Below are 115,343 nucleotides of genomic sequence, written 5' to 3'. Positions count from 1 at the left end.
GATGATGTGGAACTTCCAGGTCGCCGGACTGCTGGTGGGCGCGACCATCGTCTGCTACGACGGCAGTCCCGCCTATCCGGCGCCGGACGCGCTGTGGGACATCGCCGCTCGCACGCACACCACCGTGCTGGGCACGAGCCCCGGCTACGTGCTCGCCTGCATCAAGGCAGGGGTGCGGCCGAGTAGGGACCATGACTTGACGGCGCTGCGCACGGTCGGGATCACCGGCGCCTCGCTGCCGGAATCCTCCTCGCTGTGGCTCGGGGAGAACGTCGGCGAACATGTGCAGGTGTCCTCGATCAGCGGCGGAACCGATGTGGTCTCGGCGTTCATCGGCGGTGCGCCGAACGTTCCGGTGTGGCCCGGCGAGCTGTCGGTGCCGTTCCTGGGGGTGGCGCTGGACGCCTGGGACGAGTCCGGCAAGCCGGTGCGCGGCGAGGTCGGTGAGCTGGTGATCACCGCGCCGATGCCATCGATGCCGATTCGGTTCTGGCACGATATGGACGGATCACGTTATCGCGCAGCCTATTTCGAGATGTTTCCCGGCGTGTGGCGGCACGGCGACTGGATCACCGTCACCGACCGGCGCAGTGTCGTGGTGCACGGCCGGTCCGATTCGACCTTGAATCGGCACGGTATCCGGATGGGCTCGGCCGATATCTATCAGGCCGTGGAATCGCTGCCCGAGATCGCCGAGGCGCTGGTGATCGGCGCCGAACAACCCGACGGCGGCTATTGGATGCCGCTGTTCGTGGTCCTGGCTCCGGGCGCCGAACTCACCGACGAACTTCGCGACCGGATCAGATCAGTGATCCGCGCCGATGTCTCACCGCGCCACGTGCCGGACGAGATCATCCTCGCCCCCGGCGTCCCGCACACCCGCACCGGCAAGAAACTCGAGGTGCCGATCAAGAAGTTGTTCCAGGGTGCGCAGGCCGATCGGGTCGTGGAACGCACCGCGGTCGACGACCCCGCGCTGCTGGACTGGTACTCGGCGGTTCGGATGCCGGGCGCCGCCGGCTAGCGCTCCTCGCCGCGGGGCGCAGACCACCGGCGTGCCGTCCGCCGCGATCCGGCCCTGGTTGGCGAGCATTCGCGATCGCGGTGGTAACAACTCGGCTGCTGGGGCAGACGGCGCTGCGCGGCCCGCGATCGTGGGTCTCCCGTCAGGCGGCGAGTTCGGTGTCGGCGGCGGTGAGTCGCCCGTCGACCATGCGGTATACGGCATCCATCCGGTGCAGGTGGGCACGGTCGTGGGTGACCAGGAGGGTGGGAGCGGCGCGGTCGCGGACGATGCCCAGGATGAGGTCCATGACGGCGGCGCCGCGTTCGGAGTCCAGGGCGCTGGTGGGTTCGTCGATGACGAGCAGCTCCGGGTCGTTCATCAGCGCGCGGGCGATATCGATGCGCTGACGTTGCCCGCCGGACAGCTGGGACGGGCGCTTGTGTCCGTGGCCCGACAGGCCGACGGCATCGAGCAGATTCGCTGCCCTGCCACGTATTTCGCTGCTCGTGCGGTACCTGCCGGTGCCTCGGTCGCCGAGATGGGCCATCACCTCGAGCTGTTCGGCCGCGGTGAGCGAGGGGATGAGATTGGGTTGCTGGAAGACGATGCCGATCCGCCGGCGTCGCAGCGCGGCGGCCTCGCGCCGGTTCAGTTCCGTCAGATCGACTGTGCTGCCGTGGGTTTCGATCAGCACCCGGCCGGAGTCCGGGCGCAGCAGCGTGGCCGTCACGGCCAGCAGGCTGGACTTTCCCGAACCGGACGGCCCGGTGATGGCGGCGATCCGGCCGCCGTGCACTCGCAGATTCACCGAATCGAGGGCAGTGACGCGTTCGCTGCCGTCCGGATAGGTGAGCGTGACGTTGTCGAGGGTCAAAGTGGTCATCGAGAACTCCTGTGCTTCAACGTGTCCGGTCGAGAGCGGTGAGCGGGTCGGCGGTGGCCACGAACCGCAGGGCGACCGCCGCACCCAGCAGGCCCAAGGCGATCAGCACCGCGCCCGGCGCGAGAGTCGTTGCGGCACTGAGCACGAACGGCATCGCAGTGCCGAGCATGGTCCCGGCGAGCGAGGTGCAGGCCAGACCGATGCCGACGCCGGTCAGCAATACGATCAGCGCCTGACCGAGGGCATCGGCGACGAGGGAGCCGGTGGTCGCGCCCAGGGCCTTCAATATCGCGATATCGGCGGTTCGCTGAATCGTCCACACCGTGAAGAAGGCCCCTATGACCAGCGCGGATATCGCGTACAGCAGGATCGTCATCAGAGTGAGCGAGCTGTTCTCCGCGCGGTAGGAGCCGATTGCCCGCAGCGAGTCCGCCGCGCTGGTCGTGACGGTGTGCGCCGCGGCGTTCACCGCACTCGCCTCGGGCACGTCCGAGGCGAGCAGAATCGTCGCGGCGCCGCCGTGCGGAGTGAGGGCTTGCCAGTCGGTGAGCGTCATCCAGACGACCGGCGTGTGCGCGTACCAGTCGTCGCCGCCGATCGCGGTCACGGTGAAGATCGCATTTGCGAGCGTGATGTGGTCACCGGTCGTCGCGGACAGCTCCCGGGCCGCGGGCGCGCTCAGCACAACCGAGCCGGTATCGATTGCCGATCGATTGCCGAATGCGGCTCCCGCACTGCCGAACAGCGCAACTTGCACGGGCGGCCCGCCTTCCCGGCCGGCCCGGGCGCGGCTGATGCCGACCGGATCGGCGTGTGCGGCCTGCCGCCAGGTCCGTACCTGATCCGCGGTCAGCGCGGAGGAGTCGAAGGACGGCGCGGTCCCGGTGTCGGCGAAGACGACCGTATCGCCGGGCAGCTCGCGCAGGGCGGAGACGTTCTGCTGGGCCAGGCCGGAGGTGAGGCCGCTCAGGAAGCTGACAAGGACGGCGACCAGGACCACGACCAGCGTGATGAGCGCGAAACGGCCGCGCGCGGCCCGCAGGTCTCTCAGTGCGACGAACATGTTCTCACCGTGCCCGGCTGCCCGGCTCGGCACATCGGCGGTGCGATCGAATCCGTGACCGGCCGAGGATGGGTGTCCGATTCCATCTTTCGATGGATGCCGTCGATGTAACCCCGCATAAGCTGGCAGAGTGCACCGCTCCCCGCTCACTCCCGTCTTCGCCGCGCTGCAGGTTGCCCTGCATGCGCTGATGGTGGCGTTGACGATCTACGTGATGGTCCGCGCGCTGGTTCCGGGCGGGCAGCACCGGATCGCGGTGGTGGTGTTTGCGGTGCTGTTCCTGCTCATCTATTTCGGCGGTGCGATGCTGCGCTCGCGGCCCGTCGCGGCGCGGGTGTGGCTCGGGGCGCTGACGGTGCTGTGGCTGGGGCTGGTGGCGTTGGCGCCGGAGGCGATCTATCTCGTCTTCGGTTTGTTCTTCCTGTATCTGCATCTGCTGCCGCGGTTCTGGGGCCTGATCGCGGTACTGGCCGCGACCGTCGTCTCGGTCGTCGGGTTCGCGTTGCACGAGGGGTGGACCGCGGGCGGAGTTATCGGACCGGTACTGGGCGCGGCCGTCGCGCTCGCGATCGGATTCGGGTACCGGGCGTTGTACCGGGAGGCCGCGGATCGCCAGCGGCTCATCGACGAATTGCTGGCCACCCGCGCCACCCTCGCCGAACGCGAGCGCACCGCCGGGAAACTGGCCGAGCGCCAGCGGCTGGCCCAGGAGATCCACGACACGGTGGCGCAGGGATTGTCCAGCATCCAGATGCTCCTGCACGCGGCCGAGGGGGTCGCGCCGGATCACCCCGCGTTGCAGAAGATTCGGCTCGCCCGCGAAACCGCCGCGGACAATCTCGCCGAAACCCGGCAATTGATCGGTGATCTCACTCCGGCGGCTCTGGAGGGACAGTCCCTGGCGGGTGCGCTCGAGCGAATCGCTCAACGGGCCAGTGCGCCGGGGCTGGACGCACACGTCCTGGTGGAGGGCGAGCCGGAGCGGTTGCCCATGCCGATCGAGGCGGCGCTGGTGCGGGTAGCGCAGGGGGCGGTATCCAATGTGGTGCGTCACGCCCACGCGCAACGGATGCGGATCACGCTCACCTACGGCGAGGACGGTGTGCACCTGGACGTGGTCGACGACGGAATCGGTATCGCCCCCGAGGTTTTCGCGCAGGGAACGTTCGGCCTGAACGCGATGCGCAGCCGCGTCGAACAGCAGGGCGGCAGTATGGATGTGGAATCCGAGTCCGGGCACACCGCGGTCACCGTCTCCTTCCCCTCCTCGGCGGCATGATGAATGCCATTGCCGGAGAGCGGATTCGGTTGCTGCTGGCCGACGATCACGCGATCGTGCGGGCCGGCCTGCGCGCCCTGCTCGATGCGGCGCGGGACGTCGAGGTGGCCGGTGAGGCGGCGACCGCCGAGGAGGCCGTATCTGCTTGTGCCGCAACACCTGTCGATCTGGTGCTGATGGATCTGCGGTTCGGTCCCGGGAAATCCGGTGTGGACGCCACGCTGGCGCTGCGCGCGCTGCCCGATCCGCCGAATGTTCTGGTGGTCACCAACTACGACACCGATGCCGACATCCTCGGGGCCATCGAGGCCGGGGCCTGCGGTTATATCCTCAAGGACACCCCGCCCGGGGATCTGCTGGCCGCGGTGCGCGCGGCGGCGGCGGGGGAGAGCGTGCTGTCGCCGTCGGTGGCCTCGCGGCTGATGACCCGCGTGCGCAAACCCGATACGACGTTGAGCCCCAGGGAGATCGAGGTGTTGCGGCTGGTCGCCGAGGGGCATTCCAATCGGGAGATCGGCCGCAGCCTGTTCCTGAGCGAGACCACCGTGAAATCCCATCTGGTGCACATCTATGCCAAGCTCGGGGTGAAATCCCGCACCTCCGCGGTGGCCCGCGCCCGTGAGCGCGGCGCGATCTGAGCGCTTCTCGCGCGGTTGCCGCACATGGCCGCCGCCCGCCCCTACGCTAGGACACATGGCCCTGACACTCGCTGATCCGAAGGTTCGTGAATTCCTCTCGCACGGCAGCCGCACCGGAAAGCTCGCCTTCACCGCCACCGACGGCCGTCCCGTGATCAACCCCGTCTGGTTCATCCTCGAGGGCGAGGAACTGGTCTTCAATACCGGTAAGGACACCGCCAAGGGGCGCGCGATCCTGCGCGACCCGCGCCTGGCCCTCTGCGTCGACCTCGAGGAGCCGCCGTTCGGGTACGTCCAGGTGCAGGGCGTGGCCGAGGTGTCCGAGGATCCGGCCGAGTTGTTGCGCACCGCGACCGCCATCGCCGGTCGCTATATGGGCGCGGAACGGGCCGAGGAGTTCGGCGCGCGCAACGGCGTACCCGGTGAACTGGTGGTCCGGCTGCGCCCGGCCAGGGTGCTGGGCGGCTTCGATATGACCGGGTAGCCGCGCTCGGCGATGCTCGATACGGTCACCGAAGTGTCCGCGACCGGAGATCAGGCGGTGATGGTGAACTCGACGGACCGATGTCGCTCGGCGACGAGTGTGGTGTGGGGTGCGTTCTCGGGTCGTGCACGGCCCGGGGCGCCGTATGGAGGTGCCCGGTGACACCGCGCGGTCCCGGTGACCAGCTCGACTACCGATTCACCCTGGCCAACGAGCGCACCTTTCTGGCCTGGATCCGGACCTCGCTGGGCCTGCTGGCCGGCGGCGTGGCGGTGCACACCCTCGTGCAGCCGTTCCATAATTCCGGATTTCGTCGGGTCATCGCGGTCAGCTGCATCGTGCTGGCCGTGATCGTGGCCGTCGGCGCATACCGGCATTGGCGCAATGTCGAGGACGCGATGCGTCGCGGCGAACCGCTCACCGGCACCGTCATGGTTCCGTTGCTGGCGGTGGGTATCGCGGTGGTGTCGGTGCTGGCGGCTGTCGCGGTACTGTTCGTATGACGCGGTGGACGGTCCGGTGAATGCCGACACCGGTATGGCCCGGGAGCGAACAGCGTTGTCCTGGCGTCGAACCGCCGTCGCGTCGATGGCCATCGCAGTGCTGTTCGTGAACCATGCGGTGGTCAGCGGTTGGCGCCACGCGGCCGCGGCCCCACTGGCCGCCGCTCTCATGCTGATCGTTCTCGCGGCCACGAGCCTTCAGCGCAGTCGTGCCCTGCGTCACGGCGAACGCGGCCCTTCTCGCACCGAAGTCCCCCTGACCGCGACGGTGGTCGTCCTGGTCTGCGCCGTCGCCCTCCTGATCAGCCTGGGCGCTCCGCCGCAGTAGCCGCTTCACCGAGTAGCCGACTACGACGGACATCGTCTGCGCCACGCCTGAAACCCTTGTCACGCAAGCAAAGTCGGCGACACTCTGTCAGCTTCCTCGCCCCCGAAGTCCCGTCAGCCGAAGATGGCGTCGATGGTGTCGGCGGTGATGATGCGTCGGCTCCAGGTTTCGAGGTCGGGGAGGGTGGCTTCGCGGACGGTGCGGCGAACCGTTTCGGAGAGGTCGCCGAATTTGATGGTGAGTTGATCGAGGAGGGTGTCTGCGCGCCCCTCCGCGCGGAGCATGTCGCCGGTTGTCATGGTGGCCTCCTGGGCTTCTGGTCCGAGTAGGTCGATTATCTGCGTTATTTGGTCGATGGGCGTGTCGGCAACCGTGATTATGTACGTCAGTATGGCGTTGAGGTCGTTGACGCCGTGTGGGCCCTCGAACATTGTGCCGAGCGGGGTGAGCATGAGTGCGAGGGTTTTGTCGAGGCAGGTGTGGCCGGGTGCCTCCTTTTGGAGGACGAGCATTGTCCCGATTATCGGGGTGAGTGGCCGCTGTAGGAGGGTCGGTAGGTCGATGGTTGTGAGGTCGTCGACCTGGTAGTGGAAATGCGGGAGGAAGTCGGCGACAGTGTCGGGGGTGGGGCCGGTGTCCAGGAGGTCCGCGATATTCAGTGCCGCATTCCAGTGGGTACTGGTGCGGGATGCGTAAATGACCAGCGGGATCACCACCGGTAGGTGAGTGGCCTCGGGATGCGTCCGGAGGTGGTGGTTCCAGATGTTGATCGTGTATTCGAGCATGCGCAGGGCCATGAAGTCGTCGACTGTGCTCTGGTGCTCGACCAGGACGTGGAGGTAGCCGTCGTGGCCGTCGATGCGGGCCTGGAAGAGGACGTCGCTGCGGCGGTCGCGCAACTCGGGGGAGACGAAGGTGTCCTTGCATACGCGGAGGGTGTCCCAATCCACTGCTGCGACAGTCTTTTCCGGTAGTACCGCGCGGAGTTCGGACGCGGCGTCGGCGGCGCGGGTGAAGGCGTGCCGGAAGAAGGCGTCGTGCGGATTCGACGGAATGGTCCCCATGAGCGCGAAGGTAGCGGTGAATTCGACAGATGTCGAACTTTGGTATTCATCGAAATAGGCTGTGCGAAAACATCTTTCGGTTATCTGGTCTTTGTCGAAACGGCTGGTTTCAGGGTGGTCTGTTTCAGAGTGATCGACTCTGGGAGAGGGTGCGTCGGCAGGGGTGTTGGCGCAGGTGTGACGTCGCACCTCCGGCAGGGCTGTGCGGGGTGGTAGCCGGTCGACCCCGGTGTTGTGGTCCGCCTACACTCGCCCGCATGACCGTGCATTTCATCGGGGCGGGCCCCGGGGCCGCCGACCTGCTGACGCTGCGTGCGCTGCGGTTGATCCGGGAGTCGCCGGTCTGTCTGTATGCCGGGACGTATCTCGATCCGGAGGTGTTGGCGCAGTGTTCGGCGGGGGCGGAACTCATCGATACCCAGGGGCTGGACCTGGATCAGATCATCGGGCACTGTGTGCGGGCCGATGCCGCGGGACGCGATGTGGCCCGGTTGTGCTCGGGGGACCCGTCCTTGTATTCCGCGCTCACCGAGCAGACTCGCCGTTTGGACGCGCACGGTATCGCCTGGGATGTCACACCGGGGGTGCCCGCGTACGCGGCGGCGGCCGCGGCGCTCGGGGCCGAGCTGACAGTTCCGGAGCTGGTGCAATCGGTGGTGCTCACCCGGACGCAGGCGCGCTCGACCGCTATGCCCGACTCCGAGGCGCTGGCCGGTTTCGCCCGCACCCGCGCCACCTTGGTGCTGCACCTGGCGATCACCCGGATCGGCCCGATCGCCGCGGAGTTGACCGCCGAATACGGGGCGGATTGCCCAGTGGCGGTGATCTATCGCGCGAGTCAGCCCGAACAGCTCGTGTTGCGCGGCACCCTCGCCGATATCGCCGATCGCGTGGCCGAGGCCGGGCTGCGGCAGGCCGCGGTGATTCTGGTCGGTGGCGCGGTGGGGGTCCCGGCGCAGTGCGCACAATCGCATCTGTACGACCCCGCCCGCGAACGGAGCGCGGCGATGTCACCGGGTGCGTCGGCCACGACGGAGGCGAGAGGTGGTGCGGTTCGGTTGTGAGAGTGCGGACGGCTATCGCCCGTATCACATGTGACCGGGGTCGAACCGCCGCGAGGTGGAATCGTGAGCGCTACCATCTCCCGACGAGATTTGATACGGGGACGAACACCGTGAGCTGAGCTGATGTTTCGCGGCTATGAACCTTTTTGGCCGTACACGGGATACGGACGGTAGATTGGTTCGGTGTTCATCAGTGAGGTTCGACGGAGGGCCGTGCCGTGGCCGGCGAGCGTGGTCGGGTCGATGTAACAAGATCGGCCCGAGCGACGGATAACTCCTTTGAACACGTATGTCTGATTGAGATTCGAAGTGAGCCCCGACCGCTGGACGCCATGCTGGGACAGATGTGCGTTCGCGTCGGTGTGCCATTGGGGAGCACTGCAGGGTGTTCCGGAAGTGAGGTTGCGGGTTGGACCGGCGGGAATTCGGCGGGAACGGCGAAACTGGCAGCGAGATTGCGGCCGCGCCGGACTCCGGGGAGGCGCTCTTCCCGTTGTCGCCGGCGCAGCTGGGTATCTGGTATGCCCAGCATCTGGACCCGCAGGTGCCGATTACGATCGCCCAGTACGTCGACCTGCACGGCGACCTGGATGTCGACGTGCTCGAGCGGGCCAGTATCGATGCCTCGCGTGAGCTCGGGTCGGGCTTCCTGCGCATCGTCGAGCGCAACGGCGAGCCCCTGCAGTGGATCGATCACTCCATCGCCGACTACGACAAGGTCACCTATGTGGACCTGCGCGACGAGGCAGATCCCGAGGCCGCCGCGCACGCCTGGATGCGCGCGGAGTACAGCCGCCCGCTGAATCCGACCACAGACCGGCTGATCGCGGTCGCGGCCCTGCAACTCGCCGACGACCACTGGTTCTGGTACTCCCGTGCCCACCACATCGCACTCGACGGCTTCGGCGCGATGACCAATCAGAAGCGCATCGCCGAGCTGTACACCGCGTATCTCGCCGGCGTCGAGCCGAAGCCGGCCAAGGCCGCGGATCTGCGCTCGCTGGTCGAATCCGAATTCGCGTACCGGGACAGCACCCGTTTCCAGTCCGACAAGGAGCACTGGGCGCAGCGGGTGGCCGGACTCGAGGAGGGCTCGAGCCTGACCGGCCGCTCGGCCCCGCCCGCACCGTTGAACGGCGTGGTGTCCGAGGCGCTGTCCGATGAGCGCGACGAACTGCTGGATACGGCCGTGCGCGGCCACGACTCCTCGCCCGCGGCCCTGCTCATCGCGGGTTTCGCGGCCTATCTGGCGCAGTGGACCGGCGCCGAGGACGTCATTCTGAGCCTGCCGGTGACCGCCCGCACCACCGCGCTGATGCGCCGCTCGGGCGGTGTGACTTCGAACATCGTGCCGCTGCGCCTGCACGTCGGCCACGAGACCACGGTCGCGGATCTGCTGCGTTCGGTGACCGTGGAGGTCTCCGGCGCGCTGCGGCACCAGCGCTACCGGCACGAGGACATCCGGCGGGACAGCGCGGGCGAGGGGGCCGCGGTCACCAAGGAGTTCTTCGGTCCCTGGGTCAACATCATGCTGTTCCAGGACGAGCTCGCCCTGGGCCCGCTGGTCGGGCAGCTGCATGTGCTCTCGACCGGATCCATCGAGGATCTGGGCGTCAACTTCTATCAGACCGAGGGCGGTGCGCGCTCGCGCATCGACTTCGAGACCAACCCGAACCTGTATTCGGAAGATCAAGCGCGACAGCATCATTCGCGTTTCATGGAGTTCTTCGACCGGTTCCTGGCGGCCGAGGCCGGGCAGCGGGTGTGGGCGCTGCCGATCACCACGGCCGTCGAACTGGACCGGACCCTCGTCGAATGGAACGAGTCCACACACGAGGTTCCCGAGACGACGCTCGCGGCGCTGCTGGACGAGCAGATGCGGCGCACCCCTTCGAACGTCGCGCTCGACTTCGAGGGCGATACGCTCACCTACGCCGAGTTCTCCGCTCGGGTCAACCGGCTCGCCCGGCACCTGATCGACGACGGTGTCGGCCCGGAATCGCTTGTGGCCCTTGGCATGCGGCGTTCGCTGGAACTGGTGATCGGCATGCACGCGGTGCTGCAGGCCGGTGGCGCCTACGTGCCGATCGATCCCGATCACCCGGCCGAGCGCACCGCCTACATCCTGGACTCCGCGGCACCGGTCTGCGTACTGACGGTTTCGGCCGACGAGGTGCGGTTGCCCGAATCGGTGCGGCAGATGCCGATCGACACCCTCGACGTGTCGGGGTACTCCGCCGACCCGATCACCGATGCGGATCGCCTTGCGCCACTGCGTGATTCGAACACCGCGTACGTCATCTACACCTCCGGCTCCACCGGCCGCCCGAAGGGCGTCGCGGTCACCCACCGGGCGATCGTCAACCAGCAGTTGTGGATGCTGGACCAGTACGGTTTCACCGCGTCGGACGTCTACCTGCAGAAGACCGCGACCACGTTCGACGTCTCGCTGTGGGGTTACTTCCTGCCGCTGCTGTCCGGTGCGAAACTGGTCGTCGCGACACCGGACGGACATCGCGACCCGGTCTACGTCGCGGAGATGATCCGCCGCCACGGCGTCACGGTCACCGACTTCGTGCCCTCGATGCTGACCGTGTTCGTCACCTCGGCCTCGCGGGCGGATTGTGCCACGCTGCGCGCGGTTTTCGTGATCGGCGAGGCGCTGCCGCCGGAGACCGCGGCGGGTTTCCGGGCGATCAGCGACGCCGGCCTGCACAACCTCTACGGTCCCACCGAGGCCGCGGTCTCGGTGACCCACCGGACCGCTGCCGACACCGACACCACGGTCGTGCCGATCGGCGTGCCCGAGTGGAACGTCGAAGTGTACGTATTGGATTCGCGGCTGCGCCCGGTCGCCATCGACGCGCCGGGCGAGTTGTACCTGGGTGGCCGGCAGCTGGCGCGCGAGTACCGCGGCCGGGCCGACCTGACCTCGGACCGGTTCGTCGCGAATCCGCACGGCGGGCCCGGCGAGCGCATGTACCGCACCGGCGACCTGGTGCGCTGGAACGCGGCCGGTGAGCTGGAATACATCGGCCGCACCGACTTCCAGGTGAAGTTCCGCGGTCAGCGCATCGAACTCGGTGAGATCGAGACCGATCTGCTCGCGCATCCGGCGGTGAGCCAGGCCGTCGTGCTGGTGGCCGACACCGCGACCGGCCAGCAGCTGGTCGGCTATGTCGTTGCCGCGCCGGGACTTTCGATCGATCCGGTCGAGCTGAGCAGATTCGCCGCCGAGCAGTTGCCCGCCTACATGGTGCCCGCGGCGATCATGGTGCTGGACGCATTCCCGCTCAACACCTCCGGCAAGCTGGATCGAAAAGCGTTGCCGGAGCCGGTGTTCAGCGTCGACGCGGCCGGATACCGCGCCCCGCGCACCCAGGCCGAGGAGATCGTCGCGGGGATCTTCGCCGACGTGCTGAGCCAGGACCGGGTCGGTGTCGACGACGACTTCTTCGAGCTCGGCGGCAACTCGCTGGTCGCGACCCAGGTGGTCTCGCGCATTTCCGCCGCCTTCGGCATCACCCTCGGAGTTCGGGCGCTGTTCGAGACGCCCACCGTCGCGGCGATCGCGGCTCGTGCCGAATCCGCCACGCCCGCACAGGTTTCCAGGCCGCCGCTGGTCGCCCAGCGGACCGGGGAGAACGGCGAGCCGGTGCCGTTGTCGCTGGCCCAGCAGCGGATGTGGTTCATCAACCAGTTCGATCCGACCGTCCCGACCTACAACCTGCCGTTCGTGGTGCGGTTGCGCGGCGCGGTCGACATCGACGCGCTGACCGCGGCGCTGCTGGATGTCATGACGCGGCAGCAGTCGCTGCGCACGTTGTTCCCCGAATCCCCCGACGGCGGCGGCTACCAGCAGGTGCTGCCGGTCGAGGAGATCGACCTCGGCATCGCGGTGCTGCCGATCGCCGAGGCCCGGCTGGCCGCCGCCCTGGCCGAGTTCGCGTCCACCGGTTTCGATGTGACCCGCGAGCTGCCGATCCGGGTGCGGGTCTACAAGGTCTCGGGCGGGTCCAGCGCGTCCGGCGCCGATTACGCGATGGCCTTCGTGGTGCATCACATCGCCGCGGACGGATTCTCGTTCGGTCCGCTGGCGCGCGATGTGACGGCCGCCTACCTGGCACGCGCGGCGGGCGAGCCGCCGGCGTGGGCCCCGCTTCCGGTGCAGTACACCGACTTCAGCGTGTGGCAGCGCGAGGTACTCGGTTCCGAGGACGATCCGGACTCGATGGCGGCCCGCGAAATCGCTTACTGGCAGGGCGCTTTGGCGGGCCTGCCCGATCAGCTCGACCTGCCGACCGATCGCCCGCGCCCGCCGGTGCAGAGTTTCCACGGCAGCCGGGTGACCTTCGAGATCGATCCGGACCTGCATATTCTGCTGTCGAGACTGGCTCGGGCGCAGGGTGTTTCGCTGTTCATGGTGCTGCACAGCGCGTTGGCGGTGTTGCTGGCGCGGCTGTCGGGCACCGAGGACATCGCGATCGGCACCCCGATCGCGGGTCGTGGCGAGCAGGCGCTGGACGATCTGATCGGCATGTTCGTCAACACCCTCGTCCTGCGCTCGCAGATCGACGGCGGCGAGACGTTCACCGAGCTGCTCGCACGCACGAGGGAAACCGATCTCGCCGGATTCGCGCACGCCGACGTCCCGTTCGAGCGGCTGGTCGAGGTGCTCAACCCGGCCCGCTCGCAGGCGCGGCATCCGCTGTTCCAGGTGATGCTCTCGTTCCAGGAGCTCTCGCACGCCACCATGGAGATGGACGGGCTCACGGTGACCGCCGATGAACTCGACGTCGACATCGCCAAATTCGATCTGCAGTGGACCCTGACCGAACAGCGCGGCGCGGACGGCTCCCCGGCCGGGGTTTCGGCGGTGATCTCCTACGCCACGGATCTGTTCGACGCCACCACCGTCGCCACGTTCGGTGATCGCTTCCTGCGGATGCTGCACGCGGTCGTCTCCGATCCCGCCCACCCGGTCGGGGATATCGAGCTGCTCGACAACGCCGAGCGCGCCCTGGTCCTGCGCGATCGCAACGCCACCGCCAGGCCGGTGCCGGCCGACGAGACGCTGGCCTCGCTGTTCGCCCGGCAGGCCGAACGCACCCCCGACGCCCCGGCGCTGACCTTCGAGCGGACGACGCTGACCTACGCCGAGTTCGCCGCGCGGGTGCACCGCCTGGCCCGGCATCTGACCGATCTGGGGGTCGGCCCGGATTCCCTCGTGGCGCTGGGTATGCGGCGTTCGATCGACCTGGTCGTCGGCATGTACGCGGTGACCGTGGCCGGCGGCGCGTACGTCCCGCTGGACCCGGACCATCCGGCCGAGCGCACCCGCTACGTCCTGGACACCGCACGTCCGGTGTGCGTGCTGAGCACCGTCGATGACGAATTCGAGGCCGGCACCGATATCGCGGTGCTGGAGATCGACCGGCTCGACCTGTCGGACTACTCCGACGCGCCGCTGACCGACGCGGATCGGCTCGCCCCGCTGCGTCCGTCGAATACCGCCTATGTGATCTTCACCTCCGGTTCGACCGGTCGACCGAAGGGTGTGGCGGTACCGCACGGGGCGATCGTGAACCGGCTGCTGTGGATGCAGCAGGAATGCCGCTTGGACGGCACCGATGCCGTCATGCAGAAGACCCCCGCCACCTTCGACGTGTCGGTGGGTGAGTTCTTCGGGTCATTGCTGTTCGGTGCCCGGCTGGTGGTCGCCAAGCCCGACGGACACCGCGATCCGGCGTATCTGATGCGGCTGATCATCCGCGAGCAGATCACCACGGTGCACTTCGTGCCGTCGATGCTCGCCATCTTCGTAGCCGAGATCGGCGCGGCCTCCGCCGACGAACTCGCCGGACTCGCCCTGCGACGGGTGTGGGCCTCCGGCGAGGCATTGCCCGCGGTGACCGCGCAGCGGCTGATCGAGCTGACCGGCGTGCGCATGTACAACCTGTACGGCCCGACCGAAGCCGCCGTGGAAGTCACCTATCACATGGTGAACGAGCTCGACACCGTCTCGGTGCCGATGGGCCGCCCGGTATTCAATACTGCTGTCTACGTTCTGGATTCGCGACTGCGGCCGGTTCCGGTAGGCGTCGCGGGTGAGTTGTATCTCGCGGGCGTGCAGCTCGCACGCGGCTACGTGACCCGGCCGGATCTGACCGTGGACCGTTTCGTGGCCGACCCGTTCGCGCTCGGCGCCGGCGGCGAGCGGATGTATCGCACGGGCGACCTGGTCAAGTGGACCGTCGCCGGTGAGCTGGAATATCTGGGTCGCACCGATTTCCAGGTGAAGCTGCGCGGTCTGCGCATCGAGCTGGGTGAGATCGAGTCCGCGCTGACAGCCATCGAGTCGGTCGGCCAGGCCGTGGTGATGGTACGCACCGACAGCCATCTGGGTGATCAGCTCGTCGGCTACCTCGTCGCCGCGTCCGGGCACGAGATCGATGTGGACGCCATGCGTGCCGAGCTGACCGAGGCACTGCCTGGATACATGGTGCCGCCGACGCTGGTGGTGCTCGATGCGCTGCCGCTCAACGCATCGGGCAAGCTGGACCGGCGCGCACTGCCCGCGCCGGTGTTCGAGGTACGCGATTTCCGCGCTCCCACAACGCCGATCGAGGAGATCGTCGCGCAGACCTTCGGCGAGGTGCTCGGCCTCGCCCGCGTCGGCGTCGACGACGATTTCTTCGATCTGGGCGGCAACTCGCTGGTCGCCACGCAGGTCGTCTCCCGCCTCGGCATCGCGCTGGACACCCGGGTGCCGGTGCGCATGCTGTTCGACGCGAGCACCGTGTCCGCCCTCGCGGCGCGGATCGAATCGCACGCCGGTGACGGCGGCCGCGAGGCACTGGTCGCCCGCGAGCGTCCCGAGCAGGTGCCGCTGTCGCTGGCACAACAGCGGATGTGGTTCCTGAACCGCTACGACACCGCCTCCTCGGTGAACAACATCCCGGTCGCCATCCGGCTGTCCGGCGAACTGGACGTCGCGGCACTGCAGGTCGCGGTCATCGACGTGATCGACCGGCACGAGTCGCTGCGCACGGTGTTCCCGGAAACCGGCAACGCGCCGGTGCAGGTGGTGCTGGACGCGGCCCAGATCGTGCCCGACCTGACTCCGATCCCGGTGACCGAGACCAACATCGTCGACCACCTGATCGAGCTGGCCTCGATGGCGTTCGACGTGACCAACGAAGTGCCTTTGCACGCAAGGCTTTTCGAGATCAGCGAGACCGAGTACGTGCTCGGTATGGTGGTGCACCACATCTCCGCCGACGGCTGGTCGATGGGGCCGCTGGCCCGCGACGTGATGGTCGCCTACGCCGCGCGGACCACCTGGGAGCCCCCGGCCTGGGCGCACCTGCCCGTGCAGTACGCCGACTACGCGCTGTGGCAGCGCGAGGTGCTCGGCTCGGAGGATGATCAGAACTCGTTGATCTCCAACCAGATTCGCTACTGGACCCGCGAGCTGGCCGATCTGCCCGACGAGTTGATGCTGCCCTCGGACCGGCCGCGGCCGGCCGTGGCCACCTATCGCGGCGGTACGCACACCTTCGTCATCTCGCCCGAAATCCAGTCCAGTCTTGTGGAATTGGGACGTCGGCACAACGCGTCGCTGTTCATGGTGATGCACGGTGCCTTGGCCGTGCTGCTGGCGCGGCTGTCCGGGACCACGGACATCGCCATCGGCACGCCGGTGGCCGGTCGTGGCGAGGCAGCGCTGGACGATCTGATCGGTATGTTCGTCAATACGCTGGTATTGCGGACCGAGGTGCCTGATACCGCGAGCTTCGCCGATCTGCTCGGCCGCGCACGCAATACCGACCTGCAGGCCTTCGCGCACGCCGATGTACCGTTCGAGCGGCTGGTCGAGGTGCTCAACCCAGCCCGCTCGCAGGCGCGTCACCCGCTGTTCCAGGTCGCGCTGTCGTTCGAGAATCTGCCCGAGCGCAACTTCGAACTGCCCGGATTGCGGGTCACCACGGTCGATTTCGATGTGGAGACCGCGAAGTTCGACCTGTCGCTGACGTTGCGCGAGACCGGCGCCGACAACGCCGGAATGCTGGGTGAGTTCTCCTTCGCCCGGGATCTGTTCGACGAGCCGACCATCGCGGTGTTCGCCGAGCGCTTCATGCGCCTGCTGGAGCAGATCACCGAGCGGCCGGAACTGGCGGTGGGGGATCTGGAGATCCTGGCCGACGCCGAACGCGCCGAATTGCTCTCCCGTCGTGGCGATGCCGCGATAGAGCCGGCCACCCTGCCGGAGATCATGGCCGCCGCGGTGGCGGTCAACCCGGACGGGCAGGCAGTCGTCTTCCGCGACAGGTCGCTGACCTATGCCGAACTGGATGCGGCCGCCAACCGGTTGGCGCGAGTGCTGATCGCGCGCGGCGCGGGCCCCGAAGTCCTTGTGGCCGTTGCGGTTCCGCGCTCGATCGAATCTGTGCTCGCGATCTGGGCGGTGACCCGCACGGGTGCGGCGTACCTGCCGGTCGACCCGGCCTACCCGGCCGACCGCATCGCGCACATGATCTCCGATTCCGGTGCGCGTCTGGGTATCACGCTGCTCGACGAGATCGAAGCACTGCCGCCGATAGCGGGTGCGGGCTGGCTCGCACTCGATGATCCGGAGTCGAGCGCCGCGGCCGAGGCCGCCTCGCCCGCGCCGGTCACCGATGCCGACCGCCCCGGTCCGCTGCGGCCGGGGAACATCGCCTACGTCATCTACACCTCCGGCTCCACCGGTCTGCCCAAGGGCGTCGTGGTCACCCATGCGGGCCTGGCGAACTTCAGCGCGTTGCAGGTGGAACGCTATGGCCTGGACCGTGATTCGCGGGCGCTGGCCTTCGCCTCGCCCTCCTTCGACGCGTCCGTGCTCGAGATGCTGCTGGCCGTGGGATCGGCGGGCGCCCTGGTGGTCGTGCCGCCGGGCACCTACGGCGGTGAGGAACTCGGCGAACTGATCGCCCGCGAGCGCGTCACGGTCGGGCTGATCACCCCCTCGGTGCTGGCGTCGCTGGATCCGGCCGCACTGGCCGGAATGTCGGTCATCATCGCCGGCGGAGAGGCCGTTTCGGCCGACCTGGTCGCCAAATGGTCTGCCGCGCCGAGTGGTTCGGGTACCGACCGGCGGTTCCACAATGCCTACGGTCCGACCGAGGCGACCGTGGCCACCAATATCAGCGCGCGGCTGCGGCCGGGCGATCCGGTCACCATCGGCGGTCCGGTCCGGGGCATGCGTGCCCTGGTGCTGGACAGTCGCCTGCATCCGGTGCCCGAGGGCGTCGCGGGTGAGCTGTACGTCGGCGGAATCCAGTTGGCCCGAGGCTATTTCGCGCGCAGCGCACTCACCGCGGCGCGTTTCGTGGCGGATCCGTACGGCGGCGAGGGCGAGCGGTTGTACCGCACCGGTGACGTGGTGCGCTGGCGGCGCACCGGTCGCGACGCGACTCCGGTCGTGGAATACGTGGGCCGCAACGACTTCCAGGTGAAGATCCGCGGTTTCCGCATCGAACTCGGCGAGATCGATGCCACCCTGACCAGCCATCCGGACGTCGATTTCGCCGTCACCCTGGGGCACACGGTGGAGAACGGTTCGACCGTGCTGGTGTCCTATGTGCGCGCGGTGCCGGGGCACGCGGTCGACGTGGCCGCGGTCTCGAACCATGTCGCGGACCGGCTGCCGGGGTATATGGTCCCCACCTCGATCATGGTGCTGGACGAGATCCCGCTGACCCCGGTCGGCAAGCTCGATCGCCGCGCCCTGCCCGCCCCCGAGCTGAGCACGCGCGAATTCCGGGCCCCCTCGACACCGCTCGAGGAACTGGTCGCGGGCATCTTCGTCGAGTTGCTGGGCACCGAGCGGATCGGTGCGGACGACGACTTCTTCGCCCTGGGCGGCAACTCGCTGATCGCCACCCAGGTCACCGCGCGGCTGAGCGCCGCGCTGGACGCACAGGTCGGAGTGCGGACGCTGTTCGAGGCGCCGACCGTGGCCGGGCTGGCCGCGCGGGTCAGCACGCAGACCGGGTCCGGTGAGCGCCGGGCCCTCACCGCGCGGCCGCGGCCCGAACGTCCGCCGCTGTCCCCGGCCCAGCAGCGGATGTGGTTCCTGAACCGGTTCGACACCGAGTCCGCGGCCAACAACATCGCGGTGGCGGTGCAACTGCGCGGCGAGCTCGATCTGGCCGCGCTGCGTGGCGCGGTGGGCGATATCGTCGCCCGGCACGAGTCGTTGCGCACCGTGTATCCCTCGCACGAGGGCATCGGCTATCAGCAGGTGCTGCCCGCGGCCCAGGCGCTGCCGGGCATCGACCTGATCGATGTGATCGACGCCGGTGAACTGCACGCCGCGCTGACCGAATTCGCCGGCCGCGGCTTCGATGTCACCGCGGAGCCGCCGGTGCGGCTGCGCCTGTTCCGCAACGGTCCGACCGATCACGTGCTCGCCGTCGTCGCGCACCACATCGCCGCGGACGGTTTCTCGATGCGTCCGCTGGTCCGCGATCTGATGATCGCCTACGTCGCGCGCGGCGAGGGCCACGCGCCGGAGTGGGCGCCGTTGCCGATCCAGTACGTGGATTACGCACTGTGGCAACGCGATCAGCTCGGTTCAGAGGACGATCCGCGCTCGGTGGTCTCCACGCAGCTCGACTACTGGCGCACCACGCTGGCCGGACTGCCCGAGGAACTGCGGCTGTCCACCCGCCCGCGTCCGCCGATCGCGTCGTACGCGGCCGGGACGCACCGGTTCCAGGTGCCCGGTTATCTGGTCGACGCGCTCAACGAGGTGGCGCGCGTGCACGGCAGCACGCTGTTCATGGTGGTGCACAGCGCGTTCGCGGCGCTGCTGGCCCGCCTGAGCGGCACCGACGACATCGCGATCGGCATCCCGGTCGCCGGACGTGGCGAGCAGGCCCTGGACGACCTGGTCGGCATGGTGGTCAACACGCTGGTGCTGCGCACGCCGGTGCATTCCGGTACGGCGTTCACCGAGTTGCTTGCCGATGTGCGCGAACGGGACCTGGGTGCGTTCGCGCACGCGGGCGTGCCGTTCGAGCGGCTGGTCGAGGTCGTCGATCCGGCGCGTTCGCAGGGACGGCACCCGCTGTTCCAGGTCATGCTGACCTTCCAGAACATGGGTCCGACCGCCCTCGAACTGCCCGGACTGACCGTCTCCGAGCTGCGCACCGATGCGCCGATGGCCAAGTTCGACCTGCAGCTGACTTTGTCGGAGGCCGTCGCCGGCGAGGGCGCGGACACCGCGATGGACGCCGAAATCGTCTATGCCGCAGACCTTTTCGACTCCGCGTTCGCCCGGACGTTCGGCGCCCGGTTCGTGCGCGTGCTCGAGGCGGTCGTGGCCGATCCGTCCGCCGCGGTGGGCGATCTGGAACTGCTCGACCCCACCGAGCGGATCCGGGTGCTGCGTCGCTGGAACGAGACCGATTTCGAGATCGCCGCGGCGCTGCCGAGCACCTCGGACGATGCCGCGGACACCCTGATCTCCCTGTTCGAGGCACAGGCCGCGCGCACCCCGGACGCGCCCGCGCTCACCTTCGAGGGGACGACTCTGTCCTACGGCGAGTTCGCCGACCGCGTCCGGCGGCTCGCGCGGTGGCTCGTCACCCAGGGCGTCGGTCCCGAATCCGTTGTCGCGCTTGGCATGCGGCGCTCGATCGAGCTGGTGGTCGGCATCTACGCGGTGAGCGCGGCGGGTGGCGCCTACCTGCCGCTGGATCCGGACCATCCGATCGAGCGCAACGAGTACATCCTGGACACCGCTCGCCCGGCGTGCGTGCTGACCAGTGATACCGACTTCGTCGATCTGCCCGGCGCGCGTCCGGGCGCGAGCGCGCCGACGGTGGTCGAGGATCTGGACCTGTCGGTGTTCTCCGGCGATCCGCTCACCGACGCCGATCGTGTGGCGCCGCTGGACGCCTCGAATATCGCGTACGTGATCTTCACCTCCGGTTCGACCGGTCGCCCCAAGGGTGTGGCGGTGCCGCACGGTGCCATCGTGAACCGCCTGGTGTGGATGCACGCGCAGTACGGCCTCGCCCCCGACGATGTGGTGCTGCAGAAGACGCCGTCCACGTTCGACGTGTCGGTGTGGGAGTTCTTCTGGCCGTTGCAGATCGGTGCGCGGCTGGTCGTCGCCAAGCCGGACGGGCACCGCGATCCGGCCTATCTGGCCGAGTTGATCGCCGCCGAGGGCGTGACGGTGGCGCACTTCGTGCCGTCGATGCTGGCGGTATTCGTCGCCGCGCTGGCGAACGAGCGTGGGGCCGTTGCGGTTCCGGGCGGTGTCCCGGCGGTGCGGCTGCGCAACGTCTTCGCCTCCGGTGAGGCGCTGCCCGGCCCGATCGCTCAGCAGTTGCGCGCGTTGACCGGCGCGCGCCTGCACAACCTCTACGGCCCGACCGAGGCCGCGGTCGACGTCACCTACCACGAGGTGACCGATGCCGACGCCGTGGCCGTGCCGATCGGCGCGCCGGTGTTCAACACCCGGGTGTACGTGCTGGATTCGCGGTTGCGGCCGGTGCCGGTGGGCGTCGCGGGTGAGCTGTACCTGGCGGGCTCTCAGCTCGCGCGCGGATATGTGGCACGGGCGGATCTGTCCGCGGATCGGTTCGTGGCCAACCCGTTCGGTGACGGTGAGCGCATGTACCGCACCGGCGACCTGGTCGTCTGGACACCGAGCGGCGAGCTGGAGTACCTGGGCCGCACCGACTTCCAGGTGAAGTTGCGCGGTCTGCGCATCGAACTGGGTGAGATCGAGTCCGCGCTGACCGCCATCGACACGGTCGCGCAGTCGGTCGTGCTGGTGCGCGCCGACGAGCGCCTGGGAGATCAGCTGGTGGCCTACCTGGTCGCCGCACCGGGTGCGCGGATCTCGGTTGAACTCGTGAAATCCGAACTGGCACAGCATGTTCCGGCATACATGGTGCCGACGGCATTCGTGGTGCTGGACGAGTTCCCGCTCAACGCCTCGGGCAAGCTGGACCGCCGGGCGCTGCCCGAGCCGACCTTCGAGGCCCGGGTGTTCCGGGCTCCGGGCACCTCCGTCGAACAGGCCGTGGCCGATACCCTCGCCGAGGTGCTCGGTGTGGAGCGGGTCGGTCTGGACGACGATTTCTTCGCCCTCGGCGGCAACTCGCTGCTGGCCACGCAGGTCGCGGCGCGGCTGGGCGCGGCGCTGGACACCGAGGTGCCGGTGCGCGTGCTCTTCGAGGCCTCCAGCGTCGCGGCGCTGGCCGCGCGGGTGGAATCGCATGCGGGACAGGGCGGTCGCACACCGCTGACCCCCCGGCCGCGGCCGGAGCTGGTGCCGCTCTCGCCCGCGCAGCAGCGGATGTGGTTCCTGAACCGCTTCGATCACCGCACCGCTGTCAACAACATCCCGGTCGCCATCCGGCTGACCGGCGAGCTGGACCGGGACGCCTTCGCCGCCGCCGTGCGCGATGTGCAGATCCGGCACGAGGCGCTGCGAACCATCTATCCCGAGATCGAGGGCGTCGGCTACCAGCAGGTACTGCCCGCGCCGTCGGTGGAGTTCGAACTCACCGCCGAACCGGTCACCGAGGCCGAGCTGCCCGCGCGCATCCTGGAACTGGCCGGCGTGCACTTCGACGTCACCGCCGAGATCCCCTTCCGGGCGAACCTGCTGCAGGTGATTCGCCCGGCCGCGCCGAACCGCAACGGCGACCGCCGGCCGCTGCCCGACGAGCACGTCGTGGTGCTGGTGATGCACCACATCAGCGGTGACGGCTTCTCGCTGCGGCCGCTGCTGCGCGATGTGGTGGCCGCCTACTCCGAGCGCTCCCGCGGCGAGGCGCCCGCCTGGACGCCGCTGCCGGTGCAGTACGCGGATTACGCGCTGTGGCAGCACGAGGTGCTCGGCGCGCCGGACGATTCCGCCTCGGCGGCCGCGCGTCAGATCGCCTACTGGACCGAACAACTGCGCGACCTGCCCGAGCAGATCGATCTGCCCGCGGACCGCCCGCGTCCGGAGGTGGCCACCAATGCCGGTGGGACGCAAAACTTCTCGATCGACGCCGAACTGCACGGCGCGCTGACCGAACTGGCCCGCGCGCACGGGGTCACGCTGTTCATGCTGATGCACGCGGTACTGGCCACCTGGGCGGCGCGGCTGTCCGGCAGCCGGGACATCGCCATCGGCACGCCGATCGCGGGCCGCGGCGAGCGCGCGCTCGACGATATGGTCGGCATGTTCGTCAACACGCTCGTGTTGCGGACCGAGGTTCGCCCGGACACCCGGTTCGCCGAACTGCTCGACGAGGTGCGCCGCACCGATCTGGCCGCGTTCGGCCATGCCGACGTGCCGTTCGAGCATCTGGTGGACGTGCTGAGCCCGGTCCGCTCGCAGGCGCACCATCCGCTGTTCCAGGTGGTGCTGACCTTCGAGGCGACCGGTCAGCGTGACGCGGCCGCGGTGAGCCTGCCCGGCCTGGACCTCGAGGTGGTCGAATTCGACGCGGCCACAGCGAAGTTCGACATCCAGCTGACCGTCGGCGAGGCCGTCCCGGAGGATCCGGCCACCGCCGCCGGTGGGCTGTCGCTGTCCTGGAACTACGCCACCGATCTGTTCGATCCCGCGACGGTCGCGGCCTTCTCGGATCGGTTGCTGCGCATCCTCTACGCCGTGGTCGAGGATCCGGCGACGGTGCTCGGCGATATCGATCTGCTCGGCGAGGCCGAACGGCTCGACGTCACCAACCGCTGGGTGAGTTCCGGAAACGCCACCACCACAGGACGTTTCGCCGATCGCGACCGCACCCTGTCGGATCTGTTCGACGAGATGGTCCGCGCGCATCCGGACCGGATCGCGGTGAAGTCGGGCGAGGACCGGCTCACCTACACCTCCCTGGACCAGCGCGCGAATCAGTTGGCGCGCAGGCTGATCGACCAGGGCGCCGGACCGGGCGCGCTGGTCGCGGTGATCCTGCCGCGCTCGGCCGATCTGGTGGTCGCCCTGCTCGCAGTGGTCAAGTCCGGCGCGGGTTACGTGCCGGTCGACCCGAGCTACCCGGCCGAGCGGATCGCCTACGTGCTGGGCGACTCGGATCCGGCGGTGGCGATCATCGACAGCACCGTCGAGATCGATCTGGGCGTGCGCGCGGACGGCACCGCGCTGCCGGTCGTGCTGATGGACCACTACGGCATCGACGTGCCCGACCTGCTGGACTCCGGGGAACATCCGGTCACCGACGCCGATCGGCTCGCACCGCTGCGCGCCGAGGACGTCGCCTACGTCATCTACACCTCCGGTTCGACCGGCCGTCCCAAGGGCGTCGCGGTCGAGCACCGCAACGTGGTGCGGCTGTTCGCCAATACCGATCGGGACTTCGGTTTCGGCGCCGACGACGTGTGGACGCTGTTCCACTCCTTCGCCTTCGACTTCTCGGTGTGGGAGCTGTGGGGTCCGCTGCTGTTCGGCGGCACCCTGATCGTGGTCGACTACTACACCTCGCGCTCGCCCGAGCAGTTCCTGGAACTGCTTCGGCGCGAACGGGTCACGGTGCTCAACCAGACGCCGTCGGCGTTCTACCAGCTCGCCGAGGCCGACCGTAACGCCGTCTCCGATCCGCGGACCGCGGCGCGGCCGCTGTCGTTGCGGTACATCGTCTTCGGTGGTGAGGCACTGGAACTGCGCCGCCTCGCGGACTGGGTCGCGCGCTACGGCGCGGGTGCGGACGGCAGTACGCCGGGTAATCCGCAGCTGGTCAACATGTACGGCATCACCGAGACCACGGTGCATGTCTCGTACCGGCCGATCGACGCCGAAACCGTCTCCGCCGCAACGGGTTCGGTGGTCGGCCGGGCAATCGCCGGACTGCGCGTGCACGTGCTGGACGATCGCCTGCACCCGGTGCCGGTCGGCGTGGCCGGTGAGATGTACGTCTCGGGCGGTCAGCTGTCCCGCGGATATCTGGGCCGCCCGGATCTGAGCGCGGCGCGTTTCGTCGCCGATCCCCTGGGCGACAGCGGTTCCCGGATGTACCGCACCGGTGACGTGGCGCGCTGGAACCGGCACGGTGAGCTGGAATACCTGGGCCGCGCCGACGACCAGGTGAAGGTGCGCGGTTTCCGCATCGAACTCGGCGAGATCGAGTCGGCGGTGCTGGCCCAGCCGGGTATCGCGCAGACCGCTGTCATCGTGCGCGAGGACCAGCCCGGCGATCAGCGCATCGTCGCCTACGTGGTGCCCGAACCGGGCGCCGCGCCGGCGCTGGATGCCGTGCGCGACGGTGCGGCCGAGCGGCTGCCGTCCTACATGGTGCCCACGGCGTTCGTGGTGCTGGACCGAATCCCGTTGACCGTCAACGGAAAGCTGGATCGCCGGGCGCTGCCCGCGCCCGCGGTGCAGGCCCGCGCCTACCGCGCGCCGGAGACGCCGGTGCAAGAGGCGGTGGCCGCGGTCTTCGCCGAGGTGCTCGGCATCGAGCGCTCCGCCGGACGCGGCGTCGGCCTGGACGACGACTTCTTCGACCTGGGCGGCAACTCGCTGATCGCCACCCGGGTGGTGGCGCGGATCGGCGCGGCGCTGGGCACCACGGTGGCCGTGCGCGCGCTGTTCGAGGCACCGACGGTGGAGGCCCTGGCCGCCCGGGTGGAGTCGCACACCGGCGACGAGACCGGCCCGCGTCTGGCCCCGCGCCCGCGCGACAGCACCGACCTGGTGCCGCTGTCGTTCGCGCAGCAGCGGATGTGGTTCCTGAACCAGTACGACAAGTCCTCGGCGGCCTACAACCTGCCGCTGGCGATCCGGCTGTCCGGTGAACTCGACACCGCCGCACTGCAATTGGCGATCTTCGATGTGGTGCGGCGGCACGAGTCGCTGCGCACCCGCTACCCCGAGCACGGCGGCGCGCCGACCCAGCTGGTGGTGGCGGCCGAGCAGATCGCCCTGGATCTGCGGGCCTATCCGATCGGCGCGGAGGAACTGGCCGCCGCGCTCGCGGAGTTCGCGTCCATCGGATTCGATGTGGCCGAACAGGTTCCGCTGCGCGCCCGGTTGTTCCGGGTGCAGCCCGACGAACATGTGCTGGTCGTGGTGGTGCACCACATCGCCGGTGACGCCATCTCGATGACGCCGCTGGCCCGCGACCTGATGACCGCCTACACCGCGCGCACCCAGGGCAGCGCCCCCGGCTGGGCGCCGCTGCCGGTGCAGTACGCCGATTTCGCGATCTGGCAGCGCGAGGCGCTGGGCACCGAGGACGATCCGGACTCGCTGCTCTCGCGTCAGCTCGCCTACTGGCAGGGCGCACTGGCCGGGATTCCGGACGAGCTGACCCTGCCCGCGGATCGCCCGCGGCCCGCGGTCGCCTCGCATCGCGGCGCGACGCTGTGGCGCACGCTGTCCCCGGAACTGGTCTCGAAGCTGGAAGAGGTTGCGCGCCAGCGCGGTTCGTCACTGTTCATGGTGATGCACGGTGCGCTGTCGGTGCTGCTGGCCCGGCTGTCCGGCGGCGACGACATCGCCGTGGGTACCCCGGTCGCCGGACGCGGTGAGGCCGCGCTCGACGATCTGGTCGGCATGTTCGTCAACACGCTGGTCCTGCGCACCGAGATCGACCGGGCCGAATCGTTCGGCACGCTGCTCGAGCGGGTGCGGCACACCGATTTGGAGGCGTTCGGCAACGCCGACGTGCCGTTCGAGCGCCTGGTGGAACTGCTGGCACCCGAGCGCTCGCAGGCGCGCAACCCGCTGTTCCAGGTGGCGCTGTCGTTCCAGAACATGGAGCGGGCCGGGCTCGAATTGCCGGGCCTGACGGTCTCGGCGCTGGATCTGGACGAGAACGTCGCCCGCTTCGACCTGCAGTTCACGCTGTCCGAGCGGGACTCGGCCGGGATGTCCCTGGCGCTGACCTACGCGACCGAACTGTTCGACGAGGCCACCGCAGCCTCCTTCGTCACCCGCTGGCAGTGGGTGCTGGAGGCGATCGCCGCCGATCCGGAGGTGGTCGTCGGGTCCATCGAGATCCTGGAGCCGGCCGAGCGCGCCGAAATCGTCTCGCGCACCGGCGGTCCCGGACTCGCCCCGAGTACGCTGCCGGAGCTGCTGGCGGCGGCGGTCTCGCGTGATCCGGCCGCGCCCGCGGTGGTGTTCCGTGACATCCGCCTGACCTACGGCGAACTCGACGAACGCTCGAACCGCCTGGCGCGCTTGCTGATCGATCGGGGCCTGGGCGCCGAGGACCTGATCGCGATCGCGATTCCGCGTTCGGCGGACTCGTATTTCGCCGAGTGGGGTGTGACCAAGTCGGGTGCGGCCTTCGTGCCGATCGACCCGTCCTACCCGGCCGACCGCATCGAGCACATGCTCACCGATTCGGGCACCCCGATCGGCCTGACCGTGGCCTCGGTGCGCGCCGACCTGCCCGATTCGGTGCAGTGGCTGGTCCTGGACGAGCTGGACCTCGACGCGTTCGACGGCGCGGCGGTCACCGATGCGGACCGGGTGCGGCCGCTGCGGCCGTACAACCTCGCCTACGTCATCTACACCTCCGGTTCCACCGGTGTGCCCAAGGGCGTCGTGGTGCCGCACGCGGGCCTGGCCAACTTCAGCGCCGAGCAGGTCGCGCGCTACCGGCTCGACTCCGATTCGCGCACCCTGCATTTCTCCTCGCCGAGCTTCGACGCCTCGCTGATGGAACTGCTGTTCGCGGTCGGCCCCGGCGGCACGCTCGTGATCGTGCCCACCGGCGTCTTCGGCGGCGAGGAGCTGTACGAGCTGATCCGGCGCGAGCAGGTGAGCCATCTGTTCATCACCCCGGCCGCGCTGGCGACGCTGGACCCGGCCGGACTGGACAGCCTGCGGGTGCTGGCGGTCGGCGGCGAGGCGTATTCGCCCGAGCTGCTGGCGAAGTGGGCGATTCCGCTGGGCGGCCCGGATGGGCCGATCCGGTCGTTCCACAACATCTACGGCCCGACCGAGACCCAGATCGTGGTCAACATCGGCGAGCCGCTGCTGCCCGGGGACGCGCTGACCATGGGCGGTCCGAACCGCGGCGTCGGGTCGCTGGTCCTGGACAACCGGCTGCAGCCGGTGCCCGACGGTGTGGCCGGTGAGCTGTACGTCTCGGGCATCCAGGTCACCCGTGGATATCACGAGCGGGCGAGCCTGACCGCGGACAAGTTCGTGGCGAACCCGTTCGCGCCGGGGGAGCGGATGTACCGCACCGGTGACGTGGTGCGCTGGACCACGCGGCAACTCCCCGACGGCACGCCGGAGCACCGTCTGGAGTACGTCGGCCGCTCTGACTTCCAGGTGAAGGTCCGCGGTTTCCGCATCGAGCTGGGCGAGATCGACGCCGCGCTGACCTCGCACGAGAGTGTCGACTTCGCCGCGACGATCGGACATCGCAGCGCCGCGGGCGCGACCTCGCTGGTGTCGTATGTCGTTGCCGCACAGGGACATACGATCGACGTCGCGGCCCTGACCGAGCACATCGGCAAGCGGCTGCCCGCCTACATGGTGCCCGCGTCGGTGATGGTGCTCGACCACATCCCGCTGACCCCGGTCGGCAAGCTGGACCGCCGGGCGCTGCCCGAACCGGTCTTCGCCTCCGAGGCCGCCTTCACCGCGCCGCGCACGCCGCTCGAGCACACCCTCGCCGAGGTCTTCGCCGAGGTCCTGGGCATCGAGCGGGTCGGTATCGAGGATTCGTTCTTCGCGCTGGGCGGCGACAGCATCGTCTCCATTCAGCTGGTGGCGCGGGCCAAGGCGCGCGGCGTGGTGTTCTCCCCGCGCGACGTCTTCGAACAGCGCACCGTGGCCGCCCTCGCCGAGGTCGCAACGACCACCGACGCGCAGGGCGACGCGGTGGCGCGCCTGCCCGAGCTGCCCGGCGGCGGCGTCGGCACCATGCCGCTGACCCCGGTGGTGCGTTTCATGGTGGAGCGGCCCGGCGGTATCGGGCGCTTCAATCAGACTCTGGCACTGGAACTTCCGATCGGTATCGATCGCGCGGGCATCGCCGCGACGGTCGCCGCGGTCATCGACCGGCACGACATGCTGCGCGCCCGGCTGCGGCGGCACGCGGGCGCGGAATGGATCATCGAAACCGCCGAACCGGGCACGATCGATGTGGACGCGCTGATCGACCGGGTGGAATTCGACGCCGCGGCCGAGGATGCCGAGGTCTTCGAGATCGCCCGCGCCGCACTGGATGTCACGCTGGACCGGCTGGACCCGGAAGCGGGCGTGGTGATCCGGTTCGTCTGGCTGGAGCCGGTCTCCGGCTCGGGTTCCGAGCGCGCCGGCCGACTCGTGGTCGCCGCGCACCACATGATCATCGACGGCGTGTCCTGGCGAATCCTGGTGCCGGACTTCGTCACCGCGTGGGGACAGCTGTCCTCCGGGCAGACGCCCGAACTGGCCGAACCGGGCACCAGCATGCGCACGTGGTCGCACGCGCTCGAGCAGGTCGCCGCCGAGCGCACCGGTGAGCTGGAGCGCTGGCGTTCGGTGGTCGAGGGTCCGGACCCGCTGCTGACCGCGCGTCCGATGGATCCGGCCATCGATGTGTCGGGCGTCATCGCCCGTCATCACGTCGAGGTGTCGGCCGAGGCCACCCGCGCGCTGCTGACCACGGTTCCGGCGCTGTTCCACGGTGGCGTCAACGATGCCCTGGTGACCGCGCTGGCCCTGGCGACGGCGGCCTGGCGTGCCGAGCGTCTCGGCGAGGCCGCGGAGGGCGCGGATTCACTGCTCATCCGGCTGGAAGGCCATGGCCGCGAAGAGGATCTGGTTCCGGGCGCTGATCTGTCCCGGACCGTCGGCTGGTTCACCGCGATCTATCCGGTCCGGCTGGACCTGTCCGGGATCGATGTCGCGGACGCGCTGACCGGCGGCCCCGCCATGGGCCGCGCCATCAAGGCGTTCAAGGAACAGTTGCGTGCCGTCCCGGACAAGGGTGTGGGCTACGGCCTGCTGCGGTACCTCAACCAGGAGACCGCCGCACAGCTTCCGGCGCAGTTGCCGGGCCAGGTCAGCTTCAACTACCTGGGCCGGGTCTCCGAGGGCGGCGTGCCCGAGGCGCTGCGCGGCTTCGGCTGGGTGCCAGCGCCCGAACTGGGCGAGCTGGGCGGCGACTACGACGCCGATATGCCCGCGATGGCGCCGCTGGACATCAACGCCATCGTCGTCGGTGATCAGCTCACCGCCAATATCGGCTACCCGACCACGCTGCTCGGCGACGAGGCCGTCGCGGGCTTCGGCCGGATGTGGGTCGAGGCGGTGGAAGCCGTTGCGCGCCACGCGGATTCCGCGCAGGCGGGTGGGCACACCCCGTCCGACTTCCCGCTCGTGCGCAGCACCCAGCAGGATGTGGACGACTGGGAGCGCCGGTTCCCGGCGTTGATCGATGTGTGGCCGCTGTCGGCGCTGCAGGCCGGTCTGCTGTTCCACGCTCAGCTCGCGGCCACCTCGGTGGACGTGTACACCGCGCAGGCCGTGCTCACGCTGACCGGCCGGGTGGATGCGGACCGGCTGCACGCCGCCGCGCAGGCGCTGGTCGATCGCTACGAGAACCTGCGCACCGCCTTCGTGACCGACGCCCAGGGCAATCCGGTGCAGTTGGTTCTGGACGGCGTGCGGGTGGCCTGGGCCGAACACGACTGCCGTCCGGCCCACGCGCGTCCGGGCGCGACCGCGAGCGAGATCATCGACGCCGACCGCACCCAGCGGTTCGATCTCGCCGAGCCGCCGCTGATCCGGTTCACCCTGATCCGGGTGGGCGAGAGCGAATGGCAGCTCGCGGTGTCCAACCACCACATCCTGCTGGACGGCTGGTCGATGCCGCTGCTCATGCGGGATCTGCTGGTGCTGTACGCCACCCGCGCCGACACCGCCGCGATGCCCGCGGTGCGCTCGTACCGGCACTTCCTGGAATGGGTTGCGCAGCAGGATCATTCGGCTTCGGTCGCGGCCTGGGCCGCGGCGCTGTCGGGTGTGTCCGAGCCGACTCTGCTGACCCGGCCCGATTCCGGCCGCGAGATCACCTCGCTGTCCGGTGAATACCTGTTCGGCCTCGACGTGGACGCGACCGCGCGGCTCACCGAGCTGGCGACCCGCCTCGGCGTCACCCCGAACACGGTGTTGCAGGTCGCGTGGGGAATCCTGCTGGGCCGCACCACCGGTCGCGACGACGTGCTGTTCGGCACCACCGTCTCGGGACGTCCGGCGCAGTTGCCCGGCGTGGAATCGATGGTCGGCCTGTTCATCAACACCGTTCCGGTGCGGGTGGACATCGACCCGGCCGAGTCGGTGCGCGCACTGCTCACCCGTACCCAGGGCGAGCAGGCGGACCTGCTCGACCACCACTACGTCGGCCTGGCCGACATCCAGCAGGCCGCCGGAATGGGCGGGCTGTTCGACACCCTGGTCGTCTTCGAGTCCTATCCGGTCGATTCCGAGGGGATCCGGGAGCAGGCCGCCGATATCGACGGTATGGCGGTCACCGGACTCGAGGCCGCCGACGCCACGCACTATCCGCTGACCCTGATCGCGCAGCTGGACACCCGGCCGGGCGATACCGGCCAGAGCCTGCGCATCCGCGCCGGATATCTGCGGGATCTGTTCCAGGAGAGCGCGATCGAGCGCATCGCGGGCCGATTGGTGCGGGTGCTGGCCGCGATCACCGCCGATCCGGAGGTCCCGGTGGGCGATATCGCCCTGCTGGACGACGCCGAACGCGACCTGGTGGTCACGCGGTGGAACGACACCGCGCACCCGCTGCCCGATCCGGCCGCGACCCTGGTGTCGATGTTCGAGGCGCAGGCGGAACGCACGCCGGACGAACCCGCGCTGACGTTCGAGGGGACAACTCTGGCCTACGCGGAGTTCTCCGCCCGCGTGCACCGCCTGGCGCGCTGGCTGGTGGATCGCGGGGTGGGCCCGGAGTCCTTCGTCGCCCTCGGCATGCGCCGCTCGATCGATCTGGTGGTCGGCATGTACGCCGTCGCCGCGGCCGGCGGCGCGTATGTGCCGCTGGATCCGGATCATCCCGCCGAGCGCACCGAGTACATCCTGCGCACCGCGGACCCGGTCTGCGTGCTCACCTCCGGCGACGATCTGGAGATCGACACCGCACAGGTGCGGATCGACCTGCTGGACCTGTCCGGCTACGCGATCGAGCCGCTCACCGATGCCGACCGGCGTTACCCGCTGCGGCCGACGGATACCGCGTATGTGATCTTCACCTCCGGTTCGACCGGTCGTCCGAAGGGTGTGGCGGTGCCGCATGCGGCGATCGTGAACCGCTTGGTGTGGATGCAGTCCGAGTACGGCCTCACCCCCGGCGATGTGGTGTTGCAGAAGACGCCGTCGACGTTCGACGTGTCGGTGTGGGAGTTCTTCTGGCCGTTGCAGATCGGCGCGCGGCTGGTGGTGGCCAAGCCGGATGGTCATCGTGATCCGGCGTACATGGCGGAGTTGATCGCGGCCGAGGGTGTGACGGTGGCACACTTCGTGCCGTCGATGCTGTCGGTGTTCGTGGCCGAATCTGCTGTGGCGCAGTGCCGTTCGCTGCGCATGGTGTTCTCCTCCGGCGAGGCGCTGGCGCCTCGCTCCGCGCATCGGCTGCGCGAGCTGACCGGTGCGGCGGTGCACAACCTGTACGGCCCGACCGAGGCCGCGGTCGACGTCACCTACCACCAGGTCACCGCGTCCGACCGGGAAACGGTGCCGATCGGCCGCCCGGTCTTCAATACCCGGGTGTACGTACTGGATTCGCGCTTGCAGCCGACTCCGGTGGGTGTCGCGGGTGAGCTGTATCTGGCGGGCGCGCAGCTGGCGCACGGTTACGTCCGCAGGCCCGATCTGTCCGCGGACCGGTTCGTGGCCAACCCGTTCGGCGACGGCGAGCGCATGTACCGCACCGGTGACCTGGTCTACTGGACCGGCGACGGTGAACTGGAGTACCTGGGCCGCACCGACTTCCAGGTGAAGTTGCGCGGCCTGCGCATCGAACTCGGCGAGATCGAATCCGCGCTGACCGCCCTGCCCGAGATCGGCCAGGCGGTGGCCGTGGTCCGCCACGACGTGCACACCGGCGATCAGCTGGTGGCGTATGTCGTTGCGGCCGAGTCGATCCTGGACACCGACGAGGTTCGCGAAGAGCTCGGCCGTCGACTGCCCGCCTATATGGTGCCCGCGCTGGTGATGGTGCTGGACGAGCTGCCGCTGAACGCCTCGGGCAAGCTGGACCGCAAGGCGCTGCCCGCGCCGGTGTTCGAGGCCGCGGTGTTCCGCGCGCCGACCACGCCGGTGGAGGAGATCGTCGCGGAGATCTTCGCCGAGACACTGGGGGTCGCGCGCGTCGGCCTGGACGACGATTTCTTCGCCCTGGGCGGCAACTCGCTGATCGCCACCCAGGTGGCGGCCCGCCTGTCGGCCGCGCTCGACACCGATCTGAGCGTCCGCGAGATCTTCGAGGCGTCCACGGTGTCCGCGCTGGCCGCCCGCGCCGAGTCCGGAACCAGCGGCTCCACCCGCAAACCGCTCGTGCCGCAACCGCGTCCGGAGCGGATCCCGCTGTCGCTGGCGCAGCAGCGGATGTGGTTCCTGAACCGCTTCGATCCCGAGTCCGCGGTCGACAACATCCCGGTCGTGGTCCGGATGTCCGGCCTGCTGGACCGGCAGGCGCTGCATATCGCGGTCGCCGACGTGCTGGCGCGGCACGAGTCGCTGCGCACCCGGTATCCCGAGGCCGCGCTGGACACCCGCGAGCCCGCGCTGGCGGCATATCAGGAGATCGTGCCGACCAGCCGGGTCATCCCGGATCTGACACCGATCGAGATCACCGAGGACGACCTGCCCAGGCAGCTGTCCGAACTGGTCCTCACCGGTTTCGACGTCACCGCGGAGGTACCGCTGCGGGCCCGGCTGTTCGAGATCAGCCCGACCGAGCATGTGCTGGCCGTGGTGGTGCACCACATTTCCGGTGACGGTTTCTCCATGGGCCCGTTCGCCCGGGACGTGATGACCGCTTACGGCGCCCGCATCGACGGGGGCGAACCGGCCTGGCAGCCGCTGACGGTGCAGTACGCGGACTACGCGCTGTGGCAGCGTGAGGTGCTGGGTTCGGAGAGCGATCCGGAATCGCTGATTTCCCAGCAGATCTCGTACTGGACCGAGACGTTGCGCGGCCTGCCCGAGCAGGTCGACCTCCCGTCCGACCGTCCCCGCCCCGCGGTCGCCTCCGGCCGCGGCGCGGTCTACACCTTCGAGATCGGCGCCGACCTCCAGGCCCGTCTCGCCGAACTCGCCCGCCCGTACGGCACGACCATGTTCATGGTCATCCACGCCGCTCTGGCGGTGCTGCTGTCGCGCTCGAGCGGCGAATCCGACATCGTCATCGGAACCCCGGTCGCCGGGCGTGGCGAGCGTGAACTCGACGACATGATCGGCATGTTCGTCAACACGCTGGTGCTGCGGACGCAGGTCGACGCGCAGGCGAGTTTCGCGGATCTGCTGCGGTCGGTGCGGTCCGGCGACATCGCGGCGTTCGGACATCCGGATCTGCCGTTCGAGCGACTGGTGGAGATCCTGAATCCGCAGCGTTCGCAGGCGCGGCATCCGCTGTTCCAGGTGATGCTGTCGCTGCAGAACACCGGCGGCACCACGTTGGAGCTGCCCGGGCTGACCATCAGCAATGTCGAATTGCCGATCGAGACGGCGAAATTCGATCTTCAACTCGAGCTGTCCGAACGGATCCCGCCGCTCGACGCCGCTGAAGGCACTGCGGTACCCGAGGGTATTGTCGCCAAGTTCATCTACGCCACAGATCTTTTCGATCAGGATTCGATCGCCGGATTCGCGCGGCGCTTCCTGCGGATCGTGAAAGCCGTTGTCGCTACGCCGGATCGCCCGATCGGCGATATTCCGCTGCTGGATGTGCACGAGGCCGAACACCTGCTGCGCGTCTGGAACAACGTCACGGCGGGCGCGGGTGCGCAGACCGCACCGGCGGCCCTGGTCGCGCCCGGTGCCACGCTGTCCCGAGTATTCGATGTCGCGGTGGCCGAGCACGGCGATCGCGTCGCGGCGCGCTTCGAGGATTCCCAGCTCAGCTATCGGGAGCTGGATCGGCGCGCGAACCGATTGGCGCGCAAGCTCATTGCGGCGGGCGCCGGTCCCGAGCGAATGGTCGCGGTGATTCTGCCACGTTCGCTGGAACTGGTCGTCGGGCTGCTCGCGGTAGTCAAATCCGGTGCGGCGTATGTCCCGATCGACCCGGCCTATCCGGCCGAGCGCATCGCATACGTGCTGTCGGACGCCGACCCGGTCTGCGTCGTCGTCGACGACAGCGTCGATGTCGATCTGCCCGCCGGACTGCCGACCGTGCTCGTCGACGATGCGGCCGCGTACAGCGACGAGCCGATCACCGATGCCGAGCGGCTCGCCCCGGTCTCGGCCGACAATGTCGCCTACGTGATCTACACCTCCGGTTCGACCGGCCGCCCCAAGGGCGTGGCCGTAGCGCATCGGAATGTGTTGCGGCTGTTCGCGAATACCGATCGCGATTTCGGTTTCGGTCCCACGGACGTGTGGACACTCTTCCACTCGTTCGCCTTCGACTTCTCGGTCTGGGAGCTGTGGGGCCCGCTGCTGTACGGCGGCACCGTGGTGGTCGTCGATTACTTCACCTCGCGCTCGCCCGAGCAGTTCCTGGAACTGCTGTACCGCGAACGCGTCACGGTGCTCAACCAGACTCCGTCCGCCTTCTACCAGCTTGCGGAGGCCGACCGGCTCGCGCCGGCCGATCCTGATGCGAGGACGGAGCCGCTCGCGCTGCGGTACGTGGTGTTCGGCGGCGAGGCGCTGGAATTGCGTCGGCTGTCCGATTGGGTTGCCCGGTACGGTGATTCGGCGCCGCGGTTGGTGAATATGTACGGCATCACCGAGACCACCGTGCACGTATCGCACCGGGTGCTGGACGCGGAAACCATCGCGGCGGCGAACGGTTCGATCATCGGCCGGGCGATCACCGGTCTGCGGGTCTACGTCCTGGACAACCGGTTGCATCCGGCGCCGGTCGGCGTCGCTGGTGAAATGTATGTCGCCGGCCCGCAGGTGGCCCGCGGCTACCTGGGCCGCCCGGATCTGTCCGCGGCGCGGTTCGTCGCGAATCCGTTCGACGAACCCGGTTCGGTGCTGTACCGCTCCGGCGATGTGGCGCGCTGGAACCGCTTCGGCGAGCTGGAGTATCTCGGCCGCGCCGACGACCAGGTCAAGGTGCGTGGTTTCCGGATCGAGCTGGGTGAGATCGAGGCCGCGCTGCTCGCGCAGCCCGAGGTCGCGCAGACCGCGGTCATCGCTCGTTCCGACGGCCGCACGGGCGATCGCCTCATCGCGTATCTGGTGCCGGTCACGCCGGACGAGTCCGGCGCGGACAGCCTCATCGAGGTGCTGCGCGAACGCCTGGCGGCGGTGCTGCCCGCCTACATGGTGCCCTCGGCCTTCGTGATGCTCGATCGAATTCCGTTGACCGTCAACGGGAAACTGGATCGGCGCGCCTTGCCCGAGCCCACCTTCGAGACGCGCCGGTTCCGGGCGCCCTCGACCCCGGTCGAGGAGATCGTGGCCAACACCTTCGCCGCGGTACTCGGCGTCGATACCGCGGTCGGCTTGGACGACGACTTCTTCGAACTCGGTGGAAACTCGCTGATCGCCACCCAGTTGGTGGCCCGCCTGGGCGCGGCGCTGAACACCCGGGTCCCGGTGCGGTTGCTGTTCGAGGCCTCGTCCGTGGGGACGCTCGCCGCGCGGGTCGAGCGGCAGGCGGGTTCCGGCCACCGGGAACTGGTGGCCGGACCACGGCCGGAACGGATTCCGCTATCACTGGCGCAGCAGCGGATGTGGTTCCTGAACCGTTTCGACCAGTCCTCCGCCGCCTATAACGTGCCGATGGCCGTGCGTTTGCGCGGCGTGGTGAACGTGGAGGCGCTGCGGGCGGCGATCGGCGACCTGGTCGCGCGCCACGAGGTGCTGCGCACGGTGTACCCGGAAACCGCGGACGCGGGTCCGGTGCAGTTGATTCTGCCGGTCGGACAGGCAGTGCCGGAGCTGGAGATCGCCACGGTCGCCGCCGGCGAGATCGAGACCGCCATGGTCGGGATGATCTCGACGACTTTCGACGTCACCGCCGAGGTGCCTTTGCGCGTCGCGCTGTTCGAGGTCACCGGTGCGGATCCGGCGGAGTACGTGCTGGCGATGGTGGTGCACCACATCTCGGGTGACGGGTCGTCCATCGGCCCGCTGACGCGGGATCTGATGTCGGCGTACGTCGCTCGCGCCGCGGGTGAGCGTCCCGGCTGGGCGCCGCTGCCCGTGCAGTACGCGGATTACAGCATCTGGCAGCGTGAGTTGCTGGGCTCGGATGACGATCCGGAATCGTTGGCGGCCAAGCAGATCGGTTACTGGCGTACCGCGCTGGCGGGTCTGCCCGATCAGCTCGATCTGCCCTCGGATCGGCCGCGACCGCCCGCGCAGACCTTCGCGGGCGATCGCGTCGAGGTGCGGATCGATGCCGAGATCCACGGTGCGCTGGCTGATCTGGCGCGCACCGAGGGCGCGACGCTGTTCATGGTCGTGCACACCGCGTTCGCGGTGCTGCTGGCCCGCCTGTCCGGCACCGACGACATCGCGATCGGTACGCCGATGGCGGGTCGTGGCGAGGCGGCACTGGACGACATGATCGGCATGTTCGTGAACACGCTGGTGTTCCGGACGCGGGTCGATCCGAGCGAATCGTTCACCGATCTGCTCGCGCGGCAGCGGGAAACCGATATCGCGGCCTTCGCGCATGCCGACGTGCCGTTCGAGCGGCTGGTCGAGGTGCTCAACCCGGTCCGCTCGACCGCTCGGCACCCGCTGTTCCAGGTCGGTCTGTCGTTCCAGAACCTGGCTCGGACCGGACTGGAACTGCCCGGCCTGACCGTCTCGGCACTCGAACTCGATACCCGGCAGTCCCAGTTCGATCTCAACCTGATCGTCGCGGATGCCTACGGCGAATCCGGTGCGTCCCAGGGCATCAGCGGCTATCTGACCTACTCCACCGATCTGTTCGACCACGCCACGGTGCAGGGCTTCGTCGATCGCTTCGTGCGGGTGCTGGGTCAGATCACCGCGGATCCCGGTGTCGCGGTGGGCGACATCGATCTGCTCGACGGCGCCGAGCGCAGCCGAATCTTGGTGCAGCGCAACGCGACCGATCACGCGCTGGACTTCTCCGCGACCCTGGCCTCGCTGCTGGCCGCGACCCTGGGCGCCCGCTCCGGCGCGGTGGCCCTGGTCGGCCCGGACGGCGGCCGGATCACCTTCGACGAGCTGGATCGCCGAGTGAACCGTCTTGCGCGGCATCTGATCTCGCTCGGTGTCGGCCCGGAGTCACGGGTTGCGCTGGCCTTCGACCGTTCGGTGGATCTGGTCGTGGCCATGTACGCGGTGGTGACCGCCGGTGGTGCGTACGTGCCGCTGGGCCCGGATCAGCCCGCGGACCGCACCGGCTACATCCTCGAGACCGCGGCGCCGGTCTGTGTGCTGACCAATGCCGAGACCGCGTTCGATACCGAGGTCGCGCCCGTGGTCCGCATCGATGAGCTGGACCTTTCGGCGCTCCCGGACGCCCCGATCGCCGCCGGCGAGCGGACCGCACGACTGCGCCCGGACAACACCGCGTACGTCATCTTCACCTCCGGTTCGACCGGCCGCCCCAAGGGCGTGGCCGTCTCGCACGGCGCGATCGTGAACCAGATGCTCTGGGAGGTCGCCGAATTCGGCATCGACGAGAACGATGTGATGCTGCTGCAGACCGCGGCCACCTTCGACGTCTCGACGTGGGAATTCTGGGCCGGTGCGCTGACCGGCGGCCGCCTGGTGATCGCCGCGCCCGGCGGGCACCGCGACGCGGCCTATATGAACGAGCTGATGGCCCGCGAGGGCGTGACCACCCTGGGCACCGTGCCCTCGATGCTGGACGGCCTGCTGACCGAATCGGCCGACGCGCTCTCGCCTTCGCTGCGGCGGGTGCTGGCGATCGGTGAGGCGTTGCCGGGGTCGGTGGCGCAGCGATTCCTGCGGGCCAACGCCTCCGGGCTGTTCAACGTCTACGGTCCGACCGAAGCGGCGGTGTCGATCACCAACCACGAGGTCACCGAGGCCGACTCGACCTCCGTGCCGATCGGCGTGCCGGAGTGGAATTCCCGTGTCTACGTGCTGGATTCGCGGCTGCGTCCGGTGCCGGACGGGGTGGCCGGTGAACTGTATCTGGCCGGTGTGCAGCTCGCCCGCGGCTATCTGGGCCGCGCTGACCTGACCGCGGACCGGTTCGTGGCGAACCCGTTCGGTAACGGTGAGCGGATGTACCGCACCGGCGACCTGGTGGTGTGGAACGCCGACGGTGAGCTGGACTACCGAGGGCGTACCGACTTCCAGGTGAAGATCCGTGGTTTCCGGATCGAGCTGGGTGAGATCGAGGCGGCCCTGCTGACGCTGCCGCAGGTCGCCCGCGCCGCGGTGGTGGCGCGTGCGGATCAGCGCCTCGGCGACACCCTGGTCGCCTACCTGATCCCGGCCGACGGCGCGCTGGATGTCGCGGAGATCAAGTCCGCGCTCGCGGCGAGCCTGCCCTCGTACATGGTGCCCGCGGCATTCGTCGTGCTGTCCGAGTTCCCGTTGAACGTCAGCGGCAAGCTGGATCGAAAAGCGTTGCCGGAACCGGAGTTCGAGACGACCGAGTTCCGCGCTCCGACGACGCCGATCGAGCAGATCGTCGCGGGCGTGTTCGCCGATGTGCTCGGCGTCGAGCGGATCGGCCTGGACGACGACTTCTTCGCGCTCGGCGGCAACTCGCTGCTGGCCACGCAGGTGGCCGCGCGCCTGGGCACTGCCCTGGACGCGCGCGTTCCGGTGCGCACGGTCTTCGAGAACTCCACGGTCGAGGCCCTGGCGACCGGGGTCGAGCAGCGCACCGGCGGCCGTCCCGCACTGCGGGCGGCCGAGCGTCCGGAGCGGATCCCGCTGTCGCTGGCGCAGCAGCGGATGTGGTTCCTGAACCGGTTCGACCAGCAGTCCGCGGCCTACAACGTGCCGATCGCGGTCCGCCTCACCGGCGAACTCGACGTCGCCGCACTGAGCGAGGCCGTGGCCGACGTGGTGGCCCGGCACGAGGTGCTGCGCACGGTCTACCCCGAGACCGAGTCCGGTCCGGTGCAGGTGATCCTGCCGCCGGGGCAGTCGGTGCCCGAACTGGCGGTGCGCCGCGTGCAGGCCGGCGAGATCGAGGCGTTGCTGCTCGAATTCTTCTCGGCCACCTTCGATGTGACGGCCGAGGTGCCGTTGCGGGTGACGTTGTTCGAGGCCGGTGCGGGCGAGTACGTGCTGGCGATGGTGGTGCACCACATCTCCGGTGACGGCTCCTCGATGGCCCCGATGACGCGCGATCTGATGACGGCCTACGCGGCCCGGTCCACCGGCCACGCCCCGGGCTGGGCCCCGCTCGAGGTCCAGTACGCGGACTTCAGCATCTGGCAGCGGGCGCTGCTGGGCAGCGAGGACGATCCGGAATCGTTGCTGTCCAAGCAGACCGCGTACTGGACGCGGGCGCTGGCGGATCTGCCCGATCAGCTGGATCTGCCGGCGGACCGGCCGCGTCCGGCGGTGCAGTCCTTCGCCGGTCGCAAGGCCGCGCTGCGGATCGACGCCGAATTGCACCGTGCGCTGGCCGATCTGGCGCGCGAGCAGGGTGCGACGTTGTTCATGGTCGTGCATACCGCGTTGGCGGTGTTGCTGGCGCGGTTGTCGGGTACCGAGGACATCGCGATCGGTACGCCGGTGGCGGGTCGTGGTGAGGCCGCGCTGGACGACATGATCGGCATGTTCGTCAACACGCTGGTGTTCCGGACCCGGGTCGAGGCCGGGACGACGTTCGCCGAGCTGCTGGAAACCCAGCGCGAGAACGACATTCAGGCGTTCGCCAATGCCGACGTCCCGTTCGAGCGTCTGGTCGAGACGCTGAACCCGGTCCGCTCGACCGCTCGGCATCCGCTGTTCCAGGTGGGTCTGTCCTTCCAGAACATGGGTGTGACGAATCTGGAACTGCCAGGTCTGACACTGTCCGGCATCGAGGTCGATACCGAGATCTCGCAGTTCGACCTGCACCTGTTCCTGGCCGATGGCTACGACGAAGCAGGTCAGCCGAACGGTATCGACGGCTACTTCACCTACGCGACGGATCTGTTCGACGCCGCGACGGTCGAGGGTTTCGCGGCGCGGTTCCTGCGTCTGCTCGGTGAGGTCGTCGCCGCGCCGGCCACCCCCGCCGGTGAATTCGAACTCGTCGACGAGTCCGAGCGCGCATTGATCCTGCGCGAGTGGAACGACACTCGGCATCCGATCGAGTCGGCCTCGCTGCTGGATGGCTATCGCCGTGCGGTGGCCGCGTATCCGGATCGGGTGGCTGTGGTGTTCGAGGGTGAGGAGTTGACGTATCGGGAGTTCGATGAGCGGGTGAATCTGCTTGCGCGTCGGTTGGTTTGGGCTGGTGTGGGTCCGGAGTCGCTTGTCGCGTTGTCGATTCGTCGTTCGGTCGATCTGGTTGTGAGTATGTATGCGGTGGTTGCTGCGGGTGGTGCGTATGTGCCGTTGGATCCGGATCATCCGGCGGAGCGGATCGCGCATGTGCTCGAGACCGCGCAGCCGGTGTGTGTGCTGACTCGTGCGGCTGATGCGGTGCCGGTGCCCGAGGGTGTCGAGGTGTTCGACCTGGAGACCATCGACCTCGATGGTTTCGATGTCGCGCCGTTGGGGCCGGGCGAGTTGGAGGGTCCGGTGCGTCCGGAGAATCCGGCGTACGTGATCTTCACCTCTGGTTCGACGGGCCGCCCGAAGGGCGTCACGGTGCCCGCATCGGCCGTGGCGAACCAGATCGCCTGGATCACCGGCGAATACGGCATCGGCCCGGACGACGTGGTGCTGTTCAAGACCCCCGCGACGTTCGACGTGTCGGTATGGGAGTTGTTCGCTCCCTTGGCCGTCGGCGCGCGCATGGTGATCGCGAGCCCGGACGGTCACCGCGACCCGCGGTACCTGGCCGAGGTGATCGCGGCCGAGCGGGTCACCATGACCTCGTTCGTGCCCTCGATGCTGCGGGTGTTCGCCGACACCGTGTCCGCACCGGCGCTCGAGGCGCTGCGCATCCTGTTCGTCGCGGGCGAGGCGCTCACGCCCGACACCGTGGCGGCGTTCGGCCGGCTCGGCGTGGCCGCGCGGCTGCACAACCTGTACGGTCCGACCGAATTCACCGTGCACGCGACCTACGCACCGGTCGCCGAGGATGTGCGCACCGCGGTGCCGATCGGCTCGCCGGTGTGGAATGCCCAGGCGTACGTGCTGGATTCGCGGCTGCACCCGGTGCCGGTGGGCGTCGCGGGTGAGCTGTACCTGGCGGGCGACCAGGTGGCGCGTGGTTACCTCGGCCGCGCTGATCTGACCGCCGACCGGTTCGTGGCGAACCCGTTCGGGGACAACGGTTCCCGGATGTACCGCACGGGCGACCTGGTCCGGCACACGAGCGGCGGCGCGATCGTCTACCTGGGGCGCACCGACTTCCAGGTCAAGCTGCGCGGTCAGCGCATCGAACTCGGCGAGATCGAATCCGCGCTCACCGCAACCGATTCCGTCGCACAGGCCGTCGCGATCGTGCATTCCGACGAACGCGCCGGTGAACGACTGGTCGCCTATGTGGTGCCCGCTGGCGGAAGTGTCGATCTCGAGGCGCTGCGTGCCCACCTGGTCGCGCAACTGCCCTCGTACATGGTGCCCTCGGCATTCGTCGTACTGGATGTGCTGCCGCTCAACGCGAACGGCAAACTCGACCGCAAGGCGCTGCCGGAACCGGAGTTCGAGGCCGCGGCCTTCCGCGCGCCCTCCACGCCGATCGAGGAGATCGTGGCGGGCGTGTTCGCCGACGTGCTCGGTGTCGAGCGGATCGGCGTCGACGACGACTTCTTCGCCCTCGGCGGCAACTCGCTGCTGGCCACCCAGGTGACCGCGCGCATCGGCGCGGCGCTGGAGGCGCAGGTGCCGGTGCGCGCGATCTTCGAGTCCTCGACGGTGGCGGGTCTGGCGGTCAAGGTCGAGCAGGACTCCGCCGCCGCCGAGCTTCCGGCGCTGGTCGCCCGGCCGCGGCCGGAGCTGGTGCCGTTGTCGCTGGCACAGCAGCGGATGTGGTTCCTGAACCGGTTCGACCAGCAGTCCGCGGCCTATCACGTGCCCGTCGCGGTGCGGTTGACCGGCGAGCTGGACACCTCGGCGCTGCGGGCCGCGGTGCGCGACGTCATCGAGCGGCACGAGGTGCTGCGCACGATCTACCCGGAACGTGACGGCCGGCCGCACCAGGTGATTCTGCCTGTGGCACAGGCGGTTCCGGACCTGGAACCGATCGTGGTGCGGCCGGAAGCGTTGCGGGAGACCGTCGTCGGACTGGTCACCGCGGGCTTCGACGCCAGTGCCGAAGTGCCGCTGCGGGTTCGGTTGCTGCGCGTGGACACCGAAGACGCCACGCCCGAACACGTCCTGGTGGTCGTGGCGCACCACATCACCGCGGACGGCTGGTCGATGGGCCCGCTGACCCGTGACGTGATGCTCGCCTACGCATCCCGCAGCACCGGCGAGGCCCCCGCGTGGGCGCCGCTGCCGGTGCAGTACGCGGACTTCAGCGTGTGGCAGCGCGAGGCGCTGGGCGCGGAGGACGATCCGAACAGCGTGCTGGCCGCCCAGGCCGAGTACTGGCGCGGCGCGCTCGCGGGCCTGCCCGACGAGCTGAATCTGCCGGTGGACCGGCCGCGTCCGGGCGTGCCGACCTATCGGGGCGGCCGGGTGCCGTTCGCGATCGACGCCGATCTGCACGCCGCACTCCAGCGCGTGGCCCGCGAGCAGCACACGACGCTGTTCATGGTCGTGCACGCCGCGCTCGCGACGTTCCTGGCCAAGCTGTCCGGAACCGAGGACATCGCGGTCGGCACCCCGGTCGCCGGACGCGGCCGGGCCGAGCTGGACAACGTGGTCGGCATGTTCGTCAACACACTGGTCCTGCGGACCGACGTGCGGGCGGAATCGAGCTTCGCCGACCTGCTCGCACAGGCCAGGGAGACCGACCTGCAGGCGTTCGCGCACGCGGACATCCCGTTCGAGCGCCTGGTGGAAATGCTCTCGCCGGAGCGGTCCACGGTGCGCAACCCGCTGTTCCAGGTCGCGCTGTCCTTCGAGAACATGCCCGAGACCGCCTTCGAGCTGCCCGGCCTGCGGGTCGGCGCGGTCGAGTTCGAGTCCGGCATCGAGAAGTTCGATCTGTCGCTGACCATGCGGGAGTCGCACGACGATTCCGGTATGCAGGCCGAATTCTCCTTCGCGCGCGACCTTTTCGACGACGCCACGGTCGAGGTGCTGGCCCGCCGGTTCGTGCGCCTGCTGGGCGTGCTGGCCGCCGATCCGGGCGCCGCGATCGGTGACGTGTCGCTGCTGACCGCGCCGGAATTCGAGCTGCTCACTCACGTGCACGGTGACGACGTCATGGCCACGGGCCTGCTGCCGGATCTGCTGAGCCGCGGCGTCGAGCTGGGCCGGGACCGGGTGGCGGTGCGCTACGAGGGACGCTCGATCACCTACGGTGAGCTCGACGAGCGGTCCTCGCGCCTGGCGCGGGTGCTGATCGATCGCGGCGTCGGCCCGGAAAAGCTTGTCGCCGTTGCCTTCCCGCGCTCCTACGAGATGGTGCTCGCCGTGCTCGCGGTCACCAAGGCCGGCGGCGCGCACGTACCGGTGGACCCGAACTATCCCGAGGACCGGGTCGCGCACATGCTCACAGATTCCGGTGCGGTACTGGGCATCACGGGTTCGGCGCAGGTGGGCGACCTGTCCGGCGAGGTGGACTGGCTGGTCCTGGACGACCCGTCGACCGAAGAACTGTGCGCCGCACGATCGGCCGAGCCGGTCACCGACGCCGACCGGCTCACGCCGCTGCGGATGCGGCATCCGGCGTACGTGATCTACACCTCCGGTTCGACCGGGCGGCCCAAGGGCGTCACGGTGACGCACGCGGGCCTCGGCGGTCTGGTCGATGTCGCGGTGGGGCACTACCAGCTGGAATCGCAGCACCGGATGCTGCACATCTGTTCGCCGAGCTTCGACCCGTCGGTGCTGGAGTGGCTGTGCGCCTTCTCCACCGGCGCGACGCTGGTGATCGCGCCGGCGCACGTCATCGGCGGCCCGGATCTGGCCGAGCTGATGCGGACCGAGCAGGTCACGCACACCATCATCACTCCTGCCGTACTGGGCACCGTGGATCCGGCCGGGCAAGAACAGCTGCTGGTCGCCTCGGTCGGCGGCGACGTCACGACGCCGGAACTGCTCGCCAAGTGGCAGCCCGGCCGCAGGTACTTCAACGCCTACGGCCCGACCGAGACCACGATCATCTCCTCGTACGCGCGGCTGTTCCCCGGCCGCCACGTCACCATCGGCGAGCCGGTGCACGGCATGTCGGCGCTGGTGCTGGATTCGCGGTTGCATCCGGTGCCGCCGGGTGTCGCGGGTGAGCTGTATCTGGCGGGCGCGGGCGTGGCCCGCGGCTACCGGAACCGGCCGGATCTGACCGCGGAACGGTTCGTGCCCAACCCCTTCGGCGCGCCCGGTGCGCGCATGTACCGCACCGGTGACGTGGTGCGCTGGTTCGCCGAACCGGGCGAGCGCGCCGGTAACGAGGCGTTGCCGTCGGTCCGCTGGGAGCTGGACTACGTCGGCCGCTCGGACTTCCAGGTGAAGATCCGCGGCTTCCGCATCGAACTGGGTGAGATCGACGCGGTGCTCGGCACCCACCCGGACGTCGAGTTCGCCTTCACCATGGGCCGCGAAACCGCGGCCGGCGCAACGATTCTGGTGGCCTACGTACTGGGCGTCGCGGGCCGGGCGGTCGATCCGGCCGACGTGAGCGCCCATGTGGCGAAGACGCTTCCGCCGCACATGGTCCCCTCGGCGATCGTGGTGCTCGACGAGATCCCGCTGACGCCGGTGGGCAAGCTGGATCGCAAGGCGCTGCCCGAACCCGAACTCGCGCCGAGGGAGTTCCGCGCACCGGTGGGCGAGATCGAGACGATCATCGCCGAGGTGTTCGCGGACGTGCTCGGCGTCGACCAGGTGGGCGTGGACGATTCGTTCTTCGCCCTGGGCGGCGACTCGATCCTGTCCATCCAGCTGGTGTCGCGGACCAAGGCACGCGGCGTAGTGTTCTCCCCGCGCGACGTGTTCGAACGGCGCACCGTGGCATCGCTGGCCGAAGTCGCCACGCGCGGTGACGCTTCCGAGCGCAAGCGGCTGGCGGAGCTGCCCGGCGGCGGCGTCGGCGAGATCCCGCTGACCCCGATCATGCGGCAGTTGCTCGCCAGCGGCTCGTCGTACGAGCGGTTCTCGCAGTCGATGACGGTGCGCCTGCCCGAGGGCATCGACCGGCAGACGCTGGTCGCGACGATCGGCGCGGTCTTCGAGCACCACGATGTGCTGCGCTCGCGGCTGCGCGGCGACGTCGAGTCCGGCTGGGTCTTCGAGGCGCTCGAACCCGGCGCGGTCGATGTCGACGCACTGCTGCATCGCGTCGAGGTGCCCGGTGACATCGATTCCGAGGCGCTGAACCGGTTGGCGACAACCGAACTCGATGCGGCACTGGGTCGCCTGGATCCGGCGAACGCGGCCATGATGCAGTTCGTGTGGTTCGCCGCCGAGGCGGGCACCGCACGACGTGACGCGCTGCTGATCGTCGGTCATCACTTCGTCGTCGACGGCGTGTCCTGGCGCATCCTGCTCCCGGACTTCGCGATGGCCTGGTCGCAGCTGGCGGCCGGGCAGCCGGTGGCCCTGCCCGCCAACGGCACCTCGATGCGGCGCTGGGCGCACGCACTCGCCGAGGCCGCGACCGATTCCGAGCGTCTGGCGGAACTGCCGTTCTGGCAACGGGTTTCGTCGACCCCGGACCCGCAACTGGGCTCGCGGCCGTTCGATCCGGCCGTGGACACCAACGCGACCGTGGACCAGGTGCGCGTCAGCGTGCCCGCCGACGTCACCGAGGCCGTGCTGACCACCCTGCCGGGGCTGTACCACGGCGGCGTGAACGACGGACTGCTCTCGGCGCTGGCCCTGGCCGTCGCGCGATGGCGCCCGCGTGCGGGCGACGCCTCGCTGATCCGGGTCGAGGGACACGGCCGCGAAGAGGACGTCGTGCCGGGTGCGGACCTGTCGCGCACTGTCGGCTGGTTCACCACCGCCTATCCGGTGCGGTTGGATCCGGCCGGCGCCGATCTGGACGAGGCGTTCGCCGGTGGACCGGCGCTGGGTGCGGTGGTCAAGGCGGTCAAGGAGCAGTTGCTGGCCGTGCCCGACAAGGGCCTCGGCTACGGCATGCTGCGTCGGCTGAACCCCGAAACCGCTTCGCAGCTGGGCGATCCCGGCCAGATCAGCTTCAACTACCTGGGCCGGATCTCCGCGGGCGACGTGCCCGAGGGCCTGGCCGAGCTGGGCTGGGTGCCGGTGGACGATCTGGGCGACCTGTCGGTCGGCCAGGACGCCGATATGCCCGCCAACGGCGCGGTCGACATCAACGCGATCGTCACCGACGGCGACCAGGGCCTGCGCTTGGGCGCGTCGTTCACCTACCCGACCGGTCTGCTGGACCGGGAGCAGGTGCAGGAGTTCGCCGATCTGTGGGTCGAGGCGCTGACCGCGCTGGCGCGGCACTCGCGCCGCCCGGACGCCGGTGGCCTGACCCCGTCGGATCTGCCGCTGGTGCCCGCGACCCAGGCCGATATCGCGGTGTGGGAACGGGACTACCCGGCGATGATCGACGTGTGGCCGTTGTCCACGCTGCAATCGGGTCTGCTGTTCCACGCGCTGTTCGCGCAGAGCGGCGTCGACGTCTACACCGTGCAGTCCACCGTCGGGCTGCGTGGCACGGTCGACATCTCGCGGCTGCGCGCGGCCGCACAGGGCATCCTCGTGCGGTACCCGAACCTGCGCACCGCCTTCGTCACCGCTGCCGACGGCCGCTCGGTGCAGGTCGTGCTGGACAAGGTCGAAGCGCCGTGGCGCGAGGTGGATCTCACCGGTGTGCCTGCGGCACAACGTGAAACCGAGCTGAAGCGGCTGATGGCCGCCGACCGGGCCGAGCACTTCGATCTGTCCGCGCCGCCGCTGCTGCGCTTCACGCTGTATCGCACCGACGCGCAGGAATGGCAGATCGTCATCACCACGCACCACATCCTGCTGGACGGCTGGTCGATGCCGCCGCTGCTGCGGGATCTGCTGATGCTGTACGCGGTGCGCGGTGACGCGAGCGTGCTGCCGCGCGTCGCGCCCTACCGGAACTACCTGGCCTGGCTGGCCGGTCGCGATCGGGACGCGTCGCTGCGCGCCTGGCAGGCCGCGCTGGCCGGGGTCGAGGAGCCGTCGCTGCTCGCGCCGCAGGTCGTGGTCGAGGAGCAGACCTACGAGATCGGGCGTCAGGTCACCGAGATCGACGCCGAGCGGACCGAGCGGATCAAGCGGTACTGCGCCGAGCTGGGCATCACCGTCAACACGCTGATCCAAGCGGCGTGGGGTGTGCTGCTGAGCCGGATGACCGGCCAGGACGACGTGGTGTTCGGCGCGACGGTCTCGGGCCGTCCGGCGGAACTGCCGGGCGTCGAATCGATGGTCGGCCTGTTCATCAACACCCTGCCGGTGCGGGTGCGGGTCGACGACGAGACGTCGGTGGGGCAGTTGCTGTCCGGTCTGCAGGCCGAGCAGGCCGATCTGCTCGATCACCACTACGTGGGCCTGACCGATATCCAGCGAGTGGCCGGTACCGGCATCGGGTTCGACTCGCTCGTGGTGTTCGAGTCGTATCCGGTGGACAAGGACGCGATCGAGGCGACCAGTTCCATCGACGGCATGTCGGTGACCGGCGCGGGCATGTACGACGACACCCATTACCCGATGACGGTGATGGTGAGCGCCGAGGCGACCGTCGTGCTCGCGATGAAGTACCTGGTCAGCCACTTCACCGAGGATCAGGTCCGGGAACTGTCCGCGCGCCTGCTGCGGGTGCTGGACGTCCTGGTGGACCGGCCGGATCGGCGCGTGGGCGAGATCGAACTGCTCGACGCCGCCGAACGCGACCGAATCCTGGTGCGCTGGAACGACACTCGGCACGAGGTCGCGCCGGAGCTGCTGCTGGATGGCTATCGCCGTGCGGTGGCCGCGTATCCGGATCGGGTGGCTGTGGTGTTCGAGGGTGAGGAGTTGACGTATCGGGAGTTCGATGAGCGGGTGAATCTGCTTGCGCGTCGGTTGGTTTGGGCTGGTGTGGGTCCGGAGTCGCTTGTCGCGTTGTCGATTCGTCGTTCGGTCGATCTGGTTGTGAGTATGTATGCGGTGGTTGCTGCGGGTGGTGCGTATGTGCCGTTGGATCCGGATCATCCGGCGGAGCGGATCGCGCATGTGCTCGAGACCGCGCAGCCGGTGTGTGTGCTGACTCGTGCGGCTGATGCGGTGCCGGTGCCCGAGGGTGTCGAGGTGTTCGACCTGGAGACCATCGACCTCGATGGTTTCGATGTCGCGCCGTTGGGGCCGGGCGAGTTGGAGGGTCCGGTGCGTCCGGAGAATCCGGCGTACGTGATCTTCACCTCTGGTTCGACGGGCCGCCCGAAGGGCGTCGCGGTATCGCACGCTGCGATCCACAACCAGATCACCTGGATGCTGGCCGAGTACCCGATGGGTCCGGGCGACGTCTACTTCCAGAAGACCGCGACGACGTTCGACGTCTCGCTGTGGGGCTACTTCATGCCGCTGCGGGCCGGTGCGAAACTGGTCGTCGCCACCCACGACGGTCATCGGGATCCGGAATACCTCGCGGAAACCATTGCCGCACAAGGTGTCACGGTCACCGACTTCGTTCCGTCCATGCTGACGGTGTTCGCGGCGCACACCCGGGCCGGTGCGGTGCCGACGTTGCGCGACGTCTTCGTCATCGGTGAGGCGTTGCCGCCGCAGACCGTCGCGGCCATGCGTTCGGTCTCCGACGCGACGGTGCACAACCTGTACGGTCCGACCGAGGCCGCGGTCTCGATCACCTACTGGCCCGCGACGCGGGAAGACCGGCTGAGCGTGCCGATCGGCGTGCCGCAGTGGAATTCGCAGGTGTACGTACTGGATTCGCGGCTGCGGCCGGTTCCGGCCGGGGTGGCCGGCGAGCTGTATCTCGCCGGTGACCAGCTCGCGCGCGGCTACGTGGCGCGCCCGGACCTGACCTCGGACCGGTTCGTGGCCGACCCGTTCGCGAGCGACGGCGCACGGATGTACCGCACGGGTGACCTGGTGTCGTGGCGCGTCACCGACGGCACGCCGGTGCTGGATTACATCGGCCGCACCGACTTCCAGGTGAAGTTCCGCGGTCAGCGCATCGAACTCGGCGAGATCGAATCGGCGCTGCTGGCGCACCCGTCGGTGAGCCAGGCCGTGGTGCTGGTGCTGTCCTCGGACCTGGGCGACCAGCTGGTCGCCTACACCGTTCCCGCGCCCGGACAGTCGATCGACCAGCGCGAACTGCTGGCCGCCGCGTCGGAATCGTTGCCCGCCTACATGATTCCCGCCGCGGTCGTCGAGCTGGCGGCATTCCCGCTGAACACCAGCGGCAAGCTGGATCGAAAGGCGTTGCCGGAGCCGGAGTTCGCGCACCGCGAGTTCCGTGCGCCGTCCACGCCGATCGAGGAGATCGTGGCCGGTGTGTTCGCCGAGGTGCTCGGCGTGGACCGGGTCGGCGCGGACGACGACTTCTTCTCCCTCGGCGGTAACTCGCTGATCGCGACGCAGGTCACCGCGCGACTGGGCACCGCCCTGCAGACGCGGGTGTCGGTGCGGGAGCTGTTCGAACGTTCCAGCGTGGCCGAACTGGCCGCGCGGGTGGCGCAGTACGCCGGTTCGGATGCCACCCGGCCCGCGCTGACCGAAGTCGTTCGGCCCGACCAGGTTCCGCTGTCGCTGGCGCAGCAGCGGATGTGGTTCCTGAACCGGTTCGACCCGACCTCGACCGCCTACCACGTGCCCGCCGCGGTCCGGCTGTCCGGGAACGTCGACGTGGACGCGCTGCAGGCCGCGGTGCGCGATCTGGTGGAGCGGCACGAGGTGCTGCGCACCGTCTACCCGGAGCGCGACGGTCTCGCCCAGCAGGTGATTCTGCCTGTGGCACAGGCTGTTCCGGATCTCACGCCGGTACCGGTGCGGCCGGACGCGGTGCAGGACACCGTGCTCGAACTGGTTACCACCCCGTTCGACGTGACCAGCGAGGTCCCGCTGCGGGCTCGGCTGCTGCGTCCGGACACAGCGGCCGGCACGACCGGGTCAGGGCCGGAGGCGGCAGCGGAGCGTAACCACGCAGGCCCCCCGGTCGTGCCCGATGGACAGAGCGCGGAATACGTGCTCGTGTTCGTCGCGCACCACATCACCGCGGACGGCTGGTCGATGGGCCCGCTGACCCGCGATCTGATGCTGGCCTACGCGGCCCGCGCGGCCGGTGAGGCGCCGGCCTGGACTCCGCTGCCGGTGCAGTACGCGGACTTCAGCGTGTGGCAGCGTGCGGTGCTCGGCTCGGAGGACGAGCCGGACAGTGTGCTGTCGGCGCAGGCCGAGTACTGGCGGACCGCGCTGGCCGATCTGCCCGACGAGCTGAACCTGCCGGTGGATCGACTGCGCCCGGCGGTGCCGTCGTATCGCGGCGGACACGTGCTGTTCCCGATCGATGCGCAGGTGCACGACGCGTTGCGGGAGATCGCCCGCGAGCAGAACACCACGCTGTTCATGGTCGTGCATGCCGCGCTGGCGGTGCTGCTGGCCAAACTCAGCGGTACCGAGGACATCGCCGTCGGCACGCCCATCGCGGGACGCGGCGAGGCCGAACTCGACGATCTGATCGGCATGTTCGTCAACACCCTGGTGTTGCGGACCGAGGTCAGCGCCCAGCGCAGCTTCCTCGAACTGCTGGCCGAGGCCCGCGAGGTCGATCTGCAGGCGTTCGCGCACGCGGACATTCCGTTCGAGCGGCTGGTGGAGCTGCTCACGCCGGAGCGTTCCACCGCGCGCAACCCGCTGTTCCAGGTGGCGCTGTCGTTCGAGAACATGCCCGAGACGACCTTCGAACTGCCCGGACTGCGGGTCGCCGGGGTCGAATTCGATTCCGGCATCGAGAAGTTCGACCTGTCGCTGACGCTGCGTGAGTCGACCGACGATTCGGGGATCTCGGCGCAGTTCTCCTTCGCCCGCGACCTGTTCGATCAGGAATCGGTCGAGGTGATCGCGGCGCGCTTCGTCCGGTTGCTGCGCCAGATAGTGCGGCGTCCGGACACCTCGATCGGCGACCTCGAGCTCATCGAGGACAGCGAGCGCGCGGATCTGATCTCGCGCACCGGCCTGCCGGCCACCGCGCCGCGCACGCTGCCGGAGTTGCTGGCCGAGGCCGCGGCGCGCGATCCGCAGGCGATCGCGGTGGTCGAGGGGTACGCACCCGTCGCGGGTGCGTCGTGGGGCCGGAGTCTGTCCTACGCCGAGCTGGACGAGCGGTCGAACCGGTTGGCGCGCTTGCTGATCGAACGCGGCCTCGGGGCCGAGGATCTGGTGGCCGTCGCGGTGCCGCGTTCGCTGGACTCCTATCTGGCGGAGTGGTCGGTGACCAAGTCGGGTGCGGCGTTCGTGCCGATCGACCCGACCTATCCGGCCGACCGCATCGCGCACATGCTCACCGATTCCGGGGCCCGGGTCGGCCTGACCGTGGCGTCGGTGCACGCGCAGCTGCCCGATTCGGTGCAGTGGCTGGTACTCGACGAGCTGGACACCGCGGCATTCGACTCGGCGGCGGTGACCGACGCGGATCGAGTGCGGGCGCTGGTCCCGGCGCATCCGGCCTACGTCATCTACACCTCCGGTTCCACCGGCGTCCCCAAGGGCGTCATGGTCACCCACGCGGGCCTGGCCAACTTCCGCGACGAGCAGCTGGAGCTGTACGGACTCGATTCCGAAACGCGGGCACTGCATTTCGCCTCGCCGAGCTTCGACGCGTCGATTCTGGAGCTGCTGCTGGCCGTCGGTGCGGGTGGCCGGTTGGTCATCGTCCCGCCGGGCGTCTACGGCGGTGCGGAACTGGCCGAGCTGATCCGCGCCGAGGGCGTCACGCACGCGTTCATCACCCCGGCCGCGTTGTCCACGGTCGACCCGGCCGGGCTGGACAGCCTGCGGGTGCTGACCGCGGGCGGTGAGGCGGTGCCCGCGGATCTGGTCGCCAAGTGGGTCGTTCCGCTGGCGGACGGGACGGTGCGCCGGATGCACAACGTCTACGGGCCCACCGAGACCACGATCGCGGTCACCCTCGGGGCGCTCGCGCCGCAGCAGCCGGTCGCCCTCGGCGGCCCGATCCGCGGTATGCGCCTGCTGGTCCTGGACGAGCGGTTGCGCCCGGTGCCGGTGGGCGTCGCGGGTGAGCTGTACCTGTCGGGTATCCAGCTCGCGCGGGGCTACCACGCGCGCAACGCCCTGACCGCGCAGCGGTTCGTGGCCGATCCGTACGTGCCCGGCGGGCGCCTTTACCGCACCGGCGACGTGGTGCGGTGGACCGCGGCCGGTTCGGTGGAGTACGTCGGCCGGTCCGACTTCCAGGTGAAGGTGCGCGGTTTCCGCATCGAACTGGGTGAGATCGACGCCGCCCTCACCGCGGACGAGACGGTCGGCTTCGCGGTCACCCTCGGCCACCGCGGTGCGGCGGGTTCGACCGCGCTGGTGTCGTATGTCGTTCCGGCGCCGGAGCATTCGATCGACGTCGGTGCGCTGACCGCGCACCTGCGGGAACGCCTGCCGGCCTATATGGTGCCCGCGTCGATCATGGTGATCGACCGCGTCCCGCTGACCCCGGTGGGCAAGCTGGACCGGCGCGCCCTGCCGGAACCGGTGTTCGAGGCCGAGACGCAGTTCCGCGCGCCGCGCACCCCGATCGAAGAGGTCGTGGCGGGCGTGTTCGCCTCGGTGCTCGGCGTGGACCGGGTCGGCGCGGACGACGATTTCTTCGCCCTCGGCGGTAACTCGCTGATCGCGACCCAGGTCACCGCGCGCATCGGCGCGGCGCTGGACACCACGGTCACGGTGCGTTCGCTGTTCGAGTCGCCGACGGTGGCCGGGCTCGCGGAGGCGGTGTCGGCGTCCAGCCGCGGTGACCGGGTCGAGATCGGCAGTCTCGAACGGCCGGAACGGATTCCGCTGTCGCTCGCGCAGCAGCGGATGTGGTTCCTGAACCGGTTCGACCCGCAGTCCACCGCGTACAACGTGCCGATGGCAGTGCGGTTGACCGGTGCGCTGGACATTCCCGCGCTGCGGGCGGCGATCGGCGATCTGGTGTCCCGGCACGAGGTGCTGCGGACGGTGTACCCGGAGACCGATCAGGGCCCGGTGCAGGTGATCCTGCCTGCGGTGCAGGCGATTCCGGCGCTGGACGTGCGGGTGACGAGTGCGGATTCGGTCGAATCGGCGGTGCTGGAGTTCTTCTCCACCTCGTTCGACGTGACCGCCGAGGTGCCGTTGCGGGTGGCCGTGTTCGAGGTGTCCGCGGCGGGAGCCGACGGTACCGGCGAATACGTGCTGGCGATGGTCGTGCACCACATCTCCGGCGACGGCTCGTCGATGGGACCGTTGACGCGGGATCTGATGACCGCTTACGCCGCTCGCTCCGCGGGCGTGGCCCCGGACTGGGAGCCGCTGGCCGCGCAGTACGCGGACTACAGCATCTGGCAACGCGCGGTGCTGGGCTCCGAGGACGATCCGGAATCGTTGGCCGCCAAGCAGATCGCCTACTGGCGCGGGGCGCTGGCGGATCTGCCCGATCAGCTGGATCTGCCCGCGGACCGGCCGCGTCCGGCGGTGCAGTCCTACACCGGCGGCACGGTGAGTCTGCGGATCGACGCGGACACTCACGCCGCATTGGTGAATGTGGCGCGCGAGCAGGGTGCGACGCTGTTCATGGTCGTGCACACCGCGCTGGCGGTGCTGCTGGCGCGGTTGTCGGGTACCGAGGACATCGCGATCGGCACCCCGATCGCGGGTCGCGGTGAGGCCGCGCTGGACGACATGATCGGCATGTTCGTCAATACGCTGGTGTTCCGCACCCAGGTCGAGCCGGGCGCGTCGTTCACCGATCTGCTCGTCAGGCAGCGGGAGTCGGACATCCAGGCGTTCGCACACGCGGACGTGCCGTTCGAGCGCTTGGTGGAGGTGCTCAATCCGGAGCGGTCCACCGCGCGGCATCCGCTGTTCCAGGTCGGCATGTCGTTCCAGAACCTGGCGCGCGTCAGTCTGGAACTGCCCGGCCTGGCCGTGTCCGGACTCGATGTGGACGTCGAGATCTCCCAGTTCGACCTGCATCTGATCGTGGGCGACGGGTACGACGAGTCGGGCACGCCGCTCGGCATCGCCGGTGACCTCACCTATGCGACCGATCTGTTCGACCGCGAGACGGCGCAGACGTTCGCGGACCGGTTCGTGCGGCTGCTCGGCGAGATCGTCGCCGCGCCGGACAAGTCCGTGGGCGATCTGGACTACCTGGACGCGGGCGAGGTCACCGAACTGGTGACGGACCGCAACGCGACCGCGCACGACACCGACCGCTCGGCGACCCTGGTGTCGCTGCTCGAGCGCACCGTGTCGGGCACCCCGGGGGCGGTGGCGCTGGTCGGCCCCGACGGCAGCACGATCACCTATGCCGAACTCGGCGCCCGGGTGAATCGCCTTGCGCGTCAGCTGATCTCACTCGGCGTGGGCCCCGAGGCGCGGGTCGCGCTCGCGCTGCGCCGCTCGGTGGATCTGGTCGTGGCCATGTACGCCGTGGCGACCGCCGGCGGTGCGTATGTGCCGGTGGATCCGGATCAGGCCGCCGAACGCACCGATTACATCCTCGACACCGCGGCCCCGGTCTGTGTGCTGACCAACGCCGAGACCGCGTTCGAGACCACGATCGCGCCGGTCGTGCGGATCGATGCGGAGCGGCACGAGGACTACGCGCCGATCACCGATGCCGAGCGGCTCGGTGCGCTGCGTCCGGAGAACACCGCGTACGTCATCTTCACCTCGGGTTCCACCGGCCGCCCGAAGGGCGTGGCGGTGCCGCACGCGGCCATCGTGAACCAGTTGCTTTGGGAGACCGCGGAATTCGGCCTCGACGCGCAGGACTCGGTGCTGTTGAAGACCGCCGCCACCTTCGACCTGTCGGTCTGGGAGTTCTGGACCGCGGCGGTCCGCGGCGGCCGGTTGGTCATCGCCACGGCGGACGGTCATCAGGATCCGGAATACCTGAACGCGCTGATGTCGCGCGAGTCGGTGACCACGTTGCACGCGGTGCCCTCGATGCTCGACGCGCTGCTGACCGAATCCGGTGGGACACTGCCGGATTCACTGCGGCGAGTGTTGGCGATCGGCGAGGCGCTGCCGGGCCCGCTGGCGCAGCGGTTCCGCACGGGCAACGCGGCCGGGCTGTTCAATACGTACGGCCCCACCGAGGCGGCCGTGTCGATCACCAGCCACCGGGTCGGCGAGGCCGATCTGGTCTCGGTGCCGATCGGTGTGCCGGAGTGGAATTCCCAGGTGTACGTGCTGGATTCACGGTTGCGGCCGGTGCCCGCCGGGGTGCCCGGCGAGCTGTATCTGGCCGGTGCGCAGCTGGCGCGCGGCTATTTCGCCCGTCCGGATCTGACCGCGGACCGCTTCGTGGCCAATCCGTTCGCCGTTGGTGAGCGGATGTACCGCACCGGCGACCTCGCGGTCTGGAACGCCGACGGCGAGCTGGATTACCGGGGCCGCACCGACTTCCAGGTGAAGATCCGTGGCTTCCGGATCGAGCTCGGTGAGATCGAGGCGGCGCTGCTGGCCCTGCCGCAGGTCAACCAGGCCGCGGTGCTGGCCAAGTCCGATCCGCGCCTGGGTGACCGGCTGGTCGCCTATCTGGTCACCTCGGACGCGGATCTGGATGTGGCGCAGGTGCGTTCGGAGCTGTCGGCGAATCTGCCCTCGTACATGGTGCCCGCGGCGTTCGTGGTGCTCGACGCGCTGCCGTTGAACGTCAACGGCAAGCTGGATCGAAAGGCGTTGCCCGAACCCGAATTCGAGTCGACGCCGTACCGGGCTCCGTCCACGCCGACCGAGCAGATCGTGGCCGAGGTGTTCGCCGACGTGCTCGGGCGCGAGGATATCGGCGTCGACGACGACTTCTTCGGCATCGGCGGTAACAGCATCCTGTCGATCCAGCTGGTGTCGCGGTCCAAGGCGCGCGGTGTGGCATTCAGTGCTCGCGAGGTGTTCGAGCGGCGCACCATCGCCGGGATCGCCGCGGGCGCTGTGCTCGGCGGCGGCGAACTCGAACTGCCGACCGGTCCGCTGGTAGAGGTCGGTCCGGCCGATCAGCGGGCGTGGGAGCAGACCTATCCCGCGATGACCGAGGTGTGGCCGCTCTCGCCGCTGCAGTCCGGTCTGTTCTTCCACGCGATGATGTCCGAGGCCACCATGGACATCTACAGCCAGCAGGCGCGGCTGGACTTCACCGGCACGCTGGACGCCGGCCGGTTGCACGCCGCCGCGCAGGCCCTGGCGGATCGCTACGAGAACCTCCGGGTCGCCTTCACCACCGATGCCGACGGCAAACCGGTGCAGATCGTCCAGGAACGCGTCGAACTGCCTTGGCACGAAACGGATCTCACCGATCTGCCGATCGAGCGCCGGGAGGCGGAGCTGGCACGCCGGCTGGCCGCCGATCGCGCCGTGCAGTTCGATATGGCGGCGCCGCCGCTGATCCGGTTCGCGCTGTACAAGCTCGACGCGGACGGTGAGCCGCGGGCCCAGCAGTGGCGGCTGTCGATCACCGCCCACCACATCCTGTTCGACGGCTGGTCGATGCCGCTGCTGATGCGGGATCTGCTGGTGCTGTACGCGGTGCACGGTGATGCGAGTGTGCTGCCGCACGTGGCCTCCTACCGGGACTTCCTGGCCTGGCTGTCGGTGCGCGACCGCGAGGAGTCGCTGCAGGCGTGGGCGCGGGCGCTGGCCGGTGTGGACGAGCCGACCCTGATCGCCCCGCAGCCGAAGTCGGTCGAGAGTTTCGATATCGAGCACGTGGGCATCGAGCTCGACGCCGAGCGGACCCAGCGCCTGAGCAAGTTCTGCGCCGATCTCGGGATCACCGCGAACACGCTGGTGCAGGCATCCTGGGGTCTGCTGGTCGGTCGCCTGACCGGCCGCGGTGACGTGGTGTTCGGCGCGACCGTGTCCGGACGTCCGGCGGAACTGCCCGGTATCGAGTCGATGGTCGGCCTGTTCATCAACACCCTGCCCGTGCGGGTGCGGGTCGACGATCGCCGCACGGTCGCCGATCTGCTGACCGGGCTGCAGGGCGAGCAGGCCGCGCTGATGGACCACCACTACGTCGGGCTGCCCGACATCCTGCGGGTGGCCGGACTCGGTGCGCAGTTCGACTCGCTGATCGTCTTCGAGTCCTATCCGGTCGACCGGGAGGCCATCGCCGCCGCCAGCTCCATCGACGGCGTCGCGGTGACGGGTATCGATTTCAAGGGTGGTACGCACTATCCGCTGACCATCACGGTGACCGCCGACACCACGATCGCGGTGAATCTGGAGTACCTGACCAGCCGGTTCAGTGCGGCCGAGGTGCGTACCCTGGCCGCGCGGCTGGACCGGGTGCTCGAGGCGCTGATCGGCGATCCGGACGCGCTGGTGGCCGACATCGATATCCTCGACGCCGCCGAACGCGCCCGAATCCTCGTCGAATCCGGCGGTGCGGCAACCGAACCCGCCTCCGCGCGGGTCGGTGCGCGCACCGTGGCCGCGACGTTGGGCGCGGTCGTCGAGGAGGATCCGCAGGCGCCGGCGGTGCTGGCCGGCGAGTCCGAAATCGGTTATCAGGTGGTCGATTCGCGGTCCTCGCAGTTGGCGCGGGTGCTGATCGACCGCGGCGTGGGCCCCGGCGAGATCGTCGCGGTGGCGCTGCCGCGTTCGATCGAAGCGGTGGTCGCGCTGTGGGCGGTGCAGAAGGCCGGTGCGGCGGCGTTGTTCGCCGACGGGCTGTCCTTCGGCGAGATCGTCTCGGCGGGAGCGGGATTCGGCATCACGCTGGAGCCCGCGGCGAAGTCGGTGCGCTGGCTGGTGCCGACCGATCCGAAGGTGCAGGCGGAAATCGCCGCGGCCCCGGCGCATCCGGTCTCCTACGCCGATCGCCTGCGCCCGCTGCACGAGGACCATCCGGCCCTCATCGCCCGGCGGGTCGACGGCACCTGGCTGATCCTGACCCAGGAGCAGGCCCTCGACCACGCCGAAGCCCTGCGCGAGGACAACGGCATCGATTACGAGTCGACGACGTTCACCGTCGCCACCGCGGGCACCGCGGCCCTGGCCGAATTCCTGGCCTCGGCCACCGCGGGCGCCCTGTCGGTCCTGCCGACCGGCGCGGACATCGCCGACGACCTGGCCGACGCCGAGGTCACCCACTGGTTCGCCACATCCGCGGACTCCACCGAGGCGGCGAGCGAGGAGGTCCAGGTGGTGATCACCGACTGAATCCAACCGGGTGGTGAGCGCCGAACTTCCGGCGCTCACCACCCGGTCGGGGGTCGAAACACCTGCGAGCCGCACAGGTTGGCAGGGGGATCGTGATAGTTGCTTACAGTGGGGAGGGAATGCATGCCGAAGTCCGCACCCGGGCACTCGACATCACGCTCGCCGGAGTCGGGAGAATGGTCCACAACCGGTCTGAAACGGTTACGGCAGGCCGGGTTTCGCTGCGAGATCATCAACGGCCAGATCATCGTGGGTGCCGGTGCCACGCCGAGACACCAGCGGCTGCTCAAATGGTTGGATCGCGCCCTCGAGGAAGTATTGCCGGAGAGGCATTTCAGCATCGCCGGAGTTGGCGTGCTGACCGGCGAAGATGTGCCGATCCCCGATCTGATTGTGGCAACAGGGGATATCCCGATGGACCGCCCGGGAGTGCCGGCGGCACAGGTGATTCTGGCTGTCGAGATCGTCTCGACCGCAACGACCATGCAGGACCGCATGGTCAAACCGCTCATCTACGCCGAAGCCGGCATTCCGAACTACTGGCGCATCGAGATCGATCCCTGCAAAGGCCGTCTGCCCGGTGAGGAGTTGCCGGTGCTGTTCGCTTACGCTCGCGGCGACGACGGCGAGTACCAGCTCACCAACCGCGCATCGGCCGGGACATCGGTGACTTTCAAGTCACCGTTCGAATTCACCGTCGATCCGGCCACATTGATGCGCTGACGTTCGGCCGGGTGCGCCCTATGACGACCGGTCTGGCATGACGACCGGTCTGTCGCGGATGTTCTGGTGGCGGTCATCCGGAATCGGCCACGTCGATGCGCTGGCGTTTGTTCTGCGACAGTGCCCGCCGGCTATGACGCCGCAAGGATTGCGCCGGCGTCGTTGCCGGTGCGCGGTCTTGCGGACTCGCCGGGGTATGGACCGGCCTCATCGGCGATCCTGCGTGGTCGTCGCCGGTATGCATGTTCGTTGTCATGCAGGCCCACGGCTGCCGCGCAAACGCGTGCGGGGTGGTCCGTGTCGGTGAACCAGGATCCGGAAGTGCGGTACCTGTTGTGGGGCAGACGGTTTCGGGGCGATGCGGCGGGTCGACGGTACTCGGGCGGGTGTTGCGCGTCACTAGCGGATACAGGTAGTGCAGTACTGGCGATTTCCGTGCGGGATCGGCGGATCGTGGGGGAGGACGGATCGTCCGTCGGGTCGCGGCAGTGCAGCGGGCCGGTCCGCGGCCCAGCGAATTAGGAAACAGACGGTGGATCAGATCCTGTATTGGAACCTTCAGGTGCTCGGGGCGGACAGGTCGGAGCACGTCGTCGATGTCGGAGGGGTGGCGCGCGCGCTCGCGATGACCCATCTGGCCATGTACGAGGCGTATCGCAGTATCGCCTCGGTGCCGTATCGCAGTTATCTGGCGGAGCCGCCGGTCCCGGAGCCGGGTTCAGCGCCCGAGACGGCCATGGCGGTCGCCGCGCATACCGTCCTGACCGCGTTGTATCCGCAGTGGACCGCGCGGCTGGACAACGCCCTGCAACGGACGGGCCTGAGCGGTCCCGGCCGCACCGGCGGCACCGCACACGGCGTCGCGGTCGCGCACGCGGTGCTGGCCGCGGGCAACCTACCGCCGGGATGATCACCCTGCGCCGGTAATCAGAATCGGGCCGTAGCCAATTATGGGCAAACGCCCCGTAGACTGATTCCTCGACTGTTGTCGGGCGACGGCGGGAGCGGCGCATGACGGACACCGAGGTCGATTCGGAACCGCTGCGGGGCAGGGCGCGGTGGTTGGCGCTGGGCGTGCTCGCGCTGGCCGCGGGCACGCTGGTATTCGATGCCACCATCATCGGGGTGTCGTTGCCGGCGATCATCGCCGCGACGGGTCTCGGGTTCGCCGCCGCGCAGTGGGTGCTGAGCGCCTATTCGGTGGTGTTCGCGGCCCTGCTGGTCAGCGCCGGTCGGTTGGGTGACCGGGTGGGTATGCGCACACTCATGGCTATCGGCGTGGTGCTGGTCGTCGCAGGCAGTCTGCTCGCCGCGGCGGCGCATCATCCGAACCTGCTGATCTGGGGCCGGATCGTGCAGGGCGCCGGTGCGGCATGTGTTCCGGCGGGAGTGTTCAGCGCGATCGATGCGGTGTTCCGCGGCCGCGACCGGACCCTCGCGCACACCGCCGGTGGTATCGCACTCGGCGGTGTGGCGGTACTCGGTGCGCTGCTGGGCGGCTGGCTGACCACCTCGTTCACCTGGCCCTGGATCTTCCTGGTGAACGTGCCGATCGGCGCGGTGCTGCTGGCGGGCATCCTCGCCGTGGTCCCCGAGGTACGCACCGAGGATCGCGGTATGGACGTGGACGGCTTCCTGCTCGGCGCGGCGGGTTTCGCGGTGGTTGTCTTCGCGCTGATCGAGGGGTCCGTCTACGGCTGGGGCCGGCCGCTGCGGACCTTCGATGTATTCGGACTGCACTGGTCGGCGCGCGCGTCGGCCTCGCCGGGCCCGGTGCTGATGCTGCTCGGGCTCGTGCTGCTGGCCCTGTTCCTGCTCTGGGAACATCATCGGGCAACGGTGAATCGCCCCGCGCTGCTGGATCTTTCGCTGTTCGGCTCGCCCGCGTTCCGGTGGGGTGTTGCGGCGTCGTTCGCGAGTGCGCTGAGCGTATTCGGGCTGCTGTTCGTGCTGCCGCTGTATCTGGTCGACGTGCTGGGCCTGTCCACGCTGCGCGGGGGCCTGGTCGTCGCGGTGGCCGCGCTGGCCGCGTTGCTCGGCGCGCTGGTCGCCCGCGGACCCGCGGCCGATCTGGGGCGGGCGCGGATCCTGCGGCTGGGCCTGGCGATCCAGACCGTCGCCATCGCGCTCACCGCCCTGTTCATCAGCGCGGACATCTCGGCTTGGTGGATCGCGGTTCTGCTGGTGTGTTACGGCGCGGGTCTCGGGGCGACCTGTGCCCATCTCACCGCCCTCACGCTGGGCGGAACTCCGCCCGAGCGAGGTTATTACCGCCGTGCCCGGGCCGCACAGGCCACACTGGTCGGGTTCGGGGCGTCGCTGGGCGTGGCGATTCTCGGCGGCACGCTGTCCCTCTCGCTCGGGAACGCGCTGCCCGACCGCCTGTCCGCGCTACCCGGTCTGCCGCATCGCGCGGCCCGCGAGATCACCGTCGCCACCCGCGACTCGGCCGGCGGCGCCATCGCCGCGCTGCGCGCCCATCACGCCGATACCGCCGTCGTCGACGCCCTCGCCCGCGGTTTCACCGATGCCACCCGGGCCGCCCTCCTGGTCGCCGCCGCGATCCTGCTCCTGGGTCTGTTCGCCGCCACGCGAATTCCGGGCGGCGCCGGGCGAACCCCGACCGACCGGGTTCCCGATGGCGCGCCCGGCGGAACCTCGGGCGCCACTGTCGAGGCGCCGGACGGTACCGCCGACGGCGCACGGGATTCCGGCGCTACCACAGCGTCGAATTCGACGTCGGGTACGCGGCCCGATGCGGTCGGGGAGGTACGCGACGATGCGGGGCGGACGGCTACCGAGCCCGAACCGGACCGGGCGCGAGGAGATACTCCCGGCACCGCGGGCTGAGCGCGGAATCACCAATCGATGAGGTTCAACTCGTGCAGGTGGCGGAAGATCAGCATCGAGCCCGGCGCGACGTGCGGCATGGCGGCGTACTCGCCGACGGTGAAGTAGCGGAGTTCGGCGATCTCGCTGGTCGGCCGGGGCTCGCCGCCGAGGTCGGCGGTGAAGCAGGTCATGTGCAGCGCCGTGCCGGGGGCGTGGCCGTACGCCTCGCATTCGAAGACGCCCAGTTCGGCGTACTCGGTGACCTCGACGCCGAGTTCCTCGCGGACCTCGCGGTGCAGGGCCTGGACCGGAGTTTCGCCGGGATCGATCTTGCCGCCCGCCATGTAGAACACGTCTTTGCCCGCCGAACGCGCCTGCAGCAGACGGCGTTCGCGGACGTAGGCCAGCGCCGCGGTGCGAATCATGGTGTCCACCTTCGGTTCTCCGGGGTCAGCGGGCGGTGGGCGGCGCCAGCTTCCAGTGTTCGTGCAGGGCGTGCGCGATCTCGGGCAGCACTGTCACGGGAACCTTCTTGTGCCGCAACATTTTCCGGATCTGCGCAACCTGTTCGCGCTTGCGGTGCTCATAGGCGTTGGACACCGGGCGGACCACCGGCGGAATGGACAGCAACACCAACTCCCCGTGCCGCTCGTCACCGCCGGACAGGTCCAGCGCCAGCGCCCAGCGCGCCCGCTCGTCCAGCGTGAATCGCCCGGCAACGACCCGCTCCCAGGCGATATCGCTCTCGTGCAACGGGGTACGCCGGGAGATCGCCCGATCGGTCAGTACGACCACATCACGCCCGAACAGCGCGACCAGCACCGCGATCCCGACGGCGATGCCCGCGAACAGTCCGGTGAACACGCGGTTCACGCCGAACGCGGCCACGATCGCCCCGCAGATCAGCGCTGTCGCCAGCGCACCCAGCGTGCCGTAGATCAGCGCCCGCTGCCCGGGTACCACGCCCGCACGTACCATCGCCCTCGGTCCTTCCTACCCAGGACAGCACCGTACCGTGCGTTGTGGCGTCGTGGCGTCGCGGTGTCGTGGCTCAGGGCCGCAGCGCGACCGCGGCCTCGGCGGTGTACACCAGGAAGGTCAGGCTCTCCTGGAAGTACAGCTGCACCGTCTCCGCGTCGTGTGACAGATAGCCGATCGAAAGATCTTGTCCCAGTTGCAGATCGAAGTCCCCGCCGCGAGTGGTCAGCAGGAACGCGCCGTCGATGGCCGGGGCCCAGATGATGTCGCCGTCCGGGATGAGACGTTCGATGTGGGTGCGGATCGGATAGCCGTGATCGGCCGTCTCGCTGACCGCGGTGTACAGATCGGCGCTCAACAGCACCGAATACGGCCCGTCCACACCGGCCAGGCGCAGCTCGGTCACCGCCTGCGCGATCGCCTCCGGAGCCTGCCGCGCATCGGCGGGCGGTGCGATCGGCGCATTGGAGGAGGCCGCCCGGATTCCGGTGATACCCGCGGCCGCATAGCCTTCGAAGATCGTGCGATCCTCGGCGTAGGCGATCTTTCGCGCGGCGTCCTTGACCGCGTCCAGATCGGTGTCCTTGCCGCCGCGCTCGACGTTGTCGAGTTCCTCGCGCGAGAGGCTGAACGGCACGCGCAGCTCCACCACCGGCGCGACCTGCCGCTGCCGCGCCACGATGCCCTCGTCGGGGGCGTCGATGACCTTGGTGCGGCCGAGACCGACCGCGGAGAACTCGGTGCCGTGCGGTCCGGAGACGTCGACCACGCGACGTCCGGCGACATGCCGCTTGAACGTTCGCGTGGCCTCTTCCTCGATCGCCGACCACGCCTCGGAGGTGATCGGAGCGAGTTCGCGGTGCAGATTGTTCATCGCTGGAGTCCTTTCGACGTGGCCGGACCCCGTGGGCCGGACCGCTCGCGTACTCGACCCGATCATGCCGGGCCCTTCTTCAGTGTGCCGATGCCGAGAGAGCCGTCCCCGGAACTCGCGGGGGTCCGCGGCGCCGGCGCGGACTCCGCGGGCGCGGGGTCGGGCAGATCGTCCAGGAAATCCGCGGTCGGGGTGAAGAACAGCGTGCCGGTGACCGCTGTGGAGAAATCCAGGATGCGGTCGTAATCGGCCTCGTCGCTGCCCAGGAACATCCGCTCGAGCATGCGTTCGGTGACGCTCGGCGTCGCCGCGTAGGCGACGTAGTACGTGCCGAATTCACCCTCGCGCACACTCCCGAAGGGCATGTTCGCGCGCAGGATCTGACGTTGCGTACCGTCCGGGTCGTACACCGTGTTGACCGCGACGTGCGAATTCGCCGGTTTGTCCTCGTCGGACAGCTCGTAGTCGCCCAGTTTGGTCCGGCCGATCACCAGTTCCTGCTCGTGCACCGGCAGGGCGTTCCAGGCTTGCAGATCGTGCAGATACTTCTGCACGATGACGTAACTGCCGCCCGCGAACGCCGGGTCCGCGTCACCGATCAGCGCGGTCGACGCCGCGAACGCGCCCTCCGGATTCTCGGTGCCATCCACGAATCCGAGCAGATCGCGCTGTTCGAAATAGCGGAATCCCACGGTCTCGTCCACGATCGTGGCCGCGCCGCGCAACCGGTCGCCGATCACCATCGCCAATTCGAAGCAGGCGTCCTGGCCCTCGGCCTTGATGTGGAACAGCAGATCCCCGGGAGTGGTCGGAGCCGAATGTTTCGGGCCGCGATAGGCGGGAAGCTCGTGCAGCTCGGCCGGGCGCGGACCGGCGAACAGCCTGTCCCAGGCCGCCGAACCGATACTGGCGATACAGGCCAGATTCGCCCCGGGCAGGCGGAAACCAACCGAACGCCGCAGCCCCGACAGATCTGCGAGCAGATCGCGGACAGTGCTCTCACCGCCGTCGTCGATGGTGAATACCAGGAAGAGGGCCGCCGGACTGAGCGGATCGAGGATCGGCTGCGACTCACTCATGATCGACAGCGTACGGGGGCACGCCGACAAGTGTGCGGAATGGGTCCGCGCCCTCGCTATTTCGCGACGGTCAGCAGGAAAGCGACATCCTCTACCGCGGTCACGCTGTGCCGCGCGGCGGGCACGATCAGCAGATCGCCCGGCGAGCCCTTCCACTCGTTGGCGCCGCTGAACAGCGTGAGCGTCCCGGACAGCACCTGCAGCGTGGCCTCGCCGAGATTGTCGTGCTCGGCCAGGCTCTGTCCAGCGGTCAGCGCGATGACGGTCTGTCGCAGCGAATGGGTGTGGCCGCCGCAGAGGGTCTGGGAACTGCGCCCACTGGTATTGGCCGCGGCCAGTTTGAGCTGCTGGCGGGCCACTGCGGTCAGCGATTTCTTGTCCATGAACAGCCTTTCACGCCTGTGCCGTGCGAGTTGTCACGGGCTGAATAGTCGTGAGTATGCCGCAGGCGCCGGGCGATAACGTCCTGTTTCACATTGCAATTCGATGTTCGGTCGGGATCGGCGGCGGCCCCGGAGCCCGGGTGTAATGCCGGATGCGGTAACGCAGACCGGTCCTGGATTGCTCCCACGGCCCGTCGCGCACGGTCCATTCCGGGCCGATGGCGGGGGCGTAGGCATCGCCATCGATCTCGGCGTCCACCTCGGTGACCATCAGCTCGGTCGCGTATCGTATTGCGGCACGGTAGATTTCGCCGCCACCCATCACCCAGAGCGGGTCCGGCCCGCAGCTGCGCAGCGCCTGCTCCAGCGAATCGGTGTGCTCGGCTCCGCTGGCGGACCAGTCCGGTTGCCGGGTGATGACGATATTGCGTCGTCCGGGCAGCGGGCGGAAACGCTCCGGCAACGAATCCCAGGTGCGGCGTCCCATCACCACCGGATGCCCGCCGGTCACCTTCCGGAAGTGGGCCATATCCTCGGGAATGTGCCACGGGATCGCGTTGTCCCGGCCGATCACGCCATTCCTGGCCTGTGCCCAGATCAGCCCGATCCGCGTCATACCGCGACCGGCGCCTTGATCGCCGGATGGTGCCGGTATCCGGCCACTTCCACATCGGAATACTCGTAGTCGAACAGCGACGGCGCGGGACGCAGATGTAACTGCGGGAACGGGTACGGCTCCCGCCCGAGCTGTTCGCGCACCTGCTCGACGTGGTTGTCGTAGATGTGGCAGTCCCCGCCGGTCCAGATGAATTCGCCGGGGGCCAGTTCGGTCTGCTGGGCGACCATCAGCGTGAGCAGGGCGTAGCTGGCGATGTTGAACGGCACGCCCAGGAACAGATCCGCGCTGCGCTGATACAGCTGGCAGGACAGCTTGCCGTCCGCGACGTAGAACTGGAACAGCGCGTGGCACGGGGCCAGTGCCATCCGGTCCAGATCGGCGACGTTCCACGCCGAGACGATCATCCGCCGCGAGTCGGGGTTGGTCCGCAGGGTGTGCAGGACCTCGGAGATCTGATCGATCTGCGAGCCGTCGGGCGTTGGCCAGGACCGCCACTGCACCCCGTATACCGGGCCCAGCTCGCCGTGCGCATCGGCCCACTCGTCCCAGATGCTGACCCCGTGCTCGTGCAGCCAGCCCACGTTCGAATCGCCGCGCAGGAACCACAGCAACTCGTAGACGATCGACTTCAAATGCACTTTCTTCGTGGTGATCAGCGGAAACGAGGCCGATAGGTCGTACCGCAGCTGATGGCCGAACACACTGCGCGTGCCGGTGCCGGTGCGATCGGGTTTCGCCGTTCCCGTGGTGAGTACCAGACGCAGCAGATCCTCGTACTGGGTATCGGGAACGCCGCCGGTTGCCGTGTCCGGAACCGAGCCGAGCCGCGAGTCCTCCATACCTGGCAGCTTACGCAGTTCCGTGCGGCCGTCGACGGGACGGTCCGCCGCCGCGGGCCGAGCCCGGGCGCGGGCACCGGCCACCGGGACGCTGCTGGTCGGCCGGGTTTGGCAAGCTTGCGTGTGTGCGGAAGCTTTATGTGATCGGGATCGGGGCCGGTGATCCGGAACAGGTGACGATGCAGGCGGTCAAGGCCATGCGCCGGGCCGAGGTGGTCTACGTGATCGGCAAGGGAGAGACCAAGCGAGAGCTGGTCGAAGTGCGGACCGCGATCCTGGCCGAGCATATGGACCGGCCGTACCGGATCGTGGAGATCGCCGATCCGCCGCGTGAGCGGACCGTCGCGGACGGGGCGTACCGCGATGTCGTGCGGGATTGGCACGAGCGGCGAGCGGCGCTGCTGCGCGAGGCGTTCGCCGAGCACGACGGTGCCGGGGCGATCCTGGTCTGGGGAGACCCTTCGCTGTACGACAGCACGCTGCGGATGATCGAGCGGGTCGCCGCCGTCACGCCGCTGGATTACGAGGTGATTCCGGGGGTGACCAGCGCACAGGCCCTGGCCGCGCGGCATCGGATCGTGTTGCACGAGATCGGCGAGCCGGTGCACATCACCACCGGACGCCGCTTGCGTGAGGAGGGGCTGGCGCCCGGTGTCCCCACGGTGGTCATGCTCGACGGCGAGACGTCGTTCAGCACGATTCCCGGTGACGGTGTGCACATCTGGTGGGGTGCGTATCTCGGCATGCCGGACGAGGAACTCGCGGAGGGTCCGCTGCGCGCGGTGGAATCACGAATTATCGAGCGCCGCAACGAACTTCGCGAGGCGAAGGGGTGGATCATGGATATCTACCTGTTGCGCCGGGCGGGCGGCTGAACATCCGGGGCGCGGCGTGCGGTCGAGCGATGGGCTCGCGGTGCGTCGACCGGCCGGCGACGGTGGGCGGAATTTCGGGCCGGGATTGTCGGTGCTCGCCGGTAGTCTGCAGGGGTGCCCGAATTACCGGAGATCGTGGCGCTCGAGCGGTTCCTGGCCGAGCATGCGGTGGGCGCGGTGGTGGGGCGGATCGATGTCGCGGCGCTGAGCGTGCTCAAGACCTTCGATCCGCCGATCACCGCGCTGTCCGGTCGTGATGTCACCGGGGCGGGGCACTGGGGCAAACACCTGGGGTTGGAGTGCGGTGGGCTGTGGCTGATCACCCATCTGTCGCGCGGCGGTTGGCTGCGCTGGATCGATGAACCGGGCCGCACCCCGCCCAAGCAGGGCAAGGGCCCGTTGGCGTTGCGGGTGCATCTGTTCACTCCCGAAGGGGCGACACCGGCCTTCGATCTGACCGAGGCGGGCACCAAGAAGCGTCTCGCCGTCTGGATCGTCGAGGACCCGCGGAGTGTGCCCGGGATCGCCCGCCTGGGCCCGGACGCGCTGGATGTCACCGGGGAGCAGTTCGCCGCGCTGCTGCAGGGCACCGCTCAGCGGCTCAAGACCGTGCTGGCCGATCAGGCGGTGATCGCCGGAATCGGCAACGCCTATTCCGATGAGATCCTGCACGCGGCAAAGCTTTCCCCGTTCGCCACCGCCAATCGCCTGACCACCGAGGAGGTCGAGCGGCTGTACGCGGCGATGCGGGAGATCCTCATCGGCGCCATCGACCGTTCGGTGGGGCAGGGGGCGGCCGAACTGAAGGGCGAGAAGCGGTCCGGACTGCGCGTACACGCCCGCACCGGGCTGCCCTGTCCGGTCTGCGGTGACACGGTGCGCGAGGTCGCGTACGCGGACAAGTCGTTCCAGTATTGCCCGACCTGCCAGACCGGCGGCAAGATCCTGGCCGATCGGCGCATGTCGCGACTACTGAAATGAATCACACCGAATCTCACGCCCCGCGCGCGGGCGGCTGATACCCGGAAAGACCCAGGTGCGCACCGATTTCCGCGAGCGCGTCCACGATCGTCCGGCCGTTCAATTGGGGCCATCCGGCGAATACCGCCGGCATATCGTTGCGAGTGCCCGCGCCGCCGATCTGGTCGATGGTCAGATCAGTGTGGTAGAGCAACCATTTGAGGGCATCGCCGACGGACACCTGATTTCCGTATGCGTCGGTGATGGTGTCACTCAATTGCATATCTCCTCCTAGGCTCCATTGGCCGTAATCAGCGGTCAGGGATTGGTCGATATCGCATTCGACACCGTTGACATAGGCGTACCCGAGCGAGACGTTCTGCAGGATATTGATGCGCGGGTCCTGATTTCCGCCGCTCCACGCCTGGGTCTGCCACCCCCAGGTGGCCACGCCCGCGTCCAGCGCCCGCGAGACGGGCCAGTAACCGCCGTAGATGCCAACGTTGTTCGTGCCGATAACCGTCGCCGCGCCCTGCAGATAGGCGTTGATCGGGGCCTGCTGTTCGGGCGTGGCGTCGAAGTCGGCGGAGAAGTAGATGGGGCGATCCGCGGAACCGCCACAGGCCAGGGCCTGATTCAGTGCCGCCTGGGCATCGGCGCGCCCGGCATCGTATCCGGCCAGCATCCGATCGGCCTCGGTCTCCCAATTGGAGACGATATCGATACCGTTGGCGCGCAGATCATCCGCTTCGGCCGGAGTCAGCAGTTTCGCCGGCAGGCCGGCTCCGCCCGAGGCGAGATATCGGCACACGAATCGATATCCGGCGGCGGCTATGGCCGCACCTCCGGGAATTCCTCCGGCATAATCCAGACCATTGGCCATGTCACTCCTCCCCGATCGAAGATATGGTTGATCGGCGACGAACCGCGTCGCCGCGAGAATATGTTCGGGCTGTCGGGGCGGACGCCTCGATTACCTTCCGGCCGTACGCATTACGCGTGCCGACATCGAGGGTCTGTACCGGTGCCGTACGCACCGGGATGGATGAGCAGCGAACCCGCCGCGGGCGCACCGCGCGAATGAAATGGTGTGCATACGGATTCCTCACTCTTCCAACGGAATCGAGAGACAGTACGCGAACCGAACTCCTCAATCTTCGCAGAGTGCGACGCGACGGGCAAGCAAATCCGGCGCAATACCCCTTGTTTCTCGCCCGAGCCTGCGACGTCGGTAAATCGGGCGTCCAGTCCGGTGCGGTCCGGCAAAGTGGTTGCGAAGAGGTATATTCCGGACGGGTGACACTCAGATATATTGGGGGGCAATCATTTTCACGCGTCGAGCGGCTTCCGCGCGACGGTGGCAACGGTCGTATACGGCATCGTGAAACGACCGCCCAGGTCGTCGATCGCCGCGCCCACACCCGCCAGGATCGCGGCGAGACGATCCGGTTCGAGCCTGGTGAACAGGCCCGTCGTCGGCAGCTGGTCGAGCCATTCGTCGCGGGTGTAACCGCGCCGCCACTCGAACTGCCACCGCTCCGGCTCCTCGAACGCGCCGCTCGCGCGAATACCGTCGGCGGCCTTGTCGAAGAACGTCCGGTAGGCGTCGAGGGCCGGGCGAGGAGGCTGATCGACGAACGGCGAGCCGGGTATCACTCGCCGATAGACGGCATGCACCCGCTCGGCCAGTTCGGGCGGCAACTCGAAGACGTGGTTGAACGGTGCGAGCAGTCCACCGGGGCGCAGTGCGCGTCCGGCGCGCGCGGCTCCGGCGACCGGATCCACCCAGTGCCAAGCCGTCCCGGAAACCACCGCGTCGAATCGCCGGCCGACCGATTCCCAGGTCTCGAAGGTGGCCACCTCGGTCGCGATCCCGGTACCCCGGGCGAATTCGGCCATGCGCGCATCGGGTTCCACACCGAGCACCGTGCAGCCGAGTTCCCGGAACTGCCGCGCGACGATGCCGGTTCCGGTCCCGACGTCCAGGATCGCGCCGCCGGGCGCGGCAGCGCGGATTCGCTCGATCAGTTCGGTCGGATAGGCCGGGCGAGCGCGGTCGTAGCGGGCGGCGTCCACGCCGAAGGATTCGGCGATGACGCGCGCCTCGTGCGGGGCGTTCGCGGCGGGCGTCTCGGGTGGGGTGGGCCGGGAACGTGGCTGTCCGGAAGGTAGAGTGGGCATGTGCCCACCATAATGGGCGCATGCCCACTCGACAATCGTCCGGATGGCCGATCGCGTTCGCCCTGAGCGGAAGGAGTGCCGGTGCCCACGGGAGTGGCCCTGCGTGATGTGCGCGAGCAATTGTTCGACGCGGCCGAGCGCATCCTGCTGCGAGACGGTCCCGACGCGCTGACCAGTCGCGCGGTCACCACGGAGGCGGGCTGCGCGAAGGGGGTACTGCACCGGCACTTCACCGATTTCGACGAATTCCTGGCCGAACTCGTCCGCGACCGCATCGCGAGGCTCGCCGCGCAGGCGCACGCGCTGGAGGAATCCGCCGGAACCGGAACGGTCACCGGCAACCTCACCGCCGCATTGACCGAACTGTTCGGCACCGTCGCGGTTTCGATTGTCAGTCTCGTCATCTTCCGCGACGAACTGCGCGCCCGGCTGCGCCGTTCCCGGCCCACCGGAATACCGCTGCTGCACGAGGCCGGTGAGATGATCGCGACCTATCTGCGCCGCGAACGCGAACTCGGGCGGATCGCGGCCGACGCCGACATCGGCACGCTCGCACCGACATTGGTCGGCGCGGGACATCTGCGCTTCGCCGATCGGAGCGCGCCACCGGAGCCCGCGGAGGTGGTGAAGACGGTGGCGACGGTCCTGGCCGGAGTCCTGCCGAGCTAGCCGCTCAACATCCGGTCGGGACGCGAATCCCTTCCCAGGCAAGCCGTTTGGACTTGTCCGGATCCACCTCGAGACGCGGCGGCGAGTCGATGACGCGGGTGATGCGGCGCTGTTCGCTGTACTCGGGCCAGGACGGCAGCGGTGCGCCGGTACGTGCGAAAGACAGCCAGTTGTCCTGGAATTCGCGTTGCACCGCGAGGAAACCCTTGCGCCCGCCCGCGGCCGTGAATGCCCGGCCGATCGGGGAGTCCACCCCGCCGAAGACGGGGATCAGGTCCAGTGCGTGCGTCGCGCCGAAACCGGCCAACCGGATCGCGCGCGGTGCGAAGTCGAAGCGATAGGCGTAGGTCGGCGCGTACCGGCTGTGTCCTGCCATGACCTCGAGCGAGGGCCGCCAGAACACGAAGTCGCCGCCCGCGCGCACGGCCGTCTTCGGTGCCGGATAGCCGGGATACGCCGCGGTGATGCGGGCTTCGGCGTCCTCGGAACCGGCCAGCACCTTGCGCATCCGCTCCTGCGTGGTGGGCAGGGTGTCGTCGAACCGGGCGAACAGCGTCGCCTCGTTGCGGTTGGTGCCGATGATCAGCGGCAGCGGATGAGCCGTGCCGTTCACGATCGCGTCGATCGGCGCCTCGGGCAGATAGTCGCCGTCCACGACCGGGGATACGGCGAAGGTGCCCGGATACTGCCGGGACCACTTGCTCAGCCGGGACTCCACGGCCTTGCGGATCTCGTTCGGGCTGGCCTCGACGAGCATCTTCGCCGCGTTTTCCGGTGTGGCGCCGAGCTTTTCGATACAGCTGCGACCGAACAGCCGGGCCTGTTCCGCAGTCATCGCCCAGTCGGCGGGCGCGCTCTGGGCGATCCCGCGATGGAACAGCCCTCGCGCGGCCGGTGTGGCCAGCAGCGACAGCACCGCGTGCGCGCCCGCGGATTCGCCGAATACGGTGACGTTGTCCGGATCTCCGCCGAATGCGGCGATGTTGCGCTGCACCCACTCGAGCGCGGCCACCTGATCGCGCAGGCCCAGATTCGAATCGAAAGGCCGTTCGGGCGTGGAGAATTCGCTGAAATCGACGTAGCCGAACGCGCCGAGACGGTAGTTGATGGATACGACCACGACGTCACCGCGAGTGGCCAGTCGGCTACCCGAGTACAGGCTCAGGGCCGAGGTCCCGATCAGATACGCGCCACCGTGGATGAACACCATGACCGGGCGCGGAGTCGAGGACGGCTCCGCCGGGGCGACGACATTCAGCGTCAGGCAATCCTCGGCGGTCAACTGCGTGGTTCGCGGACCGATCCGGGCGCCCCTGCGGTGCTGCATCGCGGCGAACGCGAATTCGGTGGCCTCGCGCACCCCCTGCCACGGCTGCACCGGTTGCGGAGCCCGGAACCGCAGCTCGCCGACCGGGGCGGCCGCATAGGGAATCGAACGCCAGCGCGCGACATGACGGCCGCGATGGCCGCGAACCACGCCGTCCGCGGTGGAAATCTCTGCCATGGGGACGATGGTAGCTGTTACTGCAGGTATCCCTCGACCTGCTTGGCGGGGTTGACCTGGGCATCGTCCGGATCGCCGCCCTGATCTCTGCGGGCGCGCCGCTGCCGCAGCAGGTCCCAGCACTGGTCGAGCTGCACCTCCAGCTCGGCCAATTGCGCCCGTTCGGTCTCCTGGTCGAGCGCCCCCTGTTCTGCTTTGGACCGGAGCTGATGCTCCCGATCCACCAGTTCGGTGATCCGCGCGAGGACATCGTGTTCGGACATGGGGACGAGTCTAGTGGTCGCTGCTTCGCCGTGGTGGGGCCGCGGCGCTCACCGGGCCTGCCGGAGGTGAACGGCGGGAAGGCCGCGGGCCATGCGGTCCGAAGACGGGTGTCTGTGCTGGACCCGGCGTTGCGGGGGCGGGGCGGGATGGTGATCCTGCCGGGGCGGCTGCGGGAATTGCGCGAGCCATGCGGTCAGCCGGTGCAGGCCGTCGACATCGACGGCATAGAAACGGTTCATGCCGGCGGCGCGCACCGTTGCCAGGCCATTGTCGAGTAACGCTTTGAGATGTTGTGAGACCGCTGCTTCGGAAATTCCGCGATGTTCGCTGATTGTCCGGGTGATGGCTCCGGAACTTTTCTCACCCGAGGCGAGCAATTCCAGAATCTGTCGGCGAGCCGGGTTGCCGAGAACCCCAAATGTGTCCATGTGAAAATAATAGAAAAATCTATATTAGAGGACGATGAGAAGGGCGGTGCACCTCTCGGTTCGGGGTCCCGGCAAAAAGGGAAAGCAGCCCGCTGCCGGATCAGTTCTCCGTGACGTATGCCGAGGTCGCGGCGAGTGTGAGCGTATCGTCGTCGCTGAAATGGATTTGCGCGTTGACCCGGTAGACCTGGCGCAGCATATCTTCGGTGATCACTTCGCGGGGTGTGCCGACGGTGTGCACGGCGCCATCGTGCAGCACGATGACGTGATCCGCGAATCGGGCCGCATGAGTCAGGTCGTGAATTGTCGTTATGACGACCGCGGGCTGCTCCTGCGCGTATTCCCGGACGAGTGCGAGCATTTTCAGCTGATTGTGCAGGTCCAGACTGCTGGTCGGTTCGTCGAGTAACAGCACCGACGGCCGTCGCACGATGGCCTGCGCCAGGCTCACCAATTGTCGTTGGCCGCCGGACAGGTGCGCCATCTTGCGGTCGGCGACCGGGGTGAGCCCGACCTGCTCCAGAACCGCGGACACCAGATCCACGGTGCCGCGCTCAACTCGGAATCCGGCCCGCTGCTGATAGGCGAGCAGCACATTCTCGAACACGGTCAGCGTGGTGGCGGGCGGCGGATCCTGGGGCAGATACAGCACCGACCCGTCCTGATTCGCCGCGCCCGACCCGTTGCCATTGCCATCGCCGAGGGTGATCGTGCCCGAATGTCGTTGCAGCCCGGCGATACAGCGCAGCAACGTGGACTTACCGGCCCCGTTCGGACCCACGACCGCGTACATCGCACCGGGCCGCAACGCCGGCAGTGAGATCGACCGCAGAATCAGGGTGCGGCCGTAGGTGAAGTCCAGATTCTCGACGGTGATGGTCATGTCCACGTCCGCTGTCGCCGGGTCATGATGATGAGCAGGAATACCGGGACGCCGACCAGTGAGGTGATCACGCCGACCGGGATGATCACGCCCGGGACGACGATCTTGCTGACCATCGATGCACCGGTCAGCAGGGTGGCTCCGCTGAGGATCGAGGCGGTGAGGAAGTGCCGCTGATCCTCGCCGACGAGGATTCGCGCGATGTGCGGCCCGACGAGTCCGATGAACCCGATCGTGCCCGCGATCGAGACGGCGGTGGCGGCCAGCAGCGAGACGCCCACCAGGGCGATGGTGCGCATCCGATCGACCGGCACGCCGAGCGCGTTGGCGCGGTCGTCACCCATCCGGAAGGCGGTCAATGTCCATGCCTGCCAATAGAAGAAGGGCAGCAGCACCGCGGTGACGACCGCGAGGGTGCCGATCTGCGGCCAGGTCGCGCGGCTGAGGCTGCCGAGCGTCCAGAACACGACCTGCTGCAGTTGCACCTCGGAGGCGACGTACTGCATCAGCGCGAGCAGCGCGTTGAACAGGAAGACGATCGCGATGCCCAGCAGGATCATGGTTTCGGCACCGGTACCGCGCAACCGGCTGAATCCGAGAATGATCACGCAGGCGCCGATCGCGAATATCCATGCGCTGCCGGCCATTCCGAGCTCATTGCCGAGCGGCAGCAGGCTGGTGAAGCCGGTGACCGCGGCCAGTGCCGCGCCGAATCCCGCGGCGGCGGAGACGCCGAGCGTATAGGGCTCGGCCAGCGGGTTGTTCAGGATCGTCTGCATCCCCGCGCCCGCGGCGGCCAGCGCGCCGCCCACCAGGATTCCGGTGATCGACATGGGAAGCCTTATGCCCCAGACGATCTGGTCGTCCACGGCCGGAGCCCGGCCCGGCGTGAACGCGGCCCGCAGCAGATCGCCGGCGGGCATCGGCGCGCCGCCGATCATCACGTCGCCGCAGAACACCACCGCCGTGAGCAGCGCGAGCGCGGTGAGGATCAGAATCCGTCGACGGGTGAGCGCCCGATAGCTCTCCTGCGCGGAGACCGGCGGTGCGATCGGCCTGGAGTTCACCGCGGTCACGAGAGTTCCGTCCAGAAGGTGCCGCCGGCGGCGATCGGCAGGAACTTCGTGTGCAGTTCGGTCAGTTCGGCACCGGGGTCCACGTCGGCGAACAGCTCGGGGTGCAGCCATTTCGCCATCCATTCGATGGCCAGGTAGTTGTACGGCGAATCGTAGAAGTGGTGCCACAGCGCGAAGGTGCGATGCTCGCGGACCGCGGCGAGCGTGCCGAAGCCCGGTTGTTCCGACACCACCGACGCGAGCTGGCTGCGCGCGGCCTCGGGCGTCTCGTGGTAGCCGAGCGCCACGAACCCGCCCGCCTTGACCGGCGTTTTGCCCGGCGCCCAGTTCGCGCCGGTGGCGATGACGACCGCGGGGTTGCGCTCGAGGATCTTCTCCGGTGACAGCGTGCCCTGCGGGGTGGACAACAGGTCGTCGCCGAGGTTCGCCCCGCCGGCGGCGGTGACGATCGCCGCGAGATTGCTGCGCGCGAAAGTCGAACAGCAGTCGTAATATCCGGGCGCTCGCCACAGGAATGCCGGTGTCGGTGTCGCGTGCGCGGCGGCCAAACGGTCGCGCACCATCCTCACCCTGGACTGGTAGTAATCGATGAACGTCCGGGCCTGCTGTTCCCGGCCGAAGATCTGTCCGAGCGCGCGGATGCTGGGCACGGTGTGCGCCACGGGGTCGACGAAGTAGTCGATCACGACCGTCGGGATACCGGCCTTGTCCAGCTTGCTCACGATTCCGGCGTCCTGCGCCGCCGCGAAACTCGCCGCGCTGACGACGAATACGTCCGGACGCAGTTGCAGCGCCTGTTCGGCGGACAGCGATCCGGCGGAGATCTCACCGGTGGTGGTGACCTTGTCCAGCTGCGGGAAGCGCGCTCGGTACTTGTCGTACGTGTCCGGATCGTTCTGCAGCAGATCGTCCGGCCAGCCCGCCACGTCGCGGGTGGGATCGTCCTTGTTCAGCAATGCCGTGGTGTAGATCAGGCGCTGTCCGCCCAGGAGTACGCGTTGTGCGGGTAACCGCACCTGGACCTTCCGGCCCAGCGCATCGGTGATCGTCGTCCGGTGGCCGTTCGACGCGGTCGTCGTGCTCGGGCTGCATCCGGTGATCGTCAGCACCAGAACCGTGGTGAGCAGCACCGTGGTCGACAGCGCTCGCCGCGGCCGGGAGCGGGTCCGGGAACTGCCGGGTCGCCGGCCGGAACCGGATGGCATATGGCTCAGCATATTCGGTTAGCCTTCCCTCATTTCCTGAAAGGCTAGGCATCCGGTTCGGGCGATGTCAACGGCGACGGCGGAGCTGAGATGTTGCCCTGACCAAGACTTTCCTTTAATCCTTGCCCGTCCTGATTAGGTAAGGCTAGCCTGCGAAGCGCCGCATCTTCTCAGCGGATTCCCAGCACCACGATTGGACCGCATCCCCATGCATATCCTCACCCGGAGCGATCTGGCGGACCTGCAGGTGTCCCCGTCGGATGTGATCAGTGCCGTCGAGGACGGCTACCTGGCTTTCGTTCGAGGCGAGTCCCGCTGCCCGACCAAATTGATGATGCCGTTGCCCGACGAGCGGCGTGATTCGGTGTCGTATTCGATGCTCGGCTACGACGCCAACCTCGAACACCTCGGGTTCAAGACCTCGTATCGCCAGGGCAGCCAGACCAACGAGAAGTACTACACCACGATCACGCTGTACGACGACGCGACCGGACTTCCGTTCGCGCTGATGGATTGTCAGCGCGTCGGCGCCTCTCGCACGCCGGCCACCACCGCCCTGATCGCGCGGACGTGTGCCGCGCCCGGCGCGCGCTCGGCGCTGATGATCGGCACCGGCGTGCAGGGAGTGAACACGCTGCCGTATCTGCTGACCGTGCTGCCGGAACTGCGGATCTTGCGACTGTTCGGCACCCACCCCGAGGGCATCGCGTCGTCGAAACGCACACTGCGCGAACACTTCCCGGATCGTGAGCTGGAGATGGTGGAGGATGTGCGCGAGGCGGTCGCGGACTCCGACATCGTGGTCGTGGCCTCGGGCCGCGCGACGCATCCGCCGATCGATGTGCGGTGGCTGCCGCCCGGCGGCCTGATGATCTCGGTCGCCAGCAAGGGTGTCGCGGCCGGAGCGATGCGCGATTCGGACTACAACATCACCACCAGCATCGGCCAATTGGGAGTCACCGGAACGAGATTGGCGTCCGGCGGACAGGTGCGCGTCGATGCGGTGCTGCCCGACATCATCGCCGGGCGGTCACCGGGCCGCCGCACCCCGGCCGACCGGGTGTTCGCATTCTCCAGCGGCATGATCATCACCGATATCCCGGTCGCGCACGCGCTCGCCACCCGTGCCATCGCCGCCGGACGAGGACGGAACGTCGAGTTGTGGACATGACTGTGCCGAACCGGATGACAGCGCCTGACACGGCGACGACCGTCGGCCCGGCCCTTCCGGCCCGCCAATCGGACTGGGCGGCGGCGGTTCAATCCGACCCGATACTGCTCGGTGATATCGCGCGCGCGGTGGGTGGTCCGTTCCACGTGATCGACCCCGAGCGGTTCGCCGCCAACCTCGACGCGTTCCGGGCCGCGCTGCGCGCCGCAGGCGTCGAGGGCCGAATCTACTTCGGCAAGAAGGCGAACAAGGCCGGGGCCTGGCTCGACGCGTGCGCCCGGCGTGACGGCGGGGTCGACGTCGCCAGCGCCCCGGAACTGGTGCACGCCCTCGGTCACGGCGTGCGCGGCCGGGACATCGTCGTGACCGGGCCCGCCAAATCCACCGAACTGCTCTGGCTGGCCGCCCGGCACGAATGCCTGATCGCCATAGACGACCTCGACGAGCTGGAGCGGCTCATCGGCGTCGGCGTCGCCGCCCGGGTGCTGTTGCGGGTCCTGCCTCCGACCGGCCCGAACAGCCGATTCGGACTGGATCCCGGACAACTCGGCCGCGCGCTGGACCGCTGTGTGCAGGCGCGCGAGGGCATTACGATGGACGGCTTCTCCTTCCATCTCGACGGCTACCTGCCGTGGCCGCGGGCCGAGCTGGCGAACGAGTTGATCGACCGCTGCCTGGATGCGCGGGCTCGGGGCCTGGCCGCCACGGCGATCGACATCGGCGGCGGATTCGCCTGCGACTACGTCGATTCCGCGGACTGGCGACGTTTCCAGCAGGACTATTCCGACGAATGGTTCCACGCCGCAAAGCGTTTCACCCGCTTCTACCCCTACCATCAGACTCCGGCCGGGGCGGATATGCTGACCGCCATCCTCGAGCAGGTCGGGCCGCGATTCGCGCAAACCTCCATCCGGCTGCTGTGCGAACCCGGGCGGGCGCTGCTCGATCAGGCGGGCTTCTCGGTGTTCCCGGTGCAGGGTTGCAAGGCGCGCGGCGATCATTTCGCGGTGACCGTCGCCGGACTCAGCATGAGCGTCTCCGAACAGTGGAAGGGCAGTGAATTCCTGCCGGACCCGCTGCTGTGGCCCGCCGGTCCGACCGGCGACCGTGCCACCGGCCAGGGGCCGATCGCCGCCTTCATCGCCGGCTCCAGCTGCCTGGAATACGACGTATTGACTTGGCGCAAGATAACTTTCGAGCGGCCGCCGCGATACGGAGATCTGATCGTCTACCCCAACACGGCCGGATATCAGATGGACAAGAACGAGAGCGGATTCCATCAGTTGCCGCTGCCGCCCAAGGTCCGTGTCCACACCCGAGACGGCCGATACACCTGGTCGATCGACTCCCACTGATGCCGACGCGCCTGGAAGGAACGCCAACCATGCTGACCACGATCAGCCGACCGACCGCCGTGATCGCGGATCACGCTTCCGCGCTCGTCGGCGATACGCCCCTGTTGGAGCTCACCCGCACCGGCTCTGGCACGCGGCTACTGCTCAAACTCGAGCAGTTCAACCCGACCGGCTCCGGCAAGATCCGGATGGCTCGCCAGATGATCCTCGCGGCCGAACGCACCGGCCGGTTGCGACCGGGCGGCCATATCGTCGAACCGACCTCCGGCAACACCGGTCTCGGTCTGGCGATGATCGCGTTGGAACGCGGATACCGATTCACCGCCGTGGTGGATTCGCATGCCGCCCAGGACAAGCTGCGCGCCATGGCCGCGATGGGCGCGGAACTGGTCATGGTCGACAGCGCCGCCGGCGGCGGGCCGAGCACCGTGGAACGCCGCCGGGTCGCCGACGAAATCGCCGCTCGCACCGGCGGTTTCCGCCCGGACCAGCACAACAACCCCGCCAACAACGACGGATACGCCGAACTCGCCGGGGAATTGGCCGGCGCGCTGGATCGGATCGACTATCTGGTCGGCGCGGTCGGCACCGGCGGATCACTGTGCGGCACAACGCGGGAACTGCGACGCCGCGGGATGCGGGTCACCACGATCGGGGTCGAGCCGCTCGGCTCGATCATCTTCGGCGGTCCGGGCGGCAGCTATTGGCAGACCGGCGCCGGGAGTCCGCCGGGCTTCACCGTGGGCAGCAATGTCGACTACGGCTGTATCGACGAGGGCGTTCCGGTCGGCGATCTCGCCGCCTTCACCACCGCGCGGGTCGTCGCCCGCCGCACCGGCCTGCTCATCGGCGGAACCGGCGGCGCCGCAACAAGTCTCGCGTTGCGTCGCCTGGCGCTCGTGCCGGCGGGCAGCACGATCGTGGTGCTGATCTGCGATGCCGGGGAGAAATATCTGGACACCATGTACGACGACGACTGGCTGCGTGCCCGTGGACTCCTGGACGAGGCCGCCCACCGGCGGCTGCACCGGCTGCTCGACGCGTACGCCGATTCGGTGCACATCGCCGCCGCCGACCTGTGTCGTAAGGCGGGTGCCTGATGGCCGCGCTGCTCGGCAGCCCCGCGGGACGGCTGCGCGAATACCGTCCGGTCATCGCCCTGGCCTCCCCGATCGCGGGCATTCAGCTGGCCCAGGTTGCTTTGACCACGGTCGATCTGGCGATGATGGGCCTGCTGGGCGTCACCTCCATCGCCGCGGGCGGGCTGGCCATTCTGCTCTACAACCAGCTGCGCACCATGAGCGTCGGTATGGTCACCGGCATCGGCAATCAGATCGCCGGTGCGGCCGGTCGTGGTGAGAAACGCACCGGCAGTGACGATCTCGACGATCAGGCGCGAACAGAGATCCGGGAGCTGGTCCGCGCCGGACTGTTCGTCGCGACTCTCGTCTCCACCCTGGCCGCGGTGATCCTGATCGGGATCGGATTCGCGTTGCCGCTGTTCGGGCAACGCCGCGAGGTGGTCGACATCGCGCGCCCGATGATGATCGCGCTGGCTCCCGGACTGGTGCCGATGCTGTGGCTGAATGTGTTGCGGCAGTTCACGGTCGGCATGCGCAGGCCCGGCTCACTGCTGCGTGTGACGCTGGTGTCGATCGGGGTGAACGCGTTGCTGGACGCCGCGTTCATCTACGGCTGGCTCGGGCTGCCGAAGCTCGGCGCGACCGGCGTCGGCCTGGCCACCACGCTGGTTCAGGTGTTCACGCTGGTCTCGCTGTATGCGCAGATCCGCCGGGACGCGCAGCTCACCGGACTGCTCGCGCTCGATCTGTGGCACTTCGATCGGGCGGGGTTGCGCCGCGTGGTCACCATGGGCACCCCGATCGCGTTCACCTACGGCAACGAGGCCGCGATCACCTCCATCGCGACCGTGCTGATGGGCATCTTCGGGCCGGAACTGCTGGCCGCGAGCAATATCGTGAACCAGCTCGCATATATCGTCTACCAGCTGAACATCGGTTTGTCCCAAGGGTCCTCGATTCTGGTCAGCCGCAGTGTCGGGCGCGGCGATCGCGACGAGGCCGGGCATATCGCGCGCCGGGTGCTCACCGTGAGCGTGGTGACCATGACCGTATTCGGACTCCTGTACTGCATCGCGCCCCGGCTGGTGCTGGCGCCCTTCCTGCACGGCGCCGGCACCGAGGTGGTTGCCGCCGCGGCCGCGTTGCTGTGGTTCGCCATCGCCCACCAATACCTCAAGGGCGCGCAGAACATCTGCGTCGGATTGCTGCGGGGACTGGGGAATACCACCTCTAGCCTGCGTATCACGCTGATCGGCTACTGGGGCATCGGGATTCCGGTCATGCTCATCGCCGCCTATCCGCTGCACTGGCGCGGATACGGGATCTGGCTCGGATTGTGCGCGGGTTTCGGGGCCACGGCGGTGTTGCTGCTCAGGCAATTTCGCGCCGACCTGCGTGCCGGATAGACCAACGCCCGTCGGGATTCGCCGGATGCCGGGCGTCGAGGACGTCCGGCATCCGAAACTGCCGGGACGGCGATCCGGACGGGCGGAGGGGCGATCGATCGATTGAGGGGTCGCTGCGCGGCGCCGGATGGCGGTGCCGAAGCAGCGGCGAAATGATCGATCGCCGCAATCCGTCGCCGGGCGCGGATGCCGGTGTGCCCGACCGGCCGAATCGGCGCTAGTCGGCCAGCTGGTATCCGACCCCGCGATGGGTCTTCAATGTCGTTCTGTCGAAAGGGATGTCGATCTTGCTGCGCAGATATCGGATGTAGACGGCCACCACGTTGTCCGGGCCGTCGTAGTGGCTGTCCCAGACGTTGCGCAGGATCTCCGACTTGCTCACCACCGTGCCCGGGTGCCGCATCAGGAATTCCAGCAGCCCGAATTCCCTTGGCGTCAGGGATAGTTCGACCTCACCGCGACGCACCGACCGCTGGTTCGGATCGAGTGCGAGATCGCCGACGGTGAGAACCTCCCGCTGCTGCGGTGACTGCCGCCGCATCAGGGCGCGCAGCCGGGCGATGAGCACGACGAACGAGAACGGTTTGGTGAGATAGTTGTCCGCCCCCATGTCCAGGGCGTCGGCCTCGTCCAGATCGCCGTTCTTGGCGGTCAGCATGAGCACCGGCGTCGTGACGTCCTCGGCCCGGATCGCGCGCAGGACTTCGTATCCGCTCAGACCCGGCATCATGATGTCGAGCACGATCGCGTCGAAGTCGTGTTCGGTCGCCATCCACAGTCCGTCGACGCCGTTGCTCGCGATCTCGACGTGGAATCCCTCCTGCTCGAGTCCGCGGCGAACCGTTTCCGCCAGTCCTGCCTCGTCCTCGACCACCAGTACGCGCATGACCCATGACCCCTTTCCGGCCGTGCAAACCCCCTGATGGTGACTCGACCCGCTCTTTACCTTAACTTAGGCTAAGCAAACTATGCACGTCTCGGTGAGGGAGTCGGTATGCGACGGCAGATGCGGGTCCGCGAACGCCTCGCCGGGCTCTGGCCGCCGTCGCGCTGGGGTCTGCGGCTGCGATCGGCGCTGGTCGCGACGGCCGTCATCACGATCGTGCTCGGCCTGGGCGCCGGCCTGATGCTGGTGTTGTTGGGGCGATCGATGGTCGAAACCGTCGACAGTGCCGCCACCGCACGCCTCGACGACATCGCGGCACAACTGCACACCACCCCGCCCGAGACCGCGAGCGCCGCGCTGTTCGTACCCAACGGGTACGTCGACATCGTCGAGATCTCGGACCGGTCCGGGCGAGTGCTTCGATCCTCTGCCCGCACCGAAGATCATCCGCCGCTGATTCCGGCGGCCGAAACCGTTGTCGGCCAACCGCTGGGCGGAGATTCGGATCTGCGGTTGTCGGCACGCCGGGTCGATTCCCCGTCCGGGCGGGTCACGGTGATGGTCGCGGCGAATATTCAGCCCGTGGAAGACGCGATGGCGGAGGTTGCGCTCGCCTTGGCGGTTGGCACCCCGATCGTTGTGCTGGTGGCTGCCGCGGCGACCTATGCCCTGGTGGGGCGTTCGTTGCAATCGGTGGAGGCGATCCGGTCGCATGTCGCGGGGATCGGCAGCACCGGCCTGTCCGAGCGGGTGCCGGTGCCTTCGGCGCGCGACGAGGTCGCCCGGCTCGCCGCCACCATGAACGAGATGCTCGGCCGGATCGAGGCCGGTCACCTCGCCCAGCGGCGCTTCCTGTCCGACGCCTCGCACGAACTGCGCAGCCCACTGGCCACCGTCCTGAGCGGTTTGGAACTCGCGCGCGACCATCCCCGGGCGTTCGACACCGACCTCGCCGCCCGGACGCTGCTGCCCGAGGCGGAACGCATGCGCTACCTCATCGACGACCTGCTGATGCTCGCCGCCGCCGACGAGAACGGGCTCACCGTCCCGCTCACCGACGTAGATCTCGACGATGTCGCCGCCATCGCGCTCGAGGCGACGGGTCGTCGCGCCGATGTGACGCTGGCCCGGCAGTTCAACCCGGTCCGGATCCGGGGCGACGCACGATCGCTGACGCGGGTCGCGCGCAATCTGCTCGGCAACGCCGTCATCCACACGCGCTCGATCGTCACGATCCGCACCGTGCGGACGCTGTCCGGCGCGCAGCTGATCGTCGACGACGACGGCCCGGGAATCCCTGTGCCCGAACGTGAACGGGTCTTCGAGCGGTTCGTCCGCCTCCAGGACGACCGCGGCCGGGACAGCGGCGGAACCGGACTCGGCCTGGCGATCGTCGCGGAAATCGTTGCCGCCCATCGCGGTACGGTCGTCATCGAGGACTCGCCGTACGGCGGCGCGCGTGTCGTGGTGAAACTGCCGACCTGACTGTGGCGGACAGCTGTTCGGAAAGGCCGGCTCACCGATCGGCCAGGCAGCGGGCGGCGATCCGGGCCGCGGTGGCCAGCTCGGCGGGGGCGAGGGCGGCGTAGCCGAGGGGGACGCCGAATTCCCTCGGCGGGCCGCTGTGGTGCCGGGCCAGGCCGTCGAGCAGCACGCCGTGTGCGCGGGCCGCGGCGACGGCTCGTTCCTCGTGGGCGGCGCTGGGGAGCGGCACGGTCACGTGCGAGCCGGCGTCATCGCCGCGGACGTCCAGGCCGTGACCGCGCAGCTCGTCCACCAGAAGCGCTCGCCTGGGCGGCATCTCGCGGCGGAGACGGCGCAGGTGGCGGGCCAGGTCCCCGTTGCGGGCCAATTCCACGAGGACGTGCTGGCCGGCGGGCGCCGGATGCGTGCCGACCCATTCGCGATGTGCCACTACGGCATTCGCGATCTCGGGTGTCGCGACCAGCCAGCCGACGCCCAGGGTGGTCGACAGGATCTTCGAGGTGGTGCCCAGGTGGATCACCACGTCGGGGGCCAGCGTGGCGAGCAGGGGGAGCGGGGCGGTGTCGTAGCGCAGCTCGCCGTCGTAGTCGTCCTCGATCACCAGGGCGCCGGTGCGGCGGGCGAAGTCGACCAGGGCGACCCGGCGTGCCGCGGGCATCCGCGCTCCGAGCGGAAACTGGTGTGCCGGTGTGCAATACACGGCGCGAACATTCGGCGGAATCAGGTCCACCCGCAGTCCGCCGGCGTCGAGCGGGACCGGGACAACCCGGCTGCCAGCGGCTCGCAGCGCGCCAACCGCGCGCAGGTAGCCGGGCTCCTCCACCGCGACCGCATCGCCGGGCCGCAGCAGCGCGGAGGCGAGTTCGCCGACGGCCGAACCGGTTCCATTCGTGGCCAGGACCACGGCCGCACTGCCCGCGTGCAGGCCGCGGTGTCGCAGCAGATGTTCCGCGACCATCGCGCGGTAGTCGGGTTCTCCCGCTCTGTTCTTGTGCGACGAGGGATTTCGGTCTCCGGCCGCGCGCCATGCCCGCCGCCAGGCCGCCCGGTCGATCGCCGCGACGCACGGCGTACCCGGGACCAGATCGAGCAGATCCGTGGCCGGACGTGCGGTGCTGACGGGTGCGTGGCCGTGCGGCGCGGCGGCGGGCGAGGCCGTGAGATAGGTGCCCGAACCGTGGCGGCCGCTGAGCCAGCCCTCGGCGTGCAACTGGTCGTAGGCGGCGGTGACGACCGTGCGGCTGACGCCGAGTTGGGTTGCCAGCGCGCGGGAGGAGGGCAGCCGGTCGCCGCCGCGCAGCCGGCCCGCGGTGGCGGCGCCGCGCAGGCCGTCCGCGATCTGCACGGCCAGCGGCGTCGCCGACGTGCGGTCGATCAGGAGCGGCAGATCCGGCTGGCCCATGAAAGTGGTCTTTCGAAACAGTGCGTAATTGGCCATTCGATAATGCCACTGCGCCGGGGAGTCTGGGAATATGACCGAGCCGGCTACCACCCGAACCCCCCTTTCGCCGACGCCCCGCAGCACCCTGACCCGGTACCGGGGCCGGCGCGATGCCACCGACCGCGCCGCGCTGGACGCGATTCTGGACGCCGCCACGATCTGTCATCTCGGTGTGCTGATGCGCGGAGCTCCGGTCGTGCTGCCCACCATCTACGGGCGCGACGGCGACACTCTCTACCTGCACGGATCCACCGGAGCGGGCAACCTGCGCGCGGCCGTGACGGGCGATGTGTCCGTCGCGGTCACCCTCGTCGACGGCATCGTCTACGCGCGCTCGGCCATGCACTTCTCGATGAACTACCGTTCGGCGGTGGTGCACGGGCGACCGGTCGAACTCACCGACCACGACCACCGCCTGCACGCGCTGCGGATCATCGTCGAACACGCCGCTCCCGGCGCCTGGGACACCGTGCGCCCACCCACCGCGAAGGAGTTGGCCGCCACCACAGTCCTGTCCCTGGACCTGACCGAATCCTCGGTCAAGACCCGCACCGGCGACCCCGCCGACGACGAGTCCGACGTCGCCGGGCCCGCCTGGGCGGGCGTGCTGCCCACCCGCCAGACCTTCGGCCCGCCCATCCCTTCCGCCGACCTCGCCCCGGGTATCGAGATTCCCCCGCACGTCCTGGCCCGCCTCCGGTAGTCGTTCGGTCGCTACTGGGTTCGACCACCGCGCAGACGGCCCGCGCTGTCGAGCCGGTGCGTCGTCGGCGGCCGATCCGCGCGCCCGGACGGTGGCCCGTGCGCTGGTGCGGGATCCGGCCGACGACCGCTCCGCGTTCGTTTCAGCGCGCGGTCGGTACTCGCGATGTGCGGCAATTCGCGAACGGTGGCGTTGCCGGGCCGGTCACCAGAAGGCCGGCGTGAGACCGTGCTCGGCGAGCGTTGTCCGGACGAGATCGCGCAGGGCCGTGGGAGTTTCGATGTGGTCCGGGTCCAGGGAGGTGAGGGCGAGGGTGTAGGTACCGGCGAGGCGGGAGAGGTAGGCGGACAGGCGGGTGCGAGGGAGCGGAGGTGTGAGGCCGGGGTGGATGGCGCGGGCGGCCACACCGCGACACGGATGCGGGCCCAGGTGCGAAAGGGCGGTGGGGAGGGGGCCGATATTGGAGCACAGGATGTCGCGCTCCCCGGCCCCGCGACTCACCGCGTGCGCGGCGCGGGCGGGAAGCACCTGCAGGATCTCCTCGGGCATACCCTGTGGGCCGGACATGCGGTGTTCGTATGCGGCACGGCACTTTTCGCGCAACGACGCGGGGGTGTCCGAGCGGATGACGGTCACCTCGGTCATCGCCATGTCGTTGTCGACGCGCGGTTCGCCGCGAGTGTCCACCGGAATGCTGGCCGCGATCCGCGGTTCGGCGAATCCGCTGTCCCACAGGATTCGCGCGACCAGGTGGACGAACAGGCTGTTGCCCGTCGCCGCATGCGCGGCCGCGGCCGTCTCCCAGTCCGGCACCGGAATCTCCAGTACGACACCGCATGTGCGCGCGACGCCGGAACGACTCGCGGCGGCGGTCGGGCGTCGCGGCACACCGCGCCGGAACGCCCGCGCGGCGCCGCCCAGCACGATGCTCCACTGTCGCCACGCATCCGCCCAATCCGATTGCGGGGTGACGAGTTCCGTCGCCGCCACGCCCGAGAGCGCCTGATCGACCGCGATCGTCAGCCCGCGCCCGTCGGCCAGGACGTGTGAGCACGTCAGCGCGACGACCGAACCGCCGTCCTCGAGTGCCGCAGCGGCCAGCCGCCAGCCGGGAGCGTATTCCGGATCGAGATCGGAGCCCTGGGCGTCGGCCCAGTCCAGCAATTCGTCCGCGCGTAGCACCCGCTCGGAGATCCGGAGCGGATGGGCGCTGGTATTCGCCCGCCAATGCGGTCGCGCGCCGGGAATCCGCGCTCGCACCACCCGCCGTCCCAGCGGACCGGTGCGCAGTGCGGCATGCACCGGCTCCAGCGCTTGCGGTGCGACCCGATCGGGGAACCGCCACAACCCCTGCAGCGCGATCGGAGTGCCCATACCACGGTGGGTGCGCAGGAAGATCTCGTCGACGACGCCGAGTCGGCTCGTCGGGGGCTGATCGGCAGGCATGTGGTCATCGTGCCATCGCCCCACTCGGCGGGTTGCGCGGGAACGACGAGATCAGGCCGGGCTGCCGTGGCGGCCCGCGCCGGAGGCGAAGCGCTGCGCACCCGCGAGCGCGCCGTCGGACAGGGCGTCCATACCGTGGCGCAATTCGTTGGCGATGGCCGCGGCCTCGCCCAGGCCCTCCTGCTCGAGCGCGGACATCCGGTCCGAGCGCAGACAGGTCTGCGGGAGCGCGGCCAGCTCCCGGGCGAGATCCTCGGCGGCAGAGCGTGATTCGCCATTGGGCACGACACGGTTCGCCAAGCCCATCTGCAACGCCTCGGTGGCGCCGACGGCGCGGCCGGTCAGGATCATGTCCATGGCGCGGCCCTGGCCGACGATGCGGGGCAGCCGGACCGTGCCGCCGTCGATGAGCGGAACGCCCCAGCGCCGGCAGAAGACGCCGAAGGTGCTGTCCTGCTCGGCGATTCGCAGATCACACCACAGGGCCAGCTCGAGTCCGCCGGCCACCGCGTAACCCGAGACCGCCGCGATCACCGGTTTGGACAGGCGCATCCGGGTCGGGCCCATCGGACCGTCGCCGTCGGCCGCGACGCGATTTGATCGCTCGGTGCCCAGGCCCTTGAGATCCGCTCCGGCGCAAAAGGTTCCGCCCGCGCCCCACAGTACCGCGACGGCAGCATCCGGATCGGCGTCGAACTCCCGGAACGCATCCGCCAGAGCGTTCGCCGTCGGGCCGTCGACCGCGTTGCGCGCCTCCGGCCGGTCCAGGACGACGGTGAACACCGGCCCGCTGCGCTCGATTCGGACGCTCACATCTGCTCCTCGCTGTTGGCCGTACCCGCGGATCGTGCCGGTCCGTTGCCGATATCCGACGATACGTCCGGGCCGGGGTCTTGCGTCAAGAAATGAATTCATGATTCACTTCTTGTGTGGCCTACCGCAGAACCCCCGCTGTGCAGGCCCGTCTCGACAAACAGGCGGGCGTGATCGTGCACGCGACCACACGGGTGCTTTCCCGTGAGGGTTTCGCCGGGCTCTCGATGGCGGCGGTCGCGGCCGAGGCCGGGGTGGCCACGGGCACCGTGTACAAGCACTTCAGCGGCAAGTCCGAATTGGTCACCGCGGTGTTCCGCGAGGTCGTGACGCGTGAGGTGGCCGCCGTCGCGCAGGCGGGCGCGGCCGGTGCGGGGAGTGTGGTCGAGCGCGTCACCGCATCCGTGGAGACGTTCGCCGGTCGCGCGTTGAAGAATCCGAAGCTGGCCTACGTCCTGCTCGCCGAACCGGTGGACGTGGCCGTCGACGCCGAGCGGCTGCGCTTCCGTCGCGCCTTCGCCGAGATCTACGAATCCGCCGTCGCCGAGGGCGTGGCCGCGGGCCGGCTGCCGCCGCAGAATCCACGCATCAGCGCCGCCGCCCTGGTCGGAGCAATCGGCGAGGTGCTGGTCGGCCCGCTCGCCGAGGCGCGGCAGAGCGAGTCGGTGATTCCCGAACTCGTCGATTTCGCCTTGCGCGCACTGGGATTCGCCGACGTCCGGGATGCGGGCGGCGCGCATCCGGATGCCCGCATCCCGCAGACCCGCGACGACCGAGCCCCGGCGTCGCCCGAATAGGAGTTCCGCATGCCCACCCACGAGGTGTTCAACCAGGTTCCGAATATCGTTCCGTTCGACAACTCGCGCAATCCGGCGCTGATCGAGGGCCTGCACCGGGAGGGCGCGGGCTGGGCGGAGCCCGAGGTGCGCGAATTGGGCTCGCTCGCAGGCGGATTCGATGCCCAGGAATGGGGCCGGGTGGCCAACGAGTACCCGCCGGTGCTGCATACGCACGACCGCTACGGCAATCGGATCGACGAGGTGGAATTCCACCCGTACTGGCACCGGTTGATGGACGTCGCGGTGCGGCACGGCCTGCACGGTTCGCCCTGGCTGGACGAGCGTCCGGGAGCGCACACCGCACGCGCGGCCAAGTTCTACACCTGGGGGATGGCCGACGCCGGTCACATGTGCCCGATCTCGATGACCTACGCGATCGTGCCCGCGCTGCGGCACAATCCGGAGCTGGCCGCCCGGTACGAGCCGCTGCTGGGTTCGCGCACTTACGATTTCGGTCTGCGCGAGCCGTCCACCAAGGCCGGGCTGATCGCCGGCATGTCGATGACCGAGAAACAGGGCGGCTCGGATGTCCGCGCGAACACCACCACCGCCACACCGCAAGCCGATGGAACCTACCGCGTCGTCGGGCACAAGTGGTTCACCTCCGCGCCGATGTCGGACATGTTCCTCACCCTGGCCCAGGCGCCGGGCGGGCTGTCCTGTTTCCTGCTGCCGCGGGTACTTCCCGACGGCAGCCGCAATGCCCTTCGCCTGCAACGCCTGAAGGACAAATTGGGCAACAAGTCCAACGCCTCGTCGGAGATCGAATACGAGAACGCCGTCGGCTGGCTGGTGGGCCCAGAGGGCGCGGGCGTCAAGACCATCATCGAGATGGTCAACATGACCAGGCTCGACTGCGTGATCGGCTCGGCCACCGGGATGCGCGCCGGGCTCGTCCAGGCGGTGCACCACGCGCGGCACCGGGAAGCGTTCGGCGCCAAGCTGATCGATCAGCCTGCCATGCGCAACGTCCTGGCCGATCTGGCGATCGAATCCGACGCCGCGACCACCGTGATGATGCGCCTGGCCGGGGCCACCGACCGTGCCGGAGGCGATCCGGCCGAGGCCGCGCTGCGCCGGATCGCCCTCGCGGTCACCAAGTACTGGGTGTGCAAGCGCGCCCCCGCGCACGCTGCGGAAGCGCTGGAATGCTTGGGCGGCAACGGATATGTCGAGGATTCGGGCATGCCCCGGCTGTTCCGCGAATCCCCGCTGATGTCGATCTGGGAGGGTTCGGGCAACGTCGCCGCGCTGGATGCGTTGCGCGCCATGGGCCGTCAGCCCGAGAGCGTGGAGGCGTACTTCAACGAGGTGTCGCTCGCCCGCGGCGCGAACCACCATCTCGACGACGCGATCGACCGGATCGGCAAGGAACTCACCGACTTCGGCGATATCGAATATCGCGCTCGCCGGGTGGTCGAGCTGATGGCACTGGCGTTGCAGGGCGCGCAACTGGTCCGGCACGGGCATGCCGCGGTGGCGGATGCCTTCTGCGCGAGCAGATTCGGCGGCGACTGGGGTATCGCTTTCGGCACCCTGCCCACCGGGGTGGACACCACCGCCATCCTGGAACGCGCCTACGTGGACTGATCGGACGCACGGCCTCGCAGTGACAAGTTCGCTCGCCGAGCGCCTCGGACAGTATCCGAATCGCCTCGGGGCGGCGCCGTGCAGCGCGAGCAATCGGTCGGCCGGTACACCCGCCAGTTGATCGAGTCAGCGACATCCGGCGGCGGCCGGCGCCCGGGTAGCGGGTGCGCCGGTGCCCTTCGGCAGAGCCGAATCGGTCATGCGACAAGGTGCCCGGACGGACGTGAGCAGCGACACGCTTCCTGACCCATACCAGGGGGATTAGCGTCGAAATATGGCACGTACAACGGCGTACACACAGTTCATCGCGCTGCCGCCGGAGCGGTTGTGGGCGGTGTTGGCGGATCCGGTCCGCTGGCCGGAATGGAATCCCGCCGTTGCCTCGGTGCGACTGCGGGAAGCGCCCGGGGCGGGCGTACGAGGCGATTACCTGCCCAGCGGCCGGGCGAACGCGGCGGTGCACAGCAGGCTGGCCCGGCCCTTCACGATCACGAGTTTCGTGCCCGACCGGGAACTGGTTGTGCAGCAGCCGGAACCGGCCGGGGTGCTGCGAATCTCCTGGACGTTGACGCCCTGTCCCGGAGGCACCGAACTGACCCAGCGGGTCGAACTGACCGGTATCTCCGCGCCGGTCTTCTGGTACGTCGTCGGCGGGCGGTTGCAGGCCCACGCCCGGGTCGGTTTCGCCCGGCTGGCCGGGCTTGCCGGGATCACCCCGGACGCTCAGGCGTTGACTGTCGTGATCGCCGGCGGCAGCGGCGCTTTGGGGCGCAATATCGCGGCCGACCTGACCTGTCGCGGACAGCGGGTGCGCATTCTGACTCGACGCCGGAATCCGGACCTGCCGTTCGAACAGCTGGAATGGGACGGCCGCAGCGTCGGCAACTGGGTTGGCGCACTGCGTAATCCGGGCCCCACCGCGGTGATCAACCTCGCCGGGAAGTTGGTGGACTGTCGGCCGACCGCGGCAAACGTCGCCGAATTGCGGCGCAGCCGAGTCGATCCGACCGCGGCCCTGGTCGCGGCCTCGGCGTCACTGGATCGTCCGGTCGACTACTGGATTCAGGCCAGCACCACGGCGATCTGGTCCGACGCCGGTGAAATGCGCTGCACCGAAACGAGTCCGCTGCCGCGGGGCCTGCCGCAGATGACCGGCGTCGCGCGGGCGTGGGAGCGGGCCTTCGAGGGGGCGAACACCACGCACCACACGATCCTGCGCACCTCGATCGTCCTGGATTCGGATTCCCCTGCCCTGCAACGTCTGTGCGACCTGACCCGGGCCGGACTCGGCGGTCGCGTTGGCCCGGGTGACCAGTGGTTCAGCTGGATCCACATCGAGGATTGGCTGGCCCTGATCCGCGCTGCCCTCGGCCTGGAACCCGGTGTGCACCTGCCCGACGGAATCCTGGTCGCCGCAACGGATTACCCGGTGCGCAACCGCGACCTGATGATCGTGCTGCGACGTCATCTGCGCCGCCCGCCCGCACCGCCGACCCCCGCACCGCTGCTGAAACTCGGCGCGATCTTCCTGCGCACCGATCCGGCCCTCGGTCTCACCGGCCGCCACGTGACCTCGGAAGTGCTGCCGCACACCGGATTCCGTTTCCGCTATCCGACGCTGGACGAGGCCATGGGCAACCTGCTACCGCACTGAGCCGCCGGGAGTCCACGGGGCTGTCACGGCACGCGAACTCGCTGGTCGAACGCACCGGACGGATGCGGGTTTCGCGACACCGTCCACTGGCTACGACGCGCCGAGGCCGACGGTATGCCGCTGATCGGCTACAACTACCGGAGCATCTCCGACAACTACGAATGAGGCAGCTGCGCTACTCTGCGCACCGTGTTTCGGCATCGGCGCACTACGGCGATGACGTGCCGACGATCTCCGAAACGGTACGCGCGGGCTGCCGTGTTGTCGGGGACCGGCGTGCGAGTATGACGCCTCGTGATCAGCGGTGCTCCCGGTACCAGCGGATGAGGGCGTCGGTGGACGAATCACCTTGCGGCGCGGGATCTTCGGGGGAGCTGAGCAGCGGGGCCAGTTCGAGGGCCTGCTGTTTGCCCAGCTCCACGCCCCACTGGTCGAAGCTGTCGATACCCCAGATGGTGCCCTCCACGAAGACCTGATGCTCGTAGAGGGCGATGAGCTGGCCCAGCACCGAGGGGGTCAGCTCCGGGGCGAGGATGGTGGTGGTCGGGCGATTGCCCGGCATCACCTTGTGCGGCACCACATCCGGGTCGGTGCCCTCGGCGGCGATCTCCTCGGCGGTCTTGCCGAACGCCAGCACCTTGGTCTGCGCGAACAGGTTGCTCATCAGGATGTCGTGCATGCTGCCGGTACCGTCGCGGGTCGGCAGATCGTCGGTGGGCCGGGCGAACCCGATGAAATCGGCCGGAATCAGCCGGGTGCCCTGATGCAGCAGCTGGTAGAAGGCGTGCTGACCGTTCGTGCCCGGTTCACCCCAGAAGATCTCACCGGTGGAGGTCGTGACCGGGGAGCCGTCGGCGCGAACGGATTTGCCGTTGGACTCCATCGTCAGCTGCTGCAGATAGGCCGGGAACCGGGCCAGATCGTTCGAGTACGGCAGCACCGCGCGGGACTGCGCGCCGAAGAAATTCGAGTACCACACGCCGAGCAGGGCCAGCAGCACCGGCGCATTCTCTGCCAGCGGTGTCTGCGCGAAATGCTGGTCGACACTGTGCATTCCGGCCAGGAACTCAGCGAACCGCTCGCGCCCGATCGTCGCCATCACCGACAGCCCGATTGCCGAATCGACCGAGTAGCGCCCGCCGACCCAGTCCCAGAAGCCGAACATGTTGGCGGTATCGATGCCGAACGCGGCCACCCGCTCGGCGTTGGTGGACACGGCCACGAAGTGTTTGGCGACCGCGTCCTCGCCCAGCGCATCCACCAGCCAGCGGCGCGCGGCGGTCGCGTTGGTGAGTGTCTCGAGCGTCGAAAAGGTCTTCGAGGAAATGATGAACAGCGTCGAGGCCGGATCGAGGCCGTCGAGTTTCGCGGTCAGGTCGGCGGGGTCGACATTGGAGACGAAGCGTGCGGAGATTCCGGCATCGACGTAGTGCCGCAACGCCTGATACACCATCACCGGCCCCAGATCGGAGCCGCCGATGCCGATGTTCACCACCGTGGTGATGCGCTCGCCGGTCGCGCCGCGCCACTGCCCGGATCGCAGCTGATCGGTGAAATCGCCCATGGCGCGCAGGACTTCGTGTACCTGCGCGGCCGCGTCCTCGCCATCGATGGTCAGCGATGCCCCCGGTGGCAGGCGCAGCGCGATGTGCCCCACCGCGCGATCCTCGGAGGTGTTGATGTGTTCGCCGCGGAACATCGCGTCGCGGCGCTGCGTCACACCGGCGGCCTCGGCCAATCCGACCAGCAGATCGAGGGTTTCGCGGGTCACGCGATGCTTGCTGTAGTCGATGTGCAGGTCTGCGATCCGAACCGTCAGCTCGTGGCCGCGCCGCGGATCCTCGGCGAACAGGTCGCGCAGAGTCCGGTCGGCGATCGCCGAATAGTGTTCCCGCAGTTTCCGCCAGGCCGCCGTCGCGGTGATGTCGCTGCTCACCGATCCGACATTACCGCCAGTCAAGCGCGCGTGTGGACAAGGCAACCGATGTCGCCGGCCGCGCCGCGGCCGCGTGACCGATCAGCTCGCCCGGCAGATCCACATCCAGCGGGTGCCGTAGTGTGCGGCGGCATCGTCGTCCAGATGCACCCACTGCTTGTGGCCGGGCTTGTTGCCACCGGCCCGGCAGGGATCGCCGACATGGTCGCCGTTGGGCGGCGTGGGGCGGGGTGTTGTCGTCCGGCGGCGTCTGGGCGCCGAGACCACCGCTGCCGCCGGCGATGGGGCCCAGGTCGATTCCGGCGATGGTGGCGGCACACACGATCTTCGTTCGGTGTTCATCCCGGGGCCGCGAACGGCGCTCGACCGGGCCGAGCGCAACCGGGCCCGGCAGCCATCAGACCACGGTCCAGGCCGGTCCGCACCGCCCTGATCGGCGCGCGGACGCCGCGACCGGATCTCCCGGAGCGCTGGACAGCCGGGCATAGGCTGGTCACATGGTGTCCGAACGAGAACTACTCGCATCCGTCCCCACACAACTCTGGATCGGTGGCCCGGTCGATGCCACCGGTGGCGCCACCTTCCCGGTCGAGAATCCGGCGACCGGCGAAACTCTCGCCGAGGTGGCCGACGCAACCCCGGAGGACGCCGTGCGCGCCCTCGACGCCGCGGTCGCGGTGCAGGACGAGTGGGCCGCCACGCCGGCCCGGCAGCGCGGTGAGATCCTGCGCGCGGTCTACGAGCGGATCATCGAGCGCACCGAGGATTTCGCGCTGCTGATGACCCTGGAAATGGGCAAGGCGTTGCCCGAGAGCCGCAACGAGGTGCGCTACGGCGCGGAATTCTTCCGCTGGTTCAGCGAGGAAGCCGTGCGCATCCACGGCCGCTACCAGACCGCGCCGACCGGCACCGGCCGCATCGTGGTGCACAAGCAGCCGGTCGGGCCGTGTCTGGCGATCACGCCGTGGAACTTCCCGCTGGCCATGGGAACTCGCAAGATCGGCCCCGCGCTGGCGGCGGGCTGCACGATGATCGTCAAACCGGCCTCGGCCACTCCGCTGACCATGCTGCTGCTGGCGCAGCTGTGTCGCGACGCGGGCCTGCCCGACGGTGTGCTGTCGGTGATCACCAGTCGTCGTTCCGGCGCGGTGACCGCACCGCTGATCAACGATCCGCGCCTGCGCAAGCTCACCTTCACCGGATCGACCGAGGTCGGCCGGAAGCTGGTGGAGTCCTCCGCGCACGGCCTGCTGCGCACCTCGATGGAACTCGGGGGCAACGCCCCGTTCGTGGTGTTCGACGATGCCGACATCGACGCGGCGGTCGAGGGCGCGATGCTGGCCAAACTCCGCAACGGCGGTGAGGCGTGCACCGCGGCCAACCGTTTCCACGTGCACAACTCGGTGATCGAGGAGTTCACCCAGAAGTTCGTCACCGCGGTCCAGAAGGTCACGCTGGGACCGGGCGCCGATCCGGACACCACGCTGGGACCGCTGATCAACGCCGACCAGCTCGACACGGTCGGCGAACTGGTCGACGACGCGGTGTCCAAGGGGGCGCAGGTGCGCACCGGCGGCAAGGCGCCCGGCGGTCCCGGTTACTTCTATCCGGCCACCGTGCTGGTCGATGTGCCCTCGGATGCCCGCATCCTGAGCGAGGAGGTGTTCGGACCGGTCGCGCCGATCATCGGCTTCGATACCGAGGAGCAGGGGCTGGCCGCCGCCAACGACACCGAATTCGGCCTGGTCGCCTACGTCTACACCCGTGATCTGGACCGCGCGCTGCGCGTCGCCGAGGGGCTGGAGAGCGGCATGGTCGGGATCAACCGGGGCGTCATCTCCGACCCGGCCGCGCCCTTCGGCGGGGTGAAGGCATCGGGCTTCGGCCGCGAGGGCGGCACCGAGGGCATCGAGGAGTATCTGTCGACGAAGTACATCGCGCTGCAGTAGCAGGCGGGCCGAAGGTGGCCGGACAGCGAAAACCGCCCCGGGACCGGTGCCCGGGGCGGTTCGGTGCGAAAGCGCTGTGGCCGAACCTGTCTCGGCTGATCGTGCGTCAGCGGCCGAGTCGGCCGCGACCCAGGCGCAACAGCAGCATGGCGAGCGTATGACCCTCTTGGCCCAGCTCGCTGAAACGCTCGAGGACCTTCATCTCGCGGGAGTGGACCAGCCGCGTGCCGCCGTTGGCCATGCGAGTGCGGCCGATGATGCGCGAAATCTCGGTGCGGCGTTTGATCGCGGCCAGGATCTCCGCGTCGAGGCGGTCGATCTCCTTGCGGAGCTTGTCGATCTCCGCCTCGCTGCTGGGCAGCGCGGCATCGGACCCGGTCGTCGTCGTTGAGGTGCTCATACTTCTTCTCCTCGTGTCAGAACTTCGATCGGCGGGCGGCCACTGGCCGTTACCGATGGGTTCTTTCACCGTGAATCAGGCCCGGTGGGCCATATATTCCCCCCTTCGACACCCATGCGCTCAAATGCGAAATCGGCGACCGGGGTGGACGGCGGTCGGCCGGGCTGCAGTGGTTGCGCGAGCACTGGACATGTGGTCAGTCTGCCATGCTGGGTACAGGGCTACAACCTTGTCGGTGCTCGCCGGTAGCGTGGGAGAGCGATGGAGACCACGGTGGCTGACAAGAGGCGTCCGCACGCGCGGACGGGGCAGGCGGAAGATGCGGGGCAGGCGGCGGGCCCCTCGCACGATGCGGCGGCGGGGGCGGTCGAGCGGCTACTCGAGGGCCTGAATCCGCAGCAGCGCGCGGCGGTGGTGCACAGTGGCACACCGCTGCTGATCGTCGCCGGCGCGGGGTCGGGCAAGACCGCCGTGCTGACTCGCCGCATCGCGTATCTGCTGGCCGCCCGCGGCGTCACCCCGGGCCAGATCCTGGCGATCACCTTCACCAACAAGGCCGCCGCCGAGATGCGCGAGCGGGTGGCCGGGCTGGTCGGCCCGCGCGCGGCGAGTATGTGGGTGTCCACGTTCCACTCCAGCTGTGTGCGCATCCTGCGCACCCAGGCCGCGCTGCTGCCCGGCCGGAACACCAACTTCTCCATCTACGACGCCGACGATTCGCGCCGGTTGCTCGCGATGATCGGCCGCGATCTGGAACTGGACGCGAAGAAGTACACCCCGCGCCTGCTCGCGACCGCCATCTCCAATCTCAAGAACGAGCTGATCGACCCGGAGAAGGCCGCGATCGATGCGGAAGCCGACGAGAGTCAGCTGCCCCGCATCGTCGCTCAGGTGTACACCGAATATCAGCGCCGGCTGCGCGGGGCCAACGCGATGGACTTCGACGATCTGATCGGCGAGACGGTCGCCCTGCTGCAACGTCATCCGCAGGTGGCCGAGTACTACCGCCGCCGGTTCCGGCACGTGCTGGTGGACGAGTACCAGGACACCAACCACGCCCAGTACGTCCTGGTCCGCGAGCTGGTCGGCCATCACGCTGCGGGCGCGGCCACCGAGGCGGACGATGCGGATGCCGGTGCGGCAGCGGCGGATCCGGAGTTCACCCCGGCTCGGCGCGAGGATGCGGTGCCGCCGAGTGAGCTGTGCGTGGTGGGCGATGCCGACCAGTCGATCTATGCCTTCCGCGGCGCGACCATCCGCAACATCGAGGAGTTCGAGCGCGATTTCCCGGACGCGGAAACCATTCTGCTGGAACAGAACTACCGCTCCACCCAGCACATCTTGTCCGCGGCGAACGCGGTCATCGCGCGCAACGAGGGCCGGCGCGAGAAGAAGTTGTGGACCGATTCGGGCGAGGGCGACCTGATCGTCGGCTACGTCGCGGACAACGAGCACGACGAGGCGTCCTTCGTCGCGCGCGAGATCGATCGCCTGGTCGACCAGGGCGATTACAACTACGGCGACGTTGCGGTCTTCTACCGCACCAACAACAATTCCCGTGCGCTGGAAGAGATCTTCATCCGGATGGGACTGCCGTACAAGGTGGTCGGCGGCGTCCGCTTCTACGAGCGCAAGGAGGTGCGCGATATCGTCGCCTACCTGCGTGTGCTGGAGAATCCGGAGGACGCGGTGAGCCTGCGCCGCATCCTGAACACCCCGCGGCGCGGTATCGGTGATCGTGCCGAGGCGTGTGTGGCCGTGCATTCCGAACAGCGCGGCATCGGTTTCGGCCAAGCCCTGCGCGATGCCGCCGACGGCAAGGTGGCCCTGCTCAATACCCGGGCCCAGCGCGCCATCGCGGGATTCCTGGATCTGCTGGACGAGATCCGCGCGGCCGGTGTGCAGGAGGATCTGGATTTTCCGGATGTGGGCACCGTGGTCGAGGCGGTGCTGGACCGTTCCGGATATCGGGCCGAACTCGAGGCGTCCGATGATCCGCAGGACGGCGCCCGCCTGGACAACCTCAACGAATTGGTCAGCGTCGCACGTGAATTCAGCTCCGAGGCGCGTAACAACCTGGAGGCCGCCCGCGCGGAGGGGCTGCTGCCCGAGGCCGCCGAGGGTGAGCCCGATCCGGGTTCGCTGGCCGCGTTTCTCGAGCGGGTGTCTCTGGTGGCCGATACCGATCAGATCCCCGACGAGGGCGCCGGTGTGGTCACGATGATGACTTTGCACACGGCCAAGGGGCTGGAATTCCCGGTCGTCTTCGTCACCGGCTGGGAGGACGGCCAGTTCCCGCATATGCGCGCCCTGGGCGATCCGACCGAACTGGCCGAGGAACGCCGCCTCGCCTACGTCGGCATCACCCGTGCCCGCCGTCGCCTGTACCTGACCCGCGCGGTGGTCCGCAGCGGCTGGGGACAGCCGGTGTCGAATCCGGAATCCCGCTTCCTCCAGGAGATTCCGGGGCATCTGATGGACTGGCAGCGGCTGGAACCGGCCAACTCGCCCGGCGCCCGCGGCATGCGCCGACGCGGTGAGAGCGAGGGCCTGGAACGCGACTGGACCCGAGGCGACGGCTGGTCCGACCGCCCCGGCATCCGCGCCGGCGACCGCCGCCCCGCCCCTGGCAGCGCCAAGCGCGGCAACACGAATCTGGTGCTGGCCGTGGGCGACCGGGTCAACCACGACAAATACGGCCTGGGCCGGGTAATCGCCGCCGAAGGCACCGGCCCCATCGCCAGCGTCACCATCGACTTCGGCACCGCGGGCAAGATCCGCCTCATCCCGCAATACAGCGGAGGAGTCCTGGTCAAACTGTAAGGGGTTGCCGCACAGAGACTTCGCCACACGCGAACCGGCTGCCGGTGGATACCTCCGCCCGCACCAGCCCGATCGCGCCCAGCGGCGAAGCGTCTCCGTCTCCGTTCCGCGGGAATGCGCCAGTGAAGCGAAAGGCTCAATAACTAGCAGCCCCAAACGGTTTTCAGCGCCGGCTCACCGTTCAGCCCTCGAAGCGCATGGCCGAAGGCCGAGTCTCGTGGGCTGAACGACGAGCCTTACAGCGCCGAAAACCCGCCGGAGCGGAGGCCAAAAATTCAGTCTTCCTCGGGCCCCAGGGAAATCCCGCGGCTGGCGAGCCAAGGCAGTGGGTCGATGCGGTCGGTTCCGTGCAGCCAGACCTCGAAGTGGCAGTGCGGGCCGGTGGAGAAGCCCCGGTTGCCGATGGTGGCGATCTGATCGCCCGCCATGACGTGCTGGCCCACCGACACCGTGGTGGTGTTGACGTGCCCGTAGACGGTGATGGTGCCGTCCTCGTGACGTAGTCGCACCCACATGCCGAAGCCCGAGGCCGGCCCGGCATCGATGACGGTGCCGTCCATGACCGCGTAGATCGGTGTGCCGATCGGGCCCGCGATGTCGACGCCCGGGTGCAGTACGCCCCAGCGGGTGCCGTACCCGGAGGTGAAGGTGCCGCTGGCGAACTTCACGAAGACCGGCCGGAGTTTGGCGGCGGCCTGGGCGGCAAGGCTTTCGGCGAACTGCTGCCCGTGGTGCAGCACATCCTGGAACTGGCTGATGTCGGTCACCGGCGCGGCGTCGAGCACCTGCGGCGACTGACTCGAAGTCGCGGAGCCGTTGGTGGGCGTGGAGGCCGCGACCTGACGGATCTCACCGGTCGTGGGCGCGTCGGCGGTGGCGGGACGCTGGCTGCCGACATGCTGCGCACCGGTCTGACCGGCCGCGACGACCGCGCCCGCCGCGACCGCGACGACGGCCGCGCGGCCCTTGAGCGCCGCGGGCGGAACGGGCATCCGGTGCGCGCCGGGGACGCGAGCGGACCGGTGACCGCCGTTGCCGCGCGTGCCGCGAGAGATCGGGTGATACGGCTCGTCGGGCTGGTCGTAGTCGGCCGGCTCGACCGCCGAGGGCTCGTCCGAGCCCCAGGCGTCCCACTGGGCGTCCTCGGAAGTCTGCTCCCCCCAGTGGTATTCGGGGGTCTGCTGCCATTCGTCGGGCTCGGGGTCGGCCCACACATCCGAGGGCGTGTTCCACGTATCGCCGACGGGTACGTTCCAGGTGGCCGCCGAGGTGCCGCCCGCCCAACTGTCGGCGCGGCGCGCGGGCCCGGCGTACCCGCCGAACGAGGCGGTATCGCCGAGGTTGCTCAGACCGTCGCCTTCGCGGCGGTAACGCAATGCGGACGGGGCGCGATGTCCCGGCTGAAACGGATCGCCACTCATTACCGAGCCTCGATGAAGTGCAGGCCGACATGGATCTGCGGTAAGGACGGATTTTCGAAATGCTCACGGGGACTGCGGTGGCGGAGTGCCCGGGCGGTCGACGGGTCGCCTGCGGCGCGGCTCTTCACCTGCGGAGCGCTGTGCTGCAACAAGCCTGCCGTCCTCCTGTTGTGCCCGTCAGCGGCGGATGTGGTCGTCCGGGGAAAGCCCGGTCGGGAGTACAGAGACTACCGCGTCGGACGTCCTCGTTCATGCCGGTCTTGTGACCTCGTTGTGACATCGGTCGCATCGACGGTAACGAAACGATTGCGACCCGGCAAGCGCTCCAGCGCATCTCCGTCCGCTTGTGAGATTCATCACAAGAATTTCCGGGAATAACATGTTCGGTATTGCGGCGGGTATTCGGCCTTTTCATTACGACGACGCGTAGTAATTTCGGTCGCGCGGAATGCTCGAACCCTGGTCCCGCCGTCGCCGCGGCAACCTACTCGCGAGTAGGGGTGGCCAGCGGTTTTCCCCTCCCGGGTACGGGCCGGTGACCTGTGCCACTTAGGCTGTATGCGGCTGATTTCCCGTGCTCGCGAGTGATTAGAGTCCGATCCGACCCGCCCTGGAACGACGGGACGCCAACAAAGTCGTTGTCACCACAACGCAGACGAGACGGTGAGTACATGGATCTCTTCGAATATCAGGCGAAGGAGCTCTTCGTGAAGCACGGAGTGCCTTCGTCGGAAGGCCGGGTCACGGACTCGGCCGAGGATGCGCGTGCGATCGCGACCGAAATCGGCAAGCCGGTCATGATCAAGTCCCAGGTCAAGGTCGGTGGCCGTGGTAAGGCCGGTGGCGTGAAGTACGCCGCGACGCCCGAGGACGCCTTCACGCACGCTCAGAACATCCTGGGCCTGGACATCAAGGGTCACATCACCAAGAAGATCCTGGTCGCCGAGGCCAAGGACATCGCGGAGGAGTACTACATCTCCTTCCTGCTGGACCGCTCGAACCGCACCTACCTGGCCATGTGCTCGGTCGAGGGCGGCATGGAGATCGAAGAGGTCGCCGCCACCAAGCCGGACCGCCTGGCCAAGGTGCCGGTCGACGCCGTCAAGGGCGTGGACCTGGCCTTCGCGCGCTCGATCGCCGAGCAGGGCCACCTGCCCGCGGATGTCCTGGACGCCGCCGCCGTGACCATCCAGAAGCTGTGGGAGGTGTTCATCGGCGAGGACGCGACCCTGGTCGAGGTGAACCCGCTGGTGCGCACGCCCGAGAACGAGATCCTGGCCCTGGACGGCAAGGTCACCCTCGACGAGAACGCCGAGTTCCGGCACGCCGAGCACGCCGAGTTCGCGGACAAGGACGCGACCGATCCGCTCGAGCTCAAGGCCAAGGAGAACGACCTCAACTACGTCAAGCTGGACGGCGAGGTCGGCATCATCGGCAACGGCGCCGGCCTGGTCATGTCGACCCTGGACGTGGTCGCCTACGCCGGTGAGAAGCACAACGGCGTCAAGCCCGCCAACTTCCTGGACATCGGCGGCGGCGCCTCGGCCGCGGTGATGGCCAACGGCCTGGACGTCATCCTGAACGACGCGCAGGTGAAGAGCGTGTTCGTCAACGTCTTCGGTGGTATCACCGCGTGTGACGCGGTCGCCAACGGCATCGTCAAGGCGCTGGAGATCCTGGGCGACGAGGCCAACAAGCCGCTGGTCGTCCGTCTGGACGGCAACAACGTCGACGAGGGCCGGCGGATTCTCGCCGAGGCCAACCACCCGCTGGTGACGCTCGCGCAGACAATGGACGAAGGCGCGGATAAAGCGGCCGAACTGGCCTCCTCTTCAAACGGCTCGGCCAAGTAAAGGAATCAGGGCACATGTCTATCTTCCTCAACAAGGACAACAAGGTCATCGTCCAGGGCATCACCGGTGGTGAGGGCACCAAGCACACCGCTCTGATGCTGAAGGCCGGGACCAACGTGGTCGGCGGCGTCAACGCGCGCAAGGCTGGCACCACTGTCAAGCACGTCGACAAGGACGGCAACGACGTCGAGCTGCCGGTGTTCGGATCCGTCGCCGAGGCGATCGAGAAGACTGGCGCGGACACCTCGATCGCGTTCGTGCCCCCGGCGTTCTCCAAGGACGCCATCATCGAGGCCATCGACGCGCAGATCCCGCTGCTGGTGGTCATCACCGAGGGCATCCCGGTGCAGGACACCGCGTACGCGTGGGCCTACAACGTCGAGAAGGGCGGCAAGACCCGGATCATCGGCCCGAACTGCCCCGGCATCATCACCCCGGGTGAGTCGCTGGTCGGCATCACGCCGAACAACATCACCGGCAAGGGCCCGATCGGTCTGGTCTCCAAGTCCGGCACCCTGACCTACCAGATGATGTACGAGCTGCGCGACTTCGGCTTCTCCACCGCCATCGGCATCGGCGGCGACCCGGTCATCGGCACCACCCACATCGACGCCATCGAGGCGTTCGAGAAGGATCCCGAGACCAAGGTCATCGTGATGATCGGCGAGATCGGCGGCGACGCCGAGGAGCGCGCCGCGGCCTACATCAAGGCCAACGTCACCAAGCCGGTCGTCGGCTACGTCGCGGGCTTCACCGCACCCGAGGGCAAGACCATGGGGCACGCGGGCGCGATCGTCTCCGGTTCGGCCGGAACCGCCGCCGCGAAGAAGGAGGCCCTCGAGGCCGCGGGCGTCAAGGTCGGCAAGACGCCGTCCGAGACCGCCGCGCTGGCCCGGGAGATCCTGGAGAAGGCCAGCGTCGAGGCCTGAGCCGGTAGTCGCAAGGAAGGCCGCCACCCGAATTCGGGTGGCGGCCTTCGTCATTCATCGGGGTGTGTTCACGGTACTGGGAATACGTGGCACAGCCCGAGGGTGCGAACCACTGTGCAGAACATTTCCGAAAGATTCACGGCAAACCTCCTTTTTCTCCTCCCTCTGGCACGATTCGCCAGTTCACCTGGTTCATCGGGCGCGCAATCCGGCCTGCTGCGCGGTTTGCGGTGGCCGTGACCCGGGCGCTTTCGTGCAGTAGCGTCAAGAGGGCATCCAATCTTGACTACGAAGGACTCGATAAGGAGACGACGACATGTCATACCCGTCCGGGGGCTCCGGGTACAACGCACCCGCGCCGACGCCACCCTCCTCCGCGCCCGGTTTCGCGCAGCAGCCCGGCGGCGCTACCAGCAGCAAAGCGGGCGGCCCGGGATCGAGTGCCATTGGGCTGCCGTTCTATCTCACCGCCGGAGCCGCCGTGCTCGGCGTCATCAACTTCCTGCTGGGTTTCGCGCCGTTCGTCTCCACCAGCAGTCACGACCTCGGCGAGGGTTTGCAGACACCCGCGACCAGCAGCGATTTCTTCTTCTCGTTCGCCGTGTCGGTGTTGATCGTGCTCCTGGCCGGCGGTCTGCTGGCGGGTCTGTCGCTGTTGCCCAAGCAGAACTGGAGCGGCGCCGCGGCGGCGGTCACCGCGGCCGGGTTCATCGGCCTGATTTTCGTCGTGATCAAGGTGCCCGACGGGGTCAGTGTGGGCTGGGGCGCCTGGGTGGTGCTCTTCCTGGCGCTCGTGCAGACCGCCGCGGCGGTTGTCGTGGTGCTTTTCGAGAGCGGCATCCTGTCCGTGCCCGCGCCGAAACCGGCTGCGCCACAGGCTGTTCCGGGGGGTTATGGTACGCCGGGCTACGGTCAGCAGGGGTATGGCCAGGCGCAGCCGGGCCAGTACGGTCAGCAGGCGCAGTCGCAGCCGGGACAGAGCCAGCCGTCCTACGGTCAGTACGGTCAGCAGCCCGGTTACGGTCAGTCGGCCCAGTCGCCCTACGGCCAGCAGTACCCGCAATACGGTCAGCAGCAGGCGCAGTCGCCGTACGGTCAGCAGCAGTACGGTCAGCAGCAGTACGGTCAGCAGGCGGGCGGATACGCCGCTCAGCAGCAACAACAACAGCAGCCGTCCGGCTCGAATGCGGGTGGCGAGGCGGCCGGTGGTCAGCAGCCGCAGTACGGCTCGCTGAACTTCGCTCAGCAGCAGGCCGGTCAAGGCGGCGCGGCCGGTCAGTCCGGCCAGTCGGCGAGCACGGCCAAGCCGGCAAACCCCTTCGGTGAGGAACGCCCGGCGAACCCGGCCGCGGACCCCACCACCGCGTTCCGTCCCGGCGAGGACGACAAGAAGTAGCTGTATCGCCGTCGCCGCTCGCTCCGGAGTGTCCGCCGATCCAATCCAGTGCCGGTGGAGCACGTATGGACGAGCGGCGCACGATAGGTAATCTTGTCCGCATGACGGAGTCGGTTTACCTCACGGCGGTGCTGACGCCGGACTCGGAGGGTGGTTTCACCGCGCGAATCGCGGAGCTGCCTGGCGCGATCAGTCAGGGCGACACCGTCGAGGAGGCGCTCGCAAATGTGCGCGAAGCAGCCGAGCTGTATTTGGAATACGCGACTTCGCAGGAGCGTGCGGCGATCTCAGCGCACCCGATCACCGCTCCCGTGTTCGTGAAAGTGGCGTGACTCGGCTCTCGGAGTATCCGTCGCCGACCGGTCGAGGTGGTGGAGAAGGCTGGCATGTTCGCCTGGGCACCAAGGGAACTCACGCGATCTCGAGGCGGCCGAACGGCACCCGGCGTAACGGTGCCGCTACGCAAGCCGGTCGAGCCGGGCATGCTCTCGGCCATTTTCCGCGTCGAGCCGGCATCGGCGCCGACGAATTTCGTGACCTGTTGTAACCGCCCGTTCGCCGGACGAACCCGAGCATGAGTGGCGTGATGATCGATGACGGCGAGTCGCGCGCGTGTCGGCGCGCCTGACTCGCCGATGCGATGGAAGCTGTCACCCTGGGGTGTCGTGAGGGAGCGCCGCGGTGAAAGCGAGCGCGCCGACCCGTCGTGAGGGGAAGTCGTGACTGTCGCATCGAATGCCGGACGTCGCGGGGGAGTCCGACCGTGAAAGCTTCTCCCGTCCGGTGGGATCCCCGCGACGCGCGCCCGCCGCGTGAGGAGGGCGCGCGGCGCCCGGGGCACGGGCCCGAGGACAATCTGTTCCTGTCGCTGAGCCCGGATCGGGCTCGGGTGCTGCTCATCGTCGCCGCGCGGGCGACCAGCTACACCATCGTGGTGATCGTGGCCCTGGTCCTGGTGACGCTGTTCGCCGCGGGGAGCCCGATGACCGGGGCCTCGGGGGCTATCGCCGCGGGTTGGCTTGCGGTACACCAGGTTCCGCTGGTGATCGGCCGGACGACGTTGAGTCTGTTGCCGCTGGTTCCGACGGGGGCGGTGCTGTGGCTGACCGCCCGAGACTGTGCCCGCGCCGTGGAACCGCGCTCCTCCCGGGCGGACCTGGGCTGGATACTGGGCGCCGCGCTGGCCGGACCGCTGCTGGTCACCGCGGTATGCCTCGCGGTGGCCGAGGATGCGGCGTCGGTGGTCGCGCTGCAAGCGCCGCAGGCCCTGGCCGCCTTCGCCTGGGTGGGCGGATTGCATCTGGCGGCGGCCCTGGCCGGGCTGGCCGCGCGGCCCAACCCGCTGCGCGACAGGGTGATCGCGCGAATCCCGCTGTGGGTGGAGTCCGCGGTCCGGATCGCGGTGCGCACGGTGCGGCGGCTGCTGCTGTGCGCGGCGGTGCTCACGCTGCTGTCCTTCCTGTTGCACTGGTCCCGGATCGGTGAGACCTACCGCGCGTCGGGCAATATCGGCGGGGCGCTCGGCCTGTCGGTGCTGTCGCTGGCCTACCTGCCGAATACGGTCGTCGGCGCGACGGGTCTGCTGGTCGGTGCGCGTGTGCACATCGGCGTCGGCGGGCTGAGCGTGTTCTCGGTCTCGGGTGCGCCGGTTCCCGCACTGCCCGTCCTGGCCGCGGTGCCGACCGGTCCGGCGGCCGGATGGTGGCCGGTGGTACTGGCCGTGCCCGCCGCGGTGGGCCTGCTGGCCGGGCGGGACTGCGCGCGGGGCACCTACGACCAGCCGCTGCGGCCGTGGGCGACGCTGACCGCGGCGGCGGTCGGTGCGGTGATTCTCAGTGTGCTCGGCGGGATCGCCGGTGGCGAGGTGGGTTCGTTCGGCGCGATCGGGACGGGCGTATTCCTGTTCGCCGGCTGGGCTTTCGCCTGGTTCGCGGTCGCCGGATACCTCGGTCTGGTCGGCTCGCGCTGGTTCCTGGGCGTCCCGGCCGCGGAACTCGTCGACGAACACGAATACGCGGACGCGGGCTACGCGGACGAGGAGTATCGCGAGGACGGGTATTACCCGGAGTACGCCGAGGCCGGCCATTACGAGCGGGACGATTACGAGTCCGGCGACTACGAGCACGAGCGCCGCTATCTCGACCAGGGGCATGCCGACAGCGGCTACCACGGTCAGGACGGCTACCACGGTCAGGACTACGACAGCGGCTACGACGAACTCGACTACGACCGCCGCGCGGGGCGCGGCGATCCGGGCGTCGAGGAGATCGACGGTGAACTCGTCGAGGAGCAGGCCGCCCTCGAACCCGCCGTGGATCCCGACGAGATTCTGGACGCCGAGGTGGTGGAGACGGACCTGCCGGACAGCCGGCGGTGGGACGGTAGCTAGGCTCTAGAGCGGCGGTCCTCGCATCCGCCGCAAATCCTGCAGTCTCGACGCACAGGGAGTAGAGCGCTGACGACTCCGCCCGCCCAGTTGGTGCCCGCGGCCTTGCCCGCGACCGTCGTCGTGCTCGCCTCGGGTACCGGATCGTTGCTGCGTTCGCTGCTCGAGGCCGCCGCCGAACCGGGTTATCCCGCCCGCGTCGCCGCCGTCGGTGTCGATCGCGCTTGTGCCGCAACCGATCACGCGGACGCCGCCGGAATTCCGCATTTCCGTGTCGCGCTGGGCGAGTACCCCGACCGCGACTCCTGGGACGCCGCGCTGACCGAGGCGGTCGCCGCCTACACGCCGGATCTGGTGGTCTCGGCCGGTTTCATGAAGATCCTGGGCCCGGCTTTCCTGTCCCGCTTCGGCGGCCGGATCATCAACACCCATCCGGCGCTGCTGCCCTCGTTCCCGGGCGCGCACGCCGTGCGCGACGCACTCGCGTACGGGGTGCGGGTCACCGGCTCGACCGTGCATCTGGTCGACGCGGGCGTCGATACCGGGCCGATCCTCACGCAGGAGGCGGTCGAGGTGCTGCCCGAGGACGACGAGGACACCCTGCACGAGCGGATCAAGGTCGTCGAACGGCGGTTGCTGGCGCAGGTCGTCGCCGCCGTCGCGACGCGAGGCATTGTCTCCGATGGACGAAAGGCAGTTATCCCAGATGAGCGAGTACTCCGGTGAGTGAACGCAGCGAACGACCCGCGAATGAGGCCGACCGCAGGCCGATCACCCGGGCGCTGGTGAGCGTCTACGACAAGACCGGACTCGTCGAGTTGGCCACCGGGCTGCACGCGGCCGGGGTGGAGTTGGTGTCGACCGGTTCGACCGCGTCGCGGATCGCCGATGCGGGCGTTCCGGTGACGAAGGTCGAGGATCTGACCGGCTTCCCGGAGACCCTGGACGGCCGGGTCAAGACGCTGCATCCGCGGGTGCACGCCGGGATCCTGGCCGATCTGCGCAAGCAGGAGCACGCCGACCAGCTGGTCGAACTCGGTGTGGAGGCGTTCGGTCTGGTGGTGGTGAACCTGTACCCGTTCACCGAGACCGTGGCCAGTGGCGCGAGCCCGGACGAGTGCGTGGAGCAGATCGATATCGGCGGCCCGTCGATGGTGCGTGCCGCGGCGAAGAACCACCCGTCGGTGGGCGTGGTGGTGGACGTCGCCGACTACGACCGCGTACTCGAGGCGGTGCGTTCGGGCGGATTCACCCTCGCGGAACGAACCGAGCTGGCGGCCAAGGCATTTCAGCACACCGCTGGCTACGACGTCGCGGTGGCGAGCTGGATGACGAATGTGCTGACCGCGGAACAGGGTTCAGCGCCCGAGGGGTCGGCCGAGCCGGATTCGGTTGCCGCGGTGCGCTTCCCGACCTGGCTGGGTGCGACCTGGACCCGCGAATCGGTGCTGCGCTACGGCGAGAATCCGCACCAGGCCGCCGCGCTGTACACCGATGCGGCCGGCGCCGCCGGCTTGGCGCAGGCGAAGCAGTTGCACGGCAAGGAGATGTCGTACAACAACTACACCGACGCCGATGCCGCGTGGCGGGCCGCCTGGGACCACGCCGCGCCCGCCGTGGCGGTGGTCAAACACGCCAATCCGTGCGGGATCGCGGTCGGCGAGGACATCGCGCAGGCGCATCGCAAGGCGCACGCCTGCGATCCGGTGAGCGCGTTCGGCGGTGTGATCGCGGCCAATCGCGAGGTGACCGTCGAGATGGCCGAGCAGGTGGCGGAGATCTTCACCGAGGTGATCGTCGCGCCCGGCTACGCCGACGGCGCGGTGGAGGTGTTGCAGCGCAAGAAGAATGTGCGCATTCTGGTCGCCGAACAGCCGGTCCGCGGTGGTGTGGAACTGCGCCCGATCAGTGGCGGGGCGTTGTTGCAGCAGCGCGACATCGTCGACGCCGAGGGCGACGATCCGGCCAACTGGACGCTGGTCTCCGGCGAGGCCGCCGACGCGGCCACGCTCGCCGATCTCGAATTCGCCTGGCGCTCCTGCCGTGCGGTGAAGTCGAACGCGATCCTGCTGGCCCACGACGGCGCCTCCGTGGGGGTTGGCATGGGCCAGGTCAACCGGGTCGATGCCGTCCACTTGGCGGTCCTGCGCGCCGACGACCGAGCCAAGGGCTCGGTGGCGGCCTCGGACGCCTACTTCCCCTTCCCCGACGGTCCCCAGCAACTCATCGCGGCCGGCGTGAAAGCCATTGTGCAACCGGGTGGATCGGTCCGCGACCAGTTGACCATCGACGCGTGCCGCGAGGCGGGCGTCACCATGTACCTCACCGGCGCCCGCCACTTCGCCCACTGACGACAAGGCCCAGCCCGGAGACCTGAAACCCGCTGCGAGAGTGGGTAAACCGCCCAACTCGCGGCCGGGTCGCGTGGTGATGGCGTTCGGCCGAGGCCGGCCCGCCGGAGCGAAGCGGAGACCGAGAATACAAGAGACCCTGCGCGGGGCTGCGGTTCCCGCGCAGGGTCTCTTTTCATCCAGGCACCGGGCCGTGTACATCCCGGGTCCCGGGTTTCGTCATCCCGGCGGACGCCGGGAATCGGTCTGGGGTTTCCCTTGTGCGGGACGGGAATTCGGAGTAGCTCGACGGATGCGTCGCGTCAGGGAAGTGCGTGACATGAGTGCTCTGTGGATGTTGTACGGCCTGGAGTTTCTCTACGTAACGCTTATGTCACGCAACGTATCACTTCCGAAGTGCTACCGCTTCAGATGTTCTTGCTATAACTGCTGGTCAATAGATATTGTGATCGACATCACATTAGCCGAGATTTATTCGGCGCTGAGAACCTTTCGATTGCCCAGAGGTTGCTTCAGTTGAATGCCGAGGGTGCCGAATACCGCGATCATGGTGCACATGCGGCCCTGCGCCTCCGGCAGGCGGCCGGAGCGCAGTGCGATGGTGACGGTGCTGGAGGTCTCGGTGGCGGTGGCATCGACACCGAAACAGTCCGGCGATCCGATCTGGAAGTTCACCGCGATCCGATCGGCGGCGAGCGGGCTCCAGCTGTCGAAGGTCATCGGGTGGGCATTGACGATCGCGGGATTCGCGGTGAACGTGCGTCCTGGGTCGGGTGTGGCCTGTTCGGTCGGGGTGCTCGGCCCCGCGGACGTGCTCGTGGTCGTATTCGACTGTGTGCCACCATCGTTCGCCTGTCCGCAACCGGCAGCCAGTAGCGCCAGCAGGGTTGCGGCGGCCGCGCCGGCGCGGCGCGGTCCCGAATTCGCCTTCATGCGCCACACCCTAGTGGCGATGCCGCCGCGGTTCGTGACGTGCGGCCCGCCCGACGGCGTGCGCGGGCGGACGCGGAACGCGGAGAGCCCCGGTGGCGTACCGGGGCTCTCACGCTCGACCGAGTGGCGGTCAGCGACTGGTGAACGGCAACAGGGCCATCTCGCGGGCGTTCTTCACCGCGACGGCGACCTGCCGCTGCTGCTGCGGGGTCAGGCCGGTGACGCGGCGGCTGCGGATCTTGCCCCGGTCGGAGATGAACGTGCGCAGCAGATTCACGTCCTTGTAGTCGACCACCTCGACGCCCGCGGCGATCAGGGGATTCTTCTTCGGGCGCCGCGCCTGCTCGGCCCGGACCTTCTTGGACGGTGCTCGCTTGACAGCCATATCAGTATCCTTCCTCGGCATGAGCTCTGGGCCCTACGTGGTTGCGCGAGATCCGGGTGGTCTACCAGCTCGATTTGTGCACACCCGGCAGCTCCCCGTGATGGGCCAGCTCGCGCACACGTACTCGGGAAAGGCCGAACTTCCGCGGATATCCACGTGGGCGGCCATCGGTAGCATCCCGATTGCGTAATCGTACCGGACCGGCGTCGCGCTCCGGCCGCTGTAGTGCTGTATGGCGAGCCATAAACGGCCGCGCGGTGGGCGTTCCGCGTGGACAAGGAACACTGTAGCGCGGCCGGCCGGTAAATGAAAATCATTGTCGAAATGGGTCGCGATCACTTCGCCGCCCGAGCGCCGCACGCCCACGGCCCTCCTGGCCGGCGCGGCCAACGGGGATGAACGCACGGTCGTCCGGTCGCGGTCGGACGGGTCGAATCATTCGATGCCGTCACGGTTTTCGACGTACTCCCGGACGCCGCGCCGGCGGGCAGGGGGCGGTGAGCCGAGGTGGCGGTTCCGAAGCGGCGGATGTCCAGATCGAATACTCGTAGCCCCCGGGGCTGTTCGGAAGGCGAGCCCACCGGATCTGGTGCCGGTGCGTGTCGACGGCACGGAGTATCGGGTGCCGCGGCGGTGCGACGGGGCTGCTCGATCCCTCCGGATGGTGGGCCGGTTGCGAGATACGCTGCGGCTGGGCGGTTTCACGATATTTGTCCGCATACCGCGATCATCGGGCAAACGATCGGATCGGTTCGAGCTGACGAGAGTCCGTGATCTCGATTGCCATGGAGTAGCTGATCTCTGAACTACCAACTGCCAGTTGGTTTTCGAATGTGAAAAAGTCCACGTGAAGTGATGCTTTCGTGCTCTTCGCCCGGTAGCCTCATTCGGGAGGGCGGGTTCCCTCGGAGATCCCTGGGAACCCGCTCATCGCCATTTCTCGGGGGCAGTCGCGCCGGACGTTTTCCGGCACGCTCGTCGAGTTCACGAATGTTCCGGTCCGCAACCGCGTCCGAGTGGCTCGGGCAGCAGCGATTCCAGCCGTGCGACCTGTTCGGCCAGCATCGCCAGCGGCCCTTCCGCCAGTGAGAGCGGCCATGGCAACCGCGGTTGCTGTGCCAGATCTCGCACCTGTTCCTCGAGTTCCGCGATCGTGGCTTCCAGATCGCCCACCTCGGTGCGTAATTCGGAAATCTGCGTCAACGCCGCGGCCACGGCGTCCACCAGGGAGCGGTGCCGACCATCCTCGTCGGTGCCCAGCTGTGGCCAGCCGGCCAGGTCGGGGCCGCGAAGCTGAGTCTGGATATCGCGCAGTACGGTCACGTGGTCCGGGACTGCCTGCGCCGCCTCGGTCACCTCGGCGTCATCCGGGCGGGAATGCATGAGACCACTGTAATTCGCCCGGCGCGCGCGGCGCTCGGCATCGGTTGCGGCACTGCCGATCCGCGGGATGCGAGTGACGCACGCCATCCGTCGATACCGGGCGGGGTACGCGAACTGCCTGCTCCGTGTCTCATTTGTCCGAGTTTGCGGCCTTTTAACATGATTGCCGTAATTTTGCCGAATTGTTGACGGCCGATGTCACAGCGTCGTAATCATCGGGCGCGACTCTCTGTCTGGGCCGCACGCCACGGCTCCGCGCTCCCGGTTTCCGAGGGGCGCGCAGTATGAGGAAGACCTGATGGGGATCGCTATGAAGAAGATGACGTACGCCGTGTCGCTCGCGACCTTCGCGACGACCGCCGCGGTCGCACTGGCCACCGGAACCGCCTCGGCCGCCGCCCCCGGCGTGGACGCGCCCGTTGTCGATCCGCACACCCTGAGCGTGCCGATCGCACCAGGTGTGCAATACACCAGCAACACCACCGACCGCTCCACCGTGCTGAACACCCCGTTCGGCACGCTGACCACGCTGGGCGGCCAGATCCAGCTGAACGACGCGAAGGGCTCGACGGTCTACGGGCAGAAGGCATTTCCGGTGACTCCCAAGGCCGCCGTCACCGTGCCCGCCGGGACGGACGCGGTGACGACCCATCAGGCCGGCGCGACCGTCCTCGCGCCGCACCCGGTCGACGCCCCGGCCCACGATCCGCAGGCGGACTTCAACTCCGCCCTGGGCACCGCGGCCACCCAGTTCGGTCTCGCCACCGGTGTCGGCGCCATGGTCGGCGGCGTCGGCGGTGTGCTGGTCGGCTGTCCGCTCGGTGTCGTCACCGGCGGCGTGCTCACCTCGCCCACCATCATCGGTACGCCGCTCGGCATCGTCGGCGGCTGCATCCTCGGTGCCTCCGCGGTCGGCGGTGTCGGCGCGATCGTCGGCGGCGCGACGTTGGGCATTCCGGTCGGCGTCGCCAGCGGTGTGCAGATGTACAACACGCTGCATGCACAGGGAGACGTATAGCGGTAGCCGGAGTTTCGACGAGTTCGGGCCGGATCGCCTACCCGCAGGGGCGATCCGGCCCGATTCGTTCGACTACCGCTGCGGCGAACCGTGCGGGACTCCGCTCACCCGACCGTTTCGGGCGTGCGTGTGGTCTCGGCGGTGCGGTTGGGGGCGGGAATGCTGCGCCGACGCGGTCCCTTGGGGACGCGCTTGGCGCGTGCCTCGGGCTGCAACCGGCCGGTGCGGTCCGGTGCGACCAGAACCGCGGTGATCGGTACCGCGAGCGACATCGTGGCGACGACGAAGATCGGGATGAACATGGTGAACAGGTCCCGCCCGCTGGGCTGTGGCATGGCCGGATCGATGTGGACCGATACGCCGGCCAGGCCGAGATAGTGAATTCCGATGATCGCGCCCGCGTACACCACGGAGACTCCGACCAGAGCCGTCGTCACGCGCCACCGCGTCGCCCACAGGAGTCCGGCGGCGCCCAGCACCAACAGCGCGGTGCATCCGGCCATGAACGCGGGGCTGATCGTCGTGGTGCCCTGCACCGTGAGGGAGTTCAGGCCCAGATAGTTCATCAGCCCCAGGCACAGGCCTGCGACCAGCGCGCCGATCGCCAGGCGCACGGGTTTGCGCTCGTCGCCCACGATGACGAGTCCGGCCAGCACCCCCACCGGCGCCACGACGAGTGCGGCGACGCGCTGCATCAGGTCGTAGCGGACCACCCCGCTGGGCAGTCCGACACCCAGCATCGTGACCGACACCGCCACCTGCGTCCCGATCGCGCCGATACAGATCGCCGCAGCGGTCAGCCATACGAGACGGAATTTCGCGGTCACCGACAGCGTCGATTGCCGGATGCAGATCAGGCCCACCAGGGTGCCCGCCCACGCCACCCCGAGCGCCAGCACGAGCACCCAGGTCCCC

At 68.7% G+C, this 115,343-nt stretch carries 63 protein-coding genes and 1 pseudogene (1 of these 64 running past the window's edge); 33 read left to right on the top strand and 31 right to left on the bottom strand.

The window, feature by feature from the left end:
- Positions 1–1,024: the 3' portion of an acetoacetate--CoA ligase gene (locus AC5WS7_RS22390; protein ID WP_495956804.1), read on the top strand. The gene continues 920 nt to the left of window position 1, outside the view; the window shows 1,024 of its 1,944 coding nt (coding positions 921–1,944); its start codon lies off the left edge, out of view; the stop codon is at positions 1,022–1,024.
- Between the two features lie 142 nt (positions 1,025–1,166).
- Here AC5WS7_RS22390 and AC5WS7_RS22385 read toward each other — a convergent pair whose 3' ends face one another.
- Positions 1,167–1,889, bottom strand: a complete 723-nt coding sequence (locus AC5WS7_RS22385; RefSeq protein WP_495956519.1) for an ABC transporter ATP-binding protein — start codon at positions 1,887–1,889, stop codon at positions 1,167–1,169.
- A 16-nt stretch (positions 1,890–1,905) separates the two neighbouring features.
- Complete coding sequence (locus AC5WS7_RS22380; RefSeq protein WP_495956518.1) at positions 1,906–2,952, bottom strand: ABC transporter permease; 1,047 nt, start codon at positions 2,950–2,952, stop codon at positions 1,906–1,908.
- 130 nt (positions 2,953–3,082) lie between these two features.
- On the opposite strand from AC5WS7_RS22380, the gene AC5WS7_RS22375 reads away from it, so the two are divergent.
- The 5 genes from AC5WS7_RS22375 (at position 3,083) to AC5WS7_RS22355 (ending at position 6,184) form a co-directional block, all read left to right on the top strand.
- Positions 3,083–4,231 carry a sensor histidine kinase gene (locus AC5WS7_RS22375; RefSeq protein ID WP_495956517.1) on the top strand — a complete coding sequence of 383 codons (1,149 nt, stop codon included), beginning with the start codon at positions 3,083–3,085 and terminating at the stop codon, positions 4,229–4,231.
- Entirely contained in the window at positions 4,231–4,869 is a 639-nt protein-coding gene (locus AC5WS7_RS22370) for a LuxR C-terminal-related transcriptional regulator (protein WP_495956803.1), read from the top strand. Before AC5WS7_RS22375 ends, AC5WS7_RS22370 begins: the two co-directional genes overlap by 1 nt.
- 55 nt (positions 4,870–4,924) lie before the next feature.
- A complete protein-coding gene (locus AC5WS7_RS22365) occupies positions 4,925–5,353 on the top strand; it encodes a PPOX class F420-dependent oxidoreductase (RefSeq protein WP_495956516.1) in 429 nt (142 codons plus the stop codon).
- A 158-nt stretch (positions 5,354–5,511) separates the two neighbouring features.
- Entirely contained in the window at positions 5,512–5,856 is a 345-nt protein-coding gene (locus AC5WS7_RS22360) for a YidH family protein (protein WP_495956515.1), read from the top strand.
- 4 nt (positions 5,857–5,860) lie between these two features.
- The gene (locus AC5WS7_RS22355; RefSeq protein ID WP_495956514.1) at positions 5,861–6,184 is read left to right on the top strand and encodes a DUF202 domain-containing protein; all 324 of its coding nucleotides are present in this window, start codon (positions 5,861–5,863) and stop codon (positions 6,182–6,184) included.
- 113 nt (positions 6,185–6,297) lie between these two features.
- On the opposite strand, the gene AC5WS7_RS22350 is transcribed toward AC5WS7_RS22355, so the two are convergent.
- Entirely contained in the window at positions 6,298–7,248 is a 951-nt protein-coding gene (locus tag AC5WS7_RS22350) for an Rpn family recombination-promoting nuclease/putative transposase (RefSeq protein WP_495956513.1), read from the bottom strand.
- A gap of 257 nt (positions 7,249–7,505) precedes the next feature.
- On the opposite strand from AC5WS7_RS22350, the gene cobM reads away from it, so the two are divergent.
- From cobM to AC5WS7_RS22325, 5 genes are all read left to right on the top strand, one after another.
- Entirely contained in the window at positions 7,506–8,312 is an 807-nt protein-coding gene (gene cobM / locus AC5WS7_RS22345; protein WP_495956512.1) for a precorrin-4 C(11)-methyltransferase, read from the top strand.
- A gap of 409 nt (positions 8,313–8,721) precedes the next feature.
- On the top strand, positions 8,722–59,022 hold the full coding sequence (locus AC5WS7_RS22340; RefSeq protein WP_495956511.1) for a non-ribosomal peptide synthase/polyketide synthase: 50,301 nt from the start codon (positions 8,722–8,724) through the stop codon (positions 59,020–59,022).
- Between the two features lie 123 nt (positions 59,023–59,145).
- Positions 59,146–59,745, top strand: coding sequence for a Uma2 family endonuclease (locus AC5WS7_RS22335; protein ID WP_495956510.1), 600 nt, complete (start codon positions 59,146–59,148; stop codon positions 59,743–59,745).
- Positions 59,746–60,277: 532 nt separating this feature from the next.
- Positions 60,278–60,655, top strand: coding sequence for a hypothetical protein (locus AC5WS7_RS22330; protein WP_495956509.1), 378 nt, complete (start codon positions 60,278–60,280; stop codon positions 60,653–60,655).
- Positions 60,656–60,756: 101 nt separating this feature from the next.
- Complete coding sequence (locus AC5WS7_RS22325; protein ID WP_495956508.1) at positions 60,757–62,595, top strand: MFS transporter; 1,839 nt, start codon at positions 60,757–60,759, stop codon at positions 62,593–62,595.
- A gap of 8 nt (positions 62,596–62,603) precedes the next feature.
- On the opposite strand, the gene AC5WS7_RS22320 is transcribed toward AC5WS7_RS22325, so the two are convergent.
- The 7 genes from AC5WS7_RS22320 to AC5WS7_RS22290 all read right to left on the bottom strand — a co-directional run bounded on the left by AC5WS7_RS22320 (position 62,604) and on the right by AC5WS7_RS22290 (position 67,349).
- Entirely contained in the window at positions 62,604–63,002 is a 399-nt protein-coding gene (locus AC5WS7_RS22320; RefSeq protein ID WP_495956507.1) for an NUDIX hydrolase, read from the bottom strand.
- A gap of 25 nt (positions 63,003–63,027) precedes the next feature.
- Complete coding sequence (locus AC5WS7_RS22315; protein WP_495956506.1) at positions 63,028–63,555, bottom strand: hypothetical protein; 528 nt, start codon at positions 63,553–63,555, stop codon at positions 63,028–63,030.
- Between the two features lie 73 nt (positions 63,556–63,628).
- Positions 63,629–64,429, bottom strand: a complete 801-nt coding sequence (locus AC5WS7_RS22310; protein ID WP_495956505.1) for a family 1 encapsulin nanocompartment shell protein — start codon at positions 64,427–64,429, stop codon at positions 63,629–63,631.
- Between the two features lie 62 nt (positions 64,430–64,491).
- Positions 64,492–65,508 carry a Dyp-type peroxidase gene (locus AC5WS7_RS22305; RefSeq protein WP_495956504.1) on the bottom strand — a complete coding sequence of 339 codons (1,017 nt, stop codon included), beginning with the start codon at positions 65,506–65,508 and terminating at the stop codon, positions 64,492–64,494.
- A gap of 56 nt (positions 65,509–65,564) precedes the next feature.
- Entirely contained in the window at positions 65,565–65,891 is a 327-nt protein-coding gene (locus tag AC5WS7_RS22300) for a cupin domain-containing protein (RefSeq protein ID WP_495956503.1), read from the bottom strand.
- Between the two features lie 88 nt (positions 65,892–65,979).
- A complete protein-coding gene (locus AC5WS7_RS22295; RefSeq protein ID WP_495956502.1) occupies positions 65,980–66,507 on the bottom strand; it encodes a dihydrofolate reductase in 528 nt (175 codons plus the stop codon).
- On the bottom strand, positions 66,504–67,349 hold the full coding sequence (locus AC5WS7_RS22290) for a thymidylate synthase (protein WP_495956501.1): 846 nt from the start codon (positions 67,347–67,349) through the stop codon (positions 66,504–66,506). Before AC5WS7_RS22290 ends, AC5WS7_RS22295 begins: the two co-directional genes overlap by 4 nt.
- 125 nt (positions 67,350–67,474) lie before the next feature.
- Between AC5WS7_RS22290 and cobF the strand changes: the two genes are divergently transcribed.
- Together cobF and AC5WS7_RS22280 are read left to right on the top strand one after the other, a co-directional pair.
- Positions 67,475–68,224 carry a precorrin-6A synthase (deacetylating) gene (gene cobF, locus AC5WS7_RS22285; RefSeq protein ID WP_495956500.1) on the top strand — a complete coding sequence of 250 codons (750 nt, stop codon included), beginning with the start codon at positions 67,475–67,477 and terminating at the stop codon, positions 68,222–68,224.
- A 114-nt stretch (positions 68,225–68,338) separates the two neighbouring features.
- Positions 68,339–69,205 carry an Fpg/Nei family DNA glycosylase gene (locus tag AC5WS7_RS22280; protein WP_495956499.1) on the top strand — a complete coding sequence of 289 codons (867 nt, stop codon included), beginning with the start codon at positions 68,339–68,341 and terminating at the stop codon, positions 69,203–69,205.
- A gap of 13 nt (positions 69,206–69,218) precedes the next feature.
- Here the strand turns inward: AC5WS7_RS22280 and AC5WS7_RS22275 are convergent, their stop codons facing one another.
- Together AC5WS7_RS22275 and AC5WS7_RS22270 are read right to left on the bottom strand one after the other, a co-directional pair.
- Complete coding sequence (locus tag AC5WS7_RS22275; protein ID WP_495956498.1) at positions 69,219–70,067, bottom strand: glycoside hydrolase domain-containing protein; 849 nt, start codon at positions 70,065–70,067, stop codon at positions 69,219–69,221.
- Positions 70,068–70,513: 446 nt separating this feature from the next.
- Positions 70,514–71,365: a class I SAM-dependent methyltransferase gene (locus tag AC5WS7_RS22270; protein ID WP_495956497.1), complete on the bottom strand. Its 852-nt coding sequence runs from the start codon at positions 71,363–71,365 to the stop codon at positions 70,514–70,516.
- Positions 71,366–71,446: 81 nt separating this feature from the next.
- Between AC5WS7_RS22270 and AC5WS7_RS22265 the strand changes: the two genes are divergently transcribed.
- On the top strand, positions 71,447–72,034 hold the full coding sequence (locus AC5WS7_RS22265) for a TetR/AcrR family transcriptional regulator (RefSeq protein ID WP_495956496.1): 588 nt from the start codon (positions 71,447–71,449) through the stop codon (positions 72,032–72,034).
- Between the two features lie 4 nt (positions 72,035–72,038).
- Here the strand turns inward: AC5WS7_RS22265 and AC5WS7_RS22260 are convergent, their stop codons facing one another.
- The 6 genes from AC5WS7_RS22260 to AC5WS7_RS22235 form a co-directional block, all read right to left on the bottom strand.
- Entirely contained in the window at positions 72,039–73,538 is a 1,500-nt protein-coding gene (locus AC5WS7_RS22260) for a carboxylesterase/lipase family protein (RefSeq protein WP_495956495.1), read from the bottom strand.
- A 17-nt stretch (positions 73,539–73,555) separates the two neighbouring features.
- A complete protein-coding gene (locus tag AC5WS7_RS22255) occupies positions 73,556–73,801 on the bottom strand; it encodes a DUF2630 family protein (protein WP_495956494.1) in 246 nt (81 codons plus the stop codon).
- A 48-nt stretch (positions 73,802–73,849) separates the two neighbouring features.
- Complete coding sequence (locus AC5WS7_RS22250) at positions 73,850–74,230, bottom strand: ArsR/SmtB family transcription factor (protein ID WP_495956493.1); 381 nt, start codon at positions 74,228–74,230, stop codon at positions 73,850–73,852.
- A gap of 100 nt (positions 74,231–74,330) precedes the next feature.
- Complete coding sequence (locus tag AC5WS7_RS22245) at positions 74,331–75,113, bottom strand: ABC transporter ATP-binding protein (RefSeq protein ID WP_495956492.1); 783 nt, start codon at positions 75,111–75,113, stop codon at positions 74,331–74,333.
- A complete protein-coding gene (locus tag AC5WS7_RS22240) occupies positions 75,110–76,189 on the bottom strand; it encodes a FecCD family ABC transporter permease (RefSeq protein WP_495956491.1) in 1,080 nt (359 codons plus the stop codon). Before AC5WS7_RS22240 ends, AC5WS7_RS22245 begins: the two co-directional genes overlap by 4 nt.
- Complete coding sequence (locus tag AC5WS7_RS22235) at positions 76,186–77,394, bottom strand: ABC transporter substrate-binding protein (RefSeq protein ID WP_495956490.1); 1,209 nt, start codon at positions 77,392–77,394, stop codon at positions 76,186–76,188. The genes AC5WS7_RS22240 and AC5WS7_RS22235 overlap by 4 nt, the downstream gene beginning before the upstream one ends.
- 208 nt (positions 77,395–77,602) lie before the next feature.
- Here AC5WS7_RS22235 and AC5WS7_RS22230 point away from each other — a divergent pair, with 208 nt between their 5' ends.
- From AC5WS7_RS22230 to AC5WS7_RS22215, 4 genes are read left to right on the top strand one after another with little or no spacing between them, the layout of a single operon-like run.
- Complete coding sequence (locus AC5WS7_RS22230; protein ID WP_495956489.1) at positions 77,603–78,565, top strand: ornithine cyclodeaminase; 963 nt, start codon at positions 77,603–77,605, stop codon at positions 78,563–78,565.
- A complete protein-coding gene (locus AC5WS7_RS22225; protein WP_495956488.1) occupies positions 78,562–79,920 on the top strand; it encodes a type III PLP-dependent enzyme domain-containing protein in 1,359 nt (452 codons plus the stop codon). The genes AC5WS7_RS22230 and AC5WS7_RS22225 overlap by 4 nt, the downstream gene beginning before the upstream one ends.
- A 29-nt stretch (positions 79,921–79,949) precedes the next feature.
- Positions 79,950–81,020, top strand: a complete 1,071-nt coding sequence (locus AC5WS7_RS22220) for a PLP-dependent cysteine synthase family protein (RefSeq protein WP_495956487.1) — start codon at positions 79,950–79,952, stop codon at positions 81,018–81,020.
- A complete protein-coding gene (locus AC5WS7_RS22215; RefSeq protein ID WP_495956486.1) occupies positions 81,020–82,408 on the top strand; it encodes an MATE family efflux transporter in 1,389 nt (462 codons plus the stop codon). The genes AC5WS7_RS22220 and AC5WS7_RS22215 overlap by 1 nt, the downstream gene beginning before the upstream one ends.
- A 217-nt stretch (positions 82,409–82,625) precedes the next feature.
- On the opposite strand, the gene AC5WS7_RS22210 is transcribed toward AC5WS7_RS22215, so the two are convergent.
- Positions 82,626–83,294, bottom strand: coding sequence for a response regulator transcription factor (locus AC5WS7_RS22210; RefSeq protein ID WP_495956485.1), 669 nt, complete (start codon positions 83,292–83,294; stop codon positions 82,626–82,628).
- A gap of 108 nt (positions 83,295–83,402) precedes the next feature.
- Between AC5WS7_RS22210 and AC5WS7_RS22205 the strand changes: the two genes are divergently transcribed.
- Positions 83,403–84,779, top strand: coding sequence for a sensor histidine kinase (locus tag AC5WS7_RS22205; RefSeq protein WP_495956484.1), 1,377 nt, complete (start codon positions 83,403–83,405; stop codon positions 84,777–84,779).
- Positions 84,780–84,810: 31 nt separating this feature from the next.
- Here AC5WS7_RS22205 and pdxR read toward each other — a convergent pair whose 3' ends face one another.
- A complete protein-coding gene (gene pdxR, locus AC5WS7_RS22200) occupies positions 84,811–86,217 on the bottom strand; it encodes a MocR-like pyridoxine biosynthesis transcription factor PdxR (RefSeq protein ID WP_495956483.1) in 1,407 nt (468 codons plus the stop codon).
- 34 nt (positions 86,218–86,251) lie between these two features.
- Here pdxR and AC5WS7_RS22195 point away from each other — a divergent pair, with 34 nt between their 5' ends.
- Positions 86,252–86,923 carry a pyridoxamine 5'-phosphate oxidase family protein gene (locus AC5WS7_RS22195; RefSeq protein WP_495956482.1) on the top strand — a complete coding sequence of 224 codons (672 nt, stop codon included), beginning with the start codon at positions 86,252–86,254 and terminating at the stop codon, positions 86,921–86,923.
- Positions 86,924–87,127: 204 nt separating this feature from the next.
- On the opposite strand, the gene AC5WS7_RS22190 is transcribed toward AC5WS7_RS22195, so the two are convergent.
- Together AC5WS7_RS22190 and AC5WS7_RS22185 are read right to left on the bottom strand one after the other, a co-directional pair.
- Positions 87,128–88,369 (bottom strand): hypothetical protein, encoded by a 1,242-nt coding sequence (locus tag AC5WS7_RS22190; RefSeq protein WP_495956481.1) that lies wholly within the window; start codon positions 88,367–88,369, stop codon positions 87,128–87,130.
- Positions 88,370–88,420: 51 nt separating this feature from the next.
- Complete coding sequence (locus AC5WS7_RS22185; protein ID WP_495956480.1) at positions 88,421–89,182, bottom strand: crotonase/enoyl-CoA hydratase family protein; 762 nt, start codon at positions 89,180–89,182, stop codon at positions 88,421–88,423.
- Between the two features lie 116 nt (positions 89,183–89,298).
- Here AC5WS7_RS22185 and AC5WS7_RS22180 point away from each other — a divergent pair, with 116 nt between their 5' ends.
- The 3 genes from AC5WS7_RS22180 (at position 89,299) to AC5WS7_RS22170 (ending at position 93,265) form a co-directional block, all read left to right on the top strand.
- Positions 89,299–89,979: a TetR/AcrR family transcriptional regulator gene (locus tag AC5WS7_RS22180; protein ID WP_495956479.1), complete on the top strand. Its 681-nt coding sequence runs from the start codon at positions 89,299–89,301 to the stop codon at positions 89,977–89,979.
- A 9-nt stretch (positions 89,980–89,988) separates the two neighbouring features.
- A complete protein-coding gene (locus AC5WS7_RS22175) occupies positions 89,989–91,611 on the top strand; it encodes an acyl-CoA dehydrogenase family protein (RefSeq protein ID WP_495956478.1) in 1,623 nt (540 codons plus the stop codon).
- Positions 91,612–91,885: 274 nt separating this feature from the next.
- Positions 91,886–93,265 (top strand): DUF1731 domain-containing protein, encoded by a 1,380-nt coding sequence (locus AC5WS7_RS22170; protein ID WP_495956477.1) that lies wholly within the window; start codon positions 91,886–91,888, stop codon positions 93,263–93,265.
- A gap of 298 nt (positions 93,266–93,563) precedes the next feature.
- Here the strand turns inward: AC5WS7_RS22170 and pgi are convergent, their stop codons facing one another.
- Positions 93,564–95,201 (bottom strand): glucose-6-phosphate isomerase, encoded by a 1,638-nt coding sequence (pgi, locus tag AC5WS7_RS22165; RefSeq protein ID WP_495956476.1) that lies wholly within the window; start codon positions 95,199–95,201, stop codon positions 93,564–93,566.
- Positions 95,202–95,282: 81 nt separating this feature from the next.
- Positions 95,283–95,519: a hypothetical protein gene (locus AC5WS7_RS22160; RefSeq protein WP_495956475.1), complete on the bottom strand. Its 237-nt coding sequence runs from the start codon at positions 95,517–95,519 to the stop codon at positions 95,283–95,285.
- Between the two features lie 179 nt (positions 95,520–95,698).
- On the opposite strand from AC5WS7_RS22160, the gene AC5WS7_RS22155 reads away from it, so the two are divergent.
- The gene (locus AC5WS7_RS22155; RefSeq protein WP_495956474.1) at positions 95,699–97,150 is read left to right on the top strand and encodes an NAD-dependent succinate-semialdehyde dehydrogenase; all 1,452 of its coding nucleotides are present in this window, start codon (positions 95,699–95,701) and stop codon (positions 97,148–97,150) included.
- A 106-nt stretch (positions 97,151–97,256) separates the two neighbouring features.
- Here AC5WS7_RS22155 and AC5WS7_RS22150 read toward each other — a convergent pair whose 3' ends face one another.
- Entirely contained in the window at positions 97,257–97,550 is a 294-nt protein-coding gene (locus AC5WS7_RS22150; protein ID WP_067886332.1) for a chorismate mutase, read from the bottom strand.
- Positions 97,551–97,811: 261 nt separating this feature from the next.
- On the opposite strand from AC5WS7_RS22150, the gene pcrA reads away from it, so the two are divergent.
- Positions 97,812–100,373, top strand: coding sequence for a DNA helicase PcrA (gene pcrA / locus AC5WS7_RS22145; protein ID WP_495956473.1), 2,562 nt, complete (start codon positions 97,812–97,814; stop codon positions 100,371–100,373).
- Between the two features lie 275 nt (positions 100,374–100,648).
- Here the strand turns inward: pcrA and AC5WS7_RS22140 are convergent, their stop codons facing one another.
- Positions 100,649–101,794 (bottom strand): M23 family metallopeptidase, encoded by a 1,146-nt coding sequence (locus AC5WS7_RS22140; protein ID WP_495956472.1) that lies wholly within the window; start codon positions 101,792–101,794, stop codon positions 100,649–100,651.
- A 671-nt stretch (positions 101,795–102,465) separates the two neighbouring features.
- Between AC5WS7_RS22140 and sucC the strand changes: the two genes are divergently transcribed.
- From sucC to purH, 7 genes are all read left to right on the top strand, one after another.
- Positions 102,466–103,647: an ADP-forming succinate--CoA ligase subunit beta gene (gene sucC, locus AC5WS7_RS22135; protein ID WP_495956471.1), complete on the top strand. Its 1,182-nt coding sequence runs from the start codon at positions 102,466–102,468 to the stop codon at positions 103,645–103,647.
- A gap of 14 nt (positions 103,648–103,661) precedes the next feature.
- Positions 103,662–104,576, top strand: coding sequence for a succinate--CoA ligase subunit alpha (gene sucD / locus AC5WS7_RS22130; protein WP_495956470.1), 915 nt, complete (start codon positions 103,662–103,664; stop codon positions 104,574–104,576).
- Positions 104,577–104,892: 316 nt separating this feature from the next.
- Positions 104,893–105,972, top strand: coding sequence for a DUF5336 domain-containing protein (locus AC5WS7_RS22125; protein WP_495956469.1), 1,080 nt, complete (start codon positions 104,893–104,895; stop codon positions 105,970–105,972).
- A gap of 65 nt (positions 105,973–106,037) precedes the next feature.
- Complete coding sequence (locus AC5WS7_RS22120; RefSeq protein WP_495956468.1) at positions 106,038–106,304, top strand: type II toxin-antitoxin system HicB family antitoxin; 267 nt, start codon at positions 106,038–106,040, stop codon at positions 106,302–106,304.
- A gap of 431 nt (positions 106,305–106,735) precedes the next feature.
- Positions 106,736–108,361 carry a cell division protein PerM gene (locus tag AC5WS7_RS22115; RefSeq protein WP_495956467.1) on the top strand — a complete coding sequence of 542 codons (1,626 nt, stop codon included), beginning with the start codon at positions 106,736–106,738 and terminating at the stop codon, positions 108,359–108,361.
- 102 nt (positions 108,362–108,463) lie between these two features.
- Positions 108,464–109,084, top strand: a complete 621-nt coding sequence (gene purN / locus AC5WS7_RS22110; protein ID WP_495956466.1) for a phosphoribosylglycinamide formyltransferase — start codon at positions 108,464–108,466, stop codon at positions 109,082–109,084.
- Positions 109,081–110,709 carry a bifunctional phosphoribosylaminoimidazolecarboxamide formyltransferase/IMP cyclohydrolase gene (gene purH, locus AC5WS7_RS22105; RefSeq protein ID WP_495956465.1) on the top strand — a complete coding sequence of 543 codons (1,629 nt, stop codon included), beginning with the start codon at positions 109,081–109,083 and terminating at the stop codon, positions 110,707–110,709. Before purN ends, purH begins: the two co-directional genes overlap by 4 nt.
- Before the next feature lie 471 nt (positions 110,710–111,180).
- Here the strand turns inward: purH and AC5WS7_RS22100 are convergent, their stop codons facing one another.
- The 4 genes and pseudogenes from AC5WS7_RS22100 to AC5WS7_RS22085 form a co-directional block, all read right to left on the bottom strand.
- Positions 111,181–111,642 carry a hypothetical protein gene (locus AC5WS7_RS22100; RefSeq protein ID WP_495956464.1) on the bottom strand — a complete coding sequence of 154 codons (462 nt, stop codon included), beginning with the start codon at positions 111,640–111,642 and terminating at the stop codon, positions 111,181–111,183.
- 130 nt (positions 111,643–111,772) lie between these two features.
- Positions 111,773–112,027 carry a 30S ribosomal protein S18 gene (gene rpsR, locus AC5WS7_RS22095; protein WP_067886317.1) on the bottom strand — a complete coding sequence of 85 codons (255 nt, stop codon included), beginning with the start codon at positions 112,025–112,027 and terminating at the stop codon, positions 111,773–111,775.
- A gap of 61 nt (positions 112,028–112,088) precedes the next feature.
- Positions 112,089–112,256, bottom strand: a pseudogene (rpsN, locus tag AC5WS7_RS22090) (30S ribosomal protein S14); the annotation flags it as partial.
- 755 nt (positions 112,257–113,011) lie between these two features.
- Positions 113,012–113,410 carry a hypothetical protein gene (locus AC5WS7_RS22085; RefSeq protein ID WP_495956463.1) on the bottom strand — a complete coding sequence of 133 codons (399 nt, stop codon included), beginning with the start codon at positions 113,408–113,410 and terminating at the stop codon, positions 113,012–113,014.
- Between the two features lie 298 nt (positions 113,411–113,708).
- Between AC5WS7_RS22085 and AC5WS7_RS22080 the strand changes: the two genes are divergently transcribed.
- Positions 113,709–114,428 carry a hypothetical protein gene (locus AC5WS7_RS22080; protein WP_495956462.1) on the top strand — a complete coding sequence of 240 codons (720 nt, stop codon included), beginning with the start codon at positions 113,709–113,711 and terminating at the stop codon, positions 114,426–114,428.
- A 104-nt stretch (positions 114,429–114,532) separates the two neighbouring features.
- Here AC5WS7_RS22080 and AC5WS7_RS22075 read toward each other — a convergent pair.
- Positions 114,533–115,343, bottom strand: an 811-nt coding sequence (locus tag AC5WS7_RS22075) for an MHYT domain-containing protein (protein WP_495956461.1), incomplete at its 5' end; no start/stop codon positions are given.

It is taken from the genome of Nocardia sp. PLKS1-43 (assembly GCF_059510335.1).
Note: the sequence above shows the minus strand (reverse complement) of the source record. Positions and strands in the feature narration are given on the sequence as shown.

Excerpts from the sequence above, each read along its gene's own strand:
- rpsR (WP_067886317.1), bottom strand. The coding sequence starts at position 112,027 with ATGGCTGTCAAGCGAGCACCGTCCAAGAAGGTCCGGGCCGAGCAGGCG.
- AC5WS7_RS22190 (WP_495956481.1), bottom strand. The coding sequence starts at position 88,369 with ATGCCTGCCGATCAGCCCCCGACGAGCCGACTCGGCGTCGTCGACGAG.
- AC5WS7_RS22380 (WP_495956518.1), bottom strand. The coding sequence starts at position 2,952 with ATGTTCGTCGCACTGAGAGACCTGCGGGCCGCGCGCGGCCGTTTCGCG.
- AC5WS7_RS22215 (WP_495956486.1), top strand. The coding sequence starts at position 81,020 with ATGGCCGCGCTGCTCGGCAGCCCCGCGGGACGGCTGCGCGAATACCGT.
- AC5WS7_RS22125 (WP_495956469.1), top strand. The coding sequence starts at position 104,893 with ATGTCATACCCGTCCGGGGGCTCCGGGTACAACGCACCCGCGCCGACG.
- AC5WS7_RS22255 (WP_495956494.1), bottom strand. The coding sequence starts at position 73,801 with ATGTCCGAACACGATGTCCTCGCGCGGATCACCGAACTGGTGGATCGG.
- pcrA (WP_495956473.1), top strand. The coding sequence starts at position 97,812 with ATGGAGACCACGGTGGCTGACAAGAGGCGTCCGCACGCGCGGACGGGG.
- pdxR (WP_495956483.1), bottom strand. The coding sequence starts at position 86,217 with ATGGCCAATTACGCACTGTTTCGAAAGACCACTTTCATGGGCCAGCCG.
- AC5WS7_RS22150 (WP_067886332.1), bottom strand. The coding sequence starts at position 97,550 with ATGAGCACCTCAACGACGACGACCGGGTCCGATGCCGCGCTGCCCAGC.
- sucD (WP_495956470.1), top strand. The coding sequence starts at position 103,662 with ATGTCTATCTTCCTCAACAAGGACAACAAGGTCATCGTCCAGGGCATC.
- AC5WS7_RS22310 (WP_495956505.1), bottom strand. The coding sequence starts at position 64,429 with ATGAACAATCTGCACCGCGAACTCGCTCCGATCACCTCCGAGGCGTGG.
- AC5WS7_RS22370 (WP_495956803.1), top strand. The coding sequence starts at position 4,231 with ATGAATGCCATTGCCGGAGAGCGGATTCGGTTGCTGCTGGCCGACGAT.
- AC5WS7_RS22325 (WP_495956508.1), top strand. The coding sequence starts at position 60,757 with ATGACGGACACCGAGGTCGATTCGGAACCGCTGCGGGGCAGGGCGCGG.
- AC5WS7_RS22220 (WP_495956487.1), top strand. The coding sequence starts at position 79,950 with ATGCTGACCACGATCAGCCGACCGACCGCCGTGATCGCGGATCACGCT.
- AC5WS7_RS22385 (WP_495956519.1), bottom strand. The coding sequence starts at position 1,889 with ATGACCACTTTGACCCTCGACAACGTCACGCTCACCTATCCGGACGGC.
- AC5WS7_RS22140 (WP_495956472.1), bottom strand. The coding sequence starts at position 101,794 with ATGAGTGGCGATCCGTTTCAGCCGGGACATCGCGCCCCGTCCGCATTG.
- AC5WS7_RS22175 (WP_495956478.1), top strand. The coding sequence starts at position 89,989 with ATGCCCACCCACGAGGTGTTCAACCAGGTTCCGAATATCGTTCCGTTC.
- AC5WS7_RS22335 (WP_495956510.1), top strand. The coding sequence starts at position 59,146 with ATGCCGAAGTCCGCACCCGGGCACTCGACATCACGCTCGCCGGAGTCG.
- AC5WS7_RS22100 (WP_495956464.1), bottom strand. The coding sequence starts at position 111,642 with ATGAAGGCGAATTCGGGACCGCGCCGCGCCGGCGCGGCCGCCGCAACC.
- AC5WS7_RS22205 (WP_495956484.1), top strand. The coding sequence starts at position 83,403 with ATGCGACGGCAGATGCGGGTCCGCGAACGCCTCGCCGGGCTCTGGCCG.
- AC5WS7_RS22225 (WP_495956488.1), top strand. The coding sequence starts at position 78,562 with ATGACTGTGCCGAACCGGATGACAGCGCCTGACACGGCGACGACCGTC.
- AC5WS7_RS22250 (WP_495956493.1), bottom strand. The coding sequence starts at position 74,230 with ATGGACACATTTGGGGTTCTCGGCAACCCGGCTCGCCGACAGATTCTG.
- AC5WS7_RS22245 (WP_495956492.1), bottom strand. The coding sequence starts at position 75,113 with ATGACCATCACCGTCGAGAATCTGGACTTCACCTACGGCCGCACCCTG.
- AC5WS7_RS22170 (WP_495956477.1), top strand. The coding sequence starts at position 91,886 with ATGGCACGTACAACGGCGTACACACAGTTCATCGCGCTGCCGCCGGAG.
- AC5WS7_RS22315 (WP_495956506.1), bottom strand. The coding sequence starts at position 63,555 with ATGGTACGTGCGGGCGTGGTACCCGGGCAGCGGGCGCTGATCTACGGC.
- AC5WS7_RS22305 (WP_495956504.1), bottom strand. The coding sequence starts at position 65,508 with ATGAGTGAGTCGCAGCCGATCCTCGATCCGCTCAGTCCGGCGGCCCTC.
- AC5WS7_RS22275 (WP_495956498.1), bottom strand. The coding sequence starts at position 70,067 with ATGGCCAATGGTCTGGATTATGCCGGAGGAATTCCCGGAGGTGCGGCC.
- AC5WS7_RS22080 (WP_495956462.1), top strand. The coding sequence starts at position 113,709 with ATGGGGATCGCTATGAAGAAGATGACGTACGCCGTGTCGCTCGCGACC.
- AC5WS7_RS22290 (WP_495956501.1), bottom strand. The coding sequence starts at position 67,349 with ATGGAGGACTCGCGGCTCGGCTCGGTTCCGGACACGGCAACCGGCGGC.
- AC5WS7_RS22350 (WP_495956513.1), bottom strand. The coding sequence starts at position 7,248 with ATGGGGACCATTCCGTCGAATCCGCACGACGCCTTCTTCCGGCACGCC.
- AC5WS7_RS22365 (WP_495956516.1), top strand. The coding sequence starts at position 4,925 with ATGGCCCTGACACTCGCTGATCCGAAGGTTCGTGAATTCCTCTCGCAC.
- sucC (WP_495956471.1), top strand. The coding sequence starts at position 102,466 with ATGGATCTCTTCGAATATCAGGCGAAGGAGCTCTTCGTGAAGCACGGA.
- cobM (WP_495956512.1), top strand. The coding sequence starts at position 7,506 with ATGACCGTGCATTTCATCGGGGCGGGCCCCGGGGCCGCCGACCTGCTG.
- AC5WS7_RS22085 (WP_495956463.1), bottom strand. The coding sequence starts at position 113,410 with ATGCATTCCCGCCCGGATGACGCCGAGGTGACCGAGGCGGCGCAGGCA.
- AC5WS7_RS22120 (WP_495956468.1), top strand. The coding sequence starts at position 106,038 with ATGGACGAGCGGCGCACGATAGGTAATCTTGTCCGCATGACGGAGTCG.
- AC5WS7_RS22195 (WP_495956482.1), top strand. The coding sequence starts at position 86,252 with ATGACCGAGCCGGCTACCACCCGAACCCCCCTTTCGCCGACGCCCCGC.
- AC5WS7_RS22320 (WP_495956507.1), bottom strand. The coding sequence starts at position 63,002 with ATGATTCGCACCGCGGCGCTGGCCTACGTCCGCGAACGCCGTCTGCTG.
- AC5WS7_RS22270 (WP_495956497.1), bottom strand. The coding sequence starts at position 71,365 with ATGCCCACTCTACCTTCCGGACAGCCACGTTCCCGGCCCACCCCACCC.
- AC5WS7_RS22260 (WP_495956495.1), bottom strand. The coding sequence starts at position 73,538 with ATGGCAGAGATTTCCACCGCGGACGGCGTGGTTCGCGGCCATCGCGGC.
- AC5WS7_RS22300 (WP_495956503.1), bottom strand. The coding sequence starts at position 65,891 with ATGGACAAGAAATCGCTGACCGCAGTGGCCCGCCAGCAGCTCAAACTG.
- AC5WS7_RS22235 (WP_495956490.1), bottom strand. The coding sequence starts at position 77,394 with ATGCCATCCGGTTCCGGCCGGCGACCCGGCAGTTCCCGGACCCGCTCC.
- AC5WS7_RS22210 (WP_495956485.1), bottom strand. The coding sequence starts at position 83,294 with ATGCGCGTACTGGTGGTCGAGGACGAGGCAGGACTGGCGGAAACGGTT.
- AC5WS7_RS22295 (WP_495956502.1), bottom strand. The coding sequence starts at position 66,507 with ATGACGCGGATCGGGCTGATCTGGGCACAGGCCAGGAATGGCGTGATC.
- AC5WS7_RS22155 (WP_495956474.1), top strand. The coding sequence starts at position 95,699 with ATGGTGTCCGAACGAGAACTACTCGCATCCGTCCCCACACAACTCTGG.
- AC5WS7_RS22230 (WP_495956489.1), top strand. The coding sequence starts at position 77,603 with ATGCATATCCTCACCCGGAGCGATCTGGCGGACCTGCAGGTGTCCCCG.